The 115,343-nt window shown below is 43.1% G+C and carries 98 protein-coding genes and 1 other RNA gene (1 of these 99 running past the window's edge); 52 read left to right on the plus strand and 47 right to left on the minus strand.

Features of this window, described 5'->3' with window-relative positions; genetic code table 11:
* From PBAL39_RS09735 to PBAL39_RS09750, 4 genes are all read left to right on the plus strand, one after another.
* Window positions 1-560, plus strand: partial view of a thiazole synthase gene (locus PBAL39_RS09735; RefSeq protein ID WP_008240809.1) — the 3' portion only. 205 nt of this gene lie to the left of the window's left edge; only the last 560 of its 765 coding nucleotides appear in the window; the start codon falls outside the window, past its left edge; it ends in the stop codon at window positions 558-560.
* The gene (thiH, locus tag PBAL39_RS09740) at window positions 553-1,668 is read left to right on the plus strand and encodes a 2-iminoacetate synthase ThiH (RefSeq protein WP_008240811.1); all 1,116 of its coding nucleotides are present in this window, start codon (window positions 553-555) and stop codon (window positions 1,666-1,668) included. The genes PBAL39_RS09735 and thiH overlap by 8 nt, the downstream gene beginning before the upstream one ends.
* 3 nt (window positions 1,669-1,671) lie before the next feature.
* The gene (gene moeB, locus PBAL39_RS09745; protein WP_008240813.1) at window positions 1,672-2,817 is read left to right on the plus strand and encodes a HesA/MoeB/ThiF family protein; all 1,146 of its coding nucleotides are present in this window, start codon (window positions 1,672-1,674) and stop codon (window positions 2,815-2,817) included.
* Window positions 2,818-3,084: 267 nt separating this feature from the next.
* Complete coding sequence (locus PBAL39_RS09750; protein ID WP_008240815.1) at window positions 3,085-3,930, plus strand: S1 RNA-binding domain-containing protein; 846 nt, start codon at window positions 3,085-3,087, stop codon at window positions 3,928-3,930.
* Window positions 3,931-4,043: 113 nt separating this feature from the next.
* On the opposite strand, the gene PBAL39_RS09755 is transcribed toward PBAL39_RS09750, so the two are convergent.
* From PBAL39_RS09755 to PBAL39_RS09780, 6 genes are all read right to left on the minus strand, one after another.
* Window positions 4,044-4,679: a superoxide dismutase gene (locus PBAL39_RS09755; RefSeq protein ID WP_008240817.1), complete on the minus strand. Its 636-nt coding sequence runs from the start codon at window positions 4,677-4,679 to the stop codon at window positions 4,044-4,046.
* 323 nt (window positions 4,680-5,002) lie between these two features.
* Window positions 5,003-7,627, minus strand: a complete 2,625-nt coding sequence (locus PBAL39_RS09760) for a BamA/TamA family outer membrane protein (protein ID WP_008240819.1) — start codon at window positions 7,625-7,627, stop codon at window positions 5,003-5,005.
* 6 nt (window positions 7,628-7,633) lie between these two features.
* Window positions 7,634-9,994 carry a hypothetical protein gene (locus tag PBAL39_RS09765; protein ID WP_008240820.1) on the minus strand — a complete coding sequence of 787 codons (2,361 nt, stop codon included), beginning with the start codon at window positions 9,992-9,994 and terminating at the stop codon, window positions 7,634-7,636.
* Window positions 9,995-10,109: 115 nt separating this feature from the next.
* Window positions 10,110-11,027, minus strand: coding sequence for an SdiA-regulated domain-containing protein (locus tag PBAL39_RS09770; protein WP_039866380.1), 918 nt, complete (start codon window positions 11,025-11,027; stop codon window positions 10,110-10,112).
* Between the two features lie 16 nt (window positions 11,028-11,043).
* Window positions 11,044-13,056, minus strand: a complete 2,013-nt coding sequence (ppk1, locus tag PBAL39_RS09775) for a polyphosphate kinase 1 (RefSeq protein WP_008240822.1) — start codon at window positions 13,054-13,056, stop codon at window positions 11,044-11,046.
* A gap of 5 nt (window positions 13,057-13,061) precedes the next feature.
* Window positions 13,062-14,276, minus strand: a complete 1,215-nt coding sequence (locus PBAL39_RS09780) for a Pycsar system effector family protein (RefSeq protein ID WP_008240823.1) — start codon at window positions 14,274-14,276, stop codon at window positions 13,062-13,064.
* A gap of 231 nt (window positions 14,277-14,507) precedes the next feature.
* Between PBAL39_RS09780 and PBAL39_RS09785 the strand changes: the two genes are divergently transcribed.
* The 8 genes from PBAL39_RS09785 (at window position 14,508) to PBAL39_RS09815 (ending at window position 22,770) form a co-directional block, all read left to right on the plus strand.
* Complete coding sequence (locus PBAL39_RS09785) at window positions 14,508-16,910, plus strand: heavy metal translocating P-type ATPase metal-binding domain-containing protein (RefSeq protein ID WP_008240824.1); 2,403 nt, start codon at window positions 14,508-14,510, stop codon at window positions 16,908-16,910.
* The gene (gene ccoS / locus PBAL39_RS09790; protein WP_008240825.1) at window positions 16,907-17,092 is read left to right on the plus strand and encodes a cbb3-type cytochrome oxidase assembly protein CcoS; all 186 of its coding nucleotides are present in this window, start codon (window positions 16,907-16,909) and stop codon (window positions 17,090-17,092) included. Before PBAL39_RS09785 ends, ccoS begins: the two co-directional genes overlap by 4 nt.
* 74 nt (window positions 17,093-17,166) lie before the next feature.
* Complete coding sequence (ccoN, locus tag PBAL39_RS09795) at window positions 17,167-19,278, plus strand: cytochrome-c oxidase, cbb3-type subunit I (RefSeq protein ID WP_008240826.1); 2,112 nt, start codon at window positions 17,167-17,169, stop codon at window positions 19,276-19,278.
* A gap of 20 nt (window positions 19,279-19,298) precedes the next feature.
* Window positions 19,299-19,466, plus strand: a complete 168-nt coding sequence (locus tag PBAL39_RS25565; RefSeq protein WP_008240827.1) for a hypothetical protein — start codon at window positions 19,299-19,301, stop codon at window positions 19,464-19,466.
* Complete coding sequence (locus tag PBAL39_RS09800; protein WP_008240828.1) at window positions 19,463-20,260, plus strand: cbb3-type cytochrome c oxidase N-terminal domain-containing protein; 798 nt, start codon at window positions 19,463-19,465, stop codon at window positions 20,258-20,260. Before PBAL39_RS25565 ends, PBAL39_RS09800 begins: the two co-directional genes overlap by 4 nt.
* A complete protein-coding gene (gene ccoG, locus PBAL39_RS09805; protein WP_008240829.1) occupies window positions 20,260-21,654 on the plus strand; it encodes a cytochrome c oxidase accessory protein CcoG in 1,395 nt (464 codons plus the stop codon). The genes PBAL39_RS09800 and ccoG overlap by 1 nt, the downstream gene beginning before the upstream one ends.
* A gap of 7 nt (window positions 21,655-21,661) precedes the next feature.
* A complete protein-coding gene (locus PBAL39_RS09810) occupies window positions 21,662-22,084 on the plus strand; it encodes a FixH family protein (protein ID WP_008240830.1) in 423 nt (140 codons plus the stop codon).
* Window positions 22,084-22,770: a sulfite exporter TauE/SafE family protein gene (locus PBAL39_RS09815; RefSeq protein ID WP_008240831.1), complete on the plus strand. Its 687-nt coding sequence runs from the start codon at window positions 22,084-22,086 to the stop codon at window positions 22,768-22,770. Before PBAL39_RS09810 ends, PBAL39_RS09815 begins: the two co-directional genes overlap by 1 nt.
* A gap of 74 nt (window positions 22,771-22,844) precedes the next feature.
* Here the strand turns inward: PBAL39_RS09815 and hemN are convergent, their stop codons facing one another.
* The 4 genes from hemN to PBAL39_RS09835 form a co-directional block, all read right to left on the minus strand.
* Window positions 22,845-24,215 carry an oxygen-independent coproporphyrinogen III oxidase gene (gene hemN / locus PBAL39_RS09820; protein WP_039866413.1) on the minus strand — a complete coding sequence of 457 codons (1,371 nt, stop codon included), beginning with the start codon at window positions 24,213-24,215 and terminating at the stop codon, window positions 22,845-22,847.
* A gap of 11 nt (window positions 24,216-24,226) precedes the next feature.
* Entirely contained in the window at window positions 24,227-24,676 is a 450-nt protein-coding gene (locus tag PBAL39_RS09825) for a lactate dehydrogenase (protein WP_008240836.1), read from the minus strand.
* A gap of 83 nt (window positions 24,677-24,759) precedes the next feature.
* Entirely contained in the window at window positions 24,760-25,818 is a 1,059-nt protein-coding gene (locus PBAL39_RS09830; protein WP_008240837.1) for a response regulator, read from the minus strand.
* A 36-nt stretch (window positions 25,819-25,854) separates the two neighbouring features.
* The gene (locus PBAL39_RS09835; protein WP_008240839.1) at window positions 25,855-27,039 is read right to left on the minus strand and encodes a PAS domain-containing sensor histidine kinase; all 1,185 of its coding nucleotides are present in this window, start codon (window positions 27,037-27,039) and stop codon (window positions 25,855-25,857) included.
* Window positions 27,040-27,173: 134 nt separating this feature from the next.
* Here PBAL39_RS09835 and PBAL39_RS09840 point away from each other — a divergent pair, with 134 nt between their 5' ends.
* Both PBAL39_RS09840 and PBAL39_RS09845 read left to right on the plus strand, forming a co-directional pair.
* Window positions 27,174-28,976, plus strand: coding sequence for a hypothetical protein (locus PBAL39_RS09840; protein ID WP_008240844.1), 1,803 nt, complete (start codon window positions 27,174-27,176; stop codon window positions 28,974-28,976).
* A 191-nt stretch (window positions 28,977-29,167) separates the two neighbouring features.
* Window positions 29,168-29,338, plus strand: a complete 171-nt coding sequence (locus PBAL39_RS09845; RefSeq protein ID WP_232282926.1) for a hypothetical protein — start codon at window positions 29,168-29,170, stop codon at window positions 29,336-29,338.
* Window positions 29,339-29,564: 226 nt separating this feature from the next.
* Here the strand turns inward: PBAL39_RS09845 and PBAL39_RS09850 are convergent, their stop codons facing one another.
* From PBAL39_RS09850 to PBAL39_RS09875, 6 genes are all read right to left on the minus strand, one after another.
* Window positions 29,565-30,197, minus strand: coding sequence for an SCO family protein (locus tag PBAL39_RS09850; protein WP_008240846.1), 633 nt, complete (start codon window positions 30,195-30,197; stop codon window positions 29,565-29,567).
* On the minus strand, window positions 30,197-30,631 hold the full coding sequence (locus tag PBAL39_RS09855; RefSeq protein ID WP_157273975.1) for a hypothetical protein: 435 nt from the start codon (window positions 30,629-30,631) through the stop codon (window positions 30,197-30,199). The genes PBAL39_RS09850 and PBAL39_RS09855 overlap by 1 nt, the downstream gene beginning before the upstream one ends.
* A 153-nt stretch (window positions 30,632-30,784) precedes the next feature.
* Window positions 30,785-31,159 carry a hypothetical protein gene (locus PBAL39_RS09860; protein WP_008240848.1) on the minus strand — a complete coding sequence of 125 codons (375 nt, stop codon included), beginning with the start codon at window positions 31,157-31,159 and terminating at the stop codon, window positions 30,785-30,787.
* 75 nt (window positions 31,160-31,234) lie between these two features.
* Entirely contained in the window at window positions 31,235-31,621 is a 387-nt protein-coding gene (locus PBAL39_RS09865) for an acyl-CoA thioesterase (RefSeq protein WP_008240849.1), read from the minus strand.
* Window positions 31,622-31,681: 60 nt separating this feature from the next.
* Window positions 31,682-32,686, minus strand: coding sequence for a beta-ketoacyl-ACP synthase III (locus PBAL39_RS09870; RefSeq protein WP_008240850.1), 1,005 nt, complete (start codon window positions 32,684-32,686; stop codon window positions 31,682-31,684).
* 413 nt (window positions 32,687-33,099) lie between these two features.
* On the minus strand, window positions 33,100-34,434 hold the full coding sequence (locus PBAL39_RS09875) for a sigma-54 dependent transcriptional regulator (protein ID WP_008240851.1): 1,335 nt from the start codon (window positions 34,432-34,434) through the stop codon (window positions 33,100-33,102).
* Between the two features lie 208 nt (window positions 34,435-34,642).
* On the opposite strand from PBAL39_RS09875, the gene PBAL39_RS09880 reads away from it, so the two are divergent.
* The 4 genes from PBAL39_RS09880 to PBAL39_RS09890 all read left to right on the plus strand — a co-directional run bounded on the left by PBAL39_RS09880 (window position 34,643) and on the right by PBAL39_RS09890 (window position 37,721).
* A complete protein-coding gene (locus tag PBAL39_RS09880; protein ID WP_008240852.1) occupies window positions 34,643-35,299 on the plus strand; it encodes an SCO family protein in 657 nt (218 codons plus the stop codon).
* Between the two features lie 3 nt (window positions 35,300-35,302).
* Entirely contained in the window at window positions 35,303-35,725 is a 423-nt protein-coding gene (locus PBAL39_RS09885; protein ID WP_008240853.1) for a cytochrome c, read from the plus strand.
* 148 nt (window positions 35,726-35,873) lie between these two features.
* Window positions 35,874-36,248: RNase P RNA component class A (gene rnpB, locus PBAL39_RS24635), an RNA gene on the plus strand.
* A gap of 66 nt (window positions 36,249-36,314) precedes the next feature.
* Complete coding sequence (locus PBAL39_RS09890) at window positions 36,315-37,721, plus strand: sigma-54 dependent transcriptional regulator (RefSeq protein WP_008240854.1); 1,407 nt, start codon at window positions 36,315-36,317, stop codon at window positions 37,719-37,721.
* 40 nt (window positions 37,722-37,761) lie between these two features.
* Here the strand turns inward: PBAL39_RS09890 and PBAL39_RS09895 are convergent, their stop codons facing one another.
* The 15 genes from PBAL39_RS09895 to PBAL39_RS09965 form a co-directional block, all read right to left on the minus strand.
* Window positions 37,762-39,549, minus strand: coding sequence for a chloride channel protein (locus PBAL39_RS09895; RefSeq protein ID WP_008240855.1), 1,788 nt, complete (start codon window positions 39,547-39,549; stop codon window positions 37,762-37,764).
* A gap of 13 nt (window positions 39,550-39,562) precedes the next feature.
* A complete protein-coding gene (locus PBAL39_RS09900; protein WP_008240863.1) occupies window positions 39,563-40,285 on the minus strand; it encodes an RluA family pseudouridine synthase in 723 nt (240 codons plus the stop codon).
* A 29-nt stretch (window positions 40,286-40,314) separates the two neighbouring features.
* Entirely contained in the window at window positions 40,315-41,004 is a 690-nt protein-coding gene (locus PBAL39_RS09905; protein WP_008240865.1) for a response regulator transcription factor, read from the minus strand.
* 105 nt (window positions 41,005-41,109) lie between these two features.
* Window positions 41,110-42,219: a TlpA disulfide reductase family protein gene (locus PBAL39_RS09910; protein ID WP_008240880.1), complete on the minus strand. Its 1,110-nt coding sequence runs from the start codon at window positions 42,217-42,219 to the stop codon at window positions 41,110-41,112.
* Window position 42,220: 1 nt separating this feature from the next.
* Window positions 42,221-43,684, minus strand: coding sequence for an Asp-tRNA(Asn)/Glu-tRNA(Gln) amidotransferase subunit GatB (gene gatB, locus PBAL39_RS09915; RefSeq protein ID WP_008240881.1), 1,464 nt, complete (start codon window positions 43,682-43,684; stop codon window positions 42,221-42,223).
* A 79-nt stretch (window positions 43,685-43,763) separates the two neighbouring features.
* Window positions 43,764-44,084, minus strand: coding sequence for a DUF6686 family protein (locus PBAL39_RS09920; RefSeq protein WP_232282927.1), 321 nt, complete (start codon window positions 44,082-44,084; stop codon window positions 43,764-43,766).
* 17 nt (window positions 44,085-44,101) lie between these two features.
* Complete coding sequence (locus tag PBAL39_RS09925; protein WP_157273976.1) at window positions 44,102-45,112, minus strand: S41 family peptidase; 1,011 nt, start codon at window positions 45,110-45,112, stop codon at window positions 44,102-44,104.
* A gap of 266 nt (window positions 45,113-45,378) precedes the next feature.
* Complete coding sequence (locus PBAL39_RS09930; protein WP_008240884.1) at window positions 45,379-46,095, minus strand: HmuY family protein; 717 nt, start codon at window positions 46,093-46,095, stop codon at window positions 45,379-45,381.
* Between the two features lie 102 nt (window positions 46,096-46,197).
* Window positions 46,198-46,908 (minus strand): hypothetical protein, encoded by a 711-nt coding sequence (locus PBAL39_RS09935; RefSeq protein ID WP_157273977.1) that lies wholly within the window; start codon window positions 46,906-46,908, stop codon window positions 46,198-46,200.
* 79 nt (window positions 46,909-46,987) lie between these two features.
* Window positions 46,988-47,758 carry a hypothetical protein gene (locus PBAL39_RS09940; RefSeq protein ID WP_008240886.1) on the minus strand — a complete coding sequence of 257 codons (771 nt, stop codon included), beginning with the start codon at window positions 47,756-47,758 and terminating at the stop codon, window positions 46,988-46,990.
* Window positions 47,758-48,582, minus strand: coding sequence for an HmuY family protein (locus PBAL39_RS09945; RefSeq protein WP_008240887.1), 825 nt, complete (start codon window positions 48,580-48,582; stop codon window positions 47,758-47,760). The genes PBAL39_RS09940 and PBAL39_RS09945 overlap by 1 nt, the downstream gene beginning before the upstream one ends.
* An 11-nt stretch (window positions 48,583-48,593) precedes the next feature.
* Window positions 48,594-49,283 carry an HmuY family protein gene (locus tag PBAL39_RS09950; RefSeq protein ID WP_008240888.1) on the minus strand — a complete coding sequence of 230 codons (690 nt, stop codon included), beginning with the start codon at window positions 49,281-49,283 and terminating at the stop codon, window positions 48,594-48,596.
* Between the two features lie 265 nt (window positions 49,284-49,548).
* Window positions 49,549-50,544, minus strand: a complete 996-nt coding sequence (locus PBAL39_RS09955; protein ID WP_008240889.1) for a helix-turn-helix transcriptional regulator — start codon at window positions 50,542-50,544, stop codon at window positions 49,549-49,551.
* Between the two features lie 15 nt (window positions 50,545-50,559).
* Window positions 50,560-51,123 carry a biliverdin-producing heme oxygenase gene (locus PBAL39_RS09960; RefSeq protein ID WP_008240890.1) on the minus strand — a complete coding sequence of 188 codons (564 nt, stop codon included), beginning with the start codon at window positions 51,121-51,123 and terminating at the stop codon, window positions 50,560-50,562.
* A 91-nt stretch (window positions 51,124-51,214) separates the two neighbouring features.
* Window positions 51,215-53,581, minus strand: a complete 2,367-nt coding sequence (locus tag PBAL39_RS09965) for a TonB-dependent receptor (protein WP_008240891.1) — start codon at window positions 53,579-53,581, stop codon at window positions 51,215-51,217.
* Window positions 53,582-53,935: 354 nt separating this feature from the next.
* Here PBAL39_RS09965 and PBAL39_RS09970 point away from each other — a divergent pair, with 354 nt between their 5' ends.
* Genes PBAL39_RS09970 through PBAL39_RS09980 form a run of 3 tightly spaced genes read left to right on the plus strand, consistent with a single transcriptional unit; the run spans window position 53,936 to window position 56,606 of the window.
* Complete coding sequence (locus PBAL39_RS09970; protein ID WP_008240892.1) at window positions 53,936-54,766, plus strand: hemin ABC transporter substrate-binding protein; 831 nt, start codon at window positions 53,936-53,938, stop codon at window positions 54,764-54,766.
* Window positions 54,760-55,806: an iron ABC transporter permease gene (locus PBAL39_RS09975; protein WP_008240893.1), complete on the plus strand. Its 1,047-nt coding sequence runs from the start codon at window positions 54,760-54,762 to the stop codon at window positions 55,804-55,806. Before PBAL39_RS09970 ends, PBAL39_RS09975 begins: the two co-directional genes overlap by 7 nt.
* Before the next feature lie 2 nt (window positions 55,807-55,808).
* The gene (locus tag PBAL39_RS09980; protein ID WP_008240895.1) at window positions 55,809-56,606 is read left to right on the plus strand and encodes a heme ABC transporter ATP-binding protein; all 798 of its coding nucleotides are present in this window, start codon (window positions 55,809-55,811) and stop codon (window positions 56,604-56,606) included.
* Window positions 56,607-56,686: 80 nt separating this feature from the next.
* Here PBAL39_RS09980 and PBAL39_RS25570 read toward each other — a convergent pair whose 3' ends face one another.
* Window positions 56,687-56,914 carry a hypothetical protein gene (locus PBAL39_RS25570; protein ID WP_198139809.1) on the minus strand — a complete coding sequence of 76 codons (228 nt, stop codon included), beginning with the start codon at window positions 56,912-56,914 and terminating at the stop codon, window positions 56,687-56,689.
* Window positions 56,915-57,031: 117 nt separating this feature from the next.
* Window positions 57,032-59,734, minus strand: coding sequence for an alanine--tRNA ligase (alaS, locus tag PBAL39_RS09990; RefSeq protein ID WP_008240899.1), 2,703 nt, complete (start codon window positions 59,732-59,734; stop codon window positions 57,032-57,034).
* Between the two features lie 116 nt (window positions 59,735-59,850).
* Here alaS and PBAL39_RS09995 point away from each other — a divergent pair, with 116 nt between their 5' ends.
* The 10 genes from PBAL39_RS09995 (at window position 59,851) to PBAL39_RS10040 (ending at window position 72,446) form a co-directional block, all read left to right on the plus strand.
* Window positions 59,851-60,186 carry a MerR family transcriptional regulator gene (locus PBAL39_RS09995; RefSeq protein WP_008240901.1) on the plus strand — a complete coding sequence of 112 codons (336 nt, stop codon included), beginning with the start codon at window positions 59,851-59,853 and terminating at the stop codon, window positions 60,184-60,186.
* Between the two features lie 55 nt (window positions 60,187-60,241).
* Window positions 60,242-62,269, plus strand: coding sequence for a hypothetical protein (locus PBAL39_RS10000; protein WP_008240903.1), 2,028 nt, complete (start codon window positions 60,242-60,244; stop codon window positions 62,267-62,269).
* 20 nt (window positions 62,270-62,289) lie between these two features.
* Window positions 62,290-64,032, plus strand: a complete 1,743-nt coding sequence (locus PBAL39_RS10005; protein WP_198139810.1) for a ComEC/Rec2 family competence protein — start codon at window positions 62,290-62,292, stop codon at window positions 64,030-64,032.
* 141 nt (window positions 64,033-64,173) lie between these two features.
* Window positions 64,174-64,953, plus strand: a complete 780-nt coding sequence (locus PBAL39_RS10010) for an enoyl-CoA hydratase/isomerase family protein (RefSeq protein ID WP_008240907.1) — start codon at window positions 64,174-64,176, stop codon at window positions 64,951-64,953.
* A 37-nt stretch (window positions 64,954-64,990) separates the two neighbouring features.
* Window positions 64,991-65,671, plus strand: coding sequence for a DUF4412 domain-containing protein (locus PBAL39_RS10015; RefSeq protein WP_008240909.1), 681 nt, complete (start codon window positions 64,991-64,993; stop codon window positions 65,669-65,671).
* 117 nt (window positions 65,672-65,788) lie between these two features.
* Entirely contained in the window at window positions 65,789-67,549 is a 1,761-nt protein-coding gene (locus tag PBAL39_RS10020) for an LTA synthase family protein (protein WP_232282928.1), read from the plus strand.
* Window position 67,550: 1 nt separating this feature from the next.
* Window positions 67,551-69,725 carry a S9 family peptidase gene (locus tag PBAL39_RS10025; protein WP_008240913.1) on the plus strand — a complete coding sequence of 725 codons (2,175 nt, stop codon included), beginning with the start codon at window positions 67,551-67,553 and terminating at the stop codon, window positions 69,723-69,725.
* Window positions 69,726-69,849: 124 nt separating this feature from the next.
* Window positions 69,850-70,659 (plus strand): ABC transporter permease, encoded by an 810-nt coding sequence (locus PBAL39_RS10030; protein WP_008240915.1) that lies wholly within the window; start codon window positions 69,850-69,852, stop codon window positions 70,657-70,659.
* A 10-nt stretch (window positions 70,660-70,669) separates the two neighbouring features.
* Window positions 70,670-71,443: an ABC transporter ATP-binding protein gene (locus tag PBAL39_RS10035; protein WP_008240916.1), complete on the plus strand. Its 774-nt coding sequence runs from the start codon at window positions 70,670-70,672 to the stop codon at window positions 71,441-71,443.
* Between the two features lie 4 nt (window positions 71,444-71,447).
* Window positions 71,448-72,446, plus strand: coding sequence for an MlaD family protein (locus tag PBAL39_RS10040; RefSeq protein ID WP_008240918.1), 999 nt, complete (start codon window positions 71,448-71,450; stop codon window positions 72,444-72,446).
* Window positions 72,447-72,801: 355 nt separating this feature from the next.
* Here the strand turns inward: PBAL39_RS10040 and PBAL39_RS24620 are convergent, their stop codons facing one another.
* On the minus strand, window positions 72,802-75,159 hold the full coding sequence (locus PBAL39_RS24620) for a PAS domain S-box protein (RefSeq protein WP_008240920.1): 2,358 nt from the start codon (window positions 75,157-75,159) through the stop codon (window positions 72,802-72,804).
* An 84-nt stretch (window positions 75,160-75,243) separates the two neighbouring features.
* On the opposite strand from PBAL39_RS24620, the gene PBAL39_RS10050 reads away from it, so the two are divergent.
* Entirely contained in the window at window positions 75,244-76,110 is an 867-nt protein-coding gene (locus tag PBAL39_RS10050) for an aldose 1-epimerase family protein (RefSeq protein ID WP_039866419.1), read from the plus strand.
* Here PBAL39_RS10050 and PBAL39_RS10055 read toward each other — a convergent pair.
* The 3 genes from PBAL39_RS10055 to PBAL39_RS10065 form a co-directional block, all read right to left on the minus strand.
* Window positions 76,107-77,303 (minus strand): GAF domain-containing sensor histidine kinase, encoded by a 1,197-nt coding sequence (locus PBAL39_RS10055; RefSeq protein WP_008240923.1) that lies wholly within the window; start codon window positions 77,301-77,303, stop codon window positions 76,107-76,109. The genes PBAL39_RS10050 and PBAL39_RS10055 overlap by 4 nt on opposite strands.
* Before the next feature lie 81 nt (window positions 77,304-77,384).
* Window positions 77,385-78,200: a DUF4249 domain-containing protein gene (locus PBAL39_RS10060; protein ID WP_157273978.1), complete on the minus strand. Its 816-nt coding sequence runs from the start codon at window positions 78,198-78,200 to the stop codon at window positions 77,385-77,387.
* A gap of 4 nt (window positions 78,201-78,204) precedes the next feature.
* Window positions 78,205-80,562 carry a TonB-dependent receptor gene (locus tag PBAL39_RS10065; RefSeq protein ID WP_008240928.1) on the minus strand — a complete coding sequence of 786 codons (2,358 nt, stop codon included), beginning with the start codon at window positions 80,560-80,562 and terminating at the stop codon, window positions 78,205-78,207.
* A 115-nt stretch (window positions 80,563-80,677) separates the two neighbouring features.
* On the opposite strand from PBAL39_RS10065, the gene PBAL39_RS10070 reads away from it, so the two are divergent.
* From PBAL39_RS10070 to pdeM, 4 genes are read left to right on the plus strand one after another with little or no spacing between them, the layout of a single operon-like run.
* Window positions 80,678-81,724, plus strand: a complete 1,047-nt coding sequence (locus tag PBAL39_RS10070; protein ID WP_008240929.1) for a ligase-associated DNA damage response exonuclease — start codon at window positions 80,678-80,680, stop codon at window positions 81,722-81,724.
* Window positions 81,721-83,313, plus strand: coding sequence for an ATP-dependent DNA ligase (locus PBAL39_RS10075; protein WP_008240930.1), 1,593 nt, complete (start codon window positions 81,721-81,723; stop codon window positions 83,311-83,313). The genes PBAL39_RS10070 and PBAL39_RS10075 overlap by 4 nt, the downstream gene beginning before the upstream one ends.
* A gap of 52 nt (window positions 83,314-83,365) precedes the next feature.
* Window positions 83,366-85,924 (plus strand): ligase-associated DNA damage response DEXH box helicase, encoded by a 2,559-nt coding sequence (locus PBAL39_RS10080; protein WP_008240931.1) that lies wholly within the window; start codon window positions 83,366-83,368, stop codon window positions 85,922-85,924.
* Window positions 85,908-86,546, plus strand: a complete 639-nt coding sequence (gene pdeM, locus PBAL39_RS10085; protein ID WP_008240933.1) for a ligase-associated DNA damage response endonuclease PdeM — start codon at window positions 85,908-85,910, stop codon at window positions 86,544-86,546. Before PBAL39_RS10080 ends, pdeM begins: the two co-directional genes overlap by 17 nt.
* Before the next feature lie 16 nt (window positions 86,547-86,562).
* Here the strand turns inward: pdeM and PBAL39_RS10090 are convergent, their stop codons facing one another.
* Both PBAL39_RS10090 and PBAL39_RS10095 read right to left on the minus strand, forming a co-directional pair.
* Window positions 86,563-87,003: an NUDIX domain-containing protein gene (locus tag PBAL39_RS10090; protein WP_008240935.1), complete on the minus strand. Its 441-nt coding sequence runs from the start codon at window positions 87,001-87,003 to the stop codon at window positions 86,563-86,565.
* On the minus strand, window positions 87,000-87,923 hold the full coding sequence (locus PBAL39_RS10095; protein WP_008240938.1) for a cation diffusion facilitator family transporter: 924 nt from the start codon (window positions 87,921-87,923) through the stop codon (window positions 87,000-87,002). The genes PBAL39_RS10090 and PBAL39_RS10095 overlap by 4 nt, the downstream gene beginning before the upstream one ends.
* Window positions 87,924-88,133: 210 nt before the next feature.
* On the opposite strand from PBAL39_RS10095, the gene PBAL39_RS10100 reads away from it, so the two are divergent.
* Window positions 88,134-89,327 (plus strand): pyridoxal phosphate-dependent aminotransferase, encoded by a 1,194-nt coding sequence (locus PBAL39_RS10100; protein ID WP_008240939.1) that lies wholly within the window; start codon window positions 88,134-88,136, stop codon window positions 89,325-89,327.
* A 907-nt stretch (window positions 89,328-90,234) separates the two neighbouring features.
* On the opposite strand, the gene PBAL39_RS10105 is transcribed toward PBAL39_RS10100, so the two are convergent.
* On the minus strand, window positions 90,235-91,476 hold the full coding sequence (locus PBAL39_RS10105; protein ID WP_039866384.1) for an ABC transporter permease: 1,242 nt from the start codon (window positions 91,474-91,476) through the stop codon (window positions 90,235-90,237).
* A gap of 330 nt (window positions 91,477-91,806) precedes the next feature.
* Here PBAL39_RS10105 and queA point away from each other — a divergent pair, with 330 nt between their 5' ends.
* Both queA and PBAL39_RS10115 read left to right on the plus strand, forming a co-directional pair.
* Window positions 91,807-92,856 (plus strand): tRNA preQ1(34) S-adenosylmethionine ribosyltransferase-isomerase QueA, encoded by a 1,050-nt coding sequence (queA, locus tag PBAL39_RS10110; RefSeq protein WP_008240945.1) that lies wholly within the window; start codon window positions 91,807-91,809, stop codon window positions 92,854-92,856.
* Window positions 92,857-92,949: 93 nt separating this feature from the next.
* A complete protein-coding gene (locus PBAL39_RS10115) occupies window positions 92,950-93,627 on the plus strand; it encodes a 2-C-methyl-D-erythritol 4-phosphate cytidylyltransferase (RefSeq protein WP_008240946.1) in 678 nt (225 codons plus the stop codon).
* Between the two features lie 70 nt (window positions 93,628-93,697).
* On the opposite strand, the gene PBAL39_RS25320 is transcribed toward PBAL39_RS10115, so the two are convergent.
* The 6 genes from PBAL39_RS25320 to PBAL39_RS10140 form a co-directional block, all read right to left on the minus strand.
* Entirely contained in the window at window positions 93,698-93,859 is a 162-nt protein-coding gene (locus PBAL39_RS25320; RefSeq protein WP_008240950.1) for a lmo0937 family membrane protein, read from the minus strand.
* 152 nt (window positions 93,860-94,011) lie between these two features.
* Window positions 94,012-94,233 carry a DUF2795 domain-containing protein gene (locus PBAL39_RS10120; RefSeq protein WP_008240955.1) on the minus strand — a complete coding sequence of 74 codons (222 nt, stop codon included), beginning with the start codon at window positions 94,231-94,233 and terminating at the stop codon, window positions 94,012-94,014.
* 85 nt (window positions 94,234-94,318) lie between these two features.
* A complete protein-coding gene (locus PBAL39_RS10125) occupies window positions 94,319-94,867 on the minus strand; it encodes a cob(I)yrinic acid a,c-diamide adenosyltransferase (protein WP_008240957.1) in 549 nt (182 codons plus the stop codon).
* Window positions 94,868-94,905: 38 nt separating this feature from the next.
* Complete coding sequence (locus PBAL39_RS10130; protein ID WP_008240959.1) at window positions 94,906-95,664, minus strand: ABC transporter ATP-binding protein; 759 nt, start codon at window positions 95,662-95,664, stop codon at window positions 94,906-94,908.
* 65 nt (window positions 95,665-95,729) lie between these two features.
* Window positions 95,730-96,020: an Asp-tRNA(Asn)/Glu-tRNA(Gln) amidotransferase subunit GatC gene (gene gatC / locus PBAL39_RS10135; RefSeq protein WP_008240961.1), complete on the minus strand. Its 291-nt coding sequence runs from the start codon at window positions 96,018-96,020 to the stop codon at window positions 95,730-95,732.
* Window positions 96,017-96,673 carry a 1-acyl-sn-glycerol-3-phosphate acyltransferase gene (locus PBAL39_RS10140; protein WP_232282929.1) on the minus strand — a complete coding sequence of 219 codons (657 nt, stop codon included), beginning with the start codon at window positions 96,671-96,673 and terminating at the stop codon, window positions 96,017-96,019. Before PBAL39_RS10140 ends, gatC begins: the two co-directional genes overlap by 4 nt.
* Window positions 96,674-96,956: 283 nt before the next feature.
* On the opposite strand from PBAL39_RS10140, the gene trpS reads away from it, so the two are divergent.
* From trpS to PBAL39_RS10195, 11 genes are all read left to right on the plus strand, one after another.
* Window positions 96,957-97,955 (plus strand): tryptophan--tRNA ligase, encoded by a 999-nt coding sequence (gene trpS, locus PBAL39_RS10145; protein ID WP_008240965.1) that lies wholly within the window; start codon window positions 96,957-96,959, stop codon window positions 97,953-97,955.
* A 4-nt stretch (window positions 97,956-97,959) separates the two neighbouring features.
* Window positions 97,960-98,574, plus strand: a complete 615-nt coding sequence (locus PBAL39_RS10150) for a deoxynucleoside kinase (protein ID WP_008240967.1) — start codon at window positions 97,960-97,962, stop codon at window positions 98,572-98,574.
* A gap of 1 nt (window position 98,575) precedes the next feature.
* Window positions 98,576-99,307 carry a 3-deoxy-manno-octulosonate cytidylyltransferase gene (gene kdsB, locus PBAL39_RS10155; protein ID WP_008240969.1) on the plus strand — a complete coding sequence of 244 codons (732 nt, stop codon included), beginning with the start codon at window positions 98,576-98,578 and terminating at the stop codon, window positions 99,305-99,307.
* A gap of 33 nt (window positions 99,308-99,340) precedes the next feature.
* Window positions 99,341-99,892, plus strand: coding sequence for a hypothetical protein (locus PBAL39_RS10160; RefSeq protein ID WP_008240971.1), 552 nt, complete (start codon window positions 99,341-99,343; stop codon window positions 99,890-99,892).
* 344 nt (window positions 99,893-100,236) lie between these two features.
* Window positions 100,237-103,017: an outer membrane beta-barrel protein gene (locus PBAL39_RS10165; protein WP_008240973.1), complete on the plus strand. Its 2,781-nt coding sequence runs from the start codon at window positions 100,237-100,239 to the stop codon at window positions 103,015-103,017.
* Between the two features lie 7 nt (window positions 103,018-103,024).
* Window positions 103,025-103,783, plus strand: a complete 759-nt coding sequence (locus tag PBAL39_RS10170) for a GLPGLI family protein (RefSeq protein WP_008240975.1) — start codon at window positions 103,025-103,027, stop codon at window positions 103,781-103,783.
* Between the two features lie 151 nt (window positions 103,784-103,934).
* Complete coding sequence (locus PBAL39_RS10175) at window positions 103,935-105,551, plus strand: CTP synthase (protein ID WP_008240977.1); 1,617 nt, start codon at window positions 103,935-103,937, stop codon at window positions 105,549-105,551.
* Window positions 105,552-105,571: 20 nt separating this feature from the next.
* Window positions 105,572-107,368 (plus strand): membrane protein insertase YidC, encoded by a 1,797-nt coding sequence (gene yidC / locus PBAL39_RS10180; protein WP_008240979.1) that lies wholly within the window; start codon window positions 105,572-105,574, stop codon window positions 107,366-107,368.
* A gap of 183 nt (window positions 107,369-107,551) precedes the next feature.
* Entirely contained in the window at window positions 107,552-110,395 is a 2,844-nt protein-coding gene (locus PBAL39_RS10185; protein WP_008240980.1) for a prolyl oligopeptidase family serine peptidase, read from the plus strand.
* Window positions 110,382-111,572 carry a M14 family zinc carboxypeptidase gene (locus PBAL39_RS10190; RefSeq protein WP_008240982.1) on the plus strand — a complete coding sequence of 397 codons (1,191 nt, stop codon included), beginning with the start codon at window positions 110,382-110,384 and terminating at the stop codon, window positions 111,570-111,572. Before PBAL39_RS10185 ends, PBAL39_RS10190 begins: the two co-directional genes overlap by 14 nt.
* 31 nt (window positions 111,573-111,603) lie before the next feature.
* Window positions 111,604-112,875, plus strand: coding sequence for a nucleoside recognition domain-containing protein (locus PBAL39_RS10195; RefSeq protein ID WP_008240985.1), 1,272 nt, complete (start codon window positions 111,604-111,606; stop codon window positions 112,873-112,875).
* A 44-nt stretch (window positions 112,876-112,919) separates the two neighbouring features.
* Here the strand turns inward: PBAL39_RS10195 and PBAL39_RS10200 are convergent, their stop codons facing one another.
* Complete coding sequence (locus PBAL39_RS10200) at window positions 112,920-113,168, minus strand: hypothetical protein (RefSeq protein ID WP_039866388.1); 249 nt, start codon at window positions 113,166-113,168, stop codon at window positions 112,920-112,922.
* 156 nt (window positions 113,169-113,324) lie between these two features.
* On the opposite strand from PBAL39_RS10200, the gene PBAL39_RS10205 reads away from it, so the two are divergent.
* Both PBAL39_RS10205 and PBAL39_RS10210 read left to right on the plus strand, forming a co-directional pair.
* Window positions 113,325-113,726, plus strand: a complete 402-nt coding sequence (locus PBAL39_RS10205; protein ID WP_039866422.1) for an OsmC family protein — start codon at window positions 113,325-113,327, stop codon at window positions 113,724-113,726.
* A gap of 147 nt (window positions 113,727-113,873) precedes the next feature.
* Window positions 113,874-115,244, plus strand: coding sequence for an exonuclease domain-containing protein (locus PBAL39_RS10210; RefSeq protein ID WP_008240991.1), 1,371 nt, complete (start codon window positions 113,874-113,876; stop codon window positions 115,242-115,244).
* Window positions 115,245-115,343 lie beyond the last annotated feature (99 nt).

Genomic DNA, 115,343 nt, shown 5'->3' on the forward strand with positions numbered 1-115,343 from the left:
CTTCGGGTGTTCGGAATGCCAAAGAAGCAGTATTTGCAGCACAAATGGCCAGAGAGGCACTGGAAACGAACTGGATCAAGCTGGAAATCCATCCAGATCCGAAGTACCTCATGCCCGACCCCATAGAAACCCTGCAAGCTACCGAAGCCCTGGCTAAACTGGGTTTCATTGTACTTCCTTATATTCATGCAGACCCGGTACTCTGCAAACGCCTGGAGGATGCCGGCACCGCTGCTGTGATGCCCCTCGCCTCACCTATAGGAAGCAACAAGGGGCTGAAAACAATAGACTTTCTGGAAATCATCATCAGTCAGAGCAGGGTTCCAGTGGTCATAGATGCAGGTATTGGATCACCTTCCGATGCTGCACGCGCGATGGAAATCGGCGCTGATGCGGTATTGGTGAATACCGCGATCGCGGTATCGGCCGATCCGGAGCGCATGGCAGTAGCTTTCAAAATGGCAGTCGAAGCAGGCCGGATGGCCTTTAAAGCGCGATTAGCACCTATCCGTTCACACGCGGCTGCAAGCAGCCCCTTAACTTCATTCCTGGATGACTAGTTTCAATGATATTTTCAGAAAGCAAAGCTGGAAGGACATTACATCCAGCATTTATGCCAAAACAGATAAAGATGTGGAACAAGCACTATCTGCCGAAAAGCGAAGCCTGGAAGATTTCAAAGCGCTGATCTCCCCTGCAGCTGCCCCCTATCTGGAACAAATGGCCAGGATGAGTCATGAGCTCACCTTAAGGCGATTTGGAAAGGTGATACAGATGTATGTTCCACTGTACCTATCGAATGAATGCAATAACATTTGCACTTACTGTGGCTTTAGCTATGACAACAAAGTGAGGCGTAAGACGCTTTCTTCTATAGAGATCATGCAGGAGGTTGCAGTAATCAAAAAGATGGGTTATGACCATGTACTCCTGGTTACCGGAGAGGCAAATCAAAACGTTCATGTTGATTACTTTAAGAAGGTATTGGAGCTAATAAGGCCTCATTTCTCACACATTTCCATGGAAGTACAACCCCTGGATCTGGAAGATTATCAGGAACTGAAGCCTTATGGCCTAAATACCGTGCTGGTGTATCAGGAAACGTATCATGAAGAAGATTACAAAAAACATCATCCGAAAGGAAAGAAATCCAATTTTTTGTACCGGCTGGAAACACCCGACCGCCTCGGGCAGGCAGGAATACATAAGATGGGCATTGGTGTCCTGATTGGACTTGAAGACTGGCGGACGGATTCTTTCTTTACGGCGATGCACCTGGATTATCTTGAAAAACAATACTGGCAAACAAAATACAGCCTTTCTTTTCCCAGGCTAAGGCCGTTTAGTGGTGGCCTTGAACCCAAGGTAGAGATGAGCGATCGGGAGCTGGTACAGCTGATTTGTGCATACCGCATCTTCAACGAGGAAGTAGAACTTTCAATGTCTACCAGGGAATCTGAGCGCTTCAGAAACCACGTCATCAAACTTGGTATTACGTCCATCAGTGCGGGGTCCAAAACCAATCCTGGAGGTTACGCAGTAGAGCCACAATCACTGGAGCAATTTGAGATATCCGACGAGCGCAACCCTTCACAGATATCTCAAATGATTAAGGAACAAGGATATGAAGCAATATGGAAAGACTGGGACTTTAGCCTGACATCATAAGTAATGGAAAATCAAGATTTTAAAAGATATAATAGGCAGATCATCTTAGAAGAAATCGGCTTCTCAGGACAGCAGAAGCTGGCTGATGCATCCGTACTGGTGGTAGGTGCGGGAGGCCTTGGATGCCCGCTCCTACTCTACCTTGGTGGAGCGGGAGTAGGCAGAATTGGCATCATCGACGAAGATCTGGTGGAAGAAAGCAACCTCCATAGACAGGTTTTATTTAAGCAAGATGACCTGGGACATCCTAAGGCAGCATGCGCTTCGATTAAGTTGAAGGAACTCAATTCGTCAGTCCAGACAGATGTTTACACCTTCCGTCTGGATCACAGCAATGCCATGGACATTATAAAAAAATACGATCTGGTGATTGATGGATCTGACAATTTCGAGACCCGTTACCTGGTCAATGACACTTGTGTAGTGCTTGAAAAACCGCTGGTTTCCGGATCTATTTTCAGGTTCGAAGGGCAGGTATCCGTATTCAATGTAAATGGTGGCCCGAACTACAGAGATTGTTTTCCTGAAGCAGATCCGGAAAGTGAATCCTGTAGCGTAAGTGGCGTAATTGGGCCTCTTGCCGGAATAATAGGCAGCATAATGGCCCAGGAAACCATTAAACTCATTTGCGGTTTTGGGGAATTATTATCAGGAAAACTGCTGGTATTGAATGGCCTGACCATGGATGTCCAGCAGTACAAAATTATACGCAAATCAATAGCAAATGATCCTACCATCGCACTTAATAAAGTCGATACTGAGCCCACCACCCAGCACAAACAATCAGATCCAGGGAGAGATCAGGGAGTTAAGATGATCCAAAATGAGGCAGCAGGTGAGGTATCCGCAGCAAAATACATCGGGCAAATAACAGAAATTGAAATATCTGAATTACAAAAATGGCAACGGGATGGGATCCCATTCCAACTGATTGACGTACGTGAAGCTTACGAATTTGAAGAGTTCAATATTGGGGGCATCAGCATACCGTTGTATGATTTACAGGCACGAATGGATAAATTACCCTCGGATAAGGCGATAGTATTTGCTTGTTCACACGGCATACGTAGCATGATCGCAGCACGACTGATGCATAAACAAACCGACCAGCAGTTATTTACCGTCATAATACCATTGATAGAACTATAAGATTATTGGATTACAATCCATGCCCAGTAAGGTTTATCCACCGGGGGAAGGGGATTTTATTATAAACCTTAGCTGGAACATGGTTGTAAAATGACCATAACTATAACACAGTCAACATCTTTTTGTTTGGATTGACCCACAGCCACGTCCAGGGGACTTGCATAATGTGTCTTACACAATTAAAACCCGATTATTTTAACATTAGATCAGTTCGGGAACCAGATGTTACGCCCTATATGCTACCTTTGCAAAAATGCCAGTTATCAGATGATAGAAATAGGAAGATATAACGACCTCAGGATTACAACAAAAACAGAAAACGGATTGATTTTAACCGACGGTGAGAACGAGGTCCTGCTGCCTTACGTAGACGTTCCAAAGAACGTTGAGATTGGAGAGAACATCAATGTATTCGTTTACATGCATAAAGACGGGAGACTGCTCGGCACAAGCAAAAAGCCTTTGGCCTGCGTTGGCGATTTTGCCTTTCTTACCGTTGTTGACGATGGTGAAGATGGTGTGTTCATGGACATTGGCCTGGACAAGGACATTTATGTTCCGCAAAGGGAACAAAAACGGCCGATGTTTAAGGGAGACAGCCATGTGGTATACATCTTCCTGGATGAAAGCAATAGCAGGATGGTGGCCTCATCAAGGCTTACTAACTTTGTGGAGGAGGAAGACATCGATCTGGAAGAAGGAGATGAAGTAAGCCTACTGATCGTAGACCGCTCAGACCTGGGTTTCAACGCAATTATAGACAATAAATATATTGGCCTGTTGTACACTAACGAGCTTTTCGAACAGCTTCAGCCGGGTGAAACCAGAAAAGGCTGGGTCAAAAAAATACGTGTGGAAGGAAAGATTGACCTTAGCCTTCAGCCGATGGGTTACGGCCATATCCTGGAAAACAAAGACGTCATTCTTGATGAGTTGAAATACGCTGGAGGCGTCATCCACCTGGGCGACAAAAGCTCTCCTGAAGAGATTTACCAACGTTTTAAGATTAGCAAAAGTGCTTTCAAAAAGGTTATCGGCGGACTTTACAAAGACCGACTGATCACTATCGGAGACCATGAGATTAAACTTTTTATCGACGAAGAAGCCGAATAATTCGAATTTACCACCTACAAAAAGGGAGCTGAACATGACATTCGCTCCCTTTTTTCTATTCCCAGATCCTTATGCTCTTAGATCCTCAATAGGATTACCGAGCGGTGTAGCCCTTATTTTTTTATTGCTTCATTGTATCGGCGCTCTACCTCTCCCCAGTTCACGATTGTCCACCATGCACTGATGTAATCCGGTCTTTTGTTTTGATATTTCAGGTAATAAGCGTGTTCCCATACATCCAGGGCAAGAATAGGCGTTCCTTTTTCAGCAACAACATCCATCAGTGGATTGTCCTGATTCGGTGTGCTGCTAATTTTCAATTTACCATTCTGCACCATCAGCCACGCCCAACCAGAGCCAAACCGCTTAGCTGCAGAGTCGGCAAAAGCTTTCTTAAACTGGTCCATAGACCCAAATGTCGCATCCATCTGTTTTAGAAAAGCTGCTGAAGCCGGCTTCGGTTTAGGAGACATCACCAGCCAGAACAGGCTATGGTTATAATGCCCACCGGCATTATTACGGATCACCGTCGGATATTTGGAAACATCCCCGAGAAGCTCTGACAGGGATTTCCCCTCTGCACTACTGCCCTTTACAGCTGCATTCAGTGCAGTCACATAAGCATTATGATGTTTTCCGTGATGGATCTCCATTGTCTGTTTATCAATTGCAGGTTCCAGCGCACTGGTAGAATAAGGCAATGCAGGCAGTTTAAACTGCGCATCGACTGCCTGTACACCAAATAACATAAGCGCCACAGGCAAAATGTTTCGTAATAATCTCATAAAAGTCGTTTTATATAGCAATAGAACGATTTTCAACAGCTATTGTTTTGAGATTTCATAAACTGACAATCAGGCACCATTTATTTACAAGCATTTCAGATGCAGCCCACACTAAGTAACAGAAAGCGATCGGCAGACGCAAATATGTTACGACATCTTCGACAACATCTCTTCAATATGCGCCCAGCTTTAATTTTTCTATATGCTCTGAGGGGCCTAGAAACGTTTGCGCTTTTTCAGCGCAAGCTTTTCAGTCCCGACCAGTTATCAAGAAAAAATTAAAGTAATTAAAAGTTGAAGCCTATGCTAAAATAAGGTAATGTAGCATCTTTACTGTGTCCGATGGCAGCCTGAACCAGCAATTGCTCTCCAGGCATCAGATACAAACCACCACCATACCCCTGGTGCCACTTACCACTTTTTTCACCTGGCTGCCAAACTCTTCCTACGTCATTAAAGGCGATCATTCCAACGGTACCAGGCACGAGGTAAGAAGTAAAGTTAAATAGCTTCAGGCGGAAATCAATATTGTGGTATAGCCCCGTTCTGCCGGTAAAACGTCTGCTGTTGTACCCGCGAAGGCTATTGGCGCCTCCAAGTTGAATGTGCTGGAAGAAAAGAGGATCACCAACCGTTGTACCACCACCAATTCTATTGGCGATGACCAGGCCTGATTTTCCGGGGTTGAGGTAAAAGCGGAATTCAGAGGTAACAACACCGTATCTCTTGCTACCTCCTACAAGACCTTGCTGGGCAGTGAGCGTAGTTTTCCAGAACACCCCCTTGGAAGGAATCCCCTCATTGTCACGCGTATCAAAAGACCATCCTGCCGTCAGTCCTGCATATAAACGGGTAGTAAAAACACCCTCCTGCGGATTAGCAGCATCAAAATCCCTGAAGAAACGTTCATCGTTACCCGATCTCGTGCTGGAGTAATAGGAGAATAAGGCACCACCTTCCACACGCCAATCCTGATCCAGATCTCTTCTAAGTTTAACGCTGGAGTTGAGGTAGTCATAACGGTTCCTGAAATAAGAAATCCCATCTTCACGGTCATTTTCATCGTCATTATCAAAATCATCCTCGTCATCATCATCCTGAACATACCGTGTATTATTCCCTATTCCGAAGAAGTTACTGATGTTTCCGGGACCAAGCATATTGGCATTGACGACGAGGTCATTATGACCGATCGCCTTTTTAAAGTCGACTGTATAATCAAGGATAAAGGACTTCCTGCCGGTGTTGTAGTTGACCCATATTTCATGTTTAGAGGCATACGGGGACTTCCTGAAACCCTGTTTTTCAATAATATAACCAAGTCCCAGTTGTACCCCCTGATCAATGTTATAATTGAAGTTGAACAGCGGGCCCGACCGGTCATAAAGAAAACTTGTTTTATCAAATTTGTTCACCAGCGTATCCTTTTCTAGCCTAAGCTTTACGTCACCTTTCGTTGGAAAGTCATTAGGTTCATCAGACCTGTCGTACACAAAAAGACCGGATTTATTGGAGACTTCATCAGCAACTTTAAACTCATCCTGATCATCGCCACCAATCATTCTGATGCGTATGGCCGATTTCGCAGCCCCTTTAACATCAAACACATCATTGCTAGCCAGACCAAAAAGGCGGATTTCCTTTGTGATGTGCTGATCGAAGGTACGGTCGTAAAACAGACGCCCTTTGCTGCCATCCTTTTTTATATTAAAGATGCGCACCTGCACGTCGCCGTTATCAAGATGGCTGACTTCAAAATTTTCCTTTTTATCCGATCCTGGTACATCCACATAAATCGATAAGAAATGGTAATAATGTGTTGCCAGACTATCCAGCTTATCTCTGCGGGAGCTGAAGTTTGTGATCAGCTCCTGACCACAAAGACGGAATACAGTATCCGGCATCTGTCGGAATGACTTTTGGATCAGCTCATCAGTCATTTTTGACTGGACGATTTTCACTTCATCCTTCCAGTCCTGCAAAGACAACTCATTGAGAAAGAACCGGTCGAAGTAACGTTCATTAAAGCTCCAGTGGTCTACATCACGGATATCAGGGCTATAAGGCTGGAGGTGGGTTTTGAGCCACTGATGGGTAAGCACCCATGGAAATATGCCCGAAGTTTTATAGAAAACCTTATCCCTGTCGCGTGGCACAGGAAAGTAGGTTGTACCACTTTTTGTTTTCTCTTCCTGCCAGCGCCAGTTGTCCTCATGCCTGTCCCAGTCGCCCAGCAGAAAGTCGAGCAGCCTTGCCCGGAGGGTCATTTTCTGATCCGCACGCGTATCATTATCCTCCAGGATTTTACGTTGAGTCTTCTCAGTATTGTCTGTTTTATCTTCAAAAGGAGAACGTTCCTCAAAGAGGTATACCGCATTGGCAAAGTCCTTACGGTAGTCCCCTAACCCCGGATCATCACCTATGTAAACGATCTCCGGAACCGCATGTGCCAGTCCAAGTGCTTCCGCCAGAGGTGGCACCACAAGTGCCGCAAAAGGATGATTGGTAGACACCTGATCCTGGGAAATATCTTTGGCAATGGTTTTACGGAGGTTAGCGGGAAGGCTGCGTTCCGCATATTTCTGAACCGTTCTGAGCACCCATTCTTTGCCCGACGCATCTCTAAGACGCAAAGAGCGGGTTTGCATCCCACCACCAAGTTTGACGATACTCAATCCACCTTTTTCTTTTTGCAGCTGCATGACGCGCATTTTTACAGGCGTAGCCCATATCTGGCGGTAGCTTTCACCCAGAAAGAAACGGTGACCAGGACCTACGTGGTTATATTCAGGAGCGATGGCGATGGTAATAGAATCCCTGGTCGCTGGCTGCTGTGCCATGCTGATCGCCGGGCTGGTCATGATGGCAATATGGAACAGCAATGCTGTCCGAAGGTCCTTTTTTAGACGCATAGATATTTATTTTTTAAGCGTTACACCTACTCTTAGGGCTTTCAATCCTTCCACACCTTGTAATTCCTCGATATCAAGATATTCCACATCATCATTGAGAATTTTCAGTTTCTGCAGCGTGCGGATATAACCCAGGTATTCTGCAGCTTCCCAGCTGTTGAAATAGACGACGGCAATTTTCCCGGGCTGCGTGAGCCGTTCCGTAGTATCTTTAATATGAGCTTTATCAATCCTTTTTTTGACCATTTGGTAGCGGATGTTGTAACTACCTTCCACGTCAAAACGCTGTTCATCAATCCTGAAGCTTACATCAATGAGCTTCTCATAGACAAAGATCAGCTGTGTAGTTTCCAGGGGCAGCGAAAAGTAAGGCGCCAGGCTATAAGTTGTTTTAGCGATCTCCGCCAGCACGCGCAGCTGCTTCAGACGAAAATCATGGAGCACCGCCGGCTTGAAGTTTTTATGTGGAGAGATGGACTGACCGAGATAGATGTCAAATTCTACTCCATCTGTTCTGAATTTCTCAAAATAGCAGGGATAGCTCTCTTGCAGTTCCGCATTAAAATCATCCAGGTGCCGGGATACCGCGAGGTTGATCATCTGAAGACTTTTCTCATAGCGGTCGCGATGTTCATAAATACGACCATTTGAAGCTGTTTGTTCAAAATAATTATATACAATCGGTTTCAATTCAGGGTGAGCAAGTTTCAATTGGTCCATTGCCGTTGGGATCTGACGCTGCAGGTAATCCTCCATTTTCAGGATTTCATGATCTCCAAGATTCTCAAACTCTACTTTGTTCCACACCTGGTGTTTTTGAGGAAGCTCATGTTCAATAGAATTGCATACCACCTCTTTAATCTTTCCTAAAGCAAGCTGAAGCTGTTCAAAGTGAAGATAAAGATCTTTTCGGAGTGCCATATTACGGAGGACACTAGAGTTCCTGATGTCTACCGCACCATATAACGGATGAACATCTTTAAAATACACAGGCTCTACCGGGAGGTTCCTTGCCTTACCTCCCGTCTGCAGGTAATGGTAGGCAGCCTCATGGAAGCGCCATTGTACTGAAGGCTGAAGGGCGGTAAACTTATCTGTGATGACCTCTTCTATTTCTACGTTGAAATCAGAAATGATGTTTTGACAAAGCTGTGCAAGCAGTGAGAATGCCAGTTCAGTTTTTGCGATGGTATTACCATTCAACTGATGCGCATCGCTGGTATAAAGCTCCAGACAGCCGACCAGTTTGGCATTGAAATACAATGGGAACAAAGCATAGGAAGTAATCCCTTTTTTGTCCAGTAAATGTAACATTGGATATTTCTCACTGTCCTCTTCACGGATATCAGGGAAAATCAATGTCCTTGGATTGATACTATATTCGTCAATGAGACGGATATACTCCTCTTCATCCTGGCCTTCTTCCTTTGCCAGTTTGATCATGATGCTTTGAAAACCCCTGTTGTCATTGTTCAGTACACGGTTGTTCAGCTTGACATAAGGAATCAGGTTAAATTCAATCTGATCCGTTCCGGCGAGTGTTTTCAGGGCTGTAGCAATCTCCTCCCCCTGCTGCAGGTTTTGCGATTCATGATGTTCGATGATGATGTTTTTGATCGACTCCAATGCGTACTCACCAGTAACATCGGTCATGGTCACAATGGCTATCCCTTCAATTTTGAAGATTTCCGGTGGAATAAGTTTTTTAAGTACGGTGATGGTATTGCGCTCATCTTGAATATAGTCTTTTACAATTTTGAGGTCATATTCAGGCATCTTCACCGTTGTTTTAATATCGATGAAACGGCTGTCTACGTCAAGACGGTAATACCTCAGAAGATGTGTTTCAGGGTCGACCATCGATTTGATGGTAAACGAGCTTGCTGTGAGTGAAAAGTTATAGAATCGCTGGAGGATCAGGTTGTAAAACGAGGAGATCAGACTTTTTTGCATTTCCATTCTGCTGGGCAGATTAAGGCCAGCCCTCAGCGTGCAGGTTTCCGGATCTACGAGAACATTGTAGAAAGCTTCCGTGCCATAATGAAAGTTTGGCGATATAGGGGTACCAAGCGCCCAGAGCTGGTGTTGCTCTTCACTAATGATCGGCGACAGTGCCATATAGATCAACTCGAAAAGAGCATTATACTTGTGGACATTCTCCTGCTCAATGGGCTCATTCAGCTCCGGATATTGATTGAACTGTTCCAGTATGTATCTATAGAAATTGATCTTCGCAGTTTTCTCCCTGCTCGCCATATCTTCAACAAAGGCAATGAATGGCTTCAATGAAAGTTTGATACTTGCTCCAATGGGCTTCTCTCCCAATCCTTTGATATCTTTACTCAGGTTTAGCGTTACAGCTCGCATGCTTATATTCTTTATCGGATCCGATCACTTAGATCACCGGATAAACTATTTATTACAGTTAAATTTAGCTACAAATGTACAATCTACATTTGCTACGCGGGTAAAACGAAGGTAATTATTGAACTGTTTCCGAAGCCATATCCTTACCAGGATGATACTTGAATTTCAGGATATTACCATTTGTCAATTCATCTCCTTCATTAGAGATGTACATGTTGTGCTGGTTATCGAAGGCCAGCCCCTCCGGCTGATTAAAAGTCGAAGAATTGAGGCGGTGCACTTCTTTAATGTTCCACTGCGCATCGGCTACCAGCAGCAATTTATTGACAGAAGAAAGGATGTACCACTGCTTAGTTAATAGATTTTTTGACAATGCTGAGGGATTAAGGCTTGCCTTGAGCTTCGGATTGAGCTCCTTGATAGGATTCAAATCTACAGTAAACTCCCCCGCCGGGTTTAGTTGGATGTTATTGCCGGCACTATCCGCAGAAAACTGAAAATCAAATACATATCCACTTACCTTTTTAGCCTTTTTATCAGAAGGACAAGCTTTGCAGAGTATGTACACCTGATTCGTTTCAGGATCGGCATACAGACTCTCATATTCCCCTTTTGGTACGATCTTCTTAAACTCCTTTACGGCTTTAGTTTCTTCCTTTGACGATTCCGAGACGGGAAACACGTATACAGAGCCATTGCTTTTCAGCACCAGTACCTGATCTTTAAGAATAGCCAGATCTTCGTAATCACCTTTAGAAGCGAAATGTGTATTGTGTTGCTTTTTTATGTCCCATTTTTGCCTGAAGAGTTTCCCATCTTCATCCTGAATAGAATATATCGTATCCGGATTTCCATTATGTAAGGCTACGCCTGATATTTCAAGCAGACTTTCGGGCATATTGAACTTGTCGGCTTGCTCAAGATCATATCCTCTGGGATTGGTAAATTTATTCTTCGGGGGCTTACAACCACACAAAGTTACCAGGGACAGTAAGGGTAGTATATATATAAGGTGAGTAGATGTTTTGTTCATAATTTTTCATTTGGGTTTACACTGGCATAATCCCCTGCAAGGACACTTCTTCCCGAAGCAAGTGGTAAATCTCTTCCTGAGAACGACGTGGAGAAGGGGCATTGACAGACACGTTTTGCAGGGAGGAATCCATCATCACGGCTTGGAGTGTGTCTTCAAGCTGCAAGGTAATCATTTTTAAAATAATGCTCTTCAAAGCAATATCATACAATGGGAAACATACCTCTATACGGTTGTAAATATTGCGGTTCATCCAATCTGCAGAGCCCATATAAATATCATCTGCACCGTTATTGTTAAATATAAAGACACGTCCATGTTCAAGGAACCGGTCTACAATTCTTCTTACGGTAATATTTTCACTAAGACCTGCAACGCCAGGAATGAGGCAGCAGATGCCACGTACAATGAGCTGGACCTTTACGCCTGCCTGAGAAGCTTCATATAGTTTGGAAATGAGCTTCTGCTCTTCCAGGTTATTCATTTTTATGGTAATCCCTGCAGATTTACCTTCCCTAACATGATCAATTTCTCGCTGAATAAGCGCTAGAAACATCTGTTGAAGATTAAACTGAGCAACAAGGAGATGCTCAAAAGAGATGTTATCTTCCAGAGCGGGTTTCTTTTTCTTTTTGCTAAGGAATCCGAAAAGTGATTCCAGTTCCCACAGCATAGGCTGGTGTGCAGTAAGCAGAATATGGTCGGTATAAAACTTTGCCGTACTCTCGTTCAGGTTTCCCGTGGCGAGGAGTCCGAGGTATTGTAATTCATCGGCATGACGTCTTTTGACCAGCGCCACTTTGGCATGTACCTTGAGGTCGATACTGCTGTAGATGATTTTTACGCCAGCGGCTTTCATCTGCTTGGCCCACTTGATGTTATTGGCCTCGTCAAAGCGGGCTTTAAGTTCAACCAGCACCATTACCTTTTTGCCGTTTTTTGCAGCCGTCATGAGGGCATTGACAATTCTGGAATTGCTGGCTACACGGTAAAGCGTGGTATAGATTTCCTCAACTTTAGGATCGCTGGAAGCTTCGTTAAAAAACCGGAGCACGGCGTCATAGTTCTGATAAGGAACGTTGACAAGCATATCCTTTTTCAGGATGTGATCAAAGATAGTTTCTTTTTCAGCAATGCTGACTGCTTTTGCCGCAGGCCATTTGGGGTAAGCATAAACATCCCCGAGGGGAAAAGTATTGAGATCCTTTAGGTTATGGTATGCTCCTCCCTGTACGACCGCTGCTTTATGGAGATTCAGCGCATAAATCATTCGGTATAAGTTCCTTAACGGCAACCCCGGCTCGTACAAAAAGCGGGTGGCAAAACCAAAATCGCGGACTTCAAGTTGCTTCTCCAGGGCAATGGTCATGTCCTCCTCATACTCCTGGCCGATCTTCAGAGCAGCATTTCTGGTAATTTTCAGATTGTAGGCACCTTCGATCTCATCTTCAGGAAACAAATAATAAAGGTGGTTTTTGATGATATCCTCCAAAAAAACAATGTATTGTGCACCATCAGCAGAGATGGCGTACAAGCGCTGTAGCGTTTCCGAGGGAATGCTGATCAACTCCATGCGTTCCTGTCCGAGTCTATTTTTCAGAATGACTACCTGGTAGAGTTTATTGTTTTCAGCGAAGAAGCTGCTCAGGTCGTCGTCTATGCAGACGGAATGGATATAGGCAAGGATTTCGTTGAAAAAAAGATCAGCAACCTGTCCGCTGATCAGGTCCGGAATAGCCATGTTGTAACGCCAGTGGATTTTCATGGCTTCCAGCTCGGGAAGAATCTGCTGACTTATAATTTCACCAAAACGCTGTTGTTGCGCATTGATCCTCTCTTTTGCCAGCTCTACATCCCAGATCATGACCGGCATGCGCACACGGTAAAACTCATCCAGATTAGAGGAATAAATGGAAAGGAACTTGATCCGTTCCAGGATAGGTACCTCAAGCCGGGTCGCTTCCATCAGCACACGTTCGTTGAAACTTAACCAGCTAAGATCCCTGTTATAAAATTCGACAGGTTCCATATTGACTACAAGGTCACTAAAAATGAGGCGATGATAAAGGCAACGACAGAGATGACGATGCCAAACATAAATACATTATAGGCGATGCGCAACAGGCGATATTTGCGGCCAAGCACCACACCCTGTGAATAAAGGTCTTTGATGAGGCTGCCGTACAGGAATTCCCTGTCTTCCATCATCTTCCCCATACCCATCTCATAATCGGGGAGGCTCATCCTATAGAAGTTACCAAAAAAAAGCAGGTTAACCTTTTTCTTATTGATATCATCTGGAGTAAAAACACCTTCCGGTATGGAGGGTCTTGTGGCCAGTATAGAAAATACCATGGTAACAACGCAGATGACTAACAACAGCAATGTTGGAATGATCAGGTGTGGGTTATCTTCGAGTTTTCTAAGCAGGATACTAAGGATAACAGAAAGAATAATTGAATTGGTAGAGATCATGATGTGGGCCTTGTTATCGGCCATATCACTCAGTCGCTGATGATTGGTGGAAGTTATTCTGAACATCGTTTCAATACCACGTTCAGGACGGTCGCTTTTTTTCTTTTTTTCCACGTTTACTGTTTCTGTTTGTTTTTTTATTGAACTGCCTGTTGAAGGCAAAATGGTCAGTTTTGATTGTTTTTCGGCCTTACGTTCCAGTTCGGCAAGGTTTTCAGCTTTTTTTGCATTCAGCAAATTCTGGCAGTAAGTGGTATGGTAATGATGCGCCTTAAAAAGGGAAATGGTTTTCAATCGCCATTCGTCTTTGTCGAGGGACCTGCTGCAGAAGGCTTCCGCCTCTTTGCGCATCAGTCTGTTACGTTCTTTAAAACTGTTACTTCCAAGGTGATAAAGATCGGCATCACAGACAATTTGCTGCAGTAATCCATTCGGGCTCTGTGGCATTTTGGTGGCCATAATGCAATTGCGTATCTTCTCAATCAGCAATTCATCAACGCCTTTTTCAGCAAGGAAGGCTGCAGAAAGGTCTGCACCGCAGGACTCATGTTGGTTGCAATCATAAAAGTAACCGACATCATGGAACCAACTCGCAGCGACAACGACAAAAAAGTCTTCGTCAGACAACTGATAGTGATTGGCAATTTTAACTGCATTTTCTACTACCTGTTCTGTGTGTTCCAGATTATGATAAATGAGTTTGGCGTCAGTTTTAGCATGAAAGACACTGGCAACGTGTGCTCTGAGCTGATCTAATATTTCCCGATAATTCATCTGGTCCCGTCTTGTTTATTTCCTTACGTATAGGTCATTCATCATGAATAAATCCTATTAACAGTATAAATATGCGGGTTTTAATTATATTTTTTAAAATTAGTTTGAAAGATGGCAATACTTTTATGATTTAAGGCAGAAACAGCAGGTGATTTCTATCAGCCAAGAAGATGATCGCGGTCATATTTATCCTAAACAGGAACCGGGAACTTTGAGGAATATCAATTTCTTATGTTAGCACAAAATACAACGACCCAGGAAACGAAGTGTTACCATTGCGGAGACGACCTTCCCGGTACGCCCTACCGGGTTGCCGACAAACAGTTTTGCTGCCTCGGCTGTCAGGGTGTATATCAGATTCTTAGTAGCCATAATCTTACTGATTACTATGCTTATAACGATGTACCCGGGCAAACACAGAAACATCAGGCAAAACATTTTGAATACCTGGACGAGTCCACGATCACAGCGAAACTAGTGGATTATCAGGATGAAAACATTACAGTCATCACTTTTTACATTCCAGCCATTCATTGCAGTTCTTGTATATGGTTGCTGGAACATCTTCATAAGATCAATCCCGCCATTCGCCAGTCGCGCATCGACTTTCTGAAGAAACAGGTGTTGGTGACTTTCAAGAATCGTGAAATTAGTCTGAGGGAAGTCGTAGAGTTGTTGGCCATTATTGGATACGAGCCACTGATTAGCCTGCAGGACGTAGTGAAGGAGCAAAAAAAAGACCTGTCGGAACGTAGTCTCATCAGAAAAATTGCTGTAGCAGGATTTTGCTTTGGAAATGTGATGCTGCTTAGTTTTCCTGATTATTTTGGGATTGGCGCCATTGAGCGCCAGTTCAGTACCTTCTTTGGATGGTTGAATCTGGTTTTTGCACTACCTATGGTATTTTATAGTGGGAAAGGTTACTTCGTTTCCGCCTGGGCGAACCTGCGCAAAGGGATATTGAACCTTGACTTCCCCCTGGCCCTTGGTATTGCGGTTATGTTTATCCGTTCTGTTTATGAGATCGTTAGTGGCACAGGTGCCGGGTTCGTGGACACGCTGTGCGGACTGGTATTCTTCCTGCTGATTGGGAAATGGATGCAACACCATACCTATCACCACCTTTCTTTTGAGCGGGACTACCGGTCCTATTTCCCTGTAGCTGTAACGCTGATCAAAGACGGGGCTGAGAAACCCATTCCTTTAAACGAGCTTGCAATTGGTAACAGGATGCTGATCCGCAGCAATGAGATCATTCCTGCAGACGCCATCTTATTGAAAGGCGAGGCTGAGATCGACTTCAGTTTTGTTACCGGCGAGTCCAAACCGGTCAGAAAGGTGCTTGGTGAGGTAATTTACGCCGGTGGACGGCAACTTGGTGGTGCGCTGGAAATGGAGGTAGTAAAGCCCATCTCCCAAAGTTACCTGACGCAGCTTTGGAACAACGAAACCTTTAATGGAAAAAAAGACCATATCAGGACTTTCAGCGACATTGCAAGCAGATATTTCAGCATTGTATTACTCGCTGTTGCGGTTGGTGCCGCATTTTTTTGGATCGGACAGCACAACCAGTCTAAAGCGCTGGCTTCTTTTACTGCGGTATTGATCATTGCGTGTCCCTGTGCACTTGCTCTGAGTTCTCCTTTTACGCTTGCGGCTGTACTCAGCATCTTTGACAAGAACAAATTTTACCTTAAGAATACCGCTGTAGTTGAGGAGTTGGCCAGGATTGACACTTATGTGTTTGACAAAACTGGCACCATCACCAATCCGGACTCTGCAGATTTCATCTTTGAAGGTGGGATCAGCGACTATGAACGTCAACTTGTGAATGACCTTGCCCGCAACTCAGGACACCCCCTAAGCAGGGAACTCGTGACATGGCTGGGCAGACCAACTAAATTTACTGTTGATAAATACAAGGAAAAAGTAGGCCGTGGCATTACAGGACTCGTGGACGAACGTGAGGTCAGACTGGGTAGCGCTTCATTTTTGGGCATCAGCACATCAGTAAAACCTAAGCAGGGGGCTACTGTACACATTTTGATCGACAACGAATACCTGGGTTGTTTCAGCTCCAGACAACAATGGAGAAAGGGATTCAAGGAGCTGATTTTTAAGTTGGGAAAGACAGCAGACCTGCACCTGTTATCAGGCGATCAGGATCAGGACAAACATATATTGATCCCTTTTTTTCCACGTAGCCAGCAGATGCATTTTAAACAAAGCCCACAAAATAAACTCGATTATATCTTTGACTTGCAAGACGCAGGCCGCAAAGTGCTCATGTTTGGCGATGGCCTGAATGACGCAGGCGCATTGAAACAAAGTGACCTGGGTATCGCGGTTACCGATGACATCAATAACTTCAGTCCGGGCTGCGATGCGATTCTTGACGGAAAGAGCTTTCAGCAGATCCCGAACTTCATACAACAAGCGAAAGATGCGGTTAAGGTGATCCATATCAGCTTTGCGATTTCTCTCACCTATAACATTGTAGGCTTATATTTTGCAGTACAGGGCATATTGTCTCCACTTATTGCAGCGATTCTAATGCCCGTTAGTACAGTAACCGTTATCATTTTCACCAGCGTCGCAGCGAGGTTCTTCGCCCGAAAAAACAAACTGTTATGAACATATTATATTTCCTGATCGGCTGCAGTATTCTGCTGGCATTGGTCTTCCTTGCCGCCTTTTTCTGGGCTAGCAAAACAGGGCAACACGAGGATACATACACACCATCGGTCCGAATCCTATTTGAAGATGATCTTCAGCACAATCGTTCGGAGACAAAAAGTGACCAGGATCATCCTTAATGAGAATTGTCATCACTCTGTAAACGCACAGCCAACTTTAATTTTACACACCATAAACCACTCATTAATTCAACATGACTGAAAAATTTCATTACGACAACAAGATCGTTAGAAACTTCGCCGTTGCCACCATTATCTGGGGTATTGTCGGCATGACGGTCGGATTGCTCGTTGCCATGCAGTTATTCAAACCTGCATTAAACATGGGCAGCCAATACACCACTTTTGGGCGTATACGACCATTACACACCAACGCTGTAATTTTCGCTTTCGTAGGGAACGCCATCTTTATGGGCGTTTATTACTCACTTCAAAGGCTACTTAAGGCGAGGATGTTTAGCGATGTGCTGAGCAAGATCCATTTCTGGGGTTGGCAGCTGATCATTGTGGCTACCGCCATCACGTTGCCTCTGGGGCTGACTACTTCTCATGAATACGCAGAAATGGAGTGGCCTATAGATATTGCAATTACGTTGATCTGGGTGGTCTTCGGGATCAATATGTTTGGTACAATTATCAAAAGGCGTGAAAAGCATATGTATGTAGCCATCTGGTTCTACATCGCTACGTTTGTCACGGTTGCAGTACTTCACATTGTAAACTCGATTGAACTTCCTATTTCAGCTTTTAAAAGCTATTACATTTATGCTGGGGTACAGGATGCGCTGGTGCAATGGTGGTATGGACACAATGCGGTTGCATTTTTCCTGACTACGCCTTACCTGGGGATGATGTACTATTTTCTTCCTAAGATGGCCAACAGGCCTGTATACTCCTATAAGCTGAGTATCTTACACTTCTGGTCACTGATTTTTATTTATATCTGGGCAGGCCCTCACCACCTTTTGTATACCTCATTGCCATCATGGGTGCAGTCACTGAGTGTTGTATTCTCCGTCATGCTGATCGCACCAAGCTGGGGTGGTATGATCAATGGTTTATTAACACTTCGCGGCGCATGGGATAAAGTAAGAGAAGACGCGACCCTCAAATTTATGGTCGTAGGACTTACTGCTTATGGTATGGCAACCTTTGAAGGACCTATGCTAGCCCTAAAACAAATTAATGCCATTGCACACTATACAGACTGGATCGTAGCACACGTACACGTGGGCGCACTGGGGTGGAACGGATTTTTGACATTCGGTATTCTATACTGGCTGATCCCAAGAATCTATAATACTTCTTTATACTCTAAAAAACTGGCCTCATTCCACTTCTGGATTGGTACACTAGGAATTATCTTTTACGCAGTCCCATTATATTTTGCAGGATTCACACAAGGTTTGATGTGGAAAGAGTTCACAGAAGACGGAATGCTGAGGTATCCAAACTTCCTTGAAACTGTGTTACAGATTGTGCCGATGTACGTACTTCGTGCCATCGGAGGGGCATTGTATCTGACTGGAGTAATCGTCATGACTTACAACCTGATCAAAACTGTTCGCAGTGGAAAACTGGTAGCGGATGAGGCAGCTGAAGCACCTGCGCTGGCTAAAAGTTACGTACCACAAGGTGCTGAGAAAAAACTGCACCGTACGCTGGAGCGCAAACCAATGCTGTTCCTGGTCGTATCATTGATTGTGATCCTAATTGGCGGAATGGTAGAGATGATGCCGACTTTCACCATCAAGTCAAATATCCCGACGATTGCCACAGTTAAACCTTATACGCCACTTGAGCTTCAAGGACGTGACCTTTACATCCGTGAAGGTTGTGTGAGCTGTCACTCCCAGATGGTGAGACCTTTCCGTTCGGAAACTGAGCGTTATGGAGAATACAGCAAGGCTGGCGAATTTGTATATGACCACCCGTTCCTTTGGGGATCAAAACGTACAGGTCCGGATTTGCACCGTGAGGGAGGAAAATACAGCAATGCATGGCACTATAACCACTTGCTGGATCCTCAGACCATGTCGCCTGGAAGTATTATGCCTCCTTACGAATGGCTGGTTACCCAAACCCTGGATACGACAACCACCCGCAGTAAGATCAATGCAATGCGCAGCCTGGGTGTTCCTTATGAAGAGGGATATGAAAACTACGCAAATGCGGACCTCGATGTACAAGCAAAAGAGATTGCTACTGACCTTGAGAAAAACAAAGTTAAAGTAAAAAGCGACAAAGAGATCGTCGCAATTGTAGCCTACCTGCAACGCCTTGGAATGGACATTAAAGCAAAGTAAAACATTAAATCAGACACACCATGTTTAAGCAATTTTTAGATCAGGTAGATGGAAGTCAGGGATACCTCATCACTTCCCTGGCCATCTTCCTACTGTTCTTTTTTGCGGTTGGCATTCTTTTGCTCACCATGAAGAAAGAAGAAGTTAAATATATGAGCGAGTTACCTTTAAATGACGAGCAACTATGACGGATATCTTAATTTGGGCTCTGCTGTTTGTAGCCATCAGTATCCTCGTTGTTTCCGCACTGGTATTAAAAGTTGTTAAGATTCTTGTGAAGGAAACCCTCAGCCCCTCTCCTTTTGCCACAGAGGAAGAGAAAGAGTATTTCCGCCAGCAGGAAGCAGCTAAGGCAGAAGCAAAAAAGAATGAGCAGACATTATGGAATAAGGTCCTTGGTCTGAAGCCAATTTCAGCAGAGAAAGACCTCATGATGGACCATAAGTTTGATGACATCGCAGAGCTGGATAACCCCACTCCTGCCTGGTTTATGTTCCTGTTTTACGGAACCATCATCTTTGCCATTGGTTACCTGCTCAACTACCATGTTTTCGGATACGGTAAACTGCAGGAAGACGAATACGTGGTAGAACTCCAGGAAGCGGAAAACAATAGAATTGCATTTCTACAGAAACCAGGAAATGCAGCTGCTCAAATCAACGAAAATAATATTGAGCAGTCTACAGATAAAGAAGCCATCATGAAGGGTGCCGCACTTTTCAAAACGGTTTGCACACCCTGTCATGGTGAGCATGCAGAAGGTATTGTGGGCCCTAACCTGACTGACGAATACTGGCTGCATGGCGGAACAGTAAAAGATATCTTTAAGACCATCAAATACGGTGTACCTGATAAGGGAATGGTTGCCTGGGAGAAATCCATGAATGCCAAACAAATCTCAGACATCACCAATTATGTGCTCTCCTTAAAAGGAAGCAACCCTCCTGGGGGGAAAGAGCCACAGGGCAAAAAACAAGAATAATGTCACAAAGTCCAATACACTTCAGGGACCAATTGTCTACCCTCACTGACGATGGCAAACGTCGTCAGTGGCTTTATCCAAAAGTGATCAAAGGGAAGCTTTTTAAAAACAGGTCAGCACTGAGTTATTTACTTCTGGGCCTGCTTTTCGCAGCCCCATTCCTACACATTAACGGAGAACAGCTTGTTCTCCTTAATGTCTTAGAGCGCAAATTCGTATTCTTTGGCATCATCTTCTGGCCTCAGGATTTTTACCTTTTTGTCCTTGCACTTTTAAGCCTCCTCGTATTTATTGTACTGTTTACAGTAGTCTTCGGCCGCGTATTCTGCGGATGGATATGTCCTCAGACGATCTTCATGGAAATGGTTTTCCGTAAAATAGAAATCTGGATAGAGGGTGGTCCATCACAGCGTAAAAAACTTGATACAGCTCCGCTGACTGCCGGAAAAGTATTTAAGAAAACATTGAAACATGGTCTCTTCCTGTGCATATCATTTTTGATAGCGAATATTTTCCTTGCCTATATCATCAGTGCGACAACACTGATTACCATCATAACTGAGCCGATTTCCATGCACCTTTCAGGCTTCATCTCCATCTGTGTATTTACAATTGTCTTTTACCTGGTATTTTCCCATATGCGAGAGCTGGTATGCACTGTTGTTTGTCCGTACGGAAGGCTTCAGGGCGTTTTACTAGACAACCAGAGTATCATTGTGGCTTACGATTATGAGCGAGGTGAACCTCGCGAAAAACGCGTTAAGGGAGCACAAAACATCGCTGGAGATTGCATCGACTGTAAGTTATGTGTTGATGTATGTCCTACAGGGATTGACATCCGCAATGGGACACAAATGGAATGTGTAAACTGCACCGCCTGCATCGATGCCTGCGATATGGTAATGGAAAAGATCCAGCGTCCGGTACGATTGATCGGATTCAAATCCGAAGATGAGATCAAATACAAAAAATCGTTTTTCATCAATAAAAGAATCTACGCGTATTCAGCAGTTTTGGTCATTCTGCTCAGCGTGCTCAGCTACCTCATGGTGTCCAGATCGGCAGTCAAGACGACCATTCTGCGCGCCGGCGGCACGCTTTATCAAATGAGAGATAAAGACCAGACAGTAAGTAACCTTTACAATGCGGAGCTGATCAACAAAACTAACCACGCACTCAAGTTCAACATTGTTCCTGACGACCGGAACCTGAAAATACAATACATACAACACCAGGACTCCATCGGCTACGGTGGAGTGGCAAAAATCACTTTTTTCATTATCATGCCTCAGAGGGACGTCAAGGCATATAAAACACTGTTGACCTTCAGGCTTGTAAGCGATGGAAAAACCATAGATACTTTTGAAACTACATTTATAGCACCTGCAAATTGATAAAAACATGAATTGGGGAACAAAATTAATGATTGGAATGGCCATTTTTATGGTCTTTATTGTCACGCTGGTATTCGTAATGTTCAGCAGCAAGACGGACGCATTGATAGATAACGATTACTATCAGAAAGGCCTGCAGTATGACACCACTTACGCTCAAAAGGAGCAGGTAAATACGGATACTGCTACACCGGAAATACGCATCGCTCAAGGTGTGATGATTATTATTTTCAAATCACCTGCACATGGCACCTTAAAAATGATCCGCAATGCAGATAAAAAGATGGATAGATTGGTCACCATAAATACAGGAACAGAACTCCTGACCAGTATCCCACTTTCCGGAATCGCCAAAGGACAGTGGAGAATCCAACTGTCCTGGATCAGCAATGGCAAAAGTTATTTATACGAGAAAGAAATCATTTACTAATGGACACTAACAGACTTGCTTTTATGATTGGGTTGCTGGGTAGCATACACTGTATAGGCATGTGTGGGCCGCTGGCATTTGCCGTTCCTTCAGTTAAAGAAGGAGGTCTCTTCCTGATATGGGACAAACTACTTTATCAATTTGGAAGAATCATCTCCTACTGTATGCTGGGATTGATCATCGGCCTGATAGGCCGCCAGATTTGGGTAGCAGGTTTTCAACAAGGGCTCAGCATTCTGAGCGGGGCTTTAATTTTAGTAGCAGCCTGCTCAAGGATCTTTAAGTTTAAGGCTTGGGCTGGTCATTCCTCAGGTCTTCTGAAGCCCTTCTATATGCTGTTCAATACCGCTTTTAAGCACCACGCCAATCACCTGATTATCGGTATGATTAACGGCCTTCTTCCTTGTGGTTTTGTCTATCTGGCCATGGCCGGAGCAGTAAATACAGGCGCTATAAACAGTGCTATAACCTATATGTTCTGGTTTGGACTTGGTACTTTGCCACTTATGTTTATCGCTACTATAGGAATAGGTTTTACTGGTGTGGTATTTAGAAGAAAAATCAACCGCGTCATTCCATTTATGATGATATTTTTAGGAATTTGGTTTATTTTCAAAGGACTGGAGCTAAATATCCCCTATCTAAGTCCCGCAAGAATGGAAGCCGGTGTTACTGACTGCAGATAAAAGCAAAAGCCGTCCCTTCCGGACGGCTTTTTGCAGCACATACACTCCTATATAAAAACAGGGCTTGGGAAACCCTATCCTGTAAGGCTAAATAATTGTGTGGTAGGCTCATTAGCCCACAAACGGGCATCGAATGCCATACACACATTGCGGAGGAAACGTTTGCCAAAAGGGGTTACTTTCACATCCTGGTCGCTGAGCATCACTAGTCCATCCTGTGCCAGCCACCTTAACCGATTGGTAGTATCTGTGAGGGAGGCACATTGTTCTTCGGGCAAATGCCACGAAGTATGTCCTTTACACATCAGGTTCAGGATATGTCGTCTGATGATTGCATCCTCTTCGTCGAGCAAATGTCCTTTGAATACTGGAAATTGCCCATTTTCAATCACGCTGATATAATCTTCCACCTTTTTCACATTTTGTGCAAAGGCATTCCAGGTGTCACTGATAGACGATACCCCAAGTCCTACCATCAGTTTACTGTACTGATGTGTATAGCCCATAAAATTCCTGTGGAGGTAACCTTTTCTTTCCGCAGTATATAAAGAGTCGTTGGTCAACGTAAAATGATCCATCCCAATATCTACATAACCACCGGTTCTCAGCATTTTACGGCCCAATTCATAAAGCTCCTGTTTAAGATCTGCGGACGGCAGGTCCGCTTCTGTATATCTTCGCTGTCCTGCCCTGACCCATGGTACATGGGCATAGCTGTAGAATGCAATTCGATCTGGACTTAACTTTAAGACAGCCTCAATGGTATCTGAAAGCCCATGCAGATTTTGGTGTGGCAGTCCATAGATCAAGTCGTAGTTGATAGATGTGTATCCAATTTCCCTGGCTTTGAGTGTCACATCTCTGACTTCCTGATAACTCTGTATTCTGTTGATGATGAGTTGGACATGCGGATCAAAATCCTGAATCCCTAGGCTTAGCCTTCTGAAGCCAAGTTTCCTGAGGGCGATGAGGTGGGCTGAAGTTGTATTTCCGGGATGTGCTTCAAAGCTAAACTCCGCATCTTCGTGAAGATCGGCAAAGTCAAGAATGCCATCGATAAGCAATTGAAGGTGCTCAGGACTGAAAAAAGTTGGTGTGCCTCCACCCAGATGCATTTCTTTAATCTTTGGCCTGGCATCAAATAACTGAAGGTACATTTGCCATTCTTTCAATACCGCTTCTATATATGGGCGTTCTACACCGTGATTTTTAGTAATCCTGGTATTGCAACCGCAATAAGTACAAAGGCTCTCACAAAAAGGCAGATGAATATATACACTGATGCCGTCTGAATCATTACTATCGTTGAACGAACGCGATACGGCTTCAGTCCACTTTTCGGTACTAAATCCAACTGTATCCCAGTAGGGAACAGTTGGATAGCTCGTGTAGCGGGGGGCAGCTACAAGATATTTTGATATTATTTTGTTTGTATCAACCAGCATGAGGCTTCGCATTAGTGTTTCGGAAAATCCAAATCGGCATCGGAAGATTTTGTGCATGCACAACCATCTTTACAACGGTGGTGCTGCCAATTGTCAAGGTTCAATATAGTCTCTGCGGCCAGTACTGTCGGCAGGTCATTTTCTGCGACCCCTCTTAATGCATCTACAGAAACATTGGCGATCTTAAGCTTTCTAAAAGCAGCGGTATCGCGGTCTATATGAGAAATATCCGTAGAACGCGTGGCAATATACTTTACGCCCAGGTCTGCCAGTCTGTTTACTACTGGAGCAGACAGGTTATCATCTGCATTATAAACAATTACCGCCTCTTTACCCTGAGCATAAGCCGCTGTCTCAGGACCCAAAGCATTTGAAATCAATGTAATCTCATGCTTTTTATTATTGGCTAAAGCCAAGGGTTCCTTTTCAAAGGATTTTATACTGTAAGCTACAACTCTCATGCGGTTAGATTTATTATAATCCAAATTTACGCAGACAGATTCCAGGCTGGAATGAGCTTAGTCAGCCTAAAAAGTGATGTTCATCAGTTTTTCATTTGTTTTAGTTTATTCTGATCAAGAATGACGATCTGGCTACCTTTACGCTCAATGATCCCCTCCTCTTTAAAGTCGCTAAGGATACGGCTTACAGTCTCAGTGGCCATTCCAGCCATTGCAGCGAGATTGTCCCTGGAAACACGAAGCACCAGCTCCTCTCCTTCCGCTTCCTGTTTACAAAGACGGATGAGCACCTCAGCCATTCTCTTTCTTACCGAATGGTAGGCCAGCTGCAACAACTGTTCCTCCTTGTCCTGAAGGTTGTTCGAAATGATATGTATAAATTGTCTTGCGACATCGGGATACCGGCTAAGCAGATCGTCCATCATATCTTTTGGAAGCATACATACTGTACTGTCTTCCATAGCTTCAGCAGTTTCGGCATAGGGCGCACTTAATAAGATGGAGGTGATGCCGAAATATTCTTCATGACTGTACATACCTGTTAACAGCTCCCTGCCATCCTCACTCAGCTTGAAAGTTTTGACCTTGCCATTGATCACCAGATACACGCCCGAGGCAGGATCCCCTTCATAATAGACAATTTGTTTCTTTTTGATTGCCCTTACTTTTCTTGCAGCAATCATTTTCTCCAATTCCTGAAGTCCGGAAGTCCCATTAAAGAGGTTACTCAGCCGGTCGAGCGACTGGCTGTAGAACTGGTGCTGTTTATCTTTTTTGTTCAATCGGCTTTCAATGGCATTAAGTAATTCCACATCATCAAAAGGTTTAGTCAGGTAGTCATCTGCGCCCATTTCCATTCCTTTACGCATGTCCAGACGTTCAGCTTTAGCTGTGAGAAAAATAAACGGCGTTGCTGCGGTCTGAGGATTTTTGTTGAGCAGGTATAACACCCCATAGCCATCGAGCTCTGGCATCATGATGTCGCACAAGATCAGATCAGGTAGGTTCTTGTTAGCCAGCTCTACCCCTTCCCGGCCATTATTTGCCTGTAAAACATCATAGTTTGCAAGCTCCAGGATTTCTGCAGTACTTTCCCTGATGTCGTCGTTATCTTCTATAATGAGTATCTGTATTTTCTTCATAAACTGGAATGGTTATTACTGTTGAATCTAGGTTAGTTATCTATTAAATGAGAGTACGAAAGTAGTACCTTTATTGATGATACTTTCGAAGTAAAGTTCTCCTTTCATGAGCGATGCATAGCGTAGTACAATGTTAAGGCCCAGGCCCGTTCCGGGAATGCTTCCCGTGTTATGTGCTCTGAAGAAAGGTTGAAATAAATGCTTGTGGTCCGACTCAGGAATACCGATGCCATTGTCTTTTATAGTCACCACACACTGCTTGTCGTTAATTTCTGTATTAAACTCGATGAAAGTGTGTTCTCCGGAATACTTAATGGCGTTAGAGATCAGATTAAGCATGCAATTCTTCAAAAGATTAAGATCAAGGAGCACTGTGCTTTGAAGACCGGTATGTTGATAAATAATGTTCTGATCCTGTTTTGCGATCATCTGCATCTCCTCCGTCACCTCTTCTGAAAGCTTTACCAGGTCAAATGCAGTAAAGGTAGGTTCCACCCTCCCCGCCTCCAGTCTTTCAAGGGAAAGAAAATCATTTAAGATGGTTGTGAGATTGCCTACCGCATTCTTGATCTTTCCGACATGTTTGGTGATGTTTTTATTCTGAAAAGGTTCTGCGTATTTTTCAATTAGAGAAGAGGACAATTGCACCGAACTGAGCGGTGTACGAAATTCGTGAGAAGCCATCGAAACAAACCTGCTTTTCAATTGGTTCAGCTCCTTTTCTTTCTCCAGCGACAAGCTAACCTCTTCTTTGGCCTCACTCAACGCAGCAACAGTTTTCTGTAACGATTTAGTTCTCTGTGCAACAAGTTCTTCCAGTTCATAAGCATATTCACGAAGGCGCTCTTCCGCCTCTTTTTCTTTTGTTAAATCATGTATAAAACCAGTATATATGATTCTGTTTTCATACTGCACCTCACTTACCGCAAGTCTAAAAGGGAATGTTGAGCCATCCTTCTTCAATCCTTTTACTTCACGGCCTTTACCGATAATTTTCTTTTCACCGGTATGTTGATACCTGGCAATATATTGGTCATGATTGGTCTTATCAGGTTCTGGCATCAGTACGGAAATGTTTCTCCCCTGAACTTCCTCCTGAGTATACCCGAACAACTTTAACGCCGCCGGATTGAGACTTTCAATGATCCCGCGACTGTCGATGGTGATAATTCCGTCAATTGCAGTTTCAATAATAGCATTTAATAGCCTGGCATTTTCCATATTCGCTTTTTACAAATATAACCAATTAGGAATAACTTAATTTATAATCTTGATCACCATCGAAAATGATCAAAGTCATATTTTTAGATTGAAATAAGCTGTTCTTTTGTTGCTCAACACACCCATAAAGACAAATGAACCATACATTTCACATTCCTGTTCTGGGCTTAGGTTATTCCATCGACACACCTTTAAAAGTAGCGAAATACGGCATTTCCTCAGTTGTATCCATTGTAGATGATGAACTGACAGAACGCATGAGGAAATTCCATCAGGAAAATGCAGGCGAGGAGTACCGCCTAATCGGCAAACACGAAGCAGACAGCAGAGCAAAAAGAATTACCGCGTATTTAAACCTTCTGGACAGGTTGGTTGAAAAGCAATTCTCAGCCCTGCTCGAGCAGCAATTTGAAGCCGATGGCGATCTGGTGCAATACTTTGAGCTGATACCGGACCATTTACCATTGAAGAAAAAGTACCTGCAGATGATGAGCTTGCCTGACGGGGATGAAAAGAGAAATGTCCAAAAACTGCTCAAAGCAGCGATGCAACCTGGTCACATCGATGTCAATATCATGTCTAAGGTGGATAAAGCAAATTATAATGCAAGGAAAGAATATACAGGTGATGATTTTACAGATGCACTGGCAGCAATGCGAGGATTTGCAAAAAGCACTCTGAAGAGTTCCATCATCATCTCTGCTGGTTTAAATCCAAGGTTATATGCCTATATGGAACATTGTGACTCATTTTTTCCAGATGAAAAAGGAAATATCCAGAAAAAAATTATCCTTAAGGTAAGTGATTTTCGCTCCGCACTCATCCAGGCTAAAATGCTGGCCAAGAAAGGGCTGTGGGTCTCAGAATTTAGAATAGAATCTGGACTGAACTGCGGTGGACATGCATTTGCGACAGAAGGCTTTTTGCTTGGCCCGATTCTCGAAGAGTTCAAGACAAAACGCCAGGAGCTGTTCGCGGAACTTCAGGACATGTACATCGCAGCATTACATTCGAAAACACTTACCGCCCCCCCTTTCCGTACTCAGCGCATCACTGCTCAGGGTGGAATTGGAACGGCTGAGGAACACCAGTTTCTAATGAACTATTACCAGCTGGATGCTGCTGGATGGGGAAGTCCCTTTTTACTGGTTCCTGAAGCGACAAACGTAGACGAAGAGACACTTTCAGATCTTGTGAGCTCAAAGGCTGATGATTTCTATGTAAGTAATTCTTCTCCCCTCGGTGTGCTGTTCAACAACTTCAAAAAAAGCACTGCGGAGGAACAAAGGATCACACGTCTTCAGAATGGACGTCCTGGCAGCCCCTGTACAAAAAAGTTCCTTTGTACAAACACTGAGTTTACCAAAGAGCCTATCTGTACCGCGTCCAGGCAGTATCAAAATCTAAAGCTGAAAGAGCTAAAATCACACGCAATTAGCCTCACAAAGGAAAAGTATCAGCAGCTATTTGAGCATATTACAGAAAAAGTATGTTTATGTGAAGGTCTCTGTGCATCAACTTACCTCAAGCTAGGCATTATCAAACCGAAAGAGAGTAATGCAGTAAGCATCTGCCCGGGACCAAACATTGCCTTTTTTTCCGGCAGATATTCTCTTAAAGAAATGATCAATCACATTTATGGAAGACAAAATCTTCTGGAAGGTGTTGTAAGACCAAATCTTTTCATTAATGAACTACAGTTATATGTAGATTACCTAAAAAAAGATATCGCTGCACAATTTGATGAACTCAATACGAAAAAAGAGAAGTACTTTGCAAAGTTTAAAGCCCAGCTACTAAATGGTATCAATTATTATAAAGAACTGATTCCGGAGCTCAAACTTCAAGGCAATATGGCTGTAGAAGAAATGATGACCCAATTAATCCTCGCGGAGAAAAACCTTGGACAATTTAGTCTATCAGCTGTCGCGGTATAATATTGCAGCAATTGACGTCTTGTAAAACAGTGCAGGGGATCCTCATTACCTGGATTGAGTTACAATCAGCCTTAACTGTTCGTTTTCCACAATTAATGAGCAATCGGTTTTTTATATGCGCAGGTTTTTATTATATTTAATAGAAAATCAACCGTTTATCACCAAAACCACAAATCATGGAAAAAGAAGCTATGAAATCATTACTTGAGGTTATTGACCAGCAGGTAAGTTCATCTATCCTCGGAGGAATGGAAGAACAGTATGAAGAACTCGAACGATTGGGATATATCAGAATAGACAGACATACTGTACAACATGCGGCTTCGATTACACCGGAAGGACAAGAATTCCTCTACCATTAAATGAAATTTCAATTCCATATAGCATACATACACTACTGATTTGTAGCGGCATATAATTAATTTTGATTTTATTTTTCGAAATCAAAACTTTTTAACAACATCCTGCGTTATAGATGTAGTTTGTTTGGTTTAGGTTAATCTGTGGTGGATTAACCATCTATTAAAACAGGGATACATCGCCAGATCTATCCCTGTTTCGTTTTTATATCATGATGGTTTGCTTCGCCTATTCTTTTAACAAAATATCCATATCAACCATCAATTGTTCCACATCCTTTTCCAGCGTACCATCATAGGCACCACGGATGCGTTTTTGTTTGTCTACTAGCACCAGATATCCTTGATGAACAAAACCTCCAGGAGCCTTATTATCCTGTTGAACGGCCACCAGGTAATTACGTTCTGCCAATGCATAAATCTCATCCCTGGTGCCCCACAAGTACTCCCATTGGTCACCTTTTACTCCAAGTTTATTTGCATAAGATTTCATTCTTGAAGGGGTATCATACTTTACGTCAATGGTGTGTGAGGCCAGTTTCACCTCCGGGTTACCCTTATATTTCTGATAAACTCTCATGAGATTTCGATGCATTACTGGACAAATACTGGGGCAGGAAGTAAAAAAGAAGTCGGCCACGTAAATCTTACCTTCAAAATCCTTTTCTGTAATTACCACGCTATCCTGATTGAACAGTTTAAAGGCTGGTATGGTTCGGAAAGTTGTATCAGGTATGCTCTTACCACCCACCTCTTTAGTTGTAATTTCCATCTGCAGAAAAGGAAGTTTTTCAGGTTTATCCTTACACCCCGCAGTCATCAAAATGAATGATGCCGCTGAATAAATAATTGTATATTTCATTATTTCTGATATTTATTAAGATACGCTCCTGACACTTTTATCTCTTTTTTATAAAGGCTATCCACTGACTGGATCTTAAGCTTTTCATTTTTGAAATAGGAAATGGACTCGTCGTTGGATTTCCCTGTAACATCAGGTTCAAACTGGTGCATCCAGGTATTCATTTGCTCCTCCGCTGCACTCAGCTCAGCAATCAGTGACACCATATGCTCCTTTTCTTTTAATGTATCCAAATCAGGGAACTTCAGTTTTAGATCAGCAAGATTTCTAGTTAGTGTATCCAGCTTCATCTGGTTCTCAACGATCACGCCATGATCAGCCATGACCTTATCGTGAAACACCATTACTTCATCTCTTTCTTTTTTGTAGTCGGCAGTTGGACTGCAAGCTGCCAATCCGATGGCATACGCCATCAGTATAATTATTTTCTTCATGTATTAGATTGTATAAAGTTATTTGTTCAATATAGGTTGACACCACCAATTCCGTTTGAAAGTCTCCATCTTTAAGATTATCAGAAAGCTTTTTTAAACGGAAGATATGGTGTAATTACAACTTCCAATTATGATGATTATGGAAGCCCGATATTAAACATTGACTTGTGGGGGATGAAAGATAGCAATGCGAATGGCATTCGGGACTCCTGTTGAGAATGGTATGTGTAACACCATAACTGTAGCACTGTAATGCTCAAATTTTAAAGGCATAATGACCAATGCATCCTGAATTTGTGTTTTTTGAGACTGGCGCTCCTGCTTCTGCTCTTTATCCTGTGCCATTCTGAGCTTTTTCATTAGATAACACTTACCATTACAGTGCAGTTCAGGCTTATTTTTATTGACACAGAGCCGGTCAGCAATATATTGTTTGTTTAATTCAAAACCTGCAAATACGAATAAGCTAGCAAAATTCACGGTCAGCAAACTCAGCAAAATCACTATGGCAACGGGCTTATTAAACATATGGCAACAAAGATAACCAACAAATGAAGATATGTATCTTAAAAACGAAAAAAGCAGGTCATAACCCTTTTCCTGCTATTTCAATACCGCGATAGGTTTTTTATGTTCATCAATAGCCACAAAGGAAAATTCACCAGTAACCGCCCGCTCTCGATCTTCGGAATACATTTGCTCAATGTAAATGTCTACCTTAACCTTTAAACTGGTATTGCCTATATGACTTACCCTGCCGATGAGCTCTATAAATGTTCCTGCCGGAATGGGCTTTTTGAAATCAATACGGTCGCTACTTACCGTCACCATTGTCTGCCTGCTGAATCTGGTTGCAGTAATAAACGCAACTTCGTCCATCATGTGCATAGCTGCCCCCCCAAAGAGGGTGTCATAATGATTTGTATTATTGGGGAAAACGGTTTTAAAAATACGCGTTTCTGATTTTTCAATTTTTTCTTCTACAGTCATGGGTTGATTATAACATTCCGGGCAATGACATCATCCAGTATATAAGCTGGCAAATCGGGATTATTTCTCCCTTAGTTTTCCCCACTTCAAATATGTGGCACCCCAAGAAAAACCAGCTCCAAAAGCGGTAAGAATTAGTTTATCACCGTATTTAAAGTCATCTTTAAAATCCCATAAAACAAGAGGTATTGTTGCAGCAGTTGTATTGCCATAACGATCAATATTGACTTTCACCTGCGATTCATTGAGATTGAGTTGTTCACCTACTGCCTGTATGATTCGTAAGTTCGCCTGATGAGGAATCAGGTAGTTGATATTTTTAGTCTCGAGATCATTTGCATCCAGAATTTCTTTACAGGTATCTGTCATTCCCTGAATAGCAGCTTTAAACACCACCCGACCATCCTGACGGACATAATGTAACTTTTGATCAAGGGTTTCCTGAGAAGCAGGATTTTTGGATCCACCAGCGGTGACGATCAGATTTTCTTTTCCGGAACCATCTGTTCTGAAATAGCTGTCGATAAGTCCCACTTCTTCTTCTGTTTGTTCCAGCAACACAGCACCTGCTCCATCACCAAAAAGAATACAGGTATTGCGGTCAGTATAGTTAACAATAGAGCTATTTTTATCCGCGCCAATTACAATTACCTTTTTGCAGCGACCACTTTCTATCATACTGGCACCCAGCGTCAATGCATATAAAAAACCACTACATGCAGCATTGGTATCTATGCCCCACGCATTTTTCAAGCCAGCTTTCTCACAAACCATGCTGCCAGTTGACACCATTACATAATCAGGAGTAGAAGTAGACACAATCACACAATCAATCTCATCCGGATTTACATTCCCATCTTCCATCAATCTAAGCAGGGCTCTTGTTGCAAGGTCAGATGTTGCGATTTCGTCGTCATTAACTATTCTTCTCTCCTTTATTCCTGTTCTTGAAACAATCCATTCATGATTGGTATCAACCATTTTCTCCAGATCATGGTTGTTCAAAACAGTTTCCGGAACATAACCACCAACTCCGGTTATCACCGCATTTTTACGTATTCTCATTTATGTGTGTGCTGTAACATTTAAAACAGATAAGCCCGCAGCTTGGCTGTTTGTTTTTTTACAAAGTTACAGCTTCTTCCACATATTCTAGTAGTACTTTTGTGGCAGCACTCATTTCTGCCAAAGCTTTTTGGGTTCTGCGGCATATTGTATCTTCAGAATCAGGTCATTCCCGAGCTAAATTCAGGTATCGAAAAGCGGCATATCCAGCCTTATTCATCCCTGTAAAACCCTTTTTATTAGGTTGTCAATCACCCATAAAGACAACATAAGCTTCTGTAAATATTGCACTTACATATTTTAAAACCCTAGACGCTTCAAGCCTTTATTGCGACGAAGAACTTCATTAACATACCTAGTTGACACAAAAGTTTGGAAAAATCCTATCAAAGGAGGAAATCAAAAAAAAATCTTTATATCTGAATTTTGTATTCATCCATCTTCCGGTACAGGGTAGTAAGGCCAATTCCCAAAAGACGCGCAGTTTCAGTTTTATTGCGGTTTGTATGATGCAAGACCTTCATGATATGTTGCATTTCAACTACCTGCAATTTCATCCCATCCCCATTGGAGGCATCGGCATGAAATTCATAAGGAAGGAGCTCGGTATTCAATAATGGAATATCAGAAAGGATCGCCACGCGTTCCATCACATTTTTCAACTCACGTATATTCCCCTTCCAGGAATGTTTTAATAGAAGTTTTGCGAAAGCTTCATCAATAACAAATGGGGGTTTATTAACTTTTATAGCGAATTCTTCAAGATAATGTCTTGCGAAAAGGAGAATGTCTTCCTTTCTATGCGAAAGGGCAGGCAATTCAATAGAAAACACTGACAATCGGTAATATAGATCCAAACGAAAATTGCCGGATTCAGCTTCTTTTTTAAGATCTCTATTAGTGGCAGCAATTACACGTACGTTGACCTTACTTGTCTGGGTATCTCCAACTTTAATAAAGGTCTGGCTTTCCAGCACACGAAGTAGTTTAGACTGAAGGTCCAGATTCATTTCACCAATTTCATCGAGAAACAACGTACCTTCATTGGCTTCTTCAAGCAAGCCCCTTTTGTCTTTCATGGCACCTGTGAAAGCACCCATTTTATAACCAAACAACTCACTTTCAAGCAAATCTGCATTAAACCCGCTACAATTTAGTGCAACAAAAGGTTTCATCTTCCTCGGACTCTCATAATGTATAGCCTGTGCAAATACTTCTTTCCCTGTACCAGTCTCTCCAAGTAATAGTACAGTGGTATCTGTAGGTGAAACTTTTCTTGCAAGATCTAGCGAAGTTCTGATGGGTTTGGATTGGCCTAGGATACTATCAAAACTGTATTTTTTGACAACCCTGTTTTCGAGATCAAACACCCGGCGTTGCAAACGTACTTTATCTATCGCCTTATAGAGCAATGGAATGATTTTATCATTATCATCTCCCTTCGTAATGTAGTCAAATGCTCCGTTTCTCATTGCGGTGACGCCATCCTGGATCGTGCCGAAGGCCGTCAGATTGATCACCTCTACATAAGATTTCATTTTTTTTATTTCGCAAACGAGTTCCACTCCATTGAAGTCGGGCAGTTTTACATCACTGATCACAACATCTATATCCTGAATATTCAGCAGCTTTAATCCCTCTCTTCCCGTGCCAGCCTGAAATACATTGAAACCTTCCAACTCAATTATTCTGGCTAAAAGTGCGCAGATCTTCTTTTCGTCGTCAATAATTAGCACAGATTGATGCATAATGGATAATTTTCACAAAATTAGCGATTATCTAAGACAAGTGAGTCAGACAAGTGAGTCTTTTCTAACCGCATGATTTGCTATTTCGAATAGGGAAAAACGGATAAAGGAAATATTTAATGACCGATTTCTTGCAATCACCAGTAAATCCAACGTAGGGGTGTTTATTTCATTTTAGTTACCTTTGCGGCACCAACTCTATAACCAGATGATGAAGTTCAAACGATCGTTCCCCTTTCTTTCCATAATTACATATACCATTTTACTTACTGCATGTCATGATGCCAGGAAACTGCCGATTCTTGGGCCAAGAGAAGCAGAAACAATCACAACGAGTGATGGAAAAATTACGGTGGATACAGTTTATCAGACTATCCCTGATTTCAAATTCCTTAATCAGGATAGTACCTACATCAGCAATGAGCAATTTAAAGACAAAATATACATTGCTGATTTCTTTTTCACTTCCTGCTCTACCATCTGTCCCACCATGCACAGGAATATGAAAACCATATTTGAGAAATATAAAGACAACCCCGATGTTAAATACCTTTCCCACACAATAGATTTCAAATACGACAAACCCTCTGTATTGAAAAGATATGCGCAAAAACTTGGTGTCGATGGAAGCCAGTGGCAGTTTGTATATGGTACAAAAGACAGTATATATAAACTCGCAGAATACAGCTACCTGGTGGCAGTAATGGAAGATACTACTGCCAGGGACGGATATGTCCACCAGGGATGGTTAGTCCTCATTGATCGGCAGAGACGAATCAGAGGGGCTTACGACGGTACGAATCCTGAGCAGGTGGCACAACTAATGAAAGATATTCCAGTGTTATTAAATGAAGATAGAAAATAGATTATGCGCAAAGTTATCATCTGTATCTTATCCTTAAGCTGTATTGCCACCATCATTTATTCCTGCCAAAATGCGAACCAGATCAAGCAAGATGTTTATTATGTGAATGGCCGCGACATCTATATCAAAAACTGTCAGAATTGCCATGGCAGTAATGGAGAAGGTCTCGCCGCACTTAGTCCTCCATTAACTGACTCGATTTTTCTTAAAGCTAATAAACATCAGATCGCCTGTTTCATCAAAAATGGCATCAACACGAAGATAACCGTTGCCGGACGCAATTATGAAGAAAATATGCCAGCTGTAGATCATCTGGCGGATATTGATATCGCACAAGTGATCGTATACGTCACAAATAATTTTGGTAATAGACAGGGAATGTATACCCCTGAACAAGTGAAGGCAGATCTGAACAAATGCAAATAGACAATTATCAAACCTAATGGCATAAACCTGCCACCGAAAACAGTATTAATCTCCGTTTGAGAACAAATGATTAACATTATGACTAAAACCTCGTTCATAAATGTTCCTCAGGCAAAATAAACGCCCCTTTTTTATATCTTTGCACCAAAATGCAAGCTGTTCTATCGCTGCGATTCGTCGGAGAGGAAAGTCCGGGCAACACAGAGCATCTCGCTTCCTAACGGGAAGAGGCTCAGGAATGAACGCCTGAGTTATGGAAAGTGCCGCAGAAAACACACCGCCAATGGCTTTTAAGCACAGGCAAGGTTGAAAACGTGAGGTAAGAGCTCACGAGTATTCCGGGCGACCGGATTGCTGGTAAACCCCGGGAGTTGAAAGACCAAATAGGCTAACGCATGTAGGGCTGCTCGTCCGATGTTAGTGGGTAGGTCGTTAGAGATAAATGGCAACATTTATAGTAGATTAATGGTAGAAACAGGATCTCGGTCCTATACAGAACCCGGCTTACAGGCTTGCATTTTTTTATTTTATCAATGATTGTTGATAAAAATAATATATTCGTATCCTAATAAATGATGAGCATTACCATATGGCAAAATTATTAATAATTGATGATGAGCGCGCGATAAGAAGTACCCTACGCGAAATCCTTGAATATGAGAACTACGAAGTTGAGGATATCGATAATGGTGTCGACGGATTGGAACTCATTAAGAAAAAGAAGTTTGACCTGGTACTATGTGACATAAAGATGAATAAGATGGACGGCATGGAAGTGTTGGAGCAGGCACTGGCTTATAGTCCAGACCTCCCATTCATCATGATCTCCGGTCATGGTACCGTAGAAACAGCAATTGAAGCGAGTAAAAAAGGAGCTTTTGACTTCATCTCAAAACCACCTGACCTTAACCGCCTGCTGATTACCGTAAGAAATGCGCTCGACAGAGGTACCCTGGTAACCGAAACCAAGGTACTCAAAAGAAAAGCAAGTAAAACACGGGATATCCTAGGTAGCTCAGAGAGTATCGGCAAAATAAAAGAAACGATTGAACGCGTTGCTCCAACTGATGCTCGTGTACTCATTACCGGAGCGAACGGAAGTGGTAAAGAACTTGTTGCGCGTTGGTTGCATGAAAAATCAAACCGAGCGGAAAGTCCCCTTATTGAGGTGAATTGTGCAGCTATCCCTTCTGAATTAATTGAAAGTGAACTCTTTGGACATGAAAAGGGATCTTTTACCTCGGCTGTTAAACAGCGTATAGGAAAATTTGAACTTGCCAATGGAGGAACGTTATTTCTGGATGAGATTGGCGATATGAGTCTTTCTGCCCAGGCAAAGGTATTACGTGCGCTTCAGGAGCATAAAATTAGCCGCGTTGGTGGTGAAAAGGAATTAGATGTGAATGTAAGAGTCCTTGCGGCAACCAATAAGGACCTGCTGAAAGAAATTGAAGACGGAAATTTTCGTATGGATTTATACCACCGGCTTAATGTGATCAATATTCACGTACCTCACCTTACTGAACGTATTGAAGACATTCCGGAAATTGCCCAACAGTTTTTGGACGACATTTGCAGGGATTATGGAATGCCTGTTAAGAAAATCAGTGACGGTGCCATGTCAGCACTTCAATCTTTACCATGGACAGGGAATGTCCGTGAACTACACAATATGATTGAACGTCTGATCATCCTTAGCGATAAAGTGATCACTGAACATGACGTTGCTGCATTTGCTAACCCAGGAGGAGGCACCAATATAGGTGCTGCAACGGGAAGTCAGGTAGCCACATCAACAGCTGCACCTGTGGCAAATTTTGACAAGTTTAGTAACTTCCAGGACTACAAGGATCATGCAGAAAAGGAATTTATAAAATTCAAATTGGAGAAAAACAACTGGAATGTTTCCAAAACTGCTGATGACATTGACATTCAGCGCAGCCATCTTTACAGTAAAATTGAGAAGTTCGGATTGAAGAGAACAACCGAATCTTAAGTATACAAAAGAGGTCTTAAATACATTTAAGGCCTCTTTTTTAATCCATATAATCTGCCTGCCTAATCAGCAGCGCCCGGTACTTATTGAAAATTGAAGTTTTAGAAACAAAACCTATGTAAGTATCATTCTCATCCAGAACTGGCAATAGCCAAGCATTGTCTCTTTCCATCACTTGCAAAACCTGTTTCATGGAATCTGTCAACCTAATGTTTGCTGGTGCGGCCACCATGAGCTCTGACACCGTAAATACCTCTTCAATAGCTCTGTTGTTGTATTTTTTCAGTACCTCCTCCAAGTACACCAGCCCTTTAAAATTACCTTGCTCAACTACAGGGAACACGCTCCTCTTAGATTGCAGAATGTCAGTCATCTTGGCTGAAATCAGATCTTGTTCATTAAGTACGAGAAAATCCTTTTCAATCAAATATTTCAATTTCATCATGTGCAGTACCGTGGCATCTTTATCTTCGTGAGAAAGCAACGCGTCTTTTTCCGCGAGCGGTTTTGTGTAAATGGAATATTTATGCTTTCCTCTGTTGATCAGGTACGCTATGGCTGAAGTAATCATCAATGGCACCATCAAAATATAACCTCCTGTAATTTCGGCGATCAGGAAGACTCCTGTTAACGGTGCGTGCATTATCGCACTCAGCGATGCCGCCATTCCCGCGACAATAAAATTGGGTACGTTGAGCTGAGCAATTCCCAGCATATTCACTGTCTGCGCAACGACAAAACCCAATAACCCGCCAATAATCAAACTGGGTGCAAATGTCCCTCCATTACCACCAGCGCCAAGCGTTACCAATGTAGCAGCAGACTTGGCAAATGCAGTGACGAGCGTAAAGGTAATGACAATCCAGGGGACTGAACTGAAAGATGAGAATATACTATTTTGCACTACTGAAGCATAATTACCCGCCAATAGACTTTTAATTGTAATGTACCCTTCCCCATATAGTGTTGGAAAAAGAAAAACCATGATACCCAGCACCAGGCCACCTATAACAACCTTTTGATAAGGTGAGTGAATCTTATAAAAAAAAGATTTTATCGAATTGTTGGCCATGGTAAAGAATAGCGAGAAACCGCCAATCAGGATGGCCAAAACAATATAGAAAAACAATGCTTCCAACTTCCAGCCTTCAGTAACCAGGTAAAACAACTGCTCATTATAGAACAATCTGGCCACAACTGCGCCCGTAGCCGAAGCCAACAACAAAGGAATAAAAGCTGGAATGCTAAACTCAGGAAGCAAAATTTCAATGGCAAAAACGATTCCCGCAATCGGACTATTAAAAGCGGCCGCTATACCCGCGGCTGCACCACAGGCCAGTAGCATAGTAGTCTCGCGATAGGACAATCCCAGAAATCTGGATACCGCAGACCCTATACCACCACCACTGATTACAATTGGAGCCTCAAGTCCCGTTGAACCACCAAAGCCTACGGTAAGTGCCGAAGTGATCATCTGAGAGTAGATGTTATGAAATTTGATTTTGCTGGATCTGCTGGAAATGCTATACAGTACGGGAGTAAGTCCTGTCTCAAACTTATCCTTTCTGATAAACCTCCTTACATACATCACAGAAAGCAAAATTCCAATGAAAGGAAAGAAGAAAAAAAGATAATACTTATACTGCCAATGAAAACCATCCTGAAGGAAAGCCTCAATATGATGTGTTATGGCTTTAAGCAGAGAAGCCGCAAGTCCGGCAAGTGCACCGACAATGACAGCCGCGATCACCAGAAAATTCCTATTAGAGATCTTGGTCCTGCGATACTGATTTATAGTGTCCAGATAATTGACCATCCGTACATACATACCCCTTTATTTTTTAAGCATCAAATTTATCAAGTAATTTCAGGAGCGTCGCAAAGTCTTTAGGATAAGGGGCTTCAATAACTATATCCTGCCCATCCGTACCTTTAAATACAAGATGTCTCGCATGTAAGGCAAAACGCTTCATAATCGGTTGCTCTTCATCATCTTTAGAGATACGATATCCTTTTTTCATACTGGACAGATAAACAGGCTTGCCACGATACATATCGTCACCGGCAATTGCAGCACGCTGAGTAGCCAGATGTATCCGAATCTGATGCATACGACCAGTAATCGGTTTGCATTCAACCAGTGTATAATGCCTGTAATTTTTAATCGAATTAAAGATCGTCTCTGCACGTTTCCCTTCTTTCCGATCGATAGTTACACTTTTATTCCCATCGTTCAGAATGGGGAGATCTATGAAGAGATCATTAAAACTGAATTGACCGTCTACAATAGCGTGATAGGTCTTATTGATTTTTCGCTTTTCGAACTGAATAGCTACATTACGATAAGCTTCAGGTGTTTTAGCAATAATTATGGCACCTGAAGTCTCTTTGTCTAAACGGTGGCAAACCTGTGCATCCGGGCTATATTGCTTTGCCAGACGCAGGATATTTACTTCACCAGAACCCCCACGCTCATCCAGAGATGCTACAAATGGTGGTTTATTTACAACTATATAGTCGTCGTTTTCAAATAGGATAATGTCTTTAAAGGAAGGATATTTCAATACAGTAGATTTTATACTGCACAAAAATACTAAGAAAGTTCGAATTTATAGCCTACACCTTTTACTGTTGCCACATATCTTTCTCCTAATTTCTCACGCAGCTTACGAATATGAACATCAATTGTTCTATTCGTAACCACTACAGAGTCCTCCCAGATGTTTTTCAGAATAGACTCCCGGGTGTACACCTTCCCTGGTTTTGAAGCCAGCAGATATAAAAGTTCAAATTCCTTTTTCGCAAGCACTACCTTTTCACCGTTCTGAAAAACAAGGTAAGCTTCCCTGTCAATAACAAGATCGCCGATCTCGACTTTATTGTCGGACACCTCATCCGAACTGGAATTTCGTCTTAAAATGGCATTGATGCGGCTTACCAATGCCCGGGGTTTAATGGGCTTGGCGATATAGTCATCAGCGCCAACATTGAATCCTGCAATCTCAGAATATTCTTCACTTCTTGCAGTAAGAAACACCATGAAGGTATTTTTAAACTCGGGTATGGCACGCATTAACCTGCAGGCTTCGATACCGTCCATCTTAGGCATCATGATATCCAGGATAATGAGATCAGGATGAACCTTCTTAGCTACTGTGATACCTTCCTGTCCGTTGTTGGCAACGAAGACCTGGTAGCCCTCTTTTTTCAGGTTATATTCAATTAACTCTAAAATATCTGGTTCATCATCAACAATAAGTATCTTCTGCTTTACGGTGCTCATGGCTTTAATTATTTGTTACGAAAATAGACAATCAATTATAATATAGCGTTAAACATAAGTTAACAAATTGTTAAGCGCCCCATGTATATTAACATGAATTTAGGGTTATAGTAAAGTTTTATTTAAGAAGGCATCCAGCGCTTCTCCCCTCAATCCTTTAGCTATTATTTTTCCGCTAGGGTCTATAAGAAAGGAACTTGGAATGGCGTCAACCTGATACAACCTGACTGTAGCGCCTTCAAAGTCTTTCAGCTCGCTGGCGTGATCCCATGCTAGTTTATCTGCAGTAATGGCATTTTTCCATGCAGCAGGATCTTTATCCAGAGAAATTCCAAGCACAGTAAAATTCTCATTTTTATAAGTCTGGTAAGCCTTAACCAGGTTGGGATTTTCCTGTCTGCAAGGCATACACCACGACGCCCAGAAATCTACCATTACATATCGGCCCTTATAATCACTCAACTTAACAGGTTGTCCATTCAAGCCGTCAATAGTAAAATCAGGCGCCAGCTGCCCCACCTGTACAGCCTTCAATTTTGTCATCCTGCTAAGGAAATCAGTTACCGCAGTATTGTCATTAAAAGTCCCCTTAAGTTGATCTGCATACGCAATCATTTCAGTCTCATAGTCGGAAGGATTCAGCAAATTGATCGCATAAAATCCTGCCAATGACTTACTGTTCGCCTGGGCAAACTTCAGCACCGCGACATTGAGGGCTTCTATTTCCTGAGTATATCTCGGTCTGATCTGCTCCATTATGACATCTCTTTTATCCGGTTGAGCCGCTACCGCTTCATCAAATTCAGCCTGAATCTTACCTAAACGACTCATGTACTGATTTTTTGTTTTATTTAAAACCTCTAGTTGATCGGCATCCTGGGATCCTGTTATGGAATAGGCCATATTTTTATCAGTTAAATCAGCCGTCATTTTAATCTGATCACCATTTTTTGCAATGATCATATATTGCTTATTATCAGCCGCAATCCTAAAAAAATCTGTACCCTTTGTACTATGTGTAAATTGAAACTCCCCCTGTTCTGAAAACACAGTAGAATCCAACGGCACTGCACTATCCTTTTTAATATCAAACAGATACACCTTGCTTTTCGGCGTTGCGTGACTAAACTTACCATCTATAGTAAATCCTTTCTCGTCTTTGCAGGCACTGAACAAAACGCCTATCAATAACAAACATCCACTGATCTTCATCATATTATTTCAATTTTTCCTGTAATAGTTCATTAATTTTCTGAGCATCGGCTTTACCTTTAGCCAGCTTCATAACTTCACCGACAAAGAGCCCAAGCACTCCTTTTTTTCCCTTTTTATACGCCTGTACCTGTGCGTCATATTTCCCGAGCACCTGGTCAATGAAAACAGACAGTTCATCTTCATTTTCCTGTATCATCAGGTTCATTTCTTTAGCAAGCACCGAGGCATCTGCCGTATTGTCCTTCATCAATGCCGGAATCAGCACCTGCAGGGCAATCTGCGGGGTAAGCTGTTTGTCATCTACCATATTAATAACATCTGCAAGCTGCTCCGGAAGTAACTGAAAATCGGCAACACCCATTTCTTTTTCATTCAGCAACGCACGTATAGGACCGGTCAGCCAGTTGACGAGACTCTTTGGTGTATTGATACTTTTTAAAGCAGCGTTAAAATAATAAAGCAACGGCACATCTTCAGCAAAAATTGTTGCTTCTGAAAAAGTCAATCCAAAAGACTCCACCAGGTAGTTAGAAATCTCCGAAGGCAACGCAGGCATCTCAAACTTCATCTGTGCCAACCACTCATCCGAGATATGCACGGGTGCCAGATCAGGATCTGGAAAGTAGCGATAGTCATTAGCTTCCTCTTTCGTCCGCATAGGTGATGTCGTTCCTTGTTCTGCATCAAAATTCAGCGTACTCTGTATAATTTTACCCCCAGCTATGATTAGCTCCCGTTGACGGTTGAATTCAAATTCCATAGCCCTACGTACATTTCTGATGGAGTTCAAATTTTTAACCTCACAACGCGTTCCAAATTCCATAGCACCCGCTTCACGAATAGAAATGTTGGCATCACAGCGTAAGCTGCCTTCCTCCATATTTCCGTCACTTACATCGAGATGGCGCACCAGTTTTCTGATTTCAGTGAGCAATGCAGATGCTTCTTCAGCAGAACGGATATCGGGTTCCGTCACAATCTCAATAAGTGGTACCCCCGCCCTGTTTAGGTCGACAAAGGAGAACTGCTCATCCTGGTCGTGTATGCTCTTACCCGCATCTTCTTCGAGGTGAATCCTGTTGATGCCAATCCGTTTTTCTTCGCCATTGGCAAGCACAACATTTAAAAAGCCATTCTGGCAAATTGGTTTATTGTCTTGTGTGATCTGATAACCTTTGGGAAGGTCTGCATAAAAATAATTCTTCCTGTCAAAATAATTGAGCTGATTGATCGTGCAATTCAGCGCGAGCCCCATTCTTACGGCTTTAGCAACCACTTCCTTGTTTAACTTGGGCAATGCACCCGGCAAAGCGAGGGAAACAGCGGAAATGTGCGCATTTGGCTTTGCTCCAAATGCTGCACTGTCTGAAGAAAATATCTTTGATTTCGTATTTAACTGTACGTGGATCTCTAAACCAGATACCAATTCAAATTCCGATGTAGAAATATCGTGATGCGTACTCATTTATTGGTCTTGATTAAACTTAATTTTCAAAAGTGTCAGATAGCAAATATAACCAATTAAGTTTAATCAGGATTGGATTTTATTGCCTCATCAATGTGTAAACTTCACTCATATATAAGGCCTCATCAATCGCCATTTTGAAAAGCTCAAACTCTTCATAGTCAAAGGCAAAACAAATATCCTCATGAGGAGTATGCACAATGACACGTTCCTCCTCGTCGGGAAAGGGAAGACTATTTTTGTAGAAAGGCAGCTCATTAACCGTCTTTCGGAACTCCTGAAAAGCCTCTGCACTGAAATTCACCAACAGGTTATTGTGCCAAAGGTAGTATGTCCCACAGCCCATACATCCGCTAACAATAGTCTGGTCTCTGGCACTTAAAATTCTTGTCTTACACATGATGATCGTGTTTATAATTATAGCTTTAATTTTAATCTGTTTTCGAGCATTAATGGCTCCCGTACATCATAAACTGAATCTTGAGATTGCTTTTTTAACGTTACATCGGCAACCGCAGACCTTGATAAAGAACCTCTGGCATCAGGTTGGGCAATTAAAGTCATCACTTTGTTTAAAATTGCGGGGGCAGACGCTCCAAAGCCGTCGTTTTCAACCAATATATCCGCCTGCATACCATCAAAATAATCCGATGAACCTTTGGCATTTCGGATTAAAAAACTAATCATAAAAAGGGAATAGTTTTCAATCTTAATTCCAAATGAGCCCACAGGTTTTCCGAGAGTGGTACTACCCAGTAGTTTCACCGGAAAATAGGGTCTGAGAACATTGATCAGGAGCTCACTAGCGGAGGCCGTATTGCCATTTACAAGAAAACAAACATCCTTAACTGTTGTCAACTTCCCCTTTTTTTGGAACAAAAATGTATTACCGGCAACTGAAAAATCAACATCAGCATAAGTTGCAGGACGGCCGTCAATGACCACAGGCTGATGCTCAGCATCATAATATCTTTGATTTTCGAGAATACGTACCTTTCCAGCCTGCATGCCGGTATTGAAATGCTCACTATACATTTTCCTGCCATTCAGTTCCTGACCGGCAATAAGATTGGCGAGATATTCTGCCGTTTCAATATATCCTCCCCTATTATCCCTTAAATCGACAATCAGCGTTGTTACACCCGCAACATAAAACCGTTCGAAGACGTTATCCAGGGGTACTTGCTGTATGGAAAGATTTGCAAATTCCCCAATGCGGAGATATCCAGTTTTTCCGGAGACTTCTGAAGCGATTCCAGCAGTACCATTTCCTTCCAAAGCAGCCACTGGTCCACTGGAAAAGCTCCCGTTTTCAATATAAGAATACTTGGATAATCCTACTAAATCCGTTTTTTCATACGGAAGTCCGGTTGCGGGATTAAGCTTATATTGGGTCAGCGCGTATAACTCTTGTTTGGCATTCAACAAATCTGTCCCTGCTGTCGTGAACTTCCTGGGATTAAAGGTATCATAGTCGGGAAATACATCATTCCATAAGTAAATATACTTTGCATATAAATAAATTGAATCTAAGGTAAACTCTTGCCTTGTGCCCGTTGTAGGCGATTCAGGCTTAGGTTCGGGCTCGACGTCGTTCTTTTTACAAGCAACAAAACTGCTGACCAGAATGGTCAGCAGTATCAGTAAACAGAGTTGATTTCTATTTTTCATTAGGAATGATGTGATGGTTGCATTTATTTAGTAGTTAGATCCATACTTCCCTTCTTCGCAACGTAATACCTGAAGTTTGCGTACCCAAGTTTGTCGGGAATATAGTCCGCAAACACCGGATTCGATAAACCGCCTTTATAAAAGCTCTGATACTCCAGTTTGGCATAACGACCATCGGTAAGTTTTAAAATAACAGTTTTATTTTTAAATGGAACTACGTGCGATGCCGAGCCATTTTCATTATAAATCCATTGTGCCCATTGCATATTGTTCTCTGCTTCTACGTTGTTTTTGAGATATAACCCCAGCCTGCCGGTTTCATCAAATTCACTTCCCGCAGGAACGGTAGTCACCTCATCAAATGATTTTCCTGTATACGTCATGGTCACCCTTCCCGCTCCTCCATAAAATGGTACATCTGAGTTGTCGGTTGTTCCCAGGTTCGGATAGATAACCGATCCATATTGGTTGAAAAAGCAAAAGTCCCAATCCGACGTCGAAGCCTTATCCGCTTCCACAAACTTCATTGCATCCAGGGAAAAAAGTATATATATACGCCTTGAGCTTTCAACTTTTAAATCCTTTACATTGACAACACCTTTTTTATCTATAGTTACCCATTCGTTAATAATTTGCTCTTTGGGTTCTTCCGGCTCAATTACAGCGGGTTCATCTTTTTTACAGCTAGCTAAAGTAAAAATCAGTATAATAGCGAAAAAAGAAAATTTATTTAGTTTCATTGGTCTATTTGTTAGTATTCTTTTAATTGAAACCTGCATAATGACAGATTTTAAATATTTTTAATCAGCAAAGCCCCGGGGAGCCGTTAGCAAAAACGCTTATTAAAGTTCAGCGTATTTAAATTTGAAATAAGGGAAGTTTGTTGCTGCAGATGCGGCATTTGGTGTACCATTTTCATAAAGACTCTCTAACTGAATCTTAAATAAAGTACCATCAACTGCTTTGTAAATTAATGTTCTTCCTGTAAGGGCCTGTAGGATATGAACTGAGAAGTCATAATTATACCATCCTGGTCCTGTGTAACGTGTTGAAGGAGGAGTCGGGAAATTGATGGTATTTTCTTTGCCAATAATGGTCCTTACATTTGTAAGACTAAAATCACTGGCAACAACATCACAATATGCTTTGTCCACATAGGCAAGCTGGCCACCGCTAACTGCACTTACATCGCCATTTGCAGTACCCGTGAAAACAAGATCGTATGCTCCAGAATTTCCACCTTTGTTATCAAATAAATTGAAATAATACGTAGTTGCCCTGTCGTGTGGATCTGCAGGGGTTGGATTAATCGTTCCCTGGAAGAAGTTGAGCACGTGGTACGACTGACAAGCTGTATTGTTTGCGTCTCTTGAAATGGTACCTCCACCATCAGTAATGGCTACAGCACTTGCTCCTGGTACGATGGTTACAGCTTGTGCATCGTTAAGCTTAAGACCAGCATTTTGTGATGATTCACTGTCTTTTTTACAAGATGACATTACAGTTAGTGCAGTAAATAATACAAGTGCACCTTTAAAATAGTTTTTTTTCATAATTTTGTTTTTTTTGTGAGCAATGGCAGAGGTTGATCCTGAACAGTTTAAACTCTGCCATGCCATGAATTAAGAGGGATTAATTGGTAGTAATATTCCGGCTCCCCGGAGTTTGCTGAATAAAGTATCTGAAATTAAGGAAGGGTGCCAGATTCTTCGAATTGGGATCTTCCCACCAAGGAGGAGTACCAGGATTGTCCTTGTATAAATTGATCAGCTGCATCTTCACAAATCTGTTATCACGCAACTTCAGTATCATCGTATTAGTTTTAAATGGATAAAGGGCATGTGTTCCCAATCGGTAAAAACCCCAACTGAGGATCGCTGATGTTTCATCGAGTGAAACAGGAATTACACTTCTTACCATCGCATCCTCAGGAGCCTCTTTCAAATCATCAAATGGTGTTGCCACTACGCGGATCTTACCTTCTCCCGCAAGCCAGTCATCGGTGGTAGCATTGGTATGAACAGATGAATTATACATATCATCCATATAAAAATGCCATGTCGCTGTTGAGGCCCAGCGGTATTTAGCATCAGTATTCAGGTTGTGGTTATCACCAAGAATGACCGAATGCGTATCAAAGTTGAATCCTAGCGGACGGTGTCCCTCGGATGCCCCCTTGCCCACGTCAGGAGCAGGAAGGTTTACAACATACACCACATTATATTTCTCATCCAGATATACATAATCTGAAACTTTTTTAACTCTGGCTGGCACCCAGTTAGTACCTGCCAGCTTTGCCGTATCCGACACATCAGGGCGCTCCGGATCGACATCATCTTTGGAACAGGCGAACATCAACATACTGCACAATAGAAGCATCGCCCATAATTTCATTTCTTTCATTAGTTGTTCGTTATTTTAGTAAAATCTTTAGAACCATCTTTAAGGATGGTATATTTGAAGGTGATATAAGGGGCTTTATCGGCTAACGTGGGACTCAGCGGACTGCCCTTATAGAAACTGTAGATGATCAGTTTTGCGTAATTGCCCTTAGCTGTCTTAATAATGATTGGTCTGGGCAGGTTATAAACAATATGGCCTCTCTCTTTATCGCCAGGAAACATCACCCCATAGAAGTCATAAAACGCATACCCATGACTACTTCCTAAAAAGTAATCAAGGCTCAGATATCCGTTAATCATCAATTGCGTATCCGCAACTGTTACCGACTGAACTTTAGAATAAGCTTCATCAAGTAGACTCTTATCTATAGGCACCTGCTTTGGCTGATGTTTCACTGCATCATAATACTTCGCATCTACTACAGGATCAACCACAAGGTAAGCACCTCCTCTACCAGTCCCTCCTTTTGCAGGATTGTATTCAGCGGCACCGTTGTTTGCCCATATACTGCTATTGTAGATCCCGGTAAAGGCAATGTCCCATTGATCTGATTTCGCATACGCTTCAGGAACAACACGCCCGTCTTCCAGGCTATAATATACAGGTTTGAAACCGCCATCTCCCGTACCATCCTGTCCTCCCATACTAACATTAAGGTCTCCTGGAAGCGCTGTTACCGTATACTCACCGCTTTTTGTCACCGTTGCAGCCGGCAACTCAGGCAACTCTTCTTCGGGTTTACCAGGATCATCCTTCGAGCAGGATTGGATTAAAAATGGACCAACAAGTATTAAAATGAAAGGTATAATTTTTTGTATTTTCATATCATGGGCGTTTAATGTGTGTTTAGATCTCTACTACCATCTTCCTGTACGTAATACCGGAAAGTAAAATAGGGGGCTGGCCAATGTAGGTCCGTCACCGTAGCCGGATTTCCTTTATAGATATTCAGCACTTCCAACTTGGCAAACTTGCCAGCGGCCGTTAGAAAAACAAAGGTTCTGCCTTTCACCGGTACAGAAATGTGTGTTCTCAGATCATAGAAGTACCAACCTTTATAATATGGCTGCGGATACTTGTCCCAGCCTACAAATGATAGGTTATCCCTTTGCATTTCCGCCAGTGTAGGTGCCATTGTCACTTCCTGGTAAGGCTTTTCAATTGCCACAATTAATCCCTTCCCTTCGCCACCATACCCAGGACTGAGCGGGTCAGCACCACTATTTACCTTTATCATGGAATTGTATATTCCTGTGAATGCAAGGTCCCAGCTTAGCGTTTTTGCATAGGTTACTGTATCTTTAATTTGTGCTTTATCACTGAGGCGAAAATAAAAGTCTTCAAAAGGACGTTTTACTTTGCCATCCACTCCATCAGCCATGGATGCCCCGAGATCGCCGGGAAGATCTTTGACGATTGTGCTTTTCCCATCTTCTAATTGTGGGCTCTCCTGATCTTTAGTGCAGGATGCAAATCCCACTGAGAGTACAAAAAGCAAAATGATATCTCTACTAATTCGTTTCATATTCTGTTGTTTTACTGATTGAGCGCCTATAATAAGATGAGCAGCATCACTTATTTATTTTTAATCAGTCTAAATAAGCATACAAATATGTGCTTTTATATTCACAATAAAGCAACGGAAATGGGATTTTTTTTAACGATTTCGGGATAAAACGATGTTTCTCGGGCGAGAATGAGCGTTAAAAAGAAATTATTTTTTTATTAAGGTAATCAAATTAAGTATAAATAGCTTCTAGCGACTATTTATACTTACTGATATTGAAAAACTAATCTTCGTCAGATTTTATTTCACTTGGCAGAATACCGAAGTACCTTTTGAAGGCATCAGTAAGGTGACTTTGATGGTTAAACCCAACAGCCACGGCGACCTGTCCGATGCTTTTCCGCTCCTCAAGAATCAACCTCCGCGCCTCCTCCATCCTGAGCCTGGTTACATAACCGTAAATCGTAGTGCCGTAATATTCTTTGAATCCTCTTTTCAGCTTAAATTCATTGAGACCGATCTGCTTTGACAGTTCAATGATGGTCGGAGGATAAGTATAACCTTTATCCAGAATCTCGCGCGCGTTTTCAATCTTTTTCAGGTCATCCTGTTTGATCAGGTACTTCTCTACCTCAACACCCGATTGCATTTGCTCAAGCTGGAGCATCAATAGCTCCAAAATCTTAGACTCAGTATGCAATCTTTTCAGCTCACCGGTACGCTTACACTCGCAGATATCATTGATCACCCTTTTCATCTCAGTTGTCACAGGGAGGTCCTTTGCAGCAAAAGAGGTATATTTTCCCTTCAGAATCTCCCTTACAAAATCGGTATGCAGCAGAGAATGCTGGTCAATCAAATGAAAATAATAGGCTTTTGATAAAACAAGGAGAAAATATTTATATTCAATATCAGGCATCATCGGGTACTTACCTTTGATAGATGGGATATAACGGATGTTGTGCCGGCTCCCAATCCGACGTGGATTTTTACCAAAATCCTTGTCCGCGACAGTGCTGCTACCATAGAAGATAAACTGCGAGGTGATCGTCTCTCCTTCCACTTCCGAAAGCACCTTAACATGCTCACTGAATTGCATCGTCGAATGAACAAGAAAAAGTCCACCTGTACTCAGCTGGTAGTTGATCAGCTTCTGGGCAGGGAGACTTTTTATATTTACATGCTTTTCAGACAATGGTGTTTTCGACGTGTATATTTCCGGGAGTTCCTCTATAAATAACCACTCATCCGATCCTTCAATTTTGGATTTTATTTTCATGTAAATTTGTAGCGTCTAACTGACAACGGACACAGGTCCGAATACTTCAGAAAAATGAGAAAAAGTATCATTCGCGGACTGAATAGCAATTGCCTCTTCAGTTTCCGTACCTGCCTGTGCATTCATAACACCCACAAAGGTGCCCCACTTTTGCCCTGTCGCTTCTCCATATCCCGAAAAGAATGAAACTCCCTTGGTAATTCCGCCCTTCTCCAGCATTTTTACAATGATCGGCCCACCCATAATTGAACCTTCCATTACATATAATGCGCCAAGGGCTTGCAATATGTTAGTGATTTCAGGCACCGTAGTGTCCGGCAACCCGTGAACATCAGCACCAAGCTCTTCAATATCACGTTTTAGGTAAGCTGAATTCCTTCTCTCCTGATAATCCGGCAACAGTTCTGTTGTAATAAAGGGAGAAATGGCCTGCTCAACATGATTAAAATACGCATAGAAATGCTTCAGGAAGTCAGCATAACCAGCATCGCTGCGGATGTCCTTTAACTTCTTAACTACTTTTTTTTCCAGTTCTAGGTGCGCTTCTTTTGTAGCGTCTTTAATTGAGGTACTTAGCATATCATTATAGTTTTATGTGTAATTCTTTTTTTATATTTTAGGGATGTCTTACGACAATCATTATCAAAAAGCCAATCCCGATTCTTTTACATCAATCTTTAAAAAAGCGCCAGCTCAGCCCTGCTAAAATAGCCCTTCCTTGTTGGGCAGGCATCAACTGATCCCGATAATTAAACAAGTTATCTGCCGTCATCTGAACCTGTAAATGTTTGTTTGACAACGTCTTTTGCAAAGCAACATTGAACAGAAAGTAGCTACTCACAAACTTGTCATAACGATCCAGGAAATTGTTTGCCCTGTTGTCCTCCATAAAGCCATACTTGCTCCTGTAATTTATCCTGAACGAACCTGTAATACCTGTATGTACATGATCATAGGCTACCTTTAGATTAGCCATGTGCCTCGATCTGTTACTCATGCCGAAATAATCAGCCCTCACAGAACGTCTTACACTCCTGCTCGGAACATCATAAAATTCAGCATATAAGCCGGTACCATTTTTTATAGAATCCACAACACCTTTGTCGATTGCATATAACAACTGGTAACCGGCTGAGAGGCTTAATGATTTTGTTGCAGCCCAGTTTATACCGACTTCCGCCCCGGTGATAAATGCCTTTGCAACATTGAAATAAGTATACACCTGTTGTCCATTTTCCTTTTGGGCCACGGGTTCAGAATTGATAAAGTTTCTTACATCATTATAAAACACATTAACATCCATCTTGATGTTCTTCAGTGGCTTAAGAATGAAACCCGCATTGTAGTTGACCGACCGTTCCGGCTTCAGCTGCCCTACCCGATTTGAAATGACCGAAACTCCCGTAATCTGCCCGGTGGATATAAGATATGCTATTTCACGGTCAAATTCCTCCGACCCAATCACTGTATATCCCGTCTGGGCATTGGTAAAAACGAGATAGAGTTGCTGAAAATTCGGTGTTTTAAATCCAGTACCTACGGCTGCGCGAAATGTCAGATAGTCGGCTGCTTTATAATTCAACCCCAGACTCGGGTTCAACTTGGCCCCATATTTATTGTGGTGGTCAAATCTCGCTCCACCCGTCAGGTCGATTTTATTGGTAAGGTTAAGCTGCCCCTGTGCATAAACAAAGGTATTCGACATGTCCTTCCTTCCCGTATAAGATGAATGATCCAGCAATTCATATGCGCCGCCGGCTCCTGCAGTCATCTCCAGCAAATCTCCAATACTACGGGCCGCCTGAACCTCAACACGATGCAGATATTGCTTAAAACGGCTTCCCGGCATCACCTCATTGGTACTGAGGTCAGTGATGTCCTGAGCTGTCTGATATCTCGTCAGATAATATTGTGTCTTTAGGCGCGTCCCATCTTTAAAAATATTATTCAATGATACAGAGCCGTTAAGATCGTATTCATCCATGATATCCTTCGTCGGCCGCACCCCAAAAGACATCTCATTGGTAGAATGACGTGTATTATACCTGCCATTCATACTCAATGTACTCCGCTCGGCAAGCAGGTACCGCCCCCTTCCTTGAAAAGCAAAGCTATTGAAGGGAGGAGCCGTTTTTCCTTCCTGAAGAAAAGGATTGGAATTGAACCCATCAGTACGGTAATAATTCGCAGAAAGGTTTACCGACCCTCGCTTACCCGCAAACGGAGTCTCTCCTTCTAATGTAGCATCCAACATATTAAAGCTGCCATACCGAACCGCAGCCCTACCTTGTGCTGCTGCTACATTTTTCCGCGTGACAATATTGATGACGCCGGCCAGCGCCTCGCTTCCAAACAGACAGGACGAAGCTCCTTTAATGATTTCTATCCTTTCAATATTAGAAACAGTAATCCTCGACAAATCGAAATTTCCATTATTCCTTCCTACCATCGGTTGCCCGTCAATCATGATCATCGTATAACCACTGTCAAATCCCTGCATTTGCAACCCCACAGCACGGTTCCCCGAACCAATATCGTTAACAATGGCAAGACCGGTCTGCTCTTTTAACACCTCATCTAAACGTCTGCTGCCCATTTTTTCTATCTCATCCCTGGTGATTACCAAACTGGGCATCGTCGTTTTTGTCATGTCAATGAAGTTATCTGGATTTCCATGAACGCCATTTACATTTACTTCTTTAAGAGATTTATCCTGATGTATCAACCGGATAACCAAGGTATTTTTGCTTCCCGGTACAATGTCTACTTCCCGACTGTAGATGGCAAATCCGATGGCGTCAACACGCAGGGTATAGGTTCCGGTATACAATCCCTCAATCGTAAATGCTCCGTTTTTGTCTGTCAATGCACGCTTTCTGTCTGGATCCACTGTTACAGTAATACCTGACAGAGGTTTATCATGCTCATCATATACGATACCTGTTAACTTTTCTTTGCCATTCAAGCCATAAGCCGAATACACAACAAGAAAAAACAACACCAGTAAATAATACCTTTTATAAGGATAATCGTACATTTAAAAATAGTTAATAGTTTTTAATCAGTCTAAATAAGATACAAATATGCTGAGATAAACTAATAATCAGGCAACGCAGAGCGGATTTTATTTGGCTTTTTCGGGATAGATTTTACGCAATCGGGATAAAAACAAACATATAAGGGTGTTATCCATTGGTAAAAACATCTTTGACACTAAAAGACAAAATGCTATAAAACAGCACATTAAATAAACACATGATTCTAAAATATAGGATAACACAATTAGCAAAATCAAACCATACCAATACCGACAATTCAAACAAACTATTTGGAATCAATATAATTAAGCCTTCCTTTGTATGCTCAAACCACGTCATCAATCTTATAAAAAATGATCAGAAAGATATATGCCATTCTAATTTTAATATGCTGCTACGTTAGTGTATCCGCTATTGCGCCCAAAAGAATCATCACACTGAGCGCCGCACTCACCGAAACCGTCGACGCCCTGGGCTTTGGCATTCAGATTGTCGCTGTAGACGTCACCAGCATCTATCCGGCATATGCTGCTAAATTGCCCAGAGTAAGTCAGAATCGCGTACTTTCTGCTGAAGGAATCATTTCTTTTTCACCGGATTTAGTACTTGCTCCAGAAGGAGACATCTCAAAAGCGATGGCATTTCAGCTCAAATCAGCAGGAATTAAGCTCATCACGATCAAACAGGAATATTCAACAAAAGGGGCTTCTAATTTCGTCAGATCCGTCGCAGCGGCACTTGACGTTAAACCTAAAGGGGAAACCTTGGTTAAGAAGCTCGAAACAGAACTTGTCCAGGCAGTTGCTACCGTAAAAAAAAATCCAAAACACCCTAAAGTCATGTTCGTTTATGCCCGTGGAACAGGAACGATGATGGTTGCAGGGAAAGAGACCAACATGGATGCCATCATTACCCTCTCTGGTGGCAGAAATGCAGCACAGGGTTTTACAAAATATAAACCTTATACGACTGAAGCATTGGTAAATGCAAATCCCGATATCATCCTCATGTTTGACTTTGGTTACAAAAGCCTAGGTGGCATCAGCAGTATCCTCAAGATGCCTGGAGTAGGTCTCACCAATGCTGGAAAAAATAAAAAAATTGTACAAATGGATGGGGAGCTGCTGATAGGTTTTTCGGTCCGGCTGGCACAGGCCATAAAAGAACTGAATAGTAAATGGTAGCAAAAAAAGTAACACTTTATCTGCTTTTGATCCTCGCCCTGTTCCTGGCGGCAGCTTTCTCAACAGGTCTCGGGGCAGTAAAAATCCCAATACAGGAAGTTTTCCTCATCCTGGTAAAAAAAATAGGACTATTTCCGGATGAAGCTGTATCGGCACAACATGAAGCGGTAATGCAAATTGTGCGTATACCACGTGTGCTTCTCGGACTGCTTGTAGGTGCAGCATTGGGCATCTCCGGAACGGCAATACAAGGCATCTTCCGAAACCCACTTGCAGAACCAGGACTGATTGGTATTTCTGCAGGCGCTTCCCTTATGGCTGTTGTCATCATCGTTCTGGAAATGGCCTTATTCGCAGGACTCAGCAATTTACTTGGTTATTATATGCTTGCATTTGGTGCTTTTGCCGGTGCGGGAATTGCAGCCATTGTCGTTTATCAGATCTCCAGAACAGACGGCAAATCCAACGTTGCGACAATGCTGCTGGCCGGAATCGCCATCAATGCACTTGCCGGCGCGCTGACCGGACTCATCACCTACCTGGCAGATGACCAACAGCTACGCAACATCACATTCTGGATGCTGGGCAGTTTGGCTGGTGCCACATGGGAAATCGTCTTTGCTGTCCTGCCCTTTATCATGATCCCTGTTTTGATACTACCCCATATGGGAAAAGCGTTGAATGCCTTCTCACTTGGCGAAACTCAGGCCAATCAACTGGGCCTGCGTGTGCATCACGTCAAGAGAAATGTAGTCATCCTGGCTACAATGGCCGTTGGCGCCTCTGTAGCTGTGTCCGGGATCATCGGCTTCGTGGGCCTACTCGTTCCACATACCATCCGACTGATGGTCGGTGTCGATAATAAACATGTACTTCCTGCATCCGCACTGCTCGGCGCACTAATGCTGACGCTGGCAGACATGTTATGCAGAACCATTATTGCGCCTATCGAATTGCCAATAGGTGTCATTACCGCGTTGCTAGGCACACCTCTTTTCCTCTACATATTAATCAAAGACAAGAAAAAACTCGTTTTATAAACATGCTGATCGCAGATACCCTAAGTTACATTGCAGGAAACCGGAGCCTTGTTAAAGATGTCTCCTTTAGCATCCGTCCTGGTGAGATGCTGGTGATTCTCGGTGCAAATGGTGCAGGGAAATCTACCCTGCTCCGCATGCTGAGTGGTGAAAAGAAACCGAGTAAGGGTAACATCAAACTGGATGACCTTGACCTGAACACTTACACGGATCCGCAACTGGCACTTAAAAGGGCCGTGCTCAATCAGCAAAATATAGTCAGCATGGCCTTTAAAGTCCACGAAATTGTAATGATGGGCCGTTATCCACATTACAAGAATAATCCGGGCGACAATGACCAGATAATTGTATTACACGTGATGCAGCTTACAGGAGTGGACCAACTGTCCGAACGCTCCTACCTCAGTCTGTCGGGTGGCGAACAGCAACGTGTACAACTGGCTAGAATCCTTGCGCAAATATGGGATGTTCCTAACGCACTCCTCTTATTGGACGAACCGGTATCGGGATTGGACTTACAATACCAGCAACAAACCCTTGCAATTGCAAAGGCATTATCAAAAAAAGATTTCATGGTCATCAGCGTGCTTCATGACATCAATCTGGCAGCACAATATGCCGACCGGGTGTTGATGATGAAAAATGGGAGAAAGTGGTATGATGGTGCCCCTTCGGAAGTATTAAATACGAAAAACATCTACGAGGTTTTTGAAATCGAAGCCGATATCTTCACCAACCCAAAAACTTTAAAACCATTATTCATTCCCAAGAATACTACCGTAAACCTCCATACGTTTTAAACTGAAGAATGACAGCCTTATGCAATACCTTAACCTGAAATGCGCCACTAATACAGGGTCTAATATTTTAGATCCGAAATTTAATTTGCATCTTCGTATAGGTGGATCACACCGTGCACAAATGATTTTTCAATTTTACGGCGAACGTCACCATGGTACTCCACAGTTGGAAAATTGGCGGCAAATATTAATCGATTCATTACTTTAAAATACTCTGCTATGGAAGTTAATTCAACATCTGACAGAAAAGCTGCCATCATCAAATGGATAAAGCGTGTTGGTGTATGGGGATTTCTATTTTTTCTCATTAAAGGCCTGCTGTGGCTTGCCCTGGGCTACTGGGTATTTAAGAAATAATAAAAAATCGGCCACCAAAAATTAGCTGAGGGCCGATTTTGTCTTCTAATATGATCAGCAGCGCATTGCTAATTGCTTACAATATCTTCTGCTTTTTGAAGTACCACTGCAAGTCCATCTTTGTTTTTGCCCCCAGCAGTGGCATAAAATGGCTGACCGCCACCGCCACCCTGTATTTCCTTAGCCAACTCCCTGACAATATTAGATGCATTCAGCCCCCGCTCCTTAACCAGATTTTCCGTTAACATTACTGTAATTCCCGGTTTGTCATCGATCAGCGTGGTAAAGACCAGAAAGAGATTACTTACCAGATCTTTCACTTCAAAAGCAAGGTTTTTAACCGCATCCATACTATTCAACACGACATGCGTTGCAATGAAATTCATGCCATTTACGTCCTTTGCCAGCTTAATAACCTCATTTTTAAGATCCGCAGACTGCGCCAGCATAGCTTTTTCTGCTTCTTTTTTCAACCTGGCATTTTCTTCCAGCAACCCTGAAACCGCAGCTTTCAGGTCCTTGTTACCTTTCAACAACGCCTTCAGCTCATTGAGCTCACGATTCTGATCGAGTATGAATGCCTCAGCCTTATCCGCAGTAATTGCTTCGATTCGCCTTACCCCAGCTGCGACTGCACTTTCCGAGATAATTTTAAAGTATCCAATCTGTCCCGTGGCCTGCACATGTGTACCTCCGCAGAGTTCCTTCGAATAATGGTCATCAAAAGTAATGACGCGTACCAACTCACCATATTTCTCCCCGAACAAAGCAGTTACACCACTGGAAATTGCCTGATCATAAGGTACATCCCTCTGCTCCTTTAATGGTATATTTTCCCGTACCTTCTGGTTCACGAGGTGCTCAATCGCTGCCAGATCTTCCTCACTTATTTTTGCAAAATGAGAAAAGTCAAAACGCAGGTATTCCGGATTCACCAGTGATCCCTTTTGGTTGACATGTGTTCCAAGTACTTTCTTCAAAGCAGCATGAAGCAAGTGTGTAGCCGTATGGTTATCCTGCGACAACAAACGTTTGTCTTCGTCAATTACCGCCCAGAAAGTACCATCAAGATCCTCTGGCAATGTATCTGTATAGTGCACAATGACACCATTTTCCTTTTTAGTATCCGTAACTTCTACAGAAAATAACCGGCTATGGTCTTCCAGACGTCCGGTATCACCTACCTGGCCACCACTCTCCGCGTAAAAAGGCGTCTTACTCAATACAATCTGATATTGTTCCCTGCCTTTTGCATTTACCTTCCGGTATTTAATGACCTGGGTTTCTGTTTCAAAATCATCATAACCTACAAATTCAGAATCAAGATCACCATGCACCACAATCCAGTCGCCCGTGTCGATTGCAGTTGCGGCTCTCGACCTTTCTTTTTGTTTCAGTAGAGCAGTATTGTATTCTTTCATATCAATGACCCAGTTTTTCTCCCTGGCCATCAGCTCCGTGAGGTCAATCGGAAATCCGTAAGTATCATTGAGTTCGAAAGCAAAATCTCCGGAGATCACCATCTGGTCTTTAAGTATACTGTATACCCATGGATGCTCAAACGGTTTTTCTGTATCAATGGCATTTTCTGACATCAGAAAGTCTGCCTGCTTTTTCGTGTAATTCTCAAAACGTTGTATGCCGGTAGCCAGCGTCCTTAAAAAGGAAACCTCTTCTTCCATTACAACCTTCTGCACGAAATCTTTCTGTAGCACCAACTCGTCAAAGACCCCGCTAAACTGATCCGCCAATACAGGTACCAATTGATTCAGAAAAGGTTCTTTAAGGTTCAGGAAAGTATAAGCGTAACGTACTGCACGACGTAAAATGCGGCGGATGACGTATCCTGCTTTGTTATTGGATGGTAGCTGCCCGTCGGCGATAACAAACGAAATCGCCCTGATATGATCGGCCATTACGCGCATCGCGATATCTGTCTTTTCGTCAGCACCATAAACGACCCCTGCATGACTGGCAATAAACTGTATTAATGGTTGAAAAACATCTGTATCATAGTTGGAGGGCTTTTCCTGAAGCACACGCACCAAGCGCTCAAATCCCATTCCCGTGTCCACATGTTGTGCCGGAAGGGGCTGTAATGAACCATCCTTTAACCGATTGAACTGCATAAATACGTTGTTCCAGATTTCTATCACCTGGGGATGGTCTGCGTTCACCAGACTTTTACCTGCTACAGTCGCACGTTCATCATCCGGGCGACAGTCTACGTGGATCTCGGAACAAGGCCCGCAAGGTCCGGTATCTCCCATCTCCCAGAAATTATCTTTTTTATTGCCGAGGATGATCCGCTCTTCAGGAACAAATTGCTTCCAGAGCTCATAAGCCTCCTCATCACGGGGAAGTCCCTCCTTCTCATCGCCCTCAAAAATAGAAACGTAAAGTTTATCCTTTGGAATTCTGTAAACCTCAGTAAGTAATTCCCAGCTCCAGGCAATGGCTTCCTTTTTAAAATAATCCCCAAAACTCCAGTTTCCAAGCATCTCAAACATGGTGTGGTGGTAGGTATCTATCCCCACCTCTTCTAAATCATTGTGCTTGCCGGAGACCCGCAGACAACGCTGAGTGTCAGTAATTCTCGGATATTTTATAGCCGCCTCACCCAGAAACAAATCCTTAAACTGGTTCATTCCGGCATTGGTAAACATCAGTGTAGGGTCGTTTTTCACCACAATTGGTGCAGATGGAACAATATGATGTTGTTTAGATTCAAAAAATTTTAAATATGCTTGTCTGATTTCCTTAGCTGTCATCCTTCTCTATAATTATTGAACAAAATTAAAATTTTATTGCGGTATTCTACTAAAATCCCTTTACATTTGAACACTTCAAATAAAAGCCGTAAACCATTAATAATCAACACTAAACTATGCCATATAAAGAACGGGACATCAATAAAATGTATTATACAATGGGCGAAGTAACGGAAATGTTTGGTGTAAATGCGTCTCAGATTCGCTTTTATGAAAAGGAATTCGACGTCCTGCAACCCAAGAAAAATAAAAAAGGAAACCGTCTGTTTACCCCTGAGGATATCGAAAATTTAAAGATTATTTTTCACCTCGTAGATGATAAAGGTTTTACACTTAAAGGTGCCAAAGAACACCTTAAAAACAACACCTCTGAAGTTAAAGACAACCAAAAGATCATTGCTTCTCTCGAAAAATTAAAAGACTTCTTACTTAAACTAAACGAAGAAATTTAATTTTAATGCTATTTATTTTTTTATAAAATAAATAATGCAGTGATTCGGCGATATTATGGCTGAATCACATTATCTACTTGTTTTTGCTTTCATCCTCTGCACTTCGCTATCCAGCAAAGCACAGGATGAAGAATATGAATATGAAGGCCGCATGACCGGAAGCGATCAGGCTGCAGAAGCATTGGGCGACGTGCTTGAACAGTTGGAGTATTACCGCAGGCATCCCATTAATCTTAACCGCACCAACCCGGAGGAACTCAGGCAACTTGGATTTTTATCTCCCCTACAAATCAGCAATTTTTTTCTGCACCTGAACGTAAATGGCCATATTGTGGATCTGTTGGAGCTTCAGGCCATCGCCGGATTTGACCTTGGCACTGTTGCGAAGATCTTACCTTATGTACGGCTCTCGGCAGCAACAGTACCTCCGATTTTTAAGTTAAGAAAACTGCAGAAAAACACTGATCAGAGCATCGTCCTTAGATACGGAAGCATCCTACAACAGCAAAAAGGGTTTGGCAGTAGCACAGGCAGCCGATATCAGGGATCTGCGGACAAGCTGCTGTTGAAATACAGATTACAATATGACGATCGCTTGTCGATCGGCTTTGTTGCAGAAAAGGACGCAGGCGAACGGTGGCTGGGAAGCAACAAGCTGCCCGATTTTTTATCAGGACATCTTTTCATCGGGAAAATTGGCATATTTAATAAAGTAGTCATTGGCGACTATAGCTTGCAGTTTGGTCAGGGACTCACTTTGTGGTCTGGCTTTGCTTTCGGAAAGGGAGCGGATGTCACAAGCGTAGCCAGCAACGATGTTGGCATAAAACCCTATACATCTTCAAACGAGTCGACCTTTCTTCGCGGAGCGGCAGCCACCGCTGACATCAATAAACACATTTCGCTGACCGCTTTTTTTTCCATACGAAAACTCGATGCCAGTCTGACACCTCATTCCAATGGTAAAACAACCCTCATAAATATTAATGAATCAGGCTTACACCGCAATATGACCGAACTGCGCAACAAAGGCTCCTTACAGCAACAGGTTAATGGCGGGATCGCACATTATCATAACGGGAATATAAACGCAGGAATAATCGCCTATCACTCAAAATATAATCATCCTTTCATCAGTGGTACATCTTTGTATAAAAAATACAGTTTTCAAGGGGACAGACTTGCCAACGCAGGGATGTATTATACCTGGACTTACAGAAATTTCTATACGTACGGAGAGGCAGCTTCCAGTTTTGATGATGGTTATGCCTTTCTACATGGCGTTCTTTTCGGACTGAGCAGAAAACTTTCAGCTGTGATACTCTACAGAAATTATGGCAAAAAGTACCATAGTTTCTTCGCCCAGTCTGTAGGTGAGAATACAGACAGCAACAATGAGCAAGGCTATTATGCGGGCCTAAATTACTTCCCTTCTAAACAATGGAGATACTCCTTCTATGTTGATTATTTCAGGTTCCCCTGGCTGAAGTACCGGGTAGGCGCACCCTCACAGGGCTACGAAATCCTCACAGACTTCAGCTACATTCCCAAAAAAGACCTTAAGTTCAGCATGAGGTTAAAAACGGAACATAAACAACAGAATACCGACGACCCCAAATCCTACAGCCTGTTGCAAACTGTTGTCAAAACGAACGCGAGCATCTCTTGTCAGTGGATGCCAATCAGAAATATCCGCAGCCAGCAACGTATAGACCTACTTTTTTATCAAAAAAGAGAAATTAGAGAAACAGGCCTGCTCCTGCTCCAGGACTTAAGTTTTAAACCATCAGTTTTCCCAATATCGGGCAACATCCGATTCGCTTACTTCCGCACTCCTTCTTACAACAGCAGACTATACGCCTACGAAAGGGATGTCATGTACAGCGCTTCAGCGGGAAACTATTTTGGAACTGGCTTTCGCCATTACCTAAATCTAAGGTACAGCATCTCCAGGCGGACAGACTTATTCGCGCGATATGCGACAGCCATCTATAGAAATCAGAAAACAATAGGCTCAGGACTTGATGAAATTCAAGGTAACATAAAAACAGATGTCAAATTTCAGCTGCGTGTCCAGATATGAGCAGTCAAACTCCCATCCCGATGAATTTTGTGAGCATACTGGCGGCTTACCTTCCGGGACTGATCGTTGCGGACCATAACACCCTGATGAGAATAGCACTATCCAGGCAAACACCTGTACTAATGTTATTGACAATCTTGATATTGCTGGTATTATTGACACTATGCTTCATCAACCTGTACTATAAACAACTAAATATCTATCGTCATAAAATACCAACGGCAGGACTGATTTACATGTTGTTTTTCAGCTATGGCATCTGGTCGGCATTTAAAGCAACCTCCCTGCTTGACAGCAATCACTTTGCCGTCCAGAAATCTGACTTTCTAAAGATAATCATCAGCAATGACCCACGGCAAAAAAATGGATTCATCAATTTTCAGGCAGACGTATGTTATGCAGAAAGCTTCAAAACACTTAAGGAAAACAAAAGCGTGCTGCCATCTATGCGTAATTGCAGCGGCAGAATGGCGATAAAGATCAAAACAGAAGTTGCCTCAAACTTATCATTAAACTATGGCGATCAGCTCATTATCCCTGCCGTCTACCATTTGATTCCTCCCCCAGACCATCCCTCATTATTTGACTACCGCTCCTGGCTCAACCATCAGGGCATCCATTATCAGGCGAATTTCCAACAACGACAAGTCATTCTACTCCAAACCAAAAGTGGACGACCCATAATCAGTTACGCATTAAAGACGAGAAATCAACAACTCGCTTTCTATCGGAAATTCATGAAAAATAAAGATGCTTATGCCGTTGCATCAACACTCATCCTGGGTGAACGTGCCGACTTATCAGCCGAAACCCTGAATACCTATTCAGTCACAGGAACCATCCATGCCTTATCGGTGTCGGGCATGCATGTAGGACTTATTTACCTGATCCTGAACTTCCTATTCTCGCTGTGGAAATTTACATATCGGTTCAATATCATTAAAACAATACTTATCATTTTTGCCATATGGTATTACGCCCTGATCAGCGGCCTATCTCCCTCTGTACTTCGTTCAGTAATCATGCTCTCTGTTTTTATTGTGGCAAAGCAATACTCAAAAACAACGAACAGCTACAACATCATTGCCTTTACTGCCTTTTGTTTACTCGTCTATCACCCCCTGCTCATCTGGGATACGGGCTTTCAATTGTCCTTTCTGGCTGTTTTGGGTTTAATCTATCTTCAGCCCAAACTAACTGTTCTATGGCCAATAAAGAACATTTTATTAAACCAGCTATGGAAAAGCACGACCATGTCCTGCGCGGCACAACTTTTCACCTTTCCTTTCAGCATCTATTATTTTCATCAGTTTCCATTATATTTCATGATCAGTAACCTATTCATACTCCTGCCCATTGCAGCCTTAATGTACCTGGGACTTGCCATCCTGTTATTCAGGATGTCCATCCTGATCCCGCTGTTTGAGTGGCTCATTATCTTTACAAATAAAAGTCTAACACAAATTGCAGAACTCCCTTATTCCAGCATTACAGGAATATGGATCAGTAAAACAATGCTCATCGTCCTCTGTGTCTCCATTCTGCTGGGCATTGTTGCACTTTTCAAACGCCAGCAACAGCTCTTTTTATCCGCAGTGATCTGCGTTTTGATTCTACATAGTATGATGATCTGTGAATTGCTCAAGGCCAGACAGCAGCGAATCCTGATCCGGATGCAGTTGCGAAAACTAAAAGCATCCTTTGCATCCATGGAGTATCGGCAACACTCACCAGCGCCAGGCAATTCAACCAGACTGAGCTGAGACGATATGTCAGCCCCCTTCTCTCCTATTACCATGTCGGTCAGCTCCGGACAATTACCCTTAAAAACTATTTGGAGGAGACTCACAAGCCTTCTATCTTTGGATCACATGGCCACCTTAGCTTAATCAAAAAAAACACCTATGACAGCAGCACTAGTTTTGTATACGGTGGAATCCCGTATCGCCACCCTGGTCATCAACAGACCTGAGAAACGTAATGCATTGAATCCAGAGCTCGTCGCGGCATTAACAGTTGCTCTACAGCAGGCGGCCGAAGATGATTCCGTTAAAGTAGTTGTCATCAAAGCAAATGGAAATACATTCAGCGCTGGTGCCGATCTGGCTTACCTCCAACAGCTACAAACAAACACTTACGAAGAAAATCTTGCCGATTCAGACAACCTCAGGAAATTATTTACCACAATTTACTATCTCCCTAAAGTAGTGATTGCACAGGTAGAAGGACATGCCATTGCCGGCGGATGTGGGCTCGCCACAGTATGTGACATTATCTTTGCCGTTCCTGAAGCAAACTTCGGATATACAGAAGTCAAGTTGGGCTTTGCGCCCGCAATTGTTTCCTGCTTCCTGCTCCGGAAGACCGGTGAAACCATCGCGCGCAGACTATTGCTAACAGGATCCTTGTTTTCTGCAGAACAGGCGCTCCAGTGGGGACTGATCACTTTTGTAACAAATGCCGAAGAAATTGATCTCACCGTAAAGAAATTTGCATTAAGTTTGTGTACTGAAACCTCGGCAAATTCGTTAATGGTAACGAAACAACTCGTCGGACAGATCACGAACCCCGGGCTTGATGAAAGTCTTAGACTCGCTGTCGCACTAAATGCAACCGTCAGGGAAAGTGACGATTTTAAAAAAGGCGTTGCAGCGTTCATCAACAAAGAAACAATAAAATGGTAAATTGTAAACAGACAGATTATATTAATAAAAAACAAATATGTTAAAATCCATCAAAACAAGTGTTTTAACTGCAGTTCTTGTAGGAACAGCAATCATGGCACACGCTCAAAAAAACATTACGGAAGGCACGCTAAACTTCGGTATTGAATATGTACTGACCGAGGAACAGCAGCCCATGGCAGCCATGCTCCCTGCGGAGACAAAAATCAAATTCAATGGTACACTGTCCAAATTCGAGATGCAGCAAGGCCCCGCCACCATCACAGTGGTGTCCAATGTAGCAGATATGAACTCTCTTGTATTGATCGATGTTCCCGTTGCACAACTACAATACGCTGTAAAAAACACAAAGGAAGATTATGAAAAGAATAATGCGATGAACCCTAAGTTCAGCGACTTCAAAGCAACTGGTGAAAAACAAACTATCGGCACTTATAAAACCGAGAAATACACTTACAAAGATGATAAAGGTGCGAGTTACGAGCTTTGGGCAACCAATGACATCACACTACCTGCTGGGCTTATGGGGCCTGAATTCAAGGATGTGAAAGGTACTCCCGTTAAATTCACCGCTTTCAGAAATGGCGTAAAATCCATTTCTACACTTAAAAGCGTTACTGACGAAAAAACAGGCCCGTTGTCACTTGATGTACCTTCCGGATATGAAGTAAAAACGATGGAAGAAATCATGCAGATGCAACAGGGCGGAGGTCAATAACGTCTATAAAAAATGTTAAAAAGCCTTTTTTTTCTTCTTAGAATATTCGTCTTCTGGTTGCTCTACTTTGGACTTGACCGATTGATATTCATCATCATATTTTATAAAAAAATTGCCATGATCCCCTTTAAAGAGGTCATGGCAACTTTTTATCACGCCCTTTTGTTAGACTTGTCCATGACGGCCTATATTGCTGTCATCCCCTTGTTAGGCTACATCTTCTGGTTACTGAGCGGAAGAAAATCCGTCACACTTTCCTGGATTAATGTTTACAACCTGACGCTGATCGCCTTCTTCAGCATCATTTCCGTTATCAACTTTAACATCTACCGGGAATGGGGCAGTAAAGTAAATTCAAAAGCACTAGGGTTTGCCATCGACAGCCCGACGGTTGCCATTGCATCCAGCGCTTCCTCTCCTATCGGCCTCAGCATCGCAGCATTGCTTATGCTTATCGTGATCAGTTATTTCCTTCACAAACTGGTCGTCACCAACAAAATCACATTAAGTAGCTCTCCCATTTGGCTGCGTGCCCTTGTCGCCTTATTGCTGATTGCATTAAATGTAATGATACTCAGAGGTGGCTTCAGAGGATCACCCATTACGCAGAGTATGGCTTATTTTTCTGAGGATCAGACACTCAACAATGCTGCTGTTAATACAGAATGGAATCTGATGAGGAGCGTCTTATCGGCCCGGATGGCCAATAAAAATCCTTATGTATACCTTAGTAACCAGCAGGCTGATGCCATCATCAAAGACTTATATGCCGTAAAGAAAGACACCACCATCAATATACTCAAAACGAAAAGGCCTAACGTAGTAATGGTCATCATCGAGAGCTTTACTGCTGATGTCACCAAAACCCTGGGACAGGAAGAAGGCATCACCCCTCATATGGATAGCCTCTTCAAAAAAGGAGTGCTGTTCAGTAAAATCTATGCTTCGGGATACCGCACCGATAAAGGTATCCTTGCTACTGCGGCAGGATATCCGACGTTCGCCTCAGGAAGCATTGTCAAGTGGCCTGAAAAAATGCAGAAGATTCCGGCGATAGCACAGTCCCTGTACAGAAACGGATATGAAACCTCATTTTATTATGGTGGTGAATCCGAATTTGACAACTACAAAGCCTTTATCCTTGGCCACAACTACCAACATCTGGTCGACCGGAAGGACTTTAAAAGTGACAACATGCAGTCCATTTGGGGTAAATTCGATGAAGCTGTGTTTGCAAGACAGGTAGCTGACCTTGGTAAAATGAAACAACCCTTCTTCTCCACGACCATGACACTCACCAATCATGAGCCTTTCACTTTGCCACGAAAACCAAAGTTTCCGGGTGATGACAATCCCTCGAAATTTAAAAGTACCGCCAACTACACTGATTCCTGTATCAATGCCTTTCTGAACAATGCGAGAAAAAAGGACTGGTATAAAAACACCCTTTTTATTTTTGTAGCCGACCACGGGCATGGTCTGCCGAAGAATGCATATGAAATATTTATGCCTCAGCGATACCATATCCCACTTCTTTTCTATGGCGATGTCATCAAAGATGAATTTATTGGCAAGGACTTCAGCAATGTAGGCTCGCAGGCAGATATTGCGGCAACGTTACTTGCCCAACTGGATATTCCCGCAACAGAATTCGTATGGAGCAAAAACATGCTCAACCCTTATGTTAAACCATTTGCTTTTTTTAGCTGGGAGAACGGCATGGGGTTTATAGATCAGCAACAATGCGTTACCTTTGACACTGTAGGTAATGTTGTTGCATACGATAGTGATGCAGAGAACAAACAGCAATCTGCATTAACATTAAGCTATGCAAAAGCATGCCTTCAAAAAATATATCAGCAATTTATAGAACTATAATATGAACCTCAAAAACCTCATTTTTAAAATCGCACTGGTATTCCTTTTCGGAAGCTACGGATCTGCAATGGCCCAGCGGAATTCTGATATCAAATGGGCAAAAGATGGAAACTCTTATTATCAGATCAATGATGGTGAAATTGTCGCCATTACCCTCCCGAAAAATGAAAGGAAGGTGGTACTGGGAAGAGACGTGATTTATAAATCCGGAAATGACAACCCTGGTGACATTAAAGATTTTGAGTTGTCTGACGACGGTAAAAAAGCACTCATTTATGCAAACAGTAAAAAAGTGTGGCGGTACGAAACCCGTGGCGAATACTTTGTTGCCGATCTGAACACCGGAAAAATTACAAAAATAGGCAAAGACAAACCTGAATCTTCTCTGATGTTCGCAAAGTTCTCCCCGGATGGAAATAAGGTAGCTTATGTAAGTAAACACAACATCTATGTGGATGACCTTTCCACGCAGTCCTCAAAAGCACTGACTACCGATGGAACGGACAGGATGATCAATGGTACTTTCGACTGGGTCTACGAAGAGGAATTTGATTGCCGTGATGGATTCAGGTGGAGCCCTGATGGACAGACCATCGCCTACTGGCAGATCAATGCAACGAAAATCAGAAACTTTCTGATGATCAACAATACTGATTCCATCTACTCTTACAACATCCCTGTAGAATATCCTAAGGTGGGACAGGATCCTTCGGCATGCCGCCTGGGTTTTGTCAATGTTACAACGGCCACAACAACATGGGTGGCAACTCCCGGCGACATGGTACAACATTACATTCCCAGGATGGAATGGATCCCAAGTACCTCTGAGATCATCTTTCAGCAACTGAACAGAGAACAAAATGAAAGCAAGCTCTTCGTTGCCAATGCACAAACAGGCACCGTAAAAAATATCTATAGCGAAACAGATAAGGCATGGGTTGCGGTAGGCAGCGGATTCCAATGGATAAACAATGGTAAAGAGTTCATCTGGTCATCGGAAAAAGATGGTTGGAATCATCAATACCGAATTAGTAAAGATGGTAAAAAGGAAATCCTCATCACTAAGGGCGACTATGACGTCATCGAACAATCACTGGTAGACGAAAAGAACAACCTGCTGTACTTTACGGCTTCGCCTTCAAATGCTACACAGAAATACCTATATCGCACCAAATTAAGTGGTGGTGGTAAACCTGAAATGGTGACACCTTCAATCCTTACAGGTACCCATAATTATGAAATCTCTCCAACAGGAAGTTTCGCCCGCCACACCTACACCACTGCTTCAGTGCCACCGATGACGGAGTGGATGAACCTGAATACGCTAACCCCCCTCACTATGGAGGGTAGCATTACCAATCAGCTCGGTAGATTCAAACCCTCAAAAAACAAAGTTGAATTCTTTAAAGTCACTACTGAAGACGGCATTGTGCTTGATGGCTGGATGAAAAAACCAGACAACTTTGACCAGACGAAAAAATATCCTGTTGTATTTTATGTTTATGGCGAACCGGCAGGCCAAACCGTGACCGACACTTACGGAGCAGGACAAAACTTTCTCTATGCAGGCGATATGGCTAAAGATGGCTATATCTATATTTCCATTGAGAACCGTGGTGCCCCGGCGCCGAGAGGCCGTGAATGGAGAAAAAGTATTTATAAAAACATCGGTATCCTGAACATCCGCGATCAGGCCATGGCTGCAAAGAAAATCCTGGAATGGCCTTTTGTAGACAAAGACAGGATCGCCGTATGGGGATGGAGCGGTGGTGGCTCATCAACGCTTAACCTGCTTTTTCAATATCCTGAGATCTACAAAACAGGCATAGCTATCGCGGCAGTAGGTAATCAATTGACATACGACAACGTATATCAGGAACGTTACATGGGCTCTCCCCTTAAAACTACTGAAGCATATGTCAAAGGATCTCCGGTTACTTATGCCAAAAACTTAAAAGGTAACCTGCTATACATCCATGGTACCGGAGATGATAACGTTCATTATCAAAATGCGGAAATGCTGATCAACGAACTGATTAAATATGGAAAAGTCTTCCAGATGATGTCCTATCCTAACCGTACACACAGCATCAATGAAGGACCTGGCACCGGCCAACATCTTGTTCTTACTTATACTCAGTTTCTCCAAAAAAACTGCCCTCCGGGAGGAAAATAACTACGTTTGCGCCAAATGCCCCATCGGGGAACACTCATTTGGCGCAAATTTTGATAAGCCTTGCCTACATCGTTAATCAACAACGGCATGCGCCATCGTTTTTTAATTCAATATCACACAGTTAATGGATAAAAAAGCTGAAGATCCAGCCATTATGCAGCAAGAAATGAAACCACCAGGAAAAATATCCAGGATGTTTCTGACACTTTATGACGTATGTCAATTCGTCACCCGTTTTTTTAAGGAAGGTTTTCTACCTCCTTACGAAGGCAAAGAACTCATGAGACAATGCTACGATATCGGCTACCGCTCACTGGCACTGATCTCCTTAACAGGTTTTATCACCGGAGTAGTCTTCACCAAGCAATCCAGACCTTCTCTTGCTGAATTCGGTGCGACCTCCTGGCTTCCCTCTCTGGTCGGTATAGCTTTGCTAAGAACACTTGCTCCCTTGCTGACAGCACTGATTGCTGCAGGAAAGGTAGGCTCTAGTATAGGTGCAGAACTGGGCTCCATGCGCGTAACGGAACAGATCGATGCCATGGAAGTATCGGCAACAAATCCCTTTAAATTTTTGGTCAGCACAAGGGTAATGGCTTCAACCATTACTATACCAATACTCACCTTTTATACAGCAATGGTTGGAATGCTTGGTGCTTTACTTAACGTTTCCCTGTTTGAAGATACCAGCGCCCGAGCATTTTTTCAGATGTCCCTAGAATCTATTACCTTCCTAGACATTACTGCGTCAACAGTCAAGGCGATACTTTTTGGCTTCACCATTGGTATGGTGGGATGCTACCAGGGATACAACTCTTCAAAAGGTACCGAAGGTGTTGGCAAAGCAGCCAACTCAGCGGTAGTAATCGGTATGTTTCTGATTTTCATTGAAGAAGTAATTTCCGTACAGTTTTTCAGTTTATTCAGGTCCTGATCTATAGCATATGCAACAAAAAAAACCAACGTCGCTGGATGCAGAAAAAGTAATTGAGATCAATGGCCTCTATAAATCATTTGGTAGCTACCACGTGTTGAGAGGTGTAGACCTCGATCTATACAAACGTGAAAATCTGGTCGTTCTTGGAAAATCCGGAACAGGAAAATCCGTACTCATAAAAATTATCGTAGGTCTTTTAACGCCTGATCAGGGTGATGTCAGGGTGCTGGGCCAGCACGTTGACCAGATCAGCTATAAGGACCTGCTCGCCCTGCGTCTGAAGGTTGGCTTTTCCTTTCAGAACAGTGCATTGTATGATAGTATGACCGTGAGACAAAACCTGCAGTTCCCCCTTGTGAGAAATCAGAAACAACTCACAAAAGCGGAAGTGCAGTACGAGGTGGAACGTGTCCTGGATGCAGTGGGACTACTTCAAACTATCAATCAGATGCCCTCAGAGCTGTCTGGTGGCCAGAGAAAAAGAATTGGTATCGCCAGAACCCTTATCCTCAAGCCGGAAGTGATGCTCTACGACGAGCCTACCGCAGGTCTGGATCCGATTACCTGCCTGGAAATCAACGCGCTCATCAATGAAGTGCAGGAACGTTTCCATACCAGCTCAATCGTCATCACCCACGATCTTACCTGCGCAAAAGCGGTAGGTAACAGAGTAGCAATGCTGCTTGATGGTAAATTTGAACGCCAGGGTACGTTCGAAGAAGTATTTAACACAGAAGATAGTAGGGTAAAACCTTTTTACGAATATAATTTTATACAATAACAATATGCAGGTAACAGACAATCGTCGTAAGATAACAGTAGGGATTTTTGTATTTCTGGGGTTAGCGATATTTATTCTCGGAATATTCACGCTTGGTGGGCAGAAAAAGACTTTTGTACAGAGCTTCACTGTAGACGTTATCTTTAATGACATCCAGGGCTTAAAGGCTGGAAACAACGTATGGTTTTCAGGTGTTAAAATAGGAACTATAAAAAAAATCCAGTTCTTCGGTACCTCACAGGTACAGGTATTTTTAAATATTGAGGAAGAAGCAAACAAATACATCCACAAAGACGCTACAGCCAGCATCACCTCTGATGGATTAATTGGAAACAAGATCATCGTCGTCACTGGGGGCAGCACAAAAATGCCCTTTGTTGAAGATGGTGACCGCCTTCAGGCCAGCAACATCCTTTCCACAGATGACATCATGAAAACTTTCCAGGTCAACAATAAAAACCTCGTAGACGTCACCGCAGATTTCAAAATACTTTCAAAAAATCTGGTTGAAGGCAAAGGTGCTGCTGGTGCCCTGCTCGCCGATCAGCAGATCGCCGACAACTTCAAGGCGATTGTAGCGAACCTGAAAAACACCTCCGAATCTGCGAACAGAATGGCTGTACAACTCAATACCTTTACGAACACATTAAATACAAAGGGTGGCCTCGCCGACAAATTACTGACGGACACCTCTGTATTCAACCAGCTTCAGGCATCCGTTGATCAACTGCAAAAAACAGCGAATTCTGCTTCAGCACTTACAGAAAACCTCAACAAAGCCTCCGCAAAATTAACACAATCAGATAATGCTGCTGGACTGCTGATCAATGACCCTAAAACGGCAGAACAGGTAAAGTCAATTATGAATAACCTTGACGGCAGTACGAAAAAACTCGATGAGAATATGGAAGCGCTTCAACACAACTTCCTTTTGAGAGGCTTTTTCAAAAAGAGAGCGAAGGAAGAAGCAAAAGCAAACGAGAAAAACAATAAACCACAATAATATTCCGGATCTGCATCAGGCATCACCGCTTGATGCGCCAACCTACAAAACGGGTTTCACAACATGAAGCCTGTTTTTTGCCGAGAGTAGTAAATACGGCGATTTGCGCATCGCGATATCAGCATAGGACAACTGGTATCGACTGTGATTTAATCGAGACTTGTTCGGGTTTTGTTCGCTATTCACAAGGTGTTGACAAGGTATTCACAAGGTATTGTCATATCCCGTATAAGGTATAGGGATATAGGAATACCTATAAAAAGCCTCCTGAATGTACCTCAAATAGCGAAGGGTACCTTATCAACCTAGGCAAATCAACCTCATAGATGAATGATTATGATTCAGAGAAATGAAATCACCTGAAGTAAATCCTGAAACTAGTACCGTCGCCCACCTTGCTATCTACAGTGACCCTACCTCCCATCGCCTCAATTTGGTTCTTGGAGATAAACAAACCGACTCCCCGGCCATCAGGATTGCCTGTAAAGGTTTTATACATTCCAAATAACTCCTGGCCATGTCGCTCCAGGTCCATACCAATACCATTGTCTTTAATTTCAACATAAAGCAGGTCTTCCTTGCCATAGCTAATCTCAATGAATGGCCGACGATCAGAATGGCTATAGCGTATCGCATTATATATGAAATTAAGCAATATACTTTCCAGATAGGCAGGGTTATAATATACTGTTACATGCTCATCTATGTAATTGACAATCTGGGCATCTTTCAATATGATCTGATCATGAAGAATATCCAATGTTCTCGAAACATAATCACTCAGACAGAGAGATTCCTTTACAATATTGATATTCGTCTGGATATTGACTACCTTATTGAGGTTCAGCAAAGTTTCATTCAATGCCTGTGAAACAGTTTTCAACAGTTCGATCATCTCATTCCGCTCCTCATCCGAATCAGCAGTTTCAATCAGGGTTGAGATAGACTGTATATTACTGGTATGTGAACGTAAATTATGGGACACGATATAGGAGAAATTAAGCAGACGTTTATTTTGCTCATTGACAAGATCAAAAGAATCACTTAAATCTTGTTCCGCCTTTTTATGCTTACTGATGTCTATCATTATTCCTCTTAACATCACTGGTTTATCATGGTCAACAATCACGTTCACAATGTCCCTTAACCATACGGTACGACCACTTTTCGCAATCATCCGGTATTCCAGGTCATGTTGTTTCAACTGACGGGTATTCGTCATCGAATAACTTACCGCCCAATCCCGGTCATCAGGGTGCAGGTGGTCTTCCCAGAAAGTATTTGAACTCAACCATTCATCTGTGGTATACCCGAGAATGGACTCCACCTTTTTACTGACAAACGTGGATTCAAAAGTTTGAGGATCTGATTCCCATACAATACCATCAATCGTATTGATTAGCGATTCCACACGGTACTGATATTCACGAGCTTTACGCTCTGTCGCATTCCTTTCGGTGATGTCTTCCACAACACCAATATTACTGCGTCTTCCGGTCTCCACATTCCAAAGGGGGCTCACCGCAAGGTTGACCCAAACCACATGACCATCACGATGCATATAACGCTTTACCTTGGTGTATTCCTGAATCTCACCACGCTGAAGCATGTTAAAATAGGCTTCATCTGTAAGCCTGTCGTCAGGATGTGTAATAGATTGAAGAGCAATCTCTTCCAATTCATTGACTGAGTACCCTACAATTTTGCAAAACTTCTCATTCGCTTGGACAAATTCTCCAGTTTCTGCATTTACTTCTATGATACCAATGGCTGCCTGTTCAAAAATTGTCTTGAACTTAATCTCATTTTGCAGCAGTTCAGATGCCTGTTGATAAATCAGTAACTGCAATTCGGAAGGTTTTTTCAATAAAACATAGACCAGAAGCCCAAGTCCGCCAGCAGACAATATAAAAAACACCGCCGGAAGAATCAGCGGTAAATATGTCGCATACGGATCTGCTGCCACCATGTAAATCTTCCAGTCTCCATCCGGAAAATCTATGGTTTCAAATTCAGAAGCTGAAAAGTCTTTGTCAACAGAAAGAAAAAAACGCTCTTTTCTACTTACAGGATGCATCTTTGATAACTGAATCAGGAACTTATTCCCTTTTTTATTATAAATCCCTGTCTGCCTTAGAAAATCATCAAATTTGATGATCACAGCAGCGAAGCCCCAAAACTTGTTATTAATAAACAAAGGCATACGTCCAATAATTCCAAGATAGCCCTGTACAAGAGTAATGGGCCCTGCAAAGTACATTTTCCTTGCCTTCAGTGTGGCCTTAGCCTCTGCAGCTACTTCACTGGAGTATTTAAAGACATCCAGATTGATGACATTCTCATTCCCCTTTAATGGGTACATGTATTTCACTACTCCATTTGGCACAAGCTGAACAGCCTTCAGATGACTGTTGGCTTCTATAATCCGCGCTGCAACCGTATCAAAATTCCTGGGCTGTCCCTGTGCGTCCACAGTCAGTGCCAGCGTTAATGCAGAGGTATAGCAACTTTTCAACGACTGGTCTACATTTTTCTTCACCTCATCCAGGTGAATCGCCATCTCATTCCGCTGCTCCTCCCTTAAAAGATGATGTCGCAGATAAATGAAAAGACTTCCGATCAACAGTACTATAAAAAAGGTGATAATACCGGTGGTTTTGGGATTGCGGAATAACCTGGCCGTTATAAAAGAAAGTTTCTTCTCAAGATTCATAGATTGCTTCAGTGGATTTAAATATAGTAAAAAAGGATTCACATTATTAGGATTAAATCTGAGGAATTCTATACTTTTATGAATATGATTATACTTGAAAACGAACACATCAGCGCCACTTTTTCCAGAAAAGGAGCTGAACTTCAGTCCCTAAAAAGCAAAAAAACTGACATTGATTATTTGTGGAATGGAGATCATAAATATTGGGGTAAATTTAGTCCCATCCTCTTCCCTATTGTTGGAGGACTGAAACAAAACACGTACATATTTGAAGATCAAGAATATACCTTACCTAGGCATGGATTCGCCCGCGACCATGAATTTGACCTGAGACAAATAAGTGACGAAGAGTTACTTTTTACCCTACTTCCAACAGAAGAGATCCTGAAAATATATCCTTTCCAATTTAAGCTTTGCCTACGATACCTTATTTCAGGAAATGGCATCAGCTGCAGTTATGAAGTTGCGAATATCGGCCAGAAAGACCTTCTTTTTTCCATCGGTGGGCACCCTGCATTTGCAGTTCCTAATGAAAATCAATTAGGTTATGAAGACTACTTTCTGGAGTTCAACAATGATACCGCCTTGACCTATCATAAGATCAGTAAGGACCTTATTGCTGATGAAACAGAAACCATAATTTTAGAAAACAAAATACTTCCGCTGCGTCATGAGTTATTCTACGCGGACGCATTGGTCTTCAAACAGCTGATGAGCAATCACATTTCTATCCGCAACACACAAACTGCACATGGACTGGATTTTCATTTTGATGACTTCCCATTCTTTGGGATATGGGCGGCTAAAGATGCCAATTTCGTATGCTTAGAGCCTTGGTGCGGCATTGCTGATGGTGTAAACCACAATCAACATCTTAAAGATAAAGAAGGAATAAACATTTTGGCTCCAGGACAGATTTTCAAAAGACACTGGCAGGCTACTTGCTTCTAGCCATTTCTGAGGGGAAGTTCAACAATAAAACGTGCACCTTTGTTCTTCCCTTCACTTTCAGCCCTTATAGTTCCCTGATGCGCCTCGACGAGAATTTTAACGATGGAAAGTCCCAATCCGGTAGAATGCTCGCCACCGGTAGGCACTGCGCTGAGTCTCGTAAAAGGCTGGTATAACTTCTCCAGGTCATTGTTGGTTAAGCCCAGACCACGGTCATCTACAGTGATGACCGCCTTCGGCCCCATCTGTTTCACACTGACATACATTGAAGATCCCGGTGGTGAATATTTTATGGCATTGTTGATCAGGTTGTCTACAATTTCCGCGAGTTTCCCCTCATCAGCATTTACATACAGATCCCCATCACTTTCGAATTGGATCTGCTGGTCTTTGCGGTCTGCCAGCAGCTGATTCATGGAAACAACATTACTGACCAGAAATGAAACGTTTACCTTAATCAGTAACAGTTGTACCTTTCCCGCATCAATTGTACCTGCATGCAATAACTCATCAATGATACGCACCATATTCAGACTCGCAATCTTAATCTGGTCACATAAATTATCTACCATATCCGGATTGTCCTTTTTCATTTTGATCAGGTCCGCACGCACAGGAATGGTCGTCAAGGGATTCTTAAGGTCATGGGCGGTGGTGTTGAGCAATTGATTCTGTCGTGCCATGCTCTTTCTCGAATCGAGACGCTGTTCAATCTGATCCATCACAATATCACGCAAGTCCTTAAGGATTTCTACCTCCTGGGCATTCAGGGTCCTTGGTTGCTTATCCATGATGCTGAACATACCCAATGTAAAACCGTCTTTGGTAATAAGGGGAACACCAGCATAAAAACGTAAACCGAAATCACCACTCACCAGTGACTTCCCGGCCGCATCAACATGATTGCAAGCATCCTCGACCATAAAAAGATCAGCGGTATTCATCGCCGTCGCACAAAAACCGGCATCGCGGTCGGTCTGACTAAAGTCGATACCATAAGCAGACTTGTACCACACCCTATTTTTATCTACCAGACTGATCACAGCGTAAGGCATTTTCAGTAGGTTGGCAATCAACTTTGTGAGCCTATCATACGCGCCTTCTACCGGTGTATCAAGGATATGATACCGTTGAAGTGCGACGATTCTTTCTTCTTCTGAAAAATTTATGTCCTGATCAAATTGAGTAGTCATCGAGATTGTTATTGAATACCCTAAAGTTAACAATATCCTCTTTGAAAACAAATAATATCATCCCATTCAAATGAAGCTCAACTATTTAATTATTGCAACCCGAGTGCTGGAAGTATAGGCGCTGAAGACTCCTAAAGCCCCATTTGAGAAATTTGTAGGTGGATTGGAAGGAGAAACCGGTGGCCCGCCGGAGCCTGAATTTTGCCCCATACTGTAAAAATATTTATACACATTCCTATCAATGCATTGAAACTCCACCCGAACACTATCGCCGGACATCAGCTCGTCCAGCTCATAGAAGATTACATTTGATACTTTATTGCCGTCATCAAAGCGATCCTCATTGACGCTATCGTCTTCAACTTTGCCCTTAGCACGCAACACATTGCGATACTGGTTCTGAATTCCCGGAGGATCGTTATAATTCACGGCAATGTAACTACTGATGCTGCCAAAAACATCAAACTGCTTGAAAGTCAGCGAATCCAGGATTACCTTCTCAGGCATTTTTGAACTGGCAGTATATGTTTTTCCATCCAGGGTCACATCCAGCGTATAAGTAATCCCAGGACGTCCACGAAATCTGGTACTCTGATATACCCCCGTAGAAACTTCAGTATAATTCCAGGTCATCCCCGCATCGTTCGTAAGTACTACTTTCGCGCCAGCGGCGCCATTGAACCTGTTCGGTTCCGTAAACTCATATGTCCTGGAAACCCGGACTACCTGATTGCCATTAAAATCGCTTACGCCACCATCTATGACAACTACAGGATCAGCATTTTTAAGGTCAAGCTCGATCACCTTCTCACATGACCCGAATAAAACCATTGCCGTCACTGCGTACAACAGCCTAACAAGACATCGGATTTTTATGTTTTCTGCAGCTAAAATCATGTGGTTAAAATTTAAAATTCCAGGTTACTGAGGGAATCATTCCAAATAAAGTGGTCTGCACCACCTGCGTTCTGGAAAGATCAACAGGATCATCCTTAAAATCAATAGCAAATGCATTATGGCGATTATATAGGTTATAAATACCGAATGACCAGCTGGAATGCAACTTCCTGCCCGGTTTGCCCTCCAATGTTGCCGATACATCCAGTCGGTGATAGGCAGGAGTACGATATCCGTTTTTTTCAGCATAGTAAAATGCCGTACGCCCATTCACCTGGTACTTACCACTGGGATAAGTGACGGCATTCCCGGTATTATAAACAAATACAGATGAAAATGTCCATCGGGCATTTACTTTGAATATACCGACTACGGATACGTCATGTGTGCGGTCCTGCTTAGCATAAAACCAGCTACCTTCATCTATAGTGTCAAAACGACGCTCCGTCCTGGAAAGGGTATAACCAATCCATCCATTGAACCTCCCAAACCGCTTCTTAAAAAACAACTCAATGCCGTAAGCCCGTCCATCGCCATAAAGCAGGTCCGCTTCCACCTCCTGATTACCACGAAGGTCTGTACCGCTCCGGTATTCAATCTGATGCTGCATCCATTTGTAATAAACTTCGGCAGAGAATTCATATTTATTGTCTTCGAAATTTTTGAAAAAGCCAGTAGCAAGCTGATCTGCAGTCTCCGGGCGAATGTTATTGCTATTCATAATGTACAGATCTGTTGGCGAGGTGGCGGTTGAATTTGACATCAGATGGATGTTCTGTACGTTTCTTGTATAGGCAGCCTTGAACGCACTTGACGCTGAAAGCTGATAGTTCATAGACAACCTAGGTTCCAGGTTGAGGTAACTTTTGACAGTTTTCCCACTTCCATAATATTGCTCAGCCAGCACTTCGCCCTCAGTATCGTAAGTTTTAAAATTACCAGGCCCCAGCAAAGAAAAACTGCTGATACGTAATCCGTATACTAGATTAAACTGACCGCTCACATTCCATTCATCTGAAAAGTATGCGGCCAGCTCCAGCCCTTTGCGGCTCTCATAAGTCGTCGGATTGACGCTGGATGTTTGTGACGCAGTGAGCTCCCCCGGATCAATCGTATGGTGGATCGCATTTACACCGAACTTCAGCTGATGTCGTCCACCAGGATGATACTCAAAATCCTGTTTCAGATTAAAATCTTTGATCGCTGAGCTAATCTCGAAATTGTTATCATCAAGCATATTTTTGATAACGTAATTGTAATTGCTGTAAATTATGGAGGTGTTCGAAAAAAGACGCTGGCTAAACAGGTGGTTCCAGCGAAGTGTAACTGTCCCATTTCCCCAGTTAAAGCCGAATGTTTCCGCGATACCCAATTTATCACGTCCGAAATATCCAGACACATAAAAAGCATTGTTCTCGTCAAGCTGGTAATTGGCCTTTGCATTCAAATCATAGAAATATAACGTATTGCTGTTGATCGAACTGTCTGAAGATAACTTCAGAAAAGCATCGGCATAGGTTCTCCTTGCACTGATCATAAACGAACCTTTATCCTTTACAATAGGCCCCTCCACCTTGAGCCGCGAGGCGATCAACCCTACACCGCCTTCCGTTGTAAACTCTTTTCTGTTGCCCTCCCTCATCCTGATGTCCAGCACTGAAGCCAGTCGCCCACCATACTGCGCCGGCATTCCCCCCTTGTAAACGCTCACATCCTTGATCGCATCAGAATTGAAAGTTGAGAAAAAACCAAGTAAATGCGACGCATTGTAAACAGGAGCCTCATCAAGAAGGATTAGGTTTTGATCCGTTGCTCCTCCACGAACATAAAAACCAGTATTTCCTTCACCTGCAGATTTTATGCCTGGCAACAACTGTAAGGTCTTGAGCACATCACGCTCCCCCAATAGCACGGGCACGCTATTAATCTCACTGACGTTAATTTTCTGAAGCCCCATTTGGGGACTGCTCACATTTTCGTCCCGCTTAGTTGCAGAAATAACCACCTCTTCCAGCTGATTGTTGTCTTTGATTGCAATATTAACCTTTATATCTCTTGTCAATACCAGCTGCCGGCTTTCTGTCTGATAGCCGATAAAGCTGACTACAAAAGTATATGTGCCCTCTACAGCACTGACGGTATAAAAGCCATAGCTATTGCTGACTACAGCCGCAATTGATGTCTCATTGGCACTCGCCGGGCCAATAAGCCTTACACTCGCTCCAATCAAGGTTTCACCTGTTTCAGCGTCAGTAATCGCACCACTGACTGTGCGTTTCACTTGTGCAAATAGCGGTGGAACCTGCGAAAGAAGAACGAACAGAAAGATAACGGCACGTATATAATGCATATCAGCAAACATCGGACAAATTACCGAATTAAACCAAATCTGTAAATGAATTAACGTAAATTAACAACCTGATAATGATGAAAATGTAAGCTAAAAACTTTATCCACCACGGTTTGTTAGTAGCTGGATGGCATTGATTACTTTTACCAGTAAAGGCATATATTGCAAACAAGGGGATTTCTATATAGATCCATGGAAACCTGTGAAACTTGCGGTTACTACCCATGGTCATGCTGACCATGTGAAATGGGGCAATGATGTATACCTTTGTCATGAGCTCACCAAACCCGTGCTCCTACATCGCCTTGGGGCCGATTTGAAAATCCAGACCCTCCGCTACGGAGAGGAAATCACCATAAACGGTGTAAAGCTTAGTCTTCATCCGGCCGGTCATGTGATCGGCTCCGCACAGATCAGACTCGAGTATAAGGGAGAAATCGCTGTGGTATCGGGCGACTACAAAGTGGCCGACGATGGCATCAGCACTGCCTTCGAGCCAGTAAAGTGTCATACCTTTGTTTCGGAAAGTACGTTCGGTCTGCCGATCTATAAATGGCAGCCTCAGGAGGTCATCTTTCAGCAGATCCGCGATTGGGCAACACAAAATCAGGCTCAGCAGAAAACGAGTGTGTTGGTAGCTTATAGCTTGGGCAAAGCGCAGAGACTGATCCATGGCCTCTCCGGAAATGAGCCCATCTATGTACACCAGTCCATCGCTAATCTTAATGATGCTTTTGTTGCTGCCGGAGTGAAACTGCCACAAACGGTACGCATCACCACCGATATCAGGAAAGAAGAACTTCAACAGGGTATCGTCATCGTTCCCCCAGCACTTGCCGATGGCCGATGGATCAAAAACCTGCAGCAGGCTGCAACGGGAGTATGCTCCGGATGGATGCAGGTGCGCGCCAGCAGAAGATGGCGTAGCGCCGATGCTGGTTTTGCTCTTAGTGATCATGCAGACTGGCCCGGTCTGTTGTCAGCCATCAGTGCCACATCGGCCGAAAAAGTATTTGTCACACATGGTTTTACAGCCACCTTTAGTAAGTACCTGAACGAGATCGGCATTCCTGCTGAAGAGGTAAAAACACAATATGGGCAGGAAGAAGATGATGCACCGCTTACAGACCAGGTGCCTGAATATACCGAAGAAACAAAGGAGCATACAGATTGAAAAGATTCGCAGCACTTATTGCGCAGCTGGAGCTGAGCAATAAAACAAATGATAAAATTGCCGCACTGGTCTCCTATTTCGAAGAAGCTGATGCGCAGGACAAACCTTACGTCATTGCCATGTTTACCGGGAAAAGGCCCAAAAGACCTGTCAGCACCGCCTTGGTGAGGGCATGGGCAACTGAGCTCAGCGCCATCCCTCCATGGCTGTTTGCCGAAAGTTACCATAGTGTGGGCGACCTCAGTGAGACCATCGCGCTCATCCTGCCCCCACCCTCGCAGCTCGTAGAACGTCCGCTTCATCAATGGATCAAAGACCTGGCGCAGTTGAATGGAAAGGACGATGCCTCGAAAAAAGATTTCATCCTGAAAGCCTGGGACAGTCTCAATACCCAGGAAAGATTCATATTCAACAAGTTGATATCTGGCAACTTCCGCATCGGTGTCTCCAATAAAATGCTGGTGAATGCCCTTGCCAGGCAAAGTCATACCGAAAGCAGCAAAATTATGCACAGCATTATGGGCCGCTGGGATCCTGCGCTCATCAGCTATGAAGAACTGGTAGAAGGAACACACGTGAATACGGATAGCTCATGGCCCTATCCCTTTTGCCTGGCTTATGCCCTCGACTCACAACCGGAAACCCTTGGTGATACCAGTGTATGGCAGGCGGAATGGAAATGGGATGGCATACGCGGACAAATTGTGAAAAGAAACGGCGAACTCTTTATCTGGTCACGCGGTGAAGAACTTGTCACAGATCAGTTTCCTGAGCTCCATTTTTTAAATGACCTTCTGGAAGATGGTACGGTCCTCGATGGTGAAATCCTATCCATTAAAGATGGAAAAGTACAGGCATTCAGCATCCTCCAGCAGCGATTAAATCGTAAAACCATCAATAAAAGCCAGCTGAATGATGCCCCCATTGGTTTTTACACCTACGATCTTCTGGAGCATCTGGGTAAGGACCTCCGTCAACAACCATTGAAGCAGCGCAGAAAATTACTGGAGCAGGTCATCAGCAATCTTCATGGTCAACAGACTGTGATCTTGTCGCCAGTAATCGATTTTGACTCCTGGGAGGTGCTTGCTAGTTTAAGATTGGGTTCACGTGACATCAATAGCGAAGGCATCATGCTGAAAAAACTGGACTCCATGTACCACAGTGGCCGGAAGAGAGGCGACTGGTGGAAGTGGAAAATCAATCCTTATACGGTTGATACCGTGATGATTTACGCACAGAAAGGAAGCGGGCGCCGCGCCAGCTTTTTTACAGATTACACCTTTGCGGTGCGTGACGGCGATAAGCTCATTACCATCGCCAAGGCTTATTCTGGCCTTACCGACAAGGAGATCAAGGAAGTCGACGGCTTCGTAAAGAAAAATGCCATTGAAAAATTCGGACCAGTGAGGACGGTAAAACCTGAACTGGTATTCGAAATCGCATTTGAAGGAATTGCCGAGAGCAAACGACACAAAGCTGGACTTGCGCTTCGGTTCCCGCGCATTGTACGCTGGAGAAAGGATAAAAAGGCGGATGAAATTAACACCCTTGAGGACCTCCGCCAGTTACTCGAAGCAACCTTATGAAATAGAAACAAAAGAACTAACAATAAACAATACATCAAAAATTGATGCACTAATGGGCATAGAGACAAGTAAGGGATACCGGCAGGTGATCAAATGGTTAAGGCAAAAAAAAAGAAAACCATTTAGCTTTCAACAGGAGGCATGGCAGTATTATGCTGAAGGTTACAGTGGGCTTGTCAATGCTCCCACTGGTTTTGGAAAAACCTTTTCCTTATTTCTGGCAGTAGTAATAGATGAGCTGAATACCAGAGCGGAGCAGAAAACAGAAAAACAAAAGACAAGCAAACAGAAAACACACAGTAAAAAGAAAAGGAGCAGCACTGGTCTTAGGCTGCTCTGGATTACTCCACTGCGCTCGTTGGCAAAAGACCTCGCACGGGCCATGACCGAGGTATGCAGGGAGCTGGAGCTGGACTGGCTGGTATCCGTTCGGAATGGAGATACTCCACAGGCTGAAAAACTACGCCAGAAAAAACAAATGCCCGAAGTGCTTATCATCACCCCGGAAAGTATCCACCTGCTGCTTGCACAAAAAAACACCTCTGGCCAGTTCAGTCAGCTGCAATGCATCGTCACCGATGAATGGCATGAGCTGATCGGCAGCAAACGTGGCGTTATGACCGAGCTCGCGATCTCCAGAATCCGCGGCATCATTCATCAAAAACACCCCGAAAGGCTATTGCGGATCTGGGGGATTTCTGCAACAATAGGCAACATGGAACAGGCAATGGACGTCCTTGTTCCTTACCCAGAAGTACTCAGGATCATCATTAAGGCAACCGAAGAAAAGAAAATTGTCATTAAATCCATACTGCCCGATCACATCGACATGCTGCCATGGGCGGGTCACCTGGGACATAAGCTGGCGCATAAGCTCCTACCCATCATTTATAAAAGTAAAACCACCCTTGTATTCACCAACACCCGTGGTCAGGCGGAGTTATGGTACCAGAACCTGCTGAACCTGGATGAAAACCTCGCCGGGCAAATTGCTATCCACCATGGCTCCATAGATTTCGAACTCCGCAACTGGATTGAAGATGCCCTGCACTCCGGAATCCTGAAGGCTGTCATCAGTACCTCGTCCCTTGATCTGGGGGTGGACTTCAAACCCGTAGATACCGTGGTACAGATCGGGTCACCAAAAGGTGTAGCACGCTTCCTTCAGCGGGCAGGCCGCAGCGGTCACTCGCCCCACGAAATTTCAACAATCTACTTCCTCCCCACGCATGCGCTCGAACTGGTGGAAGCAGCAGCAATAAAAGAAGCTGCAAAAACTCAGGATATCGAAAGCAGAGATCCCATAGTGATGGCCTTCGACACCCTGGTTCAGTATATGGTGACCATCGCCGTCGGCGATGGTTTTGATGAGCAACAGCTCTACCATGAAGTGAAAGAAACTTTTGCCTATCATGAGCTGCTTCCTTCGGAATGGAGCTGGCTCATGCAGTTCATCACCACCGGCGGCGATAGCCTGTCGGCATATCACGAGTTCAAGAAGGTCAGTAAGGTTGACGGTCTCTGGAAAGTCGAAAGCAGGCAGATGGCCATGCGCCACCGTCTGCATATCGGTACCATCGTAAGTGACCCTATGTTAAAGGTAAAATACCTTGGCGGTGGTTTTATTGGCATGGTGGAAGAATCATTTATCTCAAAAATGAAGGCTGGCAGCAGTTTTACGCTTGCAGGAAAAGTGCTTGACTTTGTGATGGTCAAAGACCTGACCGTCCTTGTGCGCCGCAGTAGGGCCAAACGGGCCATCACACCAAGCTGGATGGGTGGCAGGATCTCCCTGAGTGCAAACCTGGGTACGATATTGAGAAAAAAATATAATGAAACGCTCGACAAGTCGCATGATGATGAGGAGCTGGACATCATCCTTCCACTATTTGAGCGACAGGCGAAGGTTTCTCATGTGCCTAAAGATGATGAATTCCTCATTGAGTTGATCCATACCAAGGATGGCCACCATCTTTTTGCTTACCCTTTTGAAGGACGACAGGTACATGAGGTGATGGCAGCCCTTATTGCCTACCGCATCAGTAGGAATACTCCCATCACCTTCTCCATTGCAATGAACGACTACGGCTTTGAGCTGCTCTCCGAACAGCAGCTTCCCATCGAAGAGACTGAAATCCGCCAGCTGTTTAGTCCGGAGCACCTTGCTGAAGACATTGTCATCAGTATAAACGCTACAGAAATGGCACGGCGCAAGTTCAGGGACATCGCCTGCATCTCGGGACTGATCTTCCAGGGTTTTCCTGGTAAATACATTGCCAACAAACACCTGCAATCGTCGGCATCATTATTTTTCAACGTTTTTAGCGATTTCGACCGGCATAACTTATTATTGCGCCAGGCTTATGATGAGGCTTTCTACCAACAGATAGAAGAACCCCGGCTGTTGGCTGCGCTTCAGCGTATTCAGCAGAGCAAAATCATCATCGTGAAAACGGACCGTTATACCCCGCTTTGCTTTCCGATCAAGGTGGATAGCCTGCGGGAAAACATGAGCAGCGAAGAGCTGAGCCAGCGGATAGAAAGAATGACCGCAGAAACAGAAAAGAAAGCAACAAAGAAATTCAGAAATAAAAATGACCATCAGCTGTAGCGGAGAAGAACTGACCCTGAATAAAGACAGGGCGATCTATTGGGATAGAGAGCGCATGCTGATCATCAGCGACCTGCACCTGGGCAAGTCGGCACACTTTAGAAAACATGGTATCCAGGTGCCTGCAACAATCGGACTGACAGACCTGCAGCGACTGACTGCGCTACTCCATGAATACCATCCCGAAGTTCTGCTCATTACGGGCGACATGTTTCATCATGACCTAAACAGCGACATTGGTATGTTTGCAGAATGGAGACGCGATTTTGAACAACTGCGCATCTTCCTGGTCCTTGGTAATCACGATGCACTGCGAGATCAGGACTATGAGGAGATGAAGATTGAAGTGTATAAAAAGGAGATGATCTGCCATCCCTTCCGCTTCATTCACGATCGCCCGGAAATAACAGACACGCATTATACCATCTCGGGACACCTCCATCCTGGCATCAGTGTTTATGGAAAAGCAAGACAGCAACTAAAACTACCCTGCTTCTACTTCGGAAAAAATATGGCCATCATGCCGGCGTTCAGTATATTTACTGGCCTGAGCATTGTCAAGCCTGAAGCCGGCGACCGCTGTTTTGCAATTGGGCCTTCAAAAGTCACCCAGGTTTTTTAACTACAGGGATACGATTTTAGCTACGTGATTTTTTAATCAGCATTTCCACTACCGTTTTGTCCGTCTTAAAGGTCACATCATCAGTGCTCAGCACATCCAGGCTTACCCACCTGAATGACTGCAGCGCATTTTCGTCAAAATCAAACACCTGAGTTTTAAACTTCAGTTCCAGCGGATGTACCTCCTTAACGATATAATAAATGCTAAGAATCTGGCTTTCATTAAAGGATGACTTTTCGTAAAAATCAGTAGTATAAAAATGATTGTGTACTGCAATTTCAGCATTACACTCTTCCATAAATTCACGCTTCAGCGCGTCAACAAGGCCTTCCCCATACTCCAGGCCACCGCCCGGAAATTTACTGAAACTTCTTCCGCCAGACTGTTCATCGCTGATCAGGATCTCATTCCTGTCGTTGATCAGAAGGCCATATACCCTTACATTAAAATAACTCATTGCTCGAAATGTTTATGATTTTTGGTGGCGTTTTCAATCGTCCACTTAATTTCCTGAATAAAAGCTTCCTCCCGCACGGCACAACCGTTCACCTTACAGTAGTGACAACATTGTGGTAAGCAGGGGTCAGCATGTATAAAAAGTTCCGTCTGCCGCGCGGCATTGACATTGATCAATTGGTCGATACTCGATATCTCGGCATGCACCCTGTTGAGATCGAAATAATAAGGCAGCGTGACGTGGCAATCAATATGAAGGTCGGCACCGTACTGTTGCGCACGTAGATTGTGCACGTCAATCCAGGCGTCATGTCTGTGGGCCTGCATGATCCCCACAATGTCTTTCACCAGCTCCATATTGCTCTCATCCATCAGCCCTCCTACCGATCGCCGCGTCAGCTGGTACCCATTCCGGATGATGTACATCCCCAGCAGAATAGAAATGACACTGTCGAGCCAAAAAATCTCGGTCAGCTGGATCAGCAATACCCCAATCACCAATCCGCCGCTCGTCACCGCATCAGTCAGCAGGTGTTTACCGTCTGCCTCTAGCGTGATGGAGCTGTGCCGCTTCCCTGTATTGATCAGGTATAATCCAGTAAACAGGTTGATGAGCCCGGTAACTCCAATGATGATGGCCCCCTCATACAGCTGCCGTATCGCGACAGGGAACAGCAGGTCGTACCCAGACTTAAAGATGATGATGAGACCCGCCAGTGCAATCAGTACACCCTCCACAAAAGCAGAGAAAAACTCCACCTTTCCATGGCCATAAGGGTGGTTCTCATCCTTGGGCAATGTGGCGAGATAAATACTGTAAAATGCAAAGCCACTGGCCAGTACATTAACAATACTCTCCGCAGCATCAGTCAGGATGGCGTTGGAATGCGTCATGAAATAGGCAACAAACTTTGCCAGCATAAGTACAATGCTGATGCACAAAGAAACGAGTATGGCTTTTTTCTGAGGTTGCAACTTGCAGTATTTAGGCACCAAAAGTACAGTTTACCTCCGGATTTCCCCTTATATCCCTCTCAAATTACATTAAAAGTATTTTTTTTAGCCTAAAATTCAGGCAGGTTTCTATATTTGCTAGCTGACAAAATTAAATTTGCCTGAGCACGAAATATTATGACATTTTTATCCAAAAGAATCAATAACCTATCAGAGTCACAAACAATTAAAATGGCGAAGTTAGGCAGAGAACTATCCGCAAAAGGGATAGATGTAATCAACCTCAGCTTTGGGGAACCTGACTTTTTCACTCCTGATGATGTAAAGGAAGCTGCAAAGAAAGCGATCGATGAGAACTACTCTTATTACACGCCTGTTTCCGGATATCCTGACCTTCGTAAGGCTGTTACTGAGAAGTTATTGAGGGAAAATGGATTGACTTATACTTTCGATCAGATTGTCGTTTCTACGGGCGCAAAGCAGTCGCTTGCAAATGCAGTGATGTGCCTGGTTGATCCTGGACAGGAAGTTATCGTACCTACGCCATACTGGGTATCGTACTCAGAAATGATCAAACTGGCAGAGGGTGAAACGGTATTCATCAATGCAACTGTTGAAAATAACTTTAAGATCACCGGAGCCCAGCTTGAAGCTGCCATTACCCCGAATACAAAACTGTTCATGTTCTCTTCTCCGTGTAACCCTACGGGTTCCGTATATAGCAGGGAAGAACTGGCAGATCTTGTTGCCGTTTTTGAGAAATATCCTAACATCTACATCATCTCGGATGAAATCTATGAGCACATCAACTTTGTGGGTAAACATGCCTCTATCGCTGAGTTCGACTCCATCAAAGACCGCGTAGTCCTCATCAATGGATTCTCAAAATCGTATGCCATGACCGGATGGCGCGTTGGATACATGGCCGCAAACAAAGAAATTGCAAACGCATGCGATAAAATTCAGGGCCAGATTACCTCGGGAACATCTTCCATTGCACAACGCGCGGCACTTGCAGCCTACCAAGGTGGCCTGGAGTCTGTAAATGCGATGGTCGCTGAATTTAAAAAACGCAGAGACATCGTCCATGCCCTGCTCACAGAAATCCCAGGTGTAAAAGTAAATCTTCCTGATGGTGCTTTCTACTTCTTCCCTGAAATCAAATCCTACTTCGGAAAAAGCAATGGCGACTATACCATCAGCAACGCCGAAGACCTTTGCCTATACCTGCTGAACGAAGCACACGTCTCAACAGTTACCGGCGAAGCCTTTGGAAATGAAGATTGTATCCGCATCTCCTATGCTGCTGCTGAAGACCAATTGAGAGAAGCCGTACTAAGAATTAAAACAGCACTTTCAAAACTCAATTAAAAATTACACTTGAACATTGCAGGAGAAATTCTCCTTCGTCAAAAAGTTGACCTGCTTTTCATCCTATAATATTTGCTGAAGGGCAAATCTTCGGATGTCTTCAAAGCAGGTCAACTCTTTTGACGCCATATACAAATGCTACCCCAGGACCCAGAACGGCGCTTATCCAAACAGGACGGCTGGGGCAATGTAAAAAAGATGCTGCCCGTTTTTTTTTAAGGAACTGATCTATAGAATGACGTTGTCCTCTTTTACGTACTTTACTTTTTATTTTAGCACATTTTAAAACGCAGGCGTAAAAAATCATTGGATACGAATGTCTATTATCCCTGAGAATTTGTAATTATTCACGAACGCCAATTAGTGCCAAGATGAATAGGCTATTAAAATTCTCGATCAATTATCATATTTCATTTTTTTCAATTGCTAAGAAATCCAATTCATTCCACCCCATCTAGACACATCTCAAGAAGCAGCTTAAAAATATCAAATGTTAAAACACTGGCTTCCTAATAAAGTATCCGGAAAGCCTTTCATGCCGATGCGCCATCAACACGCCATTACCACGCAGCCCCAATAAAAAATACTTCTTATAGAATTAACCATAAGTAACGCTCAAATAGACATTTCCTCCAGCACCTAGTCTTCCACTACATTTCCTACTTTACCCTATAAACCAATAACAATCACTGCGTTCCCCATTTACTCATTCACTACTCTCAACATCTTACCCCCAACACGCCAACAACAATAACCTTCCCGCATATTTGGATATTGCGATGATAGGGCTGAAACGTCATGTTTTAAAACAGGTGTACGATGAAAGGCCTGGGAATCTTTGCCCTCTTCCGGGCAAAAATCCCAGGCTTGAAGAGCACACCTGCTTTTAAAAAAAAGGAGAAGTTCCCTAGGAACGGATCGCTTCAACAGGGTCCAGCCTCGACGCCGAGAATGCGGGCCAGAATCCCGATATCGTACCGATGGCTACGGAGATGCCGATGCCAAGAACGACATTATCCCAAAAGAGGATCATTTCAAAACCCGTTGCTGATATAGCGAATGTGGAGAAGTAGACCAGTATGAGACCGATGCCGCCACCCATGAGGCATAGTGCGATCGCTTCAAACAAGAACTGAAGAAGGATAAAATAATTCTTGGCGCCCAGTGACTTCTGGATTCCGATGATGTTAGTACGTTCTTTAACAGACACAAACATGATATTGGCAATACCAAAACCGCCAACGAGGATGGAGAAGATACCTATGACAGCGCCGCCGATGTTCAGCATGTGGAACATCTGATCCAGCTGATTTGAGGCAATAGTACTCTTGTTCAGGGCGAAGTCATCTTCGGCACCTGGTTTTGTCCTGCGGATGGAGCGCATGGCTCCTCTGATCTCGCTTTCCACCTCTTCTAGAGGAATGTAGGATTTGCCACGGACGGTAATGGTGGGATCGTAACGTTCACTTTCGACGTCCATCAGGCCTTTAGCGAAGTTTAGAGGCATTAGGATATTTTTGTCCTGCGACATTCCCATCATGTCCTCTCCCTCTTTCTTAAACACGCCTATGACATTCATCCGGCGTCCCATTACTGTTATAGATTTACCGATGGCCGTTTCCCCATTAAAGAGACCTTCAGAGATGTCTGCTCCAATGATGACCACAGGGGCACCGGATTTCCCTTCATTTTCGGTAAAATAGCGCCCTTCCTGAAAATCAAGGTTCCACGTTTTATCAAAATCCTGTGAGGCAGAGCGTACACCCGCACCTTCTACAGAATTACTTCTGTATTTTACAGTTCTGCTGTTGGCCGAGATCTCGAAGGAGATGCCCTCCACATATTCCAGGCGACCCTTAAGCAACTCATAATCTCTTAAAGAGGGTTCCGGCCTGTTCACATATTTCCACCATGGATAATCGCCAAAACCACCCCAGGGCCATTTTTGTACGAAGACTGTACTGGATCCTAATTTATCCACGCTGGCCTGCAATTTTGCCCGAAGGGAGTCGACAGCCGAAAAAACGAAGATAATGGTAAAAATTCCAATGGTAATACCTAATAATGAAAGGATTGTACGCATTTTATTCTGGCGCAATGCATCTAATGCAAACCTAAAACTTTCGCCTATTAATCTAAAAATTACCATAGTTGCTGTTTAGACCAAAACTACCTAAAAAGGTTACATGGTAAACCGACATAATATAAAAGATACACAGGCCTATACGATACACCACGCTCCGGTACTGTAATATGCTGAAGCCCTTTGTCTATTTATTTTAAGGGCTGATGAGCCCGAGGTCGATCGTTTAGAAGATATTTAGTTTCTTCTCCCTGTAGTTATTGATATTTGCTCATCCCGGACTGCTTTTTGCTGGGAGAAAGGCTGAAAATGGGCATAAAATATAAGCTAAAGTATTAATTATAAAAAGAAAATTATATTTTGTAAATTTGCGCCCTTAATTATTACATCGAAAATATGAAGTTATCTCAATTTAAGTTTAATCTACCTGAATCATTAGTTGCCAATAATCCTTCAGAACATAGGGACGAAGCCCGTTTAATGGTTTTGCATAAGGATAGTGGCAAAATTGAACATAAAATATTCAAGGATGTTTTGAGTTATTTTGACGATCAGGATGTCATGATTTTAAATAACACTAAAGTCTTCCCTGCTCGTTTATACGGCAATAAAGAAAAAACAGGGGCGACCATTGAGGTATTCTTGCTGCGCGAGCTGAATAAAGAACTTCGTCTTTGGGATGTACTTGTAGATCCGGCACGCAAAATCCGCGTGGGCAACAAACTATATTTTGGTGATGACGATCTGCTGGTTGCTGAGGTAGTAGACAACACGACCTCACGTGGACGTACCATCCGCTTCCTTTTTGACGGCACTGACGAAGAATTCAGAAAAAATATTGAAATCCTCGGTGAAACACCACTTCCTAAATACATCAAACGTAAAGCAACAGCACAGGATAAAGAAAGATATCAAACCATCTTCGCTAAACATGAAGGAGCTGTAGCTGCACCTACTGCGGGGTTACACTTCAGCAGGGAATTGATGAAACGCCTGGAGCTTAAGGGGGTGAACTTCGCAGAAGTGACGCTCCACGTCGGACTCGGAACCTTCAGATCTGTAGAGGTAGAAGACCTGACCAAACATAAAATGGATTCAGAACAATTTATTATCGAACAAAAAGACGCTGATATTGTCAACAAAGCCATTGAGCACAAACGTAAAATCTGTGCGGTAGGTACCACCTCTATGCGTGCAATTGAATCTGCGGTATCTTCCGGAAGAACACTGAAAGCAGCTAACGACTGGACAAGCAAGTTCATCTTCCCTCCGTATGACTTCAGCATTGCAAATTCCATGATCACCAATTTCCACACACCTGAATCTACATTGTTGATGATGGTAAGTGCATTTGGCGGTTATGATTACGTAAGACATGCCTATGATGTAGCACTGAAAGAAAAATATCGCTTCTATAGTTATGGTGACGCAATGTTGATCATCTAAGCTATCGTAAAAGAACAACCATACACATTTTGATAGGAGATTTTCGGTCTAAGGACTAAAATCTCCTATTTTTGTTTCAAAGAAAAAGGAAAAATGAAATACTATGCCATCATCGTAGCAGGAGGCTCCGGCAATAGAATGCAGCAAGCCATTGCCAAGCAATTCATTTTACTGGATGGCAAACCGATATTGATGCATACCCTTCAGGCCTTTGCATCCTCTGAGCTACAGCCCGAAATATTTTTGGTAATGAGCAGACTGCAACAGGACTACTGGAAATCTCTATGTGAGACACACCAGTTCCAAATTGCCCATCAATTGATTGATGGCGGAGAACAGCGCTTCCACTCCGTACGGAATGGACTTTTGGCCATCCATGGTCCCGGTATAGTGGCTGTACATGATGCCGTGCGCCCCCTCATTTCGCCCAAACTGATTGTCAATTCTTTTCTGATGGCACAGCAAAAAGGAAATGCTGTTGCAGGAATTGCACCCACAGATTCAGTCAGAAGATTTCTGGCACCAGAAAAAACGGAGGCCCTCGATAGAAATGACCTTGTATTGATACAAACGCCGCAGGCTTTTGACCTCGATATGCTTAGAAAAGCATACCAACAGCCTTATACCCCTTTCTTTACTGATGATGCATCCGTTGCCGAAGCTGCAGGTTATCCCATCCACATTATCGAAGGGGAACGGACAAACATCAAAATCACCTATCCGCAAGATCTCGATATTGCAGAGTTATACCTCAGGAATAAACTGAAGTAGTTCACTGCTGCATAACCATAAAAAAGGCTTCTGAATTAATCAGAAGCCTTGAAATTAATGTTGTTTATGATTATGCCGCCCTATTGATGACTTTAAGCAGAATTGCGATGATCGCAATCACCAGCAATACATGGATTAAACCACCGACACTTGGACCGAAGCCATTAAAAAAGAATCCGATTACCCATAGAATGATGAATACGACAGCGACTAAATAAAGTAAATTTCCCATAACGTTTAATTTTTAAGTGATATGTTTTAAGATAGATGTAGGGACCGACTGATGGTCGCTCCCATGACATTACTCAAACAATCATCGTTCCAAAAAAAGAAAGGCCCTGCAGTGCAGAGCCTTTAAACGTTTCTAAATACGTACAATAAAAATTAATATTCGTCTTCGTTGAAAAAGAAATCGTCTTTAGTTGGATAATCAGGCCAGATTTCTTCAATGGTCTCATAAGGTTCGCCATCGTCTTCCAGCGCCTGTAAATTCTCAATGACCTCCACAGGAGCACCTGATCTTATACCGTAATCAATTAATTCGTCTTTTGTTGCAGGCCATGGAGCGTCTTCCAAATGCGATGCGAGTTCTAGTGTCCAATACATATTCTTATCCTATTTAGTTATTCTATTCTGTTTCGCAAAAGTATATTAAAATACATGAGTAAAACAAAATTATTTTTCCACTTTTTTATAGTCGCGGAAGCCAGATGTTCTCATCGGTTTTAGCGTCCAAATTCAGTTTTCGTGCCAAAACAAATAAATAATCACTTAAACGGTTTAAATAAATAGTCATTTTTTCGTCAACAAAGCTTTCCATCGCCAATTGCACGGTTAAACGCTCAGCACGGCGACAAACGCAACGGGCTATATGACAATAGGCGACTACTGTATTTCCCCCAGGCAGGATAAAATGTTTAAGCTCTGGAAGCAGTGCATTCATCCTGTCCATCTCTTGTTCAAGCAACGTGATGTCGCTGTCCAACAAATCCGGGATTTTCATTTTCGACTTTTCCGGATCGGCAGCCAGCGAAGCACCTATTGTAAAAAGGCGATCCTGAATCTCCTTTAACATCATTGTGAAATGCGAATCAATCTCCTGGCACATCACCAAGCCAATATAGGAATTCAGTTCATCTACGGTACCATAACATTCGATCCGCAGATGAGACTTCGGAACCCTTGTCCCTCCAATCAGAGAGGTTAAGCCTTGGTCGCCGGTTTTAGTATATATTTTCATTTGGATATGGTCCTGAAGGTCAATAAATCAGAGAAGGATTACCCGATACTCTCGAAATCATCGCCTCTTTCCTTCAGGCTGTTCAGCCTTGGGGATACTGTTTTGATGTCGGTATTCAGGTAGTCGTTCTCAATCAATCCGTCACGCATCCGCACAATGCGGTGAGCATGCTGCGCAATGTCCTCCTCATGTGTGACCAGGATAATTGTATTACCCTTGCTATGGATCTCCTCCAACAGTCCCATAATTTCTATTGATGTTTTAGTATCCAGGTTACCTGTAGGCTCATCGGCCAGGATAATTGAAGGATTATTGATCAAAGCCCTTGCCACTGCCACACGTTGGCGCTGACCGCCTGAAAGCTCGTTCGGTTTGTGTGTCACACGGTTGCCGAGGCCAACGTTTTCAAGCGCCTTCTGTGCGCGGGCATCCCTGTCTTTTTTATTCGCTCCCGCATAAATCAAAGGCAACGCTACATTGTCCAGCGAGGTGGAACGGGGCAGCAGATTAAAGGTCTGAAACACAAAGCCAATTTCCTTATTCCGCACTTCAGCCAATGCATTGTCGGACATCTGGCTTACATTGATGCCGTTCAGGATGTAATCTCCTTTACTGGGCGTGTCCAGACAGCCTAAAATATTCATTAAGGTGGACTTCCCTGAGCCAGACGGCCCCATCAGTGCGACAAACTCCCCTTTATGAATGTCCAGTGAAACGGACTTCAAAGCGTGGATTACCTCCGATCCAATCACATATTTACGGCCTATCTCTTTAATATTGATTAACGCTTTTTCCATTGGGGCTTTGTTTATTCCAGATTTCCCTTTAGACGGGCAGGATGAGCTTAATGTTACATTGACCTTTATTTTTCTATGATCTTCGGCACCATGAAAAAGCTTTCATTATGAAGTGCCGCATTTTTCAAACCTTCGCCTACCGTAATTTCCTGCCGTACTACATCCTCACGCCAAACGTTCTCTTCGGCATTCATATACACCAGGGGTGCCACGCCTGTCGTATCCAGCTCATTCAGCTTTTCCATAAAGGTGAGGATCTTATTCATATCGGCCATTAGGTTTTCTGCTTCTGTATCTTCAATGGCAATCCTTGCCAGATTTGCTACCTTATCTATGGTTTGCCTGTCTATTTTCATCTTATTACCAGTTTGCTGTTCATTATTTCATAGATGTGATCCTTAAGCTGATCTGCATCTTTTATTGCCAGTGCTTCCGTACTTACGGGTTTATGGATGTAAATATCACAAATTCCCGGCGTAGTTCCATACTTGTGGCCGTCATCCCACATTCTTTTCCACACATTGATCAGGCTGATAGGTACAATGGTGATATTCCTTTCAATTGCCAATCGAAATGGGCCATTTTTGAATTCACCCAGTACCGGCGGATAGTGCTCGTCGTTAATTTTTCCTTCCGGAAAGATGATCAGGCTCATCCCCTGATCAAGGTTGTCGCCGGCACGTTTGAAAGCCCTGAAAGCAGAAATCTTACTCTCCCTGTTTACCGGGATGTCAATGGTCTTGAAGAAAATGCCCAACACAGGGTTTTTCAATAAAGCATCTTTACCCATAAAATGAAAACGTCCTCTTGCGAGGATGCAAAGCACCATGATGTCCAGGTTGGAGCTGTGGTTAGCACAGTAAATATAGGTTTTGGATTTGTCCAGCACCTCCTCAGACCTGAAGCGAAACCATACACCCATCAGCAGGCTGCAGATCCAGCTGTTCAACCTCCGCAGGCGATTCAGAAAACCCCACCATTCCGGTTTCCCAGAGCTGACATAGTACATTGGATAAAAAAGTACTGCAAAAAAAAGGATAATGAATATGGAGTAAAAATAATGCAGCTTTTTGAAGAGGAAAATCATTGTGCCAAAACTACAAAAAAAATCTCCATTCAAATCAATGCCTCAGGAGGCGACAGAAATCAGCAGTGCCGAAATAAAAACAGCTTGGGCAGGACAAAGCCTCTACCAGCAATAATACGGTAATCCTGAACTCATAATTTCAAAATCAACATAAAAATTAAATATTAGCTCAACCTAGTTCCTGTTTTTTACTAATTTCGTACTCATGAAAGAAACGGTAGTTAGTGGGATACGTCCTACAGGAAAATTACACCTTGGAAATTATTTTGGTGCGGTAACGAATTTTGTGAAAATGCAATATGATTACAATTGCTTCTTTTTTATCGCCGATCTTCACTCGCTGACCACCCACCCCACTCCTCAGGATCTTCATGGTTATGTTCGTCATGTACTGGTAGAATACCTGGCCTGCGGAATAGACCCGGAACAGAGCACCATCTACATCCAATCGGACGTACCGGAAGTTGCGGAATTGTACCTTTACCTGAACATGAATGCCTATATGGGTGAACTGGAGCGCAGTACATCCTTCAAAGATAAAATCAGGTCTCAGCCGGACAACGTAAATGCAGGTCTGCTGACCTACCCTACCCTGATGGCTGCTGATATCCTGATCCATAAAGCCACTAAAGTTCCTGTAGGAAAAGATCAGGAGCAACACCTGGAGATGACACGTACCTTCGGTAACCGATTCAACAGGATGTACCAGTCGGACCTCTTTCCTGAGCCTCATGCCTTCAACTATTCGGATAACCTGGTAAAAGTTCCAGGACTGGACGGCAAAGGTAAAATGAGTAAGTCTGAAGGTGATGGAAATTGTATATACCTCTCTGACAGCCCGGAAGTGATCCGAAAAAAAGTCTCCAGAGCAGTAACAGATGGAGGACCAACAGAAGAAAACCAGGCGAAACCTGAAGCCATACAGAATCTTTTTGACCTCATGAAAATTGTCTCTCCTACAGACACGCTGAATCATTTTGATCAGCTGTACAACCAGTGTGCGATCCGGTATGGCGACTTCAAGAAGCAGCTTGCCGAAGATATGATTGTTTTCAACTCTCCAATAAGAGAAAAGATTGAAGAAATTGCAAAGGATACCGACTACCTGCGTAAGGTGGCTACTGAAGGGGCTATGAAAGCCAAAGAAAATGCCCAAAAGACAATCAGGGAAGCAAGAGAACTTATAGGATTTAAGACATTTTAAGATTATGCATATAGCGATTGTTGGAAACATTGGTGCCGGAAAAACAACATTAACAGGATTATTGGCAAAACATTACGGCTCTGAAGCTTTATACGAGGCTGTGGAAGACAACCCCTATCTGGAGGACTTTTACAGCGACATGAAGCGCTGGAGCTTCAACCTACAGATTTATTTCCTCAACAGCCGTTTTCAGCAGATTGTAGACATTGAAAACTTCAAAAGGAATGTAATCCAGGACAGGACCATCTATGAGGATGCCCATATCTTTGCAGAAAACCTTCATGAGATGGGATTGATGACCAGCAGGGACCATTTGAACTACAGGGCGATATTTGAAAACATCACCTCCTTCATCAAACCTCCGGACCTTCTGGTATACCTTCGTGCTTCTGTACCCACACTGGTCAACAACATCCAGCGCCGTGGTCGTGAGTATGAAGCCAGCATCCGTCTGGATTACCTGTCAAAGCTCAACGAAAAATATGAAAACTGGATCAAAGGGTACAACCTCGGAAAATTGTTGATCCTCGATAAGGATAAGCTGGACTTCAGCAACAACCCGGAAGATCTTGGTAACATCATTCAGTCTATAGACGCAGAAATCAACGGACTTTTTTAATATGAAGGTACTAGGCGTCATTCCGGCAAGATATGCCTCATCCCGTTTTCCGGGCAAGCCCTTGATCGACATCGATGGCAAAGTCATGATCCAGCGGGTTTATGAACAAGCAATGAAGGCCACAGCCATCGATCAGGTGGTCGTGGCTACGGATGACGACCGAATTGCCGCCGCCGTGCAGCAATTCGGCGGATCCTGCATACTTACCGGAATGCAACATCAAAGCGGGACAGACCGCTGTGCCGAGGTGGCTTCAAAGCTGCCTGGCTTTGATGTCATTATCAATATACAGGGTGATGAGCCTTTCATCGACCCTGAGCAGATTAATCTACTGGTATCCTGCTTTGACCTGGAGACAGTCCAGTTAGCTACCCTCATCAAGGAAATCCATACCGAAGAAGAGCTGTTTAACCTCAATATTCCCAAGGTCGTCGTCAACAAAAGAATGGAGGCCATGTACTTCAGCAGGCAAACCATTCCTTTCCTGCGTAGCAGTCTACAGGACGCCTGGCTGGCTCAACATCAGTATTACAAACACATTGGTATCTATGGTTACAAAGCTTCGACTTTAACAGAGCTTACAAAAATTCCGGTATCTGCGCTGGAACAGGCAGAAAGCCTGGAGCAGCTGCGTTGGATAGAAAACGGATATACCATACAGACAAAAGTCACGTCTATAGAAACCATCGCCATTGATACTCCCGAGGATTTGCTCAAAATCTCAAAACAGTAAAATGATATTTTTGCTATATTAGCATCATACGTTATGAAGCATCATTTTATCTTCCTTCTGCTCGCAGCGGGAATCATCTCAGCCTGTACGGGAAGTAACAAATCTGGAAAAGAAGAACTGTCAGCCTATGCTACCGGGAAAACGGTACTCAAGGCTTTTAGTGATACGGTTAAACTGGACACCTTTAAAGTGGTGTTGAATGGCGATGAACCTAAAAATATGGTAATGACCTTCACGATTACAGCTCATGATGGCTCACAAATTTACATGAGAGCCTTTAAGGCAACAGACCTGATCGACAATTACCAGTCTACCCTGGAACTGAAAAAAGAAAGCAAGCAAAAGAAATTTATCACCGAAGAATACAATCTTTTCTTTGAGGATGAAAATTTTTTGGAGCCCGCTGTGACAGAAAATGAAAACCCGGATGAAAATACGCCCGATAAGGACTTCTTCAACGAACTCAAGCAGTCTGGACTCAATGGGTTTCAATACAGACTCAGCAATGAAAACAAAGTTTACATTGCCTGGTCCAGCAAGGAAAGAAAGGTTTTGCCCTACTACAGCTGCTGTAAGCAAAAATAACTGCAAAATTCTCCAAAAATAAAATCGGCCTTTAAGGCTTTATTTAAACGGTAAAACAAAATATTATTGTTCGTATCGTAAAAATAGTTTAAAATTTAATTGCGATTAAATTATAATTTGCATTATATTTATATAACCAAATCAGTCATGGCTTGGTCATTCATCCAATAATCCAGCATATTCTAACCAAATATACTTTACAAAAGAGCCCGAATTCGTTCGGGCCCTTTTTGTTTACGCCGTTATCTTTTCGCTAAAAAGACAAGATCTGCTCAAAAAACAACACAGACAGAAAAATAGTTGTTAAATTTAGAGAAATCCTTTACGTCGTTATCCGGTACAATATGTTGAAAGAAAGTCTCCTTTTCGTATTCTTCACTTTGCTTTCCGTTAACGTACTAGCGCAAAAGGCAGGCATTACCGGCACCATCACTGATACTACCGAGAAAAGAAATCTCCCCAACTGTTCCATCCTGCTCCTCAGAACTGCAGATTCCATCCTGGTCCAGTCGGCCCGCAGTAATGTCAATGGCAGATTTGAACTTAAAAACCTGCTGAAGGGAACCTATACCATCCTTATCACTTACCCAAAAATGGCCGATGATGTCCGCGAGATCAGCATCACAGAGGACCGCCTCTACGATCTTGGATCTATCAACATGGAGCTGAAATCCAAGGTATTGGACGAAGTGGTGATCGCCGCTGCCAAGCAGGCAGTCAGGTTACGCGGGGATACCCTTGTCTTCCAGGCAGACAGCTTTGCTGTACGCAGCAATGCCAATGTTCAGGAGCTGTTGAAACGCTTACCCGGAGTGGAAGTTGATCAGAATGGCAGGATCAAAACCCAGGGAAAAGAAGTGCGGACGGTCCTTGTCGATGGTGATGAGTTTTTCGGCGATGACCCGCTGCTGGCCACAAAATACCTCAAGGCCAATGCTGTTGATGAAATACAAGTCTATGACCGTAAGAGCAAAACCGCAGAGCTTACCGGGATCGACGACGGCATAAAAAATAAAACCATAAACATCAAGCTAAAGGAAAATGCAAAAAATGGATACCTCGCCACTATAGATGGGAACGCCAGTGGCGGCAGATACCATGATTATGGAAGCATGATCGGTGTATTTAAAAACAAGCTGAAAGCTGCCGTATTTGGCAACTACTCGAACCTCGACAGCGAGTCAAAGATCAACAACTCCATGCGCAAGCTGAAAGGGGAAGAATATGACCTGATAGAGGTCGGAGACGATGGCAGTTCAATTATGTATTCATCTGGAAATGATGATGATGACGACTACCCTCTGTCTTCCGGCGGACTCCCCGAAAACCTGAACCTGGGCGCCCATTATGCCGACAAATTTGATCACAATAAAAGCGGATTAAAGTTAAACTTCAGGATGTATGACAACAAAAATGAGAATATCAGAACCCTCAACTCCCAGGAACTCCTCCCGGATGGAAAGCTATTTTTCAACAGCGGAAGAACGGAAGACCACTCCAAGGTGACGGGCGAGAATATGCGCGGTACCTTCAGCTATCAGACGGACTCGACTGCAAACCTGAAAATCTCGTTCGGCCTGAAAAAAAATCGCAATTACAACAACTCCCGGACAACAAATGACACGCGCGGTGAAAACAATCTCGTGATCAGCGAAAACGACCAGATCAACAAGGGCAACGGCATCAGCGATCTTTTTAACGGAAACATCAACTGGTCTAAGCGCTACGGCAAGAAAGGAAGGGTGCTCTCCATAGATGTACAGCCGGAAAGCCAACACCGGGAAAATATGGAAAGTAGTCTCAATACCACCAGTTACTTCAATGGCAATGGTACGATCAACAGGATCGAGGATGTCAACCTGGTCAAGGACAATGCAGGTCGCCAGAACTCTATAGGTACCCGCGTCAGCTATGCCGAAAACCTATCCCAGCACTGGTCTATGGAAGCCGGATACAGCTTCAAGACCATCTCCTCAAGCAGCGACAGAACGGTGTTCGAAGCCGGAGGCGGACTTAGAAAACCGATAGACTCCCTCAGCAATAACTTTAAATACATCAATTTTTCGAACATAGGAAAAGTGATCTTTCAATACCGTCTCAAAAACTTCTCGCTGTCAAGCGGACTGGAAGCTACACAAACCACTTTTGAATTAAAAAACCTCGACCAGCGAACGGAATTCGACCGGAAATACCTGAACTTGTCTCCACGCACCAACCTTTTCTATAAAATCGACAACTCCAACAGCATTTCCCTGAATTATAACGGCTTCACTACACAACCCAGCATCGAACAGCTGCAACCGGTCAGACAGATCAATACACCATTATTTGAGGTCCTGGGCAACTCTGCGCTACGCCCATCTTTTACCAATAGCTTCGGTTTTTCCTACAACAGTTACCTCATCAGCTCCGATAGTTATATATCCGGGTTTCTCAACTACGGTTTCACGAAGAATGCCATTGTCAACACAGAAAATGTAGATGAGTTCAACAAGAGGATCTCGAGTTATGTGAACTTGAATGGCAACAACTCCTTAAGTGGCAACTTCTACTACTCCAAGGGGTTTTCTAAACTCCATTTCCGTATGGGTGTCGACCTGAGTTTCTACCGGTCGAGGAACATCGCTATCCTCAATGCTGTTCAGAATAAAATGACCAACACCCAGTATAACGCTAAGGGTACATTCAATTATTACACCAACCTGATCGACCTTAGTTATGCGCCCTCAGCAAGCCTGATGTATGGGGCATCCTCCATTGGGGGAATCAACAATGGCGAAAGCATCACCCACAACCATGAATTTTCAGGGACGGTGCAGCTGCCTTACCGTCTACAATTCAACACTACAGTATCCATGTCATTCCGCCCCGCAAATGCTTCTTTCGGACAAGACCTGAATGTCGTGATCTGGAACAGTTATCTTTCTGCCAAGATGTTGAAAAGCGAAGCTCTGGAGTTAAAAATCAGTGTCACAGATATCCTCAATCAGAAAATCGGCTACAGCAGGATGGTGGGTGGAAACATCATCAGTGAAGAACGATTCAGCTACATCCCCAGGTATGTGCTTTTCGGATTGAACTGGAACATCAGTGGCAATTTCAACAAAAATAAACCCGTCAATTGAGAAAGACATGAAAAGATCAGCGACTTTAATCATCCTTACACTCGCTTGCTGTCAGCTTCAGGCACAGCAGCTTTTTATCCCCTCCGGCAGGATTATCTATGAGAAAAAGATCAATCTCCAACGCAGCTTCTCCGATGCGGGGATCTCTGATGAGGCTACAGAGAAACTTAGGAGGTACAACATCAGCACCTGGGAGCTGACCTTCAGTCCCACCAATGCCATATACAGGTCTTTTAAAAATGATACCGGATCGGATAACCCACTGATGTTCTCCTTTCCCGGAAAATCAGGCAACCAGCTATTCTCTGACTTCAGCAAACAACGCAGGGTGCTACGCAAAAAGATTTTCAATGAAGATTATATCCTCAATGATACCATTCCTGCACTCACATGGAAGGTGATGCATGAAACCCGGAACATCGCAGGGTATGAATGTAGAAAAGCAATAGGCATTGTCAATGACAGCATTTATGTGGTGGCCTTCTATACGGATGAAATATTACTTCAGGCGGGTCCCGAGGGATTCTACGGATTGCCGGGCATGATCCTCGGCCTGGCCATCCCCCGTTATTATACTACTTGGTTTGCGACAAAAGTAAACGTGTACCGTGTCGAAGCAAAAAATGTCCTGCCTCCGAAAGAAGGCAAAAGGATAGATTCCGAAAAAGAAAAAAATAAGCTCATCGATCTATTCAGCAGGTTTGAGGGACAAAGGCCGCTAAAAAGAGCTGATCTTTTGAAACAAATCTATGGACTGGTATTATAACATTTTAGCAGATAACATCTTAGACATCCATTTCCTGAGATAATTTTATTTCAAAAAACAACCATATCGCTTCAATTTATTTGCTAACTTTGTATCCCGTACAAAAACAATAAAGGCCGCACAAAAGCGCCTTTTATCACAAACACAAAACATGACTAAGTATATTTTTGTTACGGGCGGTGTTACTTCCTCATTAGGTAAGGGCATCATCTCCGCTTCATTAGCCAAATTATTACAAGCTAGAGGTTACAGTGTAGCCATCCAAAAATTCGACCCCTATATCAATATAGATCCGGGAACATTGAATCCTTATGAACATGGCGAATGTTATGTCACAGAAGATGGAGCAGAAACAGATCTTGACCTTGGTCATTACGAACGCTTTCTAAACGTACCTACTTCACAGGCCAACAACATCACTACCGGCCGCATCTATCAGAATGTCATCAACAAGGAAAGACAGGGTGAGTACCTTGGAAAAACCGTTCAGGTGGTCCCTCACATTACAGATGAAATCAAACGCAACATGCGTATCCTTGGTGATTCAGGCAAGTTCGACATCGTCATCACTGAGCTCGGTGGTACTGTGGGCGACATTGAGTCTCTGCCTTTCATCGAGGCGGTACGTCAGTTTAAATGGGAAGAAGGAACAAGCAATGCCATCGTCATTCACCTGACCCTCATCCCTTACCTTGCTGCTGCCGGAGAACTGAAAACAAAACCAACACAACACTCCGTAAAAGCATTACTGGAGTATGGCATCCAACCGGACATTCTCGTGTGTCGTACTGAACGCCCGATCAATCAGGACATCCGTAAAAAAATAGCCTTGTTCTGTAACGTAAACATCAATGCAGTAATCGAATCTGCGGATGCATCTACCATATATGATGTGCCTTTGCTGATGATGAAAGAGCAACTGGACAAAACTGTACTGACAAAACTGAAACTGGCCCATAAGAATGAGCCTGATATGGAAAGCTGGAAAGACTTCCTTGGCCGACTGAAGAACCCTACTGCAGAAGTTAAAATTGGTCTTGTTGGGAAGTATGTTGAACTTCCTGATGCTTATAAATCAATCATTGAATCTTTTGTACATGCAGGCGCTAAAAATGAATGTAAAGTAAAGGTGGAATACATCCACTCTGAAGGTATCTACCCTGATAACGCAAAAGAGAAACTTGCGCATCTTGACGGCGTGCTGGTAGCTCCGGGATTCGGAAGCCGCGGTATTGAAGGAAAAATTGATACCATCAAATATGTAAGAGAGCAGGAAGTGCCTTTCTTTGGGATTTGCCTGGGTATGCAGTGTGCTGTTATTGAGTTCGGAAGAAATGTACTTGGTCTGCAGGATGCCAATACCACTGAAATCAATGAGGAAACCGGACACGCGGTGATCAATATGATGGAAGATCAGAAGAAAGTAACCAATAAAGGTGGCACGATGCGCCTGGGATCTTATCCTTGCGACCTTAAAAAAGGTACGAAAGCTTATGCTGCTTATGGAAAAGCACACATCACGGAACGCCACAGACATCGTTATGAGTTCAATAACGCCTATCTGAAACAATATGAAGATGCAGGAATGATTGCTTCAGGATTAAATCCGGAAAGTAATCTGGTGGAAATTGTAGAATTGAAAAATCATCCTTTCTTTGTTGGCGGCCAGTTTCACCCTGAATTAAAATCAACAGTTGCGAATCCTCACCCACTTTTTGTTAAATTTGTCGCCGCCGCGATGGACTTTGCAAAAAAGAAAACAAAATAATACGCGTTTAAATAATTATAATGGATAGAAATACGTTTACAGGACTTTTCCTGATCATGATCGTTTTGGCTGGTTCCTTTTATTTTTTTAGTCCCAGTCAGACTGAAATCAATAAAGAAAAGGAAAGGATTGCCGCTGATTCTCTAAAGAAAACCACAAAGGCAGTCACGCCTGCTGCTACTGCTCCTACCGTTCCTGCGGTAGATTCTGCAGCATTAAAAGGACCATTTGGTGGAAACATCACTGGCACCGCTCAGACTACAGTGCTTGAAAATGAGCAATTGAAACTGACACTGACCAACAAAGGCGGAAGGATCCTTTCTGTAGTGGTAAAAGATCAGAAGACTTATGAAGGTAAACCGGTAGTCCTCTTCGATGGGGACCAAAACAAATTTGGGTTGAACCTGAACATCGGTGGAAAATTGGTCAATACCAATGACCTTTATTTTACCCCGACAAACAACGGAAATTCCGTAACCATGCGCGCTACTTATCTGGGCAACCAATATGTAGAGTATGTGTACGACCTGCAGGCCAAAAGCAACAACGTTGGCTTCAAGATCAACCTGAACGGAATGAACCAGGTAATCCAGAACAATGCCATTAACCTGAACTGGGAAACGGTACTGCTGGAACAGGAAAAATCAGGCAAAAAGGAAAAGGAACATGCTGCTCCTTATTATAAATACGTAAATGAAAGCCCTGATCACCTCAGCATTGCAAAGGACGAGAAAGAAGATCTTAAGGAAGGTAAAATTGAATGGTTCTCTTTCAAACAACAGTTCTTCTCTGCAGTACTACTCCCTAAAGAGGCTTTTGAAAAAGGAGACCTTGAAGTAAAAGTAAGTACCCAACCGGGACAGATCAAATGGTATGCGGCCAATATGGAGCTGAAATTCAACCAGCTGGCGTCCCAGTCTTATGCTATGGACTTCTATTTCGGAACCAACAAATTCTCTTCTTTGAAGGATCAGGGACATGAAATTGAAAAACTGGTAGACATGGGCTACTGGCCACTAAAATATATCAACAGATTTGTGGTATTGCCTGTATTCAAGTTCCTGGAAGGTTTCGGATGGAACTATGGCCTCATCATCCTGGTGCTGACCATCATGCTTAAAGTAGCCATGTCACCGTTAACTTACAAGTCGTATACCTCAATGGCTAAAATGAGAATTCTCAAACCGGAAATGGACGAGATCAAAGCCAAAGTAGGGGAAGACAACCCAACCCTGCTGCAACAGGAATACCTCAAACTATATAAACAAGTTGGTGTAAATCCTCTGGGAGGTTGTTTGCCAATGCTGCTGCAGCTGCCTTTTGTAATGGCTTTCTTCTTCTTCTTTCCGAACTTGTTCGAGCTGAGAGGGGAAAGTTTCCTTTGGATGAAAGACCTCTCCACTTATGATGACTTCATCAAATTTGGTTTCACACTTCCGTTTATCGGAGACCACCTGAGTTTGATGTGCGTATTGATGACCATCTCTACCCTCATCTATACTTATTTCAATAACCAGATTTCAGGCGCTACAGGCCAGATGAAATACATCGGATACATCATGCCAATCGTATTCCTTGGTGTATTAAACAGCTACCCTTCAGGTTTGAACTATTATTATTTCCTGGCGAACATGCTGACTTTCGCGCAACAGTTCCTGATCAAATCTATGGTTGATGATGAAAAGATCCACCGTACGCTACAGGAAAACAAAACCAAACCTGCTGAGCAGAAAAAGAAATCAAAATTTCAGACCAGGTTAGATGACTATATGCGTCAGCAACAAAAAACACAGATCCAATCTAAAAAAGGAAAATAATCTGCTTTTCAAAGCATAACCCTGAAAGGCCTGCCTCATGAACATGAGGCGGGCCTTTTGACTTTAATACACTTCTCAATGCGGGCTATTTACTATTCAAATTGTAAAAATTTGGTTCTATTCGTGATTATCTGTTAAAAAATTCTAATTTTTAGATGATTGTTTCAAAATGACCCAGATATCATGTATAAAAACTTTACCCTAGTTTTAATTTTCCTCAGCAGTTTCAGCTTTGCACAGAAAAAACCCCTGGACCATAGTGTCTACGACAGCTGGGAGTCCATATTATCCAAACAGCTATCCAATAATGGAATTTGGGCGATGTATGGCATTACACAGCAGGAAGGTGATGCAACACTGTACATGAACAACCAGCAGACCAACGCGTCCTTAAAAGCAGCCCGTGGCTTCAACGGATCTTTCAGCAATGATAGCAGGTACGCCGTTTTTATGATCAAACCATTTTTTAAAGACACACGACTGGCCCGGATAAAAAAGAAAAAGGTAGAGGAGATGACCAGAGATAGTTTGGGGATCGCCAACCTTGCTAACCTGACCATCATCAAAATCCCAAGGGTTAAGTCGTTCCGCATGCCGGAAAAGGGAACTGGTATATTGGCTTATCAACTTGAAAAACCTCTTGATACAGCCAGGAAAAAGAACCCATCCTCCGCATCAGAGCCAACAAAAGACAACCTTGATTTTTTTGCCGATGATGAAAAAAGCAACACCAAAAAAGAGGAAGGAACTGACCTCATTGTCAGAAACCTACTCACTGGTACTGAACAGACCTTTAAATATGTGAAAGACTATGCCTTTAGCAAGAATGGAAAACAGCTGGTATTTGCCACTCTGGCTCCTAAAAAAGACAGCACAGCACGGGTAGGTGTCTTTGTGCTCAACACAGAAAAAGGTACCCTGAAAAACCTCGTTAAAGGAAAGGGAAATTTCAGGAACTTCGTTTTTGATGAGGAAAGTGAATACCTCGCTTTCCTCGGAGAACAGGATCCTGAAAAACAGGAAGTCAAAAACTATAACATCTATTACAATTCCCTTTCATTAGACACCGCCCAGGTTCTGGTGGACAACAGCATTCCGGGTATGCCTGCAAAATGGTCGGTCAGCGGTGATGGCAAACTGATGTTCAGCAAGGATAGCCGTAAATTATTTTTTGGGATCGCCCCGCTCAAACAAGCAAAGGATACCACCCTAGTAGATTTCGAACATGCGAAACTGGACATCTGGGGTTATAAAGATGACTACCTGCAACCGATGCAATTGAAAAATGCAGAAAAAGAATCTCAAAGATCTTACCTCACGGTGATTGACATCTTCAATGGTAATCCCAAAATCGTTCCGCTTACTGATCTGAAAACGCCCGATGCAGCATTGATCAGCGAAGGAAATGCTGACCATGTACTGGCATCCACTGACTTTGGCAACCGTGTGCAGTTACAATGGACGGTAAGCGCCATACGCGACTATTATCTGGTCAACACACAAACCGGTCAGCGTAAGAAGATCATCTCTGCGCTCTCGGGCTCCGCCAGCGCCTCCCCTGATGGAAAATATGTCATTTATTTTAATGAACAGACCGGTCTTTACCATACCTATCAGATAGAAACCGGAAAAATCAGCACACTCAATGAAGGTTTTCAAGTATCACTTGTTGATGAAGAAAACGATGTGCCGGCAGCTCCGGACGCCTATGGTATCGCAGGATGGACAAAAGATGATAAATCGGTACTGATCTATGACCGCTACGACATCTGGTCGTTCTCTCCTGATGGAAAAACAACAGCGCAGAACGTCACAGGTGGTTATGGCCGACAAAACAAGATTACCTTCCGCTATGTACAGCTGGATGAGGAACAACGTTTTCTGGAAAGGAATGAACATGTATGGCTGACCGCTTTTAATAACGTCAGCAAGGAAAACGGTTTCTATAAGAAAAATATTGGCGATCAAAAAGCTCCGGAACTGGTGGTCATGGGTAAATTCAAATACTCGACACTCATCAAAGCTAAAGATGAGGACGCTTATGTATATGATAAAGGAAACTATCAGCTCTCGCCAAACGTGTATGTGTCCAAAGACCTGAAGTCGGAAACAAAATTGAGCAACACCAACCTTCAGCAGCAGAATTACAACTGGGGTACTGCAGAACTGGTAACCTGGACGACACCTAAAGGTTTCAAATCTGATGGTATCCTCTATAAACCTGAGAACTTCGACCCCTTAAAGAAATACCCTATGATCGTTTACTTCTATGAGAAGCTTTCTGAAGGGCTATACAGCTATCAACCTCCCGCGCCTACACCATCCAGGCTAAACATTCCTTTTTTTGTTAGCAATGGTTACCTGGTATTCGCACCAGACATCAGCTATGAAAAAGGCTACCCTGGCCGCTCTGCTGAGGAGTTTATCAATTCGGGTGTTGAAGCGCTCAAGAAAAATAGCTGGGTTGACGGCACGAAAATCGGTATACAAGGACAAAGCTGGGGCGGATACCAGGTGGCACACCTGATCACCAGAACAAACATGTATGCCGCAGCATGGTCGGGTGCGCCCGTCGTTAACATGACTTCCGCCTACGGTGGCATGCGCTGGGAAAGTGGTATGAACAGACAATTTCAATATGAAAGAACACAAAGCCGCATCGGGGCCACACTTTGGGAAAAACCGGAACTATATATCGAAAACTCCCCATTATTCTCTTTGCCAAAGGTGAACACACCTGTAGTAATCATGGCCAACGACGCCGATGGTGCTGTGCCATGGTACCAGGGCATTGAGATGTTCACAGGGCTGCGACGCCTCGGGAAACCTGTATGGTTGTTAAACTATAACAATGAAGCTCATAACCTGATCCTGCGCCAGAACAGGAAAGATATCCAGATCCGCGAACAGCAATTTTTTGATTATTACCTGAAGGGGGCAAAAGCACCTGCATGGATGACATCTGGTATTCCGGCAACTGAAAAAGGTAAAACATGGGGATTTGATTTGACAGATGAAAAACCTTAATACTTCTTCATTAACGACGGACTTCCCTTTTTTCAAGGCCGCAGCAGTGACAGATAGATTCTTCAAACATCATGAACTGCTACTGTTTATGGAGAAACTACCTGCGGAATTTGACCGCCGAATTGTGGGTTATTCAGAAGAAAACCGCAGTATATCGCTCATCAGCTGGGGCAAAGGTCCTGTAAAGGTTTTTCTATGGAGCCAGATGCATGGCGATGAGGCAACAGGAACAATGGCGCTGCTAGACCTGATGAATTTCCTCCAGCAGCAATCTTATCAGGAGGAAATCAGCTACCTGGACAGTCATTGTACGCTGTACCTGATGCCAATGGTCAACCCAGATGGTGCTGAGCGCTTCAGCAGACGAAATGCACTCCAGATAGACCTAAATCGGGACTTCATCAAAACAGTCGCAAAAGAATCGGAGGTTTTAAAAAAAACTGCCTCGCAGCTTCAGCCGGACTATGGATTCAATCTCCATGATCAGAACACACTCTGGAGCGTTGAAAATACAAATGCTCAGCTTGACGGTCCCTTACCGGCTGCCTTGTCTCTACTGGCACCAGCATATGACAAACAGATCTCCCTAAACAACACCAGAACAAAAGCTACACAAGTGATTGCGGAAATCTATCGGTCCCTGTCTCCTCTCCTGCCCGGTCAGATTGGACGTTTTGACGATGAGTTTGAACCCCGTTCTTTCGGTGATAATTTTCAAGCTTCCGGCATCGCCACCATCCTGCTGGAAGCCGGTGGTTACAAAGATGATCAAGAGAAACAAGAACTCCGCAGATTCTACTTTCTCGCCATTGCTATGGGATTGCAGTCCATTGCCACACACTCTTTTCAAACCATACCGCTAAAGGATTATTTCAGTATTCCCCCAAATACCAAACAGATTTTTCATATCCTCATCAAAGACCTGCAAATCAACGGCAGGACAGTGAGCATCGGAATGAATTATAGGGAATATCCTGTACTTGCGAAAAAAAACACTGAAAGAATCTATTTCGTTGATGATATCGGCGACCTGGACCTTTGGTCGGGCTATCAAATACATGATTCTCCATCACTAAATGTCTTGGGAACGCCTAAATTTGAGGAGGCTGCTGATTTTGATCTTTTCGACGGGACACAGTTAATATTATCGTTTAAAAAAGGGATATTAGCAGTCTGACACTAATCAAGGTTAACCCGAAAATCAATCCATGGCATTAAGCAGAATCTGGTCCGCATTCATCATCATTGCAATAGTGGTGGCAAGTATCAAATGTTTCTTTTTCGGGCAGAGTGATATTTTCAACTGGATGGTCATTGGAAAAGCAGATGATGCGGGTAATCCGTTAAAGGTAGATGGCATCATTGAAACCTGCTGGACGGCGGTAAACATCTGTCTGAAGCTCGTCGGCATCATGGCCCTTTTTATGGGTTTTATGAGCATTGCTGAAAAAGCCGGTGGCATCAGGTTATTGTCCAGGATCATCGGTCCTTTCTTTTCAAAACTTTTTCCCGAAGTTCCTAAAGGACATCCCGCAACGGGCCATATGGTCATGAACTTTTCTGCCAACCTGCTGGGGCTCGACAATGCGGCCACTCCTTTTGGACTGAAAGCCATGGAAAGCCTGCAGGAACTCAACCCCAATAAAGACACTGCATCGAATGCACAGATAATGTTCCTGTGCCTTCATGCCTCCGGACTTACGTTAATACCAGTAAGCATCATCGCAGTGAGGGCTTCTCTAAATTCCGCAAATCCTACAGACATCTTCATCCCCTGCATGATTGCGACCTTTGTAGCAACCATGGCTGCCATGTTTATTGTTTCCTTCAAACAGAAAATCAACGTTTTCCAACCAGTAATCCTCGTCTGGGTACTGAGCATCTCTGCCATAATCGCAGCCCTGGTCTTTTACCTCACGCATTTACAGGTTGCTGAACTGCAGTCTTTCTCGGGAATTCTCAGCAATGGACTGCTGCTCTTGATCTTTTTTCTGATCGTACTGGGAGGACTTTATAAAAACATTAATGTGTACGAATCTTTTGTTGAAGGTGCCAAAGGAGGATTCGATACTGCCATCAGGATCATCCCCTATCTTGTGGGCATGCTCGTGGCCATCAGTCTCCTGCGTACCAGCGGCACATTTGACATCATCATCGATGCCATGAAGCAGGTATGTACTTTTCTTGGTGCCGATTCAAGGTTTATAGACGGAATCCCTACAGCACTCATTAAACCACTGAGTGGAAGCGGCGCCAGAGGAATGATGATAGATACCATGACGACCCATGGAGCAGACTCATTTGCAGGTAGACTTTCCAGTATACTTCAGGGATCTTCAGACACTACATTTTACGTCATTGCAGTTTACTTTGGAGCAGTGAGCATAAAAAATACCAGATATGCAGTAGGTGCAATGCTGCTGGCAGACCTTGTGGGCATCTGCACCGCAATTGGCCTGTGTTACTTGTTCTTCGGATAGTGATCAATACACCACCTGGAGTTAAACATCTGATATGTTTTTAGTTATACCAGATTTTCAGCAGATTTACTTGACGACAATTTGTTGATGATCTGGTCAAGTATTCCCGGTTCAACTCCTGTATATCTTGAAGAATGCCAGGTACTATTGGCATCCAGCCATACACAGAAAGAATGATATCCGTCTAAAATCACGGCATAGGTTTCATGAAAATCATCCTGAATCCGCATACAGAAGCCACTTACCGGTTTGCCTTGAACGTTTAAGTGGAAGTTGAGATAGCTACTAAGCATAATTTATATCAGGTTAGGTCTGGATGTAACAAATATCATTTTAAAATGTTTAACCTGCTTTAAGGTACAATTATATTATTGTAAAGGAACTTATACGAATAAGGCCTTTGCAGTCCTTTTACTTTACCTTATCTTCAAACATAAATTAAAATGAGCATGTCAACTAAACAAATAACAGCAATTACAGAGCTGGACAGATCACATTATAGGACCAAAATCTATGCAGACGGACATTTTATCTATGCGGACGAACCTGAGGAACTGGGGGGCAGCAATGAGGGGATGGCGCCAGGGGCATTGTTACTGGCCAGTCTTGGCAGTTGCACGGCCATAACCATCAGAATGTATGCCGACCGGAAACAGCTAAAACTGGAACACATTAAAATAGAGCTGGCGATCTGTCCTGAAGAGGAAATGAATAAAGAAACAACCATCACCAGAAAAATCCACCTGACCGGCACACTCACGGGCGCAGAACAGGAACGCTTGATGCAAATTGCAGACAAGTGCCCCATCCACAAATTATTGAGCAACCCAATAAGAATACAGACTTTCTGATTCGGCTTGCTAAAAAATAGATTGACTTACCATTTATTGAATAAGAACCTGATTTAGTGTTGTTTAAATTTAATTATTTGATTTAGCTTGAGTTTATACTAATTTTATTAGCATATTTACAGAAATAATCATTTTGTTTTCAATTTCATGTTGTACGCTGTAGTAGATATAGAAACCACCGGAGGACACGCATCAGGAAACGGGATTACTGAAATTTCCATTCTGGTGCACAACGGGCATTCCATAGTGCAGAATTATGAAACCCTTATCAATCCCGGACAGTATATTCCAGCCCATATTGAAGCCTTAACCGGCATCAGTAATGAGATGGTCGAGACCGCTCCCTCCTTTAACCAGGTTGCCGCAGAGGTTTACCAACTTCTTCATGATAAGATCTTCGTTGCCCATAATGTCAATTTTGATTTTTCTTTTATCAGACATCAGCTTGGCGTATGTGGTTACGAGCTGTCGTGTAGAAAACTTTGCACGGTAAGAATGAGCCGCAAAATCATCCCTGGACACCGTTCCTACAGTCTCGGAAAATTATGCGCTGCATTAAATATCTCACTCAATAATAGGCACAGGGCTGGTGGTGATGCTGCTGCCACTGCGGAACTCCTGACACTGCTGCTTGACAAGGACAGCGAAGGTATTATCCAGCAATCTTTAAAGGTAAGCTCCAAAGAACAGGCTTTACCGCCAAATTTACCACGTGCACAGGTAGACCGCCTGCCATCCGGATCCGGAGTGTATTACTTTAAGGATCAAAAAGGAAAGGTAATTTATGTAGGAAAAGCCAAAAACATTAAAAAGCGTGTTTGTTCACATTTTAGCGGAAACAACAGTGGCAGACAAAGGCAGGAGTTTCTAAAAAACATCTATATGGTTGATTTTGAAGTTTGCGGTACCGAGCTGATGGCATTCATACTCGAGGCTGCAGAAATCAAACACTACTGGCCTGATAACAACCGCGCTATGAAACGTTATGAGCAAAAATACGCCATATTTACTTTTGAAGATCAACGTGGGTACATGAGGCTGGGAATTGATAAGTACAGGCATAATGTTCCCGCCCTATATAGTTTCAATACGATACTTGAAGGCCACAACACCCTCAAAACCTTAATCAAAGAACACCTGCTCTGCGAAAAACTCTGTTACATACAAAAGAACAGGATTGCCTGCACAGCGCAGGCAGAAGGGAACTGTAGTGGTGCTTGCATTGGAAAGGAATCTGCAGCATCCTATAATGTCAGGGTTAAATTTGCCATTAAACAATTGAAATCCATGCTACCGACCTTCGCACTGATTGATCAGGGAAGAACAGATGACGAACAGAGCTGCATCCTGGTGGAAGAAGGTAAGTTTTATGGTATGGGTTATATCTCCCAATATTCAGACATCAATGAACCGGGACTGCTGAAATCAGTATTGAAACCTTATCCTTCCAATGATTATATCATGCACATCATTTTTTCGCATACTGAACAATTCCCACAAAAGAAAATAGCGATTTAATCGCCTGAATTAGTTATCCAGCCAAGTCTGATTTTTTTTTATATATTTTTTTTCGATCCCCTCAGTAAAAACTTAAAAACACACAAACTAGCTAATATC

Source organism: Pedobacter sp. BAL39 (genome assembly GCF_000170795.1).
In the GTDB taxonomy this organism is placed as follows: Bacteria; Bacteroidota; Bacteroidia; order Sphingobacteriales; family Sphingobacteriaceae; genus Pedobacter.

Excerpts from the sequence above, each read along its gene's own strand:
- thiH (WP_008240811.1), top strand. The coding sequence starts at position 553 with ATGACTAGTTTCAATGATATTTTCAGAAAGCAAAGCTGGAAGGACATT.
- moeB (WP_008240813.1), top strand. The coding sequence starts at position 1,672 with ATGGAAAATCAAGATTTTAAAAGATATAATAGGCAGATCATCTTAGAA.
- PBAL39_RS09750 (WP_008240815.1), top strand. The coding sequence starts at position 3,085 with ATGATAGAAATAGGAAGATATAACGACCTCAGGATTACAACAAAAACA.
- PBAL39_RS09755 (WP_008240817.1), bottom strand. The coding sequence starts at position 4,679 with ATGTTATTTGGTGTACAGGCAGTCGATGCGCAGTTTAAACTGCCTGCA.
- PBAL39_RS09760 (WP_008240819.1), bottom strand. The coding sequence starts at position 7,627 with ATGCGTCTAAAAAAGGACCTTCGGACAGCATTGCTGTTCCATATTGCC.
- PBAL39_RS09765 (WP_008240820.1), bottom strand. The coding sequence starts at position 9,994 with ATGCGAGCTGTAACGCTAAACCTGAGTAAAGATATCAAAGGATTGGGA.
- PBAL39_RS09770 (WP_039866380.1), bottom strand. The coding sequence starts at position 11,027 with ATGAACAAAACATCTACTCACCTTATATATATACTACCCTTACTGTCC.
- ppk1 (WP_008240822.1), bottom strand. The coding sequence starts at position 13,056 with ATGGAACCTGTCGAATTTTATAACAGGGATCTTAGCTGGTTAAGTTTC.
- PBAL39_RS09780 (WP_008240823.1), bottom strand. The coding sequence starts at position 14,276 with ATGAATTATCGGGAAATATTAGATCAGCTCAGAGCACACGTTGCCAGT.
- PBAL39_RS09785 (WP_008240824.1), top strand. The coding sequence starts at position 14,508 with ATGTTAGCACAAAATACAACGACCCAGGAAACGAAGTGTTACCATTGC.
- ccoS (WP_008240825.1), top strand. The coding sequence starts at position 16,907 with ATGAACATATTATATTTCCTGATCGGCTGCAGTATTCTGCTGGCATTG.
- ccoN (WP_008240826.1), top strand. The coding sequence starts at position 17,167 with ATGACTGAAAAATTTCATTACGACAACAAGATCGTTAGAAACTTCGCC.
- PBAL39_RS25565 (WP_008240827.1), top strand. The coding sequence starts at position 19,299 with ATGTTTAAGCAATTTTTAGATCAGGTAGATGGAAGTCAGGGATACCTC.
- PBAL39_RS09800 (WP_008240828.1), top strand. The coding sequence starts at position 19,463 with ATGACGGATATCTTAATTTGGGCTCTGCTGTTTGTAGCCATCAGTATC.
- ccoG (WP_008240829.1), top strand. The coding sequence starts at position 20,260 with ATGTCACAAAGTCCAATACACTTCAGGGACCAATTGTCTACCCTCACT.
- PBAL39_RS09810 (WP_008240830.1), top strand. The coding sequence starts at position 21,662 with ATGAATTGGGGAACAAAATTAATGATTGGAATGGCCATTTTTATGGTC.
- PBAL39_RS09815 (WP_008240831.1), top strand. The coding sequence starts at position 22,084 with ATGGACACTAACAGACTTGCTTTTATGATTGGGTTGCTGGGTAGCATA.
- hemN (WP_039866413.1), bottom strand. The coding sequence starts at position 24,215 with ATGCTGGTTGATACAAACAAAATAATATCAAAATATCTTGTAGCTGCC.
- PBAL39_RS09825 (WP_008240836.1), bottom strand. The coding sequence starts at position 24,676 with ATGAGAGTTGTAGCTTACAGTATAAAATCCTTTGAAAAGGAACCCTTG.
- PBAL39_RS09830 (WP_008240837.1), bottom strand. The coding sequence starts at position 25,818 with ATGAAGAAAATACAGATACTCATTATAGAAGATAACGACGACATCAGG.
- PBAL39_RS09835 (WP_008240839.1), bottom strand. The coding sequence starts at position 27,039 with ATGGAAAATGCCAGGCTATTAAATGCTATTATTGAAACTGCAATTGAC.
- PBAL39_RS09840 (WP_008240844.1), top strand. The coding sequence starts at position 27,174 with ATGAACCATACATTTCACATTCCTGTTCTGGGCTTAGGTTATTCCATC.
- PBAL39_RS09845 (WP_232282926.1), top strand. The coding sequence starts at position 29,168 with ATGAAATCATTACTTGAGGTTATTGACCAGCAGGTAAGTTCATCTATC.
- PBAL39_RS09850 (WP_008240846.1), bottom strand. The coding sequence starts at position 30,197 with ATGAAATATACAATTATTTATTCAGCGGCATCATTCATTTTGATGACT.
- PBAL39_RS09855 (WP_157273975.1), bottom strand. The coding sequence starts at position 30,631 with ATGAAGAAAATAATTATACTGATGGCGTATGCCATCGGATTGGCAGCT.
- PBAL39_RS09860 (WP_008240848.1), bottom strand. The coding sequence starts at position 31,159 with ATGTTTAATAAGCCCGTTGCCATAGTGATTTTGCTGAGTTTGCTGACC.
- PBAL39_RS09865 (WP_008240849.1), bottom strand. The coding sequence starts at position 31,621 with ATGACTGTAGAAGAAAAAATTGAAAAATCAGAAACGCGTATTTTTAAA.
- PBAL39_RS09870 (WP_008240850.1), bottom strand. The coding sequence starts at position 32,686 with ATGAGAATACGTAAAAATGCGGTGATAACCGGAGTTGGTGGTTATGTT.
- PBAL39_RS09875 (WP_008240851.1), bottom strand. The coding sequence starts at position 34,434 with ATGCATCAATCTGTGCTAATTATTGACGACGAAAAGAAGATCTGCGCA.
- PBAL39_RS09880 (WP_008240852.1), top strand. The coding sequence starts at position 34,643 with ATGATGAAGTTCAAACGATCGTTCCCCTTTCTTTCCATAATTACATAT.
- PBAL39_RS09885 (WP_008240853.1), top strand. The coding sequence starts at position 35,303 with ATGCGCAAAGTTATCATCTGTATCTTATCCTTAAGCTGTATTGCCACC.
- PBAL39_RS09890 (WP_008240854.1), top strand. The coding sequence starts at position 36,315 with ATGGCAAAATTATTAATAATTGATGATGAGCGCGCGATAAGAAGTACC.
- PBAL39_RS09895 (WP_008240855.1), bottom strand. The coding sequence starts at position 39,549 with ATGTATGTACGGATGGTCAATTATCTGGACACTATAAATCAGTATCGC.
- PBAL39_RS09905 (WP_008240865.1), bottom strand. The coding sequence starts at position 41,004 with ATGAGCACCGTAAAGCAGAAGATACTTATTGTTGATGATGAACCAGAT.
- PBAL39_RS09910 (WP_008240880.1), bottom strand. The coding sequence starts at position 42,219 with ATGATGAAGATCAGTGGATGTTTGTTATTGATAGGCGTTTTGTTCAGT.
- gatB (WP_008240881.1), bottom strand. The coding sequence starts at position 43,684 with ATGAGTACGCATCACGATATTTCTACATCGGAATTTGAATTGGTATCT.
- PBAL39_RS09920 (WP_232282927.1), bottom strand. The coding sequence starts at position 44,084 with ATGTGTAAGACAAGAATTTTAAGTGCCAGAGACCAGACTATTGTTAGC.
- PBAL39_RS09930 (WP_008240884.1), bottom strand. The coding sequence starts at position 46,095 with ATGAAACTAAATAAATTTTCTTTTTTCGCTATTATACTGATTTTTACT.
- PBAL39_RS09935 (WP_157273977.1), bottom strand. The coding sequence starts at position 46,908 with ATGAAAAAAAACTATTTTAAAGGTGCACTTGTATTATTTACTGCACTA.
- PBAL39_RS09940 (WP_008240886.1), bottom strand. The coding sequence starts at position 47,758 with ATGAAAGAAATGAAATTATGGGCGATGCTTCTATTGTGCAGTATGTTG.
- PBAL39_RS09945 (WP_008240887.1), bottom strand. The coding sequence starts at position 48,582 with ATGAAAATACAAAAAATTATACCTTTCATTTTAATACTTGTTGGTCCA.
- PBAL39_RS09950 (WP_008240888.1), bottom strand. The coding sequence starts at position 49,283 with ATGAAACGAATTAGTAGAGATATCATTTTGCTTTTTGTACTCTCAGTG.
- PBAL39_RS09955 (WP_008240889.1), bottom strand. The coding sequence starts at position 50,544 with ATGAAAATAAAATCCAAAATTGAAGGATCGGATGAGTGGTTATTTATA.
- PBAL39_RS09960 (WP_008240890.1), bottom strand. The coding sequence starts at position 51,123 with ATGCTAAGTACCTCAATTAAAGACGCTACAAAAGAAGCGCACCTAGAA.
- PBAL39_RS09965 (WP_008240891.1), bottom strand. The coding sequence starts at position 53,581 with ATGTACGATTATCCTTATAAAAGGTATTATTTACTGGTGTTGTTTTTT.
- PBAL39_RS09970 (WP_008240892.1), top strand. The coding sequence starts at position 53,936 with ATGATCAGAAAGATATATGCCATTCTAATTTTAATATGCTGCTACGTT.
- PBAL39_RS09975 (WP_008240893.1), top strand. The coding sequence starts at position 54,760 with ATGGTAGCAAAAAAAGTAACACTTTATCTGCTTTTGATCCTCGCCCTG.
- PBAL39_RS09980 (WP_008240895.1), top strand. The coding sequence starts at position 55,809 with ATGCTGATCGCAGATACCCTAAGTTACATTGCAGGAAACCGGAGCCTT.
- PBAL39_RS25570 (WP_198139809.1), bottom strand. The coding sequence starts at position 56,914 with ATGAGAAAAAATAGAAATCCCCATACACCAACACGCTTTATCCATTTG.
- alaS (WP_008240899.1), bottom strand. The coding sequence starts at position 59,734 with ATGACAGCTAAGGAAATCAGACAAGCATATTTAAAATTTTTTGAATCT.
- PBAL39_RS09995 (WP_008240901.1), top strand. The coding sequence starts at position 59,851 with ATGCCATATAAAGAACGGGACATCAATAAAATGTATTATACAATGGGC.
- PBAL39_RS10000 (WP_008240903.1), top strand. The coding sequence starts at position 60,242 with ATGGCTGAATCACATTATCTACTTGTTTTTGCTTTCATCCTCTGCACT.
- PBAL39_RS10005 (WP_198139810.1), top strand. The coding sequence starts at position 62,290 with ATGAATTTTGTGAGCATACTGGCGGCTTACCTTCCGGGACTGATCGTT.
- PBAL39_RS10010 (WP_008240907.1), top strand. The coding sequence starts at position 64,174 with ATGACAGCAGCACTAGTTTTGTATACGGTGGAATCCCGTATCGCCACC.
- PBAL39_RS10015 (WP_008240909.1), top strand. The coding sequence starts at position 64,991 with ATGTTAAAATCCATCAAAACAAGTGTTTTAACTGCAGTTCTTGTAGGA.
- PBAL39_RS10020 (WP_232282928.1), top strand. The coding sequence starts at position 65,789 with ATGATCCCCTTTAAAGAGGTCATGGCAACTTTTTATCACGCCCTTTTG.
- PBAL39_RS10025 (WP_008240913.1), top strand. The coding sequence starts at position 67,551 with ATGAACCTCAAAAACCTCATTTTTAAAATCGCACTGGTATTCCTTTTC.
- PBAL39_RS10030 (WP_008240915.1), top strand. The coding sequence starts at position 69,850 with ATGGATAAAAAAGCTGAAGATCCAGCCATTATGCAGCAAGAAATGAAA.
- PBAL39_RS10035 (WP_008240916.1), top strand. The coding sequence starts at position 70,670 with ATGCAACAAAAAAAACCAACGTCGCTGGATGCAGAAAAAGTAATTGAG.
- PBAL39_RS10040 (WP_008240918.1), top strand. The coding sequence starts at position 71,448 with ATGCAGGTAACAGACAATCGTCGTAAGATAACAGTAGGGATTTTTGTA.
- PBAL39_RS24620 (WP_008240920.1), bottom strand. The coding sequence starts at position 75,159 with ATGAATCTTGAGAAGAAACTTTCTTTTATAACGGCCAGGTTATTCCGC.
- PBAL39_RS10050 (WP_039866419.1), top strand. The coding sequence starts at position 75,244 with ATGATTATACTTGAAAACGAACACATCAGCGCCACTTTTTCCAGAAAA.
- PBAL39_RS10055 (WP_008240923.1), bottom strand. The coding sequence starts at position 77,303 with ATGACTACTCAATTTGATCAGGACATAAATTTTTCAGAAGAAGAAAGA.
- PBAL39_RS10060 (WP_157273978.1), bottom strand. The coding sequence starts at position 78,200 with ATGATTTTAGCTGCAGAAAACATAAAAATCCGATGTCTTGTTAGGCTG.
- PBAL39_RS10065 (WP_008240928.1), bottom strand. The coding sequence starts at position 80,562 with ATGTTTGCTGATATGCATTATATACGTGCCGTTATCTTTCTGTTCGTT.
- PBAL39_RS10070 (WP_008240929.1), top strand. The coding sequence starts at position 80,678 with ATGGCATTGATTACTTTTACCAGTAAAGGCATATATTGCAAACAAGGG.
- PBAL39_RS10080 (WP_008240931.1), top strand. The coding sequence starts at position 83,366 with ATGGGCATAGAGACAAGTAAGGGATACCGGCAGGTGATCAAATGGTTA.
- pdeM (WP_008240933.1), top strand. The coding sequence starts at position 85,908 with ATGACCATCAGCTGTAGCGGAGAAGAACTGACCCTGAATAAAGACAGG.
- PBAL39_RS10090 (WP_008240935.1), bottom strand. The coding sequence starts at position 87,003 with ATGAGTTATTTTAATGTAAGGGTATATGGCCTTCTGATCAACGACAGG.
- PBAL39_RS10095 (WP_008240938.1), bottom strand. The coding sequence starts at position 87,923 with ATGCTGGCAAAGTTTGTTGCCTATTTCATGACGCATTCCAACGCCATC.
- PBAL39_RS10100 (WP_008240939.1), top strand. The coding sequence starts at position 88,134 with ATGACATTTTTATCCAAAAGAATCAATAACCTATCAGAGTCACAAACA.
- PBAL39_RS10105 (WP_039866384.1), bottom strand. The coding sequence starts at position 91,476 with ATGGTAATTTTTAGATTAATAGGCGAAAGTTTTAGGTTTGCATTAGAT.
- queA (WP_008240945.1), top strand. The coding sequence starts at position 91,807 with ATGAAGTTATCTCAATTTAAGTTTAATCTACCTGAATCATTAGTTGCC.
- PBAL39_RS10115 (WP_008240946.1), top strand. The coding sequence starts at position 92,950 with ATGAAATACTATGCCATCATCGTAGCAGGAGGCTCCGGCAATAGAATG.
- PBAL39_RS25320 (WP_008240950.1), bottom strand. The coding sequence starts at position 93,859 with ATGGGAAATTTACTTTATTTAGTCGCTGTCGTATTCATCATTCTATGG.
- PBAL39_RS10120 (WP_008240955.1), bottom strand. The coding sequence starts at position 94,233 with ATGTATTGGACACTAGAACTCGCATCGCATTTGGAAGACGCTCCATGG.
- PBAL39_RS10125 (WP_008240957.1), bottom strand. The coding sequence starts at position 94,867 with ATGAAAATATATACTAAAACCGGCGACCAAGGCTTAACCTCTCTGATT.
- PBAL39_RS10130 (WP_008240959.1), bottom strand. The coding sequence starts at position 95,664 with ATGGAAAAAGCGTTAATCAATATTAAAGAGATAGGCCGTAAATATGTG.
- gatC (WP_008240961.1), bottom strand. The coding sequence starts at position 96,020 with ATGAAAATAGACAGGCAAACCATAGATAAGGTAGCAAATCTGGCAAGG.
- PBAL39_RS10140 (WP_232282929.1), bottom strand. The coding sequence starts at position 96,673 with ATGTACTATGTCAGCTCTGGGAAACCGGAATGGTGGGGTTTTCTGAAT.
- trpS (WP_008240965.1), top strand. The coding sequence starts at position 96,957 with ATGAAAGAAACGGTAGTTAGTGGGATACGTCCTACAGGAAAATTACAC.
- PBAL39_RS10150 (WP_008240967.1), top strand. The coding sequence starts at position 97,960 with ATGCATATAGCGATTGTTGGAAACATTGGTGCCGGAAAAACAACATTA.
- kdsB (WP_008240969.1), top strand. The coding sequence starts at position 98,576 with ATGAAGGTACTAGGCGTCATTCCGGCAAGATATGCCTCATCCCGTTTT.
- PBAL39_RS10160 (WP_008240971.1), top strand. The coding sequence starts at position 99,341 with ATGAAGCATCATTTTATCTTCCTTCTGCTCGCAGCGGGAATCATCTCA.
- PBAL39_RS10165 (WP_008240973.1), top strand. The coding sequence starts at position 100,237 with ATGTTGAAAGAAAGTCTCCTTTTCGTATTCTTCACTTTGCTTTCCGTT.
- PBAL39_RS10170 (WP_008240975.1), top strand. The coding sequence starts at position 103,025 with ATGAAAAGATCAGCGACTTTAATCATCCTTACACTCGCTTGCTGTCAG.
- PBAL39_RS10175 (WP_008240977.1), top strand. The coding sequence starts at position 103,935 with ATGACTAAGTATATTTTTGTTACGGGCGGTGTTACTTCCTCATTAGGT.
- yidC (WP_008240979.1), top strand. The coding sequence starts at position 105,572 with ATGGATAGAAATACGTTTACAGGACTTTTCCTGATCATGATCGTTTTG.
- PBAL39_RS10185 (WP_008240980.1), top strand. The coding sequence starts at position 107,552 with ATGTATAAAAACTTTACCCTAGTTTTAATTTTCCTCAGCAGTTTCAGC.
- PBAL39_RS10190 (WP_008240982.1), top strand. The coding sequence starts at position 110,382 with ATGAAAAACCTTAATACTTCTTCATTAACGACGGACTTCCCTTTTTTC.
- PBAL39_RS10195 (WP_008240985.1), top strand. The coding sequence starts at position 111,604 with ATGGCATTAAGCAGAATCTGGTCCGCATTCATCATCATTGCAATAGTG.
- PBAL39_RS10200 (WP_039866388.1), bottom strand. The coding sequence starts at position 113,168 with ATGCTTAGTAGCTATCTCAACTTCCACTTAAACGTTCAAGGCAAACCG.
- PBAL39_RS10205 (WP_039866422.1), top strand. The coding sequence starts at position 113,325 with ATGTCAACTAAACAAATAACAGCAATTACAGAGCTGGACAGATCACAT.
- PBAL39_RS10210 (WP_008240991.1), top strand. The coding sequence starts at position 113,874 with ATGTTGTACGCTGTAGTAGATATAGAAACCACCGGAGGACACGCATCA.